Genomic DNA, 90,000 nt, shown 5'->3' with positions numbered 1-90,000 from the left:
GGCGTAGGCGATGGACAATCGGTTGATATTCCGATACCACTATGACGCGTTATTACCGATGGGGTGACGCAGGAGGATAGGATGTGCCCACTATTGGATGTGGGTCTAAGCATCTAGGCAGAACAGATAGGCAAATCCGTCTGTTCAATGCTGAGGTGTGATGGGGAGCGAAATTTAGTAGCGAAGTATCTGATTCCACGCTGCCAAGAAAAGCCTCTAGGGAGTGAAGTAGTGCCCGTACCGCAAACCGACACAGGTAGGTGAGGAGAGAATCCTAAGACCAGCGGAAGAATTGCAGTTAAGGAACTCGGCAAATTGACCCCGTAACTTCGGGAGAAGGGGTGCCTACGCGAGTAGGCCGCAGAGAATAGGCCCAAGCAACTGTTTAGCAAAAACACAGGTCTCTGCTAAAGCGTAAGCTGATGTATAGGGGCTGACGCCTGCCCGGTGCTGGAAGGTTAAGGGGATTGCTTAGCGCAAGCGAAGGCATGAACTTAAGCCCCAGTAAACGGCGGCCGTAACTATAACGGTCCTAAGGTAGCGAAATTCCTTGTCGGGTAAGTTCCGACCCGCACGAATGGCGTAATGATTTGGGCACTGTCTCAACTGCAAATCCGGCGAAATTGTAGTGCAAGTGAAGATGCTTGCTACCCGCGATTGGACGGAAAGACCCCGTAGAGCTTTACTGTAGCTTAGCATTGAGTTTCGGTATTATCTGTACAGGATAGGTGGGAGACTTGGAAGCAAGGGCGTCAGCCTTTGTGGAGTCGACCTTGGGATACCACCCTGATGATACTGAGATTCTAACCGGACACCATGAAGCTGGTGACGGGACATTGTTAGGTGGGCAGTTTGACTGGGGCGGTCGCCTCCTAAAAAGTAACGGAGGCGCTCAAAGGTTCCCTCAGAACGGTTGGAAATCGTTCGTAGAGTGTAAAGGCAGAAGGGAGCCTGACTGCGACACCCACAAGTGGAGCAGGGACGAAAGTCGGACTTAGTGATCCGGTGGTACCTCGTGGGAGGGCCATCGCTCAACGGATAAAAGCTACCTCGGGGATAACAGGCTGATCTCCCCCAAGAGTCCACATCGACGGGGAGGTTTGGCACCTCGATGTCGGCTCGTCGCATCCTGGGGCTGAAGTAGGTCCCAAGGGTTGGGCTGTTCGCCCATTAAAGCGGCACGCGAGCTGGGTTCAGAACGTCGTGAGACAGTTCGGTCCCTATCCGTCGCGGGCGTAGGAAATTTGAGAGGAGCTGTCCTTAGTACGAGAGGACCGGGATGGACTGACCTCTGGTGTACCAGTTGTTCTGCCAGGAGCACCGCTGGGTAGCTATGTCGGGACGGGATAAACGCTGAAAGCATCTAAGCGTGAAGCCCACCTCAAGATAAGATTTCCCATGACGTAAGTCAGTAAGACCCCTTGAAGAACACAAGGTTGATAGGCTAGAGGTGTAAGCACAGTAATGTGTGCAGCTGACTAGTACTAATAGGTCGAGGACTTGACCTAAAACACATTCTTATGTGCAATTTTCAGAGAACAAACTTCTCTGATATCTGGTGATGATAGCGTGAGGGTTACACCCGTTCCCATTCCGAACACGATGGTTAAGACTCACAGCGCCCATGGTACTGCTCGGGAGACTGAGTGGAAGAGTAGGACGTTGCCAGGTCAGGCATTCCGCGATAGCTCAATGGTGGAGCATTCGGCTGTTAACCGAAGGGTTGGAGGTTCGAGTCCTCTTCGCGGAGCCATTTTTATTTTTTGGAAAAGTATAAGATAGCAGGCTGACGCCTGCTTTTTGTTTTATATCGGTTAGTCTTTAAAATATATAAAAGGTGTAATATAATATTACATGGTGATAATTATGAAAAAGTTGATACTGGCAGAAAAGCCTTCTGTAGGAAGGAACATAGCAGATGCTTTAGGATGTAAGCAGAAAAAAGATGGATACATAGAGGGCGAAAATTATATAGTAACATGGGCTTTTGGACATTTAGTAACTCTTTGCGATTGTAAGGACTATGATGAAAAATTTGCCTTGTGGAATCTAGAATACTTTCCTTACATACCGGAGCGTTTCAAATATAAAGTCAAGCCAGATGATAAAAACAAGAATAAGGAAGACCTTGGGGCAAAGAAGCAGTTAAATATAATTAAATCTTTGGTAGAAAGAGATGACGTAGATGGAGTCATTGCAGCAACAGATTATGATAGGGAAGGAGAATTAATTGCCCTATTGATATTTTCATATATAAAGGTTTCAAAGCCAATACAAAGAATATTAATAAACGAATGGACACCCCAAGAAATAAAAAGAGGGTTGGATTCTCTAAAGACCAATGAAGATATGCGGCCATTACAGGATGCAGGGGTAAGTAGGCAGCTGGCAGATTGGGTAATTGGTATAAACTTTACCTCCTTGGCAACTCTAAAATTTGCCAGAGGACGAGGAAGCCTTCTGAATATAGGCAGGGTGCTTATGCCTACTCTGAAAATGATTTATGATAGAGAAATGGAAATCAAGAATTTTAAATCGGAAACAAACTATGAACTTGTAGTGGAATTTATGGCAGAAGGCGGAGCTTATAAGGGAAAGTTCTTTCATGGTAAGAATGACAAGTTTCCTAAGAAGGATAGCGTGGAAAAGTTAAAAGAAGAGATAGAGGGGAAAAGCGGAGTAATTACCGAGAAGACCGTAGAGATAAAAAATGAATATCCTCCGGCTTTATTTAATCTGAGCAATCTTCAAGGATTTATAACTAGTAAGTATACAGGTTGGACTGCCGACAAAGTATTAAAAGTAGCACAGAGTCTATATGAAAAAAAGTACATTACTTATCCAAGAACAGAAAGTACCGCTCTGGAAGAGACTATAAAGGATAAGGCTAAAAATGTATTAGAAACCTTAAAGGCTGATATTCCTTTTAAAAATGAAATTGTATTTAGTGATTCCAAAAAGGTATTCAATAATGAAAAGGTAGAGAGTCATAGTGCTATTATGCCTACATATATTAAACCGGGCAATCTATCGGAAGACGAAAGAATTGTTTATGATGCAATAAAAAATAGATTTTTATCACAGTTTATGGCACCGGCAGAGTTTGAACATACAGAGATAATAACAAAAATAGCGGGTGAAAAATTCGACAGACTCTTCATAACAAAGGGAAAAATACTGAAAAGTAAAGGTTGGTTGAAGCTCTATAAAGAAGATAAGAAGGATGAATTGTTACCGCCCCTTGAGAAGGATGAAGAGGTTGACGTAGTAAAGGCTGAAGTATTGACAAAGAAAAGTAAGCCACCGGCCCATCATACAGAAAAGACCTTGTTAAAGGCTATGGAAACCTGTGGAAAGAACAAGGGAGATAAGGAAGAAGAAGACGACACTATACTTTATGGTTACTCCATTGGTACTGCTGCTACCAGGGCTGAGACCATAAATAAGTTAAAAAATGCAGGCTATATATATATTAAAGGCAAGTCATTGTTAATTACAGAGGTAGGGATAAAACTGATAGAAAACTTTCCGATAAAAGAGCTAATGGATACAGATTATACCGGTAGACTTGAAAAGAAACTTTTTGATATAGAGAAGGGAAAGTACAGCAAAGAAGCCTTTTTAAAAGAGATTTATAATTTTACCATTAACGGAGCAAAGAAAATAAAATACACTAGTAAAGTACTAATTAACGACAAGAGAGAAAAGCTTCAGGAAAAAAGCTAAGCAGAACAAATTAATTGTTCTGCTTAATTTCTTCTATGACGGAATTAATTAAGGAGTGATTAACCTCACTTAAATATGATTCCTTAAATTCCAATGCTTTCTCTAGGAGGTCTAAAGCCCTATCATTTTTACCTTTTTCTTTTAATACAAGTGCAAAATGATAATAAGGCTCAGGAAAGCTTGGTGACTTTTCTATAAGATTTGTATAGATATCATAGGCTTTATCATATTCTTTTAAAGCATAGTAAGTCTCACCTAAGTTATCCAGGATGATGTTGTTTGAACTGTCGTAATCTACTGCCTCCAAGTTTACCTTTAAAGCTTTTTCATAGTCTTTATTCAGTATTAAGAGATATCCATAGCTCTCATACATTGGTGTACACTTATACTCATTATAGATCAATTCTAAAAGTTCAAGAGCTTTTGAAAGATTATTTTTCTTCCAATGAATAAGGCTCCAGGTTAACCTAGCTTGATTTTTTTCATGAATGTCGAGAGTATCCATATTAATCGTATTTAACAATTCTTCTGCCCTATCTAAATTTTTGTTTCTAAGCAAATAGTATGCATAAACATTTTTAATTCTAGATGAAACCCCTTTTACCTTTAGTGCCTTTTCAAAATATGAGAATGCTTTTTCTACATCTTTTGTGTTGTAAGCAGCGTTAGCCTTTATAAAGTAATAAAAGTCCCTTTTGGAATAGATAAGGGCTAATAAGGCCAAAACCAAGAGAGCAAGTCCAACAGCAGAACTATGGTAATATACCGAGGCTATAACAATTACTGCAGGGATTAATTTTATTAAACTTGACTTTTTAATCATATGTTCCTCCAAAACAACTTTTGTAACTATAGTAACATGTGTGGATTTTTTTATCAATATCTGTCTTTTAATCTTTTTTCTAAGACTGATACTCCGGCATACATTATATAGGCCAGTATTGAGAGAATAATTATACTCATCATTACCATATCCAGTTGGGATATTTGTCCGCCGTAAACAATTAAGAAGCCTAAACCATCTTTGGCAACTAAGAATTCTCCCATAATTACTCCTACCCAAGATAAACCAACATTTATTTTTAATGCGGATATTAAGGTAGGTATAGATGCCGGAATAATTAGGTGCATTAGAAGCTGTATTTTACTTGCACCGAAGGTTTTTAGAAGTTTAATCTTGTCTTCATCAACTTCCTTAAAACCTGCTAGTACACTTATTATAGTTACTATAATTGAAATTAGCAAAGCAATGAGGACAATAGCCCTTAAACCATTGCCTACCCAAAATATAATGATTGGTCCAAGTGCTACCTTTGGCAGGGCATTTAATACTACTAAATAAGGTTCAGCTACTTTGGATGCAAAATCTGACCACCAGAGTAATATAGCAATCACAGTTCCAAGAATTGTACCAAGTACAAAGCCTAAAATAGTTTCATAGCAGGTTACAAGAATGTGTTTAAATAAGGTACCCTCATTATATATATTTATTAAGCTTTTCATCATTCTTGAAGGAGTACTGGTTAGAAAGGGATCTATTACTTTTAAATCACCCAGTATTTCCCACATAGCAAATATAGCTACTAGGATAAAAATTCTTGTGAATACAACCTTATGATGGGTGCTTTTAATTTTTTTTAAATACTTTTTGTGCTCATTACTTATCATCATCTAAGTCCATCTCCTTCCAAATAGCATTGAAATAGAATCTAAATTCCGGGGCTTCACGACACTTTAATGGAGAATCACAGGGAATGGAGAAGATTATTTCTATTTCTTTTTTGATCATGGCCGGTCTCTTAGAAAGTACAATAACCCTGTTGCTGGTAGATATTGCCTCAGCAATATCATGGGTAACCATTATAGCTGTTTTACCTTCTTTTTTTATAATTTTATAAATGTCATCACTTACTTTTAATCGGTTTTGATAATCCAGAGCAGAAAAAGGTTCATCTAAAAGGAGTACCTCAGGATCAAGGGCCAATGTCCTTATTAGTGCAACTCTTTGCCTCATACCACCGGATAGCTCTGAAGGCTTGTAGCTCTTAAAGTCCCAAAGACCATAGTTCTTTAGGAGAGTTTCAATCTTATGTTTATTTTCTTGGCTTAGCTTATGTTGAATTTTTAATCCTAAGCTGATATTATCCCATACGGAAAGCCATTGAAATAAATGATCTTTTTGAAACATATAGCCGAGTTTAGAGGAATAGCCATGAATTTCTTCATTGTCTACAGAGACTTTGCCATTTGATGGCTTAATAAGTCCTGAAATTATATTCAAAAGAGTTGATTTCCCGCAGCCGGATGGACCAACTATGCTGATAAACTCACCTGGCTCAACTTTTAAGCTGATATCATTAAGAGCAGCAGTTTCACCCTTAGGGGTATGGTAGTTCATAAATACATTTTTCAGTTCTACCTTGCTCATCCTATCATCTCCTTGCATCATATAATTCAGTATATGATTGAGAGGTGAGCTTTGTTAAAAATAAAGGGGTGAACCAATAGAAAAACTGATCAAATTAAAAGGCAGAGTTAATTAATACTCTGCCTGATATATTACTCTTTTGCTTGTTCTAAGGCTCTTCTTACCGCCAATTGCCAATTTCTCACTGAGTCTATTTGTGTTCTGTCAGTAAGATTTTCTCCTAGATTATTTATATCAAAGTCATAATTTTGATTTTGAAGTATAGCTCCAGTAAAGGCTGAGCGTAATCTTGTAATACCACCGTACTGATTAGTGTCTAGGGTACCCTGAGTGTTAAGTCTATTTGCATCGTAACTGTTTATTCCACTAATACCAACACCACTGTGCACTCCAACTCCAGGAGTATATGTGCCAATAGGTGAAGATGTAATATTGTTATTTGCAGCATTAGTGTTATTTCTTCTTGTAATATTATCAGTTGTTCCAGTCTTTGTATTATTCATATCATAATCGTTTTTCATGCCTGCCTTTTTATTACTGTTTCTTGTAGCACTATTGATTATAAAGCCATTATTATTTCTGGTATTATAAGTACCTGTGCCAACTCTGCTGGTGTTTGTACCAGTACCAGTTATTGTCCTTGTATTTACTATGCCGGTTCCAGTACCAGTGGTTTTACTGGTTCTAGTGGTAGTTCTATCAGTTCCAGTAGTATTCGCATTGTTTTTACTATCATTAGTTACAGTAGTTAAATCAACATCAACTATACGACCATTTCGTATAGTAACTCTAGCCATTTCTCTACCATTTACAGTAGTATCGCTGTATCCTGTATAAACTCCATCCTTATATCTGGTTTGTGTTGTACTATATTTTGTATTCTGGATATTATTACGATAATAGTCATTGTTTCTAGCAGTATTTCTAGGAGCACAGCCTGCAATGCTGGCAGAAACCAATAATGTTAAAACAATACTCATAGATTTTCTCATTGGATACCCTCCTTATACACTAATTAAAATTTTAATTAAGCTAAAGTTGGTTCCGTATTAATGTGTACAAATTTAATTTAACCTAAATTATAAAAAGTATGCTTGTACATTGTTGATGTATTATTGAGATTAATGTGCTTTTTATGAGTAATAGTATTTTCTAGCCATATATGGAGAAATTTCAAAATTAAAAATGATACAAATAAAAAAGGAACGGTTAATATCCGTCCCTTATTTTAACAATTATTTTATTTTTTTATATCCTTAACTGCCTTTTCTGCAAAACTATTATCAACTATTTCTTCAAAGGCAGGCCTTTCAGGTATAAGTTTTGAATCATAGGCTTGGATTATATCCATTAGTCTTGTTAGGTCTTCAGCCTTTAACTGGGGTTCAGTAGAAATAGCATCAATTTCTTTATAATTCTTTACAACTGTAACTATAAGTTTTTCATCTGTACCTGGGAAGAAAGCTTTAATTGAAGCTGCAACCTCTTCATCAGTGTGGCTTGCTACCCATAATTGGCCCTTATAAATGGCACGAGTAAATTTTTCGATAATTTCTGGGTTTTTATCCATATAGGATTTGGTGGCATAGAAGCAGGTGTATGCAATAGGACCAGCGGATGCACCTATAGAAGCAACAACTTTGCCGTGACCTTCCTGCTCAATCATACTGGCTGTGGGCTCAAAAAGAGCTACATAGTCGCCGGTTCCGCCTTGAAATGCTCCGGCAGTAGCATTAAAAGCTATATTTGTTATTAGTTTTACATCCTTCGTAATGTCGATACCATGTTCCTTCAATACATATTCCAGAGCCATTTCAGGTACTCCACCGGGCCTTCCGCCCACGATTGTTTTTCCTTTTACGGATTCCCATGTAAAATCAGGATCGTCTTCTCTACTAACTAGGAATGAACCGTCCCTCTGGGTCAGTTGTGCAAAAAGAATTGGTAAGTCGTCTCTCTTTTGATTGTAGATATAGATAACTTGTTCCGGACCGCTGAAGCCGATGTCAACGCTGCCACTTAATAATTGCTGCATGGTTTTATCTGCACCTTGTCCTGTAGACAACTCAATTTCAAGCCCTTCTTCCTTAAAGAAGCCCTCATTGATGGCAACATACATAGGAGCATAGAAGACGGATCTAGTAACTTCGTTGAGACGAACTTTTAAAAGCTCCCCATCACTTTTTTTACAGCCTGAAAGTATAGTGGTGATTAATAGAACACTAAGTACTAACGAAGAAAGTTTAAACAGTGACTTTTTCATGTTTACCTCCATATAATCTTTGTATGTTTTATAATATGAAAGATGTTCTAAATTTGCTTACAAAAGTTTCAAATATTCAAGATTAATTGATCAGTAATAACTATCATGATTGTATCCTCTTAATATAACACTTTCTATCTAGCAATTTCTTCCTTTTATTTTCATTGTATTATATTTTCTAAAAAGCCGTAAAAAACTTTTGAGTATAATTGCAACAAAAGAATAAAAAGTAAATAATGAAGCACCTTAAGTTATAATACTAAAATTTCGAACGTAACGAATTAAATAAGTTTGACACATAAGAATTTTCGAAAACGGTTAAGAAATTACTACAGAAAGTATCATATTTTCAAGATTTTAATCATACAACTTACTATAAAGGATTAAAAAATATTGAATTACATAAAATTAAGATAATTTCAAATATTTAGAAATAACTCTTGATAAAATATACTTTAAATGATAACATTTACATATAAGGATAAATAAAACATATATTAATTTAAATACCAATATAGGAAAGTAGCACAAGCAACTATAATTTTTTAAACATTACTAAACCGATTTAGTAAATTTATGTTTAGGAGAGCTGAATTAAATGATTTCTATTAAGGAAGTGGCCAAGCATTGTGGTGTATCTGTTGCCACTGTGAGCAAGGCATTAAATGGCTATAGCGATATCAGTGAAGATACAAAAGAAAAGATAATAAAGGCCGCTAATGAGTTGGGGTACTTTCCTAATTCTCTGGCGAGGGCGTTAAAAACAAATAAGTCCTATAATATTGGTGTAATTTATAATGATGATACAGAAAGCGGATTATCCCATGAATACTTTGGAGCAATCTTGCAATCGTTTAAAGTATGTGTAGAAAAAAGTGGATATGACGTAACCTTTATCAATAACACTATAGGTGATAAAAAGGTAAGCTATCTTGATCACTGTAAATATAGGTCATTAGATGGAGTTTTTATCGCATCTCTAGTTTCCGATAACATAGACGTTATACAGCTTGCAAATAGTGATATTCCTGTAGTTACAATAGACCATAAATTCAACAACAAGTCAGCTGTTTTCTCTGATAACATCTCAGGTATAAGGGACCTTGTCAATTATATTTATAGCATGGGACATAGAAGAATTGCTTTCATTCATGGACAATACACCTCAGTTACACAAAATCGACTTATTAGCTTTTATAAAACCTTAGAGGAATATGGAGTGAGCATTAAAGATGAATATGTGAGAAAAGGAGCATTCCATGATCCTAAGATAACTGCTGAGCTTACAAGAAAAATATTAGACCTTCCCAGTAGACCAACCTGCATAATGTTTCCTGATGATTTTTCTGCGGTAGGTGGAATTAATGTGATTCATGAAAGAGGACTCAAAATTCCAAGAGATATCTCTGTAGTGGGTTATGACGGTATACTCCTTTCTAGGGTGCTAAGTCCTAAATTAACGACTTACAAGCAAGACACAAAAATGCTTGGACAAAGAGCAGCAGAGCAACTAATAAAACATATCGAAAAACCAAAGACTACATTACCCGAAACAATTGTGGTAAAAGGAGAATTACAAATTGGAAATTCCGTAGGAGAACTGCTTTAGAATATACCTCTTTAGACTGATAAGACATGCTTTATGAATTAAAAATCATATCCTTAATCCTTTGATATAATTAGGGAAAGCCATGGTATATCAATTGAATTAAAACCTTAAGGTTTTAAAAATAAAGGAGGATATTTATATGAAAAAAGCCATCTCAATTTTGGTTACCCTTGCATTGACAGCTTCCTTGGCTGCATGCGGCGGCAAGACACAACCAACCGATAAAAACACAGAAAGCCCCACCACCACAACAACCACAGAAACTCCATCAACAGAACCTACTAAAAAGGAAAAAGCTGTTCTGACATCACTTATGGAAATGACTGACGGCTGGGTAAGAAACTTCAATCCATTTATAAGCTCAGCATATCAATTTGTACAAGGCTTTATGTATGAGCCGCTAGTTGTTTTCGACAGCTACAACAATAACAAGGAACACATGTGGCTTGCTGAAGACATTATTACTGAACCAGACTACAAAACGCTTACTGTAAAAGTAAGAAAAGGTGTTAAGTGGAGTGACGGGAAAGACCTTACTGCTAAGGACGTTGCTTTCTCATTCACCTATTCAAAGGATCACCCTGAAATCGATAGAAACGGTGACTGGGGAGAAAACGGAAAAATTAAATCCGTTGAAATTGTAGACGATTATACCGTAAAAATTGTTATGAGAGAAGTTAATCGTTTCCACAGAAATACAGTATTCTTCCAAAAGTGGATAGTACCTGAGCATATTTTCTCAAGCATAAGTGATCCTGCTACTTATGTATTAGAAAATCCTGTTGTTACAGGTGCATTCTCAGAAGTTGTTTCTTTCGAACCTGAAATGGTTGTTTTAGGACGTAATCCTAACTACTGGCAGGGAGATAAATTACAAGTAGATGAACTTAGAGTTCCTCAATACAATGGTAATGACGCTGGTTTAGTATTACTTCAAAGCGGAGAGGTTGACTGGGCACACCTTTTCATACCAGATGCTGAAACAAATTATGTACAAGGTGATCCACATCGTAAGTTCTGGTATGGTGTAAACGACGGAGTACGTCTTGCATTCAACTATATGACACCAAATAAAGGCAACCTAAAGGCCTTCAATAATGTAGATTTCAAGAGAGCTGTATCATTGGCAGTAGACAGAGAAACTATTATTGACTCAGCAGTTTATGGATACCTGTCAAGAGTCGTTCCTACAAATACAGGATTGCCACCGGCACTTTGGGGTTATAGGGACGCTGAAGCAGATGAAGAAATGGCAAAATACACCAAGTTTGATATAGAACAGGCTAAGCAGATTCTTGCAAATGCTGGCTTTAAAGATGTAGATGGTGACGGTTTTGTAGAGAACCCTGATGGATCAAAGATCTCATTTGACATTATTTCACCTGCAGGTTGGACTGACTGGAACGATGGTGCAGCAATAGCTGCTCAGGGACTTCAAAAGGCTGGTATAAACGCTAGAGCTAAAGCTATTGACCTTTCATTAGTTATTGAAACTTGGGCAACAGGTAATCACGACGTTCTTTACGGTGGTTATGGAACATCTGCTGACATTTGGAAGTTCTATTTTGATACAATTGGCGATCAAAGTAGAGTTAAGACATCAACTTGGTGGTCAATTTGTCAAACAAACTATGTTAATGATGAACTTAGTGCATTAATTGCTAAGATGCCAAGTGCTTCTGACGCAGAATTAAAAGAGATCACTTCAGAAATTGAACAGTTCTTTGCAAAGAATATGATTAATATTCCAATACTTTACAACGGTAACTGGTTTGTTTACAATGACAGCAGATTTACTGGCTGGGCAACAGAGGACAACCCAATGTTCAACCCTGCAAACTGCAACCATGACTCAAAGCTCTTACAGCTTATGAACTTACAACCAGTACAAAAATAATAATCTTATAACTTAAAGCTGGTGTGGCATGAGGCTTAAATCATGCCACATCTTGTATAGATTATTAAAAGTAATCACAAAGAACGGTCAATTGGGTACAAAAGGTCAATTGACTGTAGCTGGAGGCAGGTTATGAAGTATATATTAAAAAGATTAGGTTTTTATATTCTAGCTTTTTTTGGAGCAGTATCCCTTAATTTTTTTCTTCCTCGTATGATGCCGGGTAATCCTGTTCAAATGTATATAGCAACCCTTTATCAGTCCGGAGGAAAAATTAATGCTGAGACTATTGCTGCAATTGAAAAATTGTTTGGATACAATCAACAGCAACCATTAATCGTAAGCTTCTTCAATTATATTATCAGTATTTTAAAAGGGGACTGGGGAATTTCATTCACTTATTATCCGCAGACGGTTTTAGATTCAGTAAAGCGTGGCCTAACATGGACTGTGTTCCTTATGGGAACATCATTGATTATCGGATTTATAATTAATACACTTCTTGGTATTCTTGCTGCATGGAAACGCGGAGGGAAATTGGACACAACCTTAACTGTAGGTGGGCAGATTCTGGCCAACGTTCCATCTGTAGTTGTTGCTATTATTCTAAGTTTTGCTCTTGGTTTTACAGGAGTATTTCCAAGAGGTTATGCAGTTACTCCTCTGTTCCAACCTGCAAACACCTTTGAATATATAAAGGATGTTGCCTATCATGCTTTCCTACCGGTGCTTTCAATTCTTATTACTGGACTTGGTGGAATTATGGGGATGAGAGCAAACATGATTAATCAGCTTGGTGAAGATTATATAGTTATGGGAATTGCTAAAGGGGTACCGGATAGAAAGATTATGTTTGGCTACGGAGCTAGAAATGCACTTCTTCCTGTTGTTACTTCTCTTGCAATGTCTATTGGTTTTCTACTAGGAGGTTCACTGATTGTTGAGCAGGTTTTCAATTACCCAGGCCTAGGTAAGGTTATGGTAAATGCTATTAATAGAAGAGATTACCCACTTATGCAGGGAATACTCTTAATGAGTACAGTATTAATGCTTTCTGCCAATTTTATTGCTGATATCAGCATAACATTCTTAGATCCGAGAATTCGAAGACAGGGTGCAAGCAAGAACTAATTGGAAGGAGATTAAGAAAGTTATGAGAAAAATAAGGAATAGTAAAATAGTAAGTTTTTTTAGAAACAGCCCTAAGACTACCATAGGAGCTCTATTGATTATAATAATGCTAGTACTCACTCTGGGAGCAGGCATCTTTACCTCTCATGATCCTACACACAGATACGTAGGAGAATATCACAGTCCTCCTTCCTCAACTCACATATTAGGAACTACCCGCTTAGGAAATGATGTCTTTGCTCAAACCCTATATGGTGGACGAAAGTCAATTACAGTTGGAATTGCAGCAGGTGCGATTACTGTAGCTTTGGGTCTGTTCTTTGGTATCAGCTCCGGATATTTCGGAGGTGTATACGACAACGTTATTACCACAATCATTAATATACTAATGGTTATTCCAAACATTGTACTACTTTTAATAATTACCTCTCTCCTAGGTGGAGTATCACCGGTGGTCATATGTCTTATCATAGGATTTACGTCATGGCCTTGGAATGCACGTGTGCTCCGTGCTCAGACCATGAGTATACGAAACAGAGAATTTATATATTCTGCTGAAACCTTGGGTGAGTCAAAACTGAGAATTATGTTTGTGGAAATTATGCCCAATATGCTTTCCATGATAAGCTCAGCCTTTGTAAGTACCTTAATATATGCTATTATGGCTCAAGCTACCTTAGAGTTTATAGGTTTTGGCGATCCGCTGTCTGTTACCTGGGGAACTATGCTTTACAATGCACAGAAATCAGGAGCCTTGACCGCGGGTATATGGTGGGAATTACTTGGACCAATTAGCGGAATTGTTCTCTTTGGAGCAGGACTTACGCTTATAAATTTCTCTATTGATGAAATCTCAAATCCAAAACTTAGAGCTCAAAGAATTATGAGAGCTTATTATAGAGTGGTAAAAAAGCAGCGTAGGCTAAAAGGCAAAAATTCTGACCAAATAAAAATACAGGAAGGAAAGAGTATGTAGTTATGGGAAATTTACTTACAGTAGAAAAACTTTGTGTTGACTATGTAACTAGAAATGGAGGCTATGTAAGGGCTGTAGACAATGTAGATTTTTCAATTGCTGAAGGTGAAAGTCTTGGTTTGGCAGGCGAATCTGGATGTGGTAAGAGTACCATAGCATACTCCCTAATGAGATTGCATAGGCCTCCTGCATTAATATCCAATGGGAGCATTAATATTGATGGAAAAGATGTATTAGCCATGCAGGAAGCAGAGCTGCAGCAGTTTAGGTGGAAGGAAATAAGCATGGTATTCCAGTCAGCTATGAACTGCCTCAATCCAGTAGTAACATTGGAAAAACAATTTTATGAAATATTTAGATATCATGGCGTTACAAGCAATAAGAAAGAAGCAAGAAAAAAGGCAGAAGAGCTCTTAGCGATTGTAGGCATTCCAGCCGAAAGACTAAAGGACTATCCTCATCAGTTTTCAGGTGGAATGAGACAGCGTGCAGTTATAGCAATGGCTTTAGCGCTCAGACCAAGACTTCTAATATTGGACGAGCCTACTACTGCACTTGACACTGTAGTTCAAAGGGATATATTGAAACGTATTTATGAGTTGAAAAAGGAATTTGGATTTTCTATTCTTTTTATTACACATGATATAAGTCTAATGATGGAGTTCTGCGATAGGATTGCTATTATGTATGCAGGAAAAATAGTAGAACAAGCTCCTGCAAAGACGATTTTGAATAATCCTAGACATCCGTACACCTATGGATTAAAAAACTCCTTCCCATCTTTAAAAGGTGAAATTAAGTATATGGAAGGAATACCTGGATCACCACTAAATTTAAATTGTATTCCTAAAGGCTGTAGATTTCAAGAACGCTGCTTTAGAGCAGGTAAGGACTGTTTTACAAAAGAGCCGGAGATTACTTGCGAAAAAGATGCCTTCTTCTATTGCCATAATCCATTAGAAGTGTAGAATATGAGGTGTGATATGAAAGAAGAAAAGCAACCTATATTTAGTGTTAAAAATGTTGTTATGGATTTTAAAGTAGGTGGAAAGGGAGTTTTAGCTCCCAAAAGAACCTTGCGTGCTTTAAATGATATATCCTTTGATCTCTATAAGGGAGAAGCATTGGCAGTTGTTGGAGAATCAGGCTGTGGGAAATCTACAATTTGCAGAGTTGCTATGAGATTTTACAATCCAACTTCTGGAACCATGACCTTTGAAGATGAAAATATCCATACCTTAAAGGGTGAGAAGTTAAAAAGATATCGTCAAAAAGCACAGATGGTTTTTCAAGATCCTTTCTCATCTCTCAATCCTTTGCATAATATTTACTATCATTTGAAGAGGCCTCTTAAGTTGTATCATCCAAGCGATAGAAAGACCATGAAACAAAAGATGGATGAATACTTAACTATGGTAGGACTTGTTCCACCGGAGGAACAAGGAAGCAAACATCCTCACCAACTTTCTGGAGGTCAAAGACAAAGGGCATATCTTGCTAGAATTTTGGCAGTTGGTGCTGAAGTAATTTTCGCAGATGAGCCAACCTCCATGTTGGATGTGTCTATCCGACTTGGAATATTGAACTTAATGAATAATTTAAAGACAGAACAGGGGAAGTCTTTTATTTATATTACTCATGATATAGCTACCGCAAGATATTTTGCTGATAGAATTATCGTCTTATATGCCGGACATATGGTTGAATGGGGGGAGGTAAATAAAGTTGTACTTAATCCTCAGCACCCATATACAAAGCTGCTTATTGCCGCTGCTCCAGACCCGGAAAGAGATGGACCTATAGAGCTTCCGGTATTAAGAGATGAAGAATCTGAAGTTACAATGTGGACACCGGAAAGCAAAGGATGTCCATTTAGAAGCCGATGCCCTGTTGCTGAGGAAAGATGCGCTAAAGAATTCCCGGATGCAAAAGAAGTTAGTGAAGGGCAGTTTATCAGATGCTGGCATGCACATAAATAAGTTGGAGAGTTAGAACTATTTTAATTAATCGAGCCGAAACCTGATTATTTGGTTATTGGCTCGGTATAATTATGCCTTTACATAAGTGATCTAAGCTTTGTAAATGATAAATATTATCATTTACAAAGCTGGCTGGATATGTTATTATATAAATACGGCTGACTGGCGCCAAATTATTACCGCAGATTATATGCAGTAGGCTTAATGACTGATGGTCATTAGGTACTCACTGAAAATGCAAGGAGGATAATAATATGGCAAGGTTCATGGGACCTAGATTTAAATTAGCAAGACATCTTGGAGTTAATGTTTTTGGACATCCTAAGGCATTAAAAAGAGGTGTAAAACAACACAAGCTTTCGGAATACGGAGAGCAGCTTTTAGAGAAGCAAAAGTTAAAGGCTTATTACGGAGTTTTAGAAAAGCAGTTTAAAACAATCGTATTTAAAGCTTTAAAATCAAGAGAAAAATCAGAGGACTTTCTTATCCAGAGCTTAGAAAGAAGATTGGATAATATGGTTTATAGACTTGGATTTGGCTCAACCTTAAGAGAGGCAAGACAGATAGTCAATCATGGACACATCCTTGTAAATGGCCAAAAGGTTGATATTCCTTCCTATAAAGTAGATTTAAATGATGTTATATCATTAAGAGAAAAGTCCAGAAAAATTGAAGCCTATGCTTCTAATTTTATGAACATAGTTCCTACAGTAAATTATGTAGAGAAAGACTATGAAAACTTTTCGGGAAGATTAATCAGACTACCAAAAGCTGAGGAAGTTCCTGTTGAGGTTAAATTCTCGAAGGTTTTAGAATATTATTCAAAGAATTAACAGACCTTAAAACTATTTTTACAGGTCTGCTAGCAGTTTTTAGGTAAACATAGCATACAAATTAATCCAGGGATAAGCTGTCCCTGGATTTTTTAATTTTCATTGGAAATAAGTTCTTTCATTACATAAGGTATCTTTGTAAGCACTTCAGATGCATTTACACTGTACATATCATTTGAAAGCCTATCTCCAGTATAGCCGTGAATGTAGGCCCCACAGGCTGCTGCTTCAAGAGGCGTTAATCCTTGAGAAACAAGGGAGGCAATAATTCCTGTGAGGCAGTCCCCCATACCGCCGCCGGCAATGGCACTATTACCGGTTGGATTTACATAAAGCTTATAGCCGTTTGTAATAATTGTTTGATATCCTTTAAGCAGAACTGTAATGTTGTGCTCCAGTGCAAAGTTCTTGGCTATATCACTTCTGTGAGAATTTATCTCCGCCACCGAGAGGCCTGTCAGCCTTGCCATTTCACCGGGATGAGGCGTTAATATAACTGGTGCCTTCGTCACTTTTAAAAGCCTCATATTTTTTGAAAGTATATTTAGTCCATCTGCATCAATTATTACTGTACATTTTGCATTTTCAAGGATAAGTTTCAAAAGCTCCAAAGTGATTTCATTATTTCCGAGCCCTGGCCCTATAGCTACTGCATTACTAATATTTACTAGCTCAAAAAGCCTTGTTCTATCCTCATATGGGGATGTCATAGCCTCCGAAAGCTTGCTGCTGAGAATGTGTTGAATCGCACTACTGCAGCAGAGTGTAACGAGACCGCTTCCGGTTTTCACAGCTGCCTGAGCGGCCAGGTAGGCTGCTCCGGAAAAGCCCTCAGAGCCAGCTATAATAAGGGTTCTTCCATAATTTCCTTTATGACCATACTTCTTTCGTGGTTTAATACTGCGGACAAGATCAGACTTTTCAAATATAAATTCATCATTGTGAAATTGTTCAAGAATATTATCAGGAACTCCAATGGATTCTACCAATATCTCACCGGTGAAGGCTTTGCTGCCATAGTTTAAAAAGCCTCTCTTATAAAATTCAAAGCAAATGGTTTTATCAGCCATAACAGCAACGCCCAGGATATTTCCGTCATCTCCATTCATACCGGAAGGTATGTCAACGGAAACCGTAAAATTGCTGTATTGGTTAATTACTTCTATAACTTCTTTATATATCCCTTGGACTTCTTTATTTAGACCTGTGCCAAATATAGCATCAACTGTTACTTCTGCCTCTGATAGTGAAGTTTTAAGCTTTTTCAGAGCAGTATAATCGGTAATATCAATAATTGCTAGACCCATGTTTCTCAGTATATTATAATTAGCCTTGAAGCATTCACTACTGCGCCCGCTGCTGCCGGTTACTACAAATACTTCTACCTTTTTACCGGATACATAAAGATGCCTTGCTACAGCCAAGCCATCTCCTCCGTTATTTCCGGTGCCGCATATCACCACATAGCTTGAAAATTTATTAGTTTCAAGATGCTTAAACACATTCAATGCTGCATTTTCCATAAGGACCATCAATGGTATACCAAGACTTTCTACGCATGCCTTATCAACATCAGCAGTAATTTTAGAAGTACCGATTCTCATGATTTCCTCCATGTAAAATAATATAATCTGATTATTAACCCTATAAGTGTATTTTACCATAAAAAATGTTTGAGATATCAATGGCTTTACATATTTTAAATAATTGGTCAGGAAAACGCCTGAGAAAAAAGAAATCAGTTGTATCTTTATTTGAAATATGTAAAAATGAGGGTATACCAATTGACTATTGTCTACATATATAGCAGTAGCAGCAGCAGAAGAAGAAGAAACAACTTTTATAAGCTTTTCACCATCAAAAAGGTCCCGGTGTAAAGTAAGCCGGGACTTATTATATCATTAGACAGTATGTTCAATTAAAGAATTCATATTAGAATTTAACTTCCTATAGTCCATTGGCGTCATTCCGGTATGTTTTTTGAAAAAACGAGAAAAGTAGGTTACATGACTGAAGTTAAAGGTATAGCTAATTTCGCTTATGCTGAGATTAGTATGCTTAATATATAATTTTATGGATGCTATTTTATGCTCATTAATATATTCCGATAGGGTTTTGCCAACTTCCTTTTTAAAAGCGGCAGAAAGATAGTTTGGATGAACACCAACGTAAGAGGAAATATCCTGAAGGGTAAAGTTTTCTTCTATATTCTTTCGTATATAGGAAATAACCCTGTTAATCAAAGAGTTATATGTGAATTCTTTATTTTTTCGTAAAACCTTTATAAAGTCGCCTAACATTAAATATTCTAGAGCTTGTACATCATCAAAGGTGGCTGCTTCATCAATTTTATTAATATAGTAATCACTTAACATAAAGGAGGTTTCTGCATCTAAGCCAACTTCTATTACGGCTCGGGCAAAGAGGGTACAAGAACCTATGAGGGAGTATTTTAATGAAAGCAGTGGCCGTTTTGAGAGCTGTGCTCTTTCAAGAGAATTAATTTCCTTTAGTATACTGAGACTTTTTTCATAGTCCATCTCTTGAATGGCAATAACCAACTTTCTCTCCAACTCATATGGTGGGTGTACATACGAAGTATATTTATTTTTAGCCAGTGTTTCTTCTAGCTTTTTATAAATATTATCCAAACCTATCACCTCCTAAAAAGTAACCTTAATAAAGTGTAAAAAGTATTAATATTGTATAAAAATTGTACCGCGAAGCGGTGTATAATGTCAATATACCGTTTACATAGTGTAAATGTAATAAAAAAGTAGGGGGAATATTATTATGAAAAAAACTCTAGGCTTTATTGTGGCTTTGGCGTTAGCTTTGACAACGATTGCTGGATGCTCTTCCAAGAGTGGGGACACTACCACCACCGGAAATACCGGTAATACTGAAACTACTACAACTAGTCCTGCACCGGAGAAAAAGGAGAAGGCTATAGTTACAGTAATTCAGAATAAGGTTGAAATCCAAGAACAGCTTGAAGCTGCTGCGAAAGATTTCAACAGTACTCAAAGTGATGTTGAAGTTCAGATTTTGGGATCAGCCGGTGACAATCTTGTAACTACCCTGCAGTCACAGTTTGCATCAAGCCCTGAAACTGCTCCTGTAATCTTCACCTGTGGCAGCGGCAGTGAATTTGAAAAATTCTTTAACTACATGGCACCGTTAGATTCTTTGAAGTCAGCATCAGTAATAGCTAAAGGACAAGGCGATGATGCAATGAAAAATGGCAAGCTATACGGACTGCCTGTAGCCCTAGAAGGTTTTGGATTGATTTATAACAAGAGCTTATTTGATAAGGCTGGAGTAAAAGCTGAAGACATAAAGACTATGGAGGACTTAGCTCTGCTGCTGAAAAACTTTCTAAACTTGATGGCGTAAAGGCACCTATAGCTTTTGCTAAAGAAACCTACTTCCAGTTTATGCATCCAATTAACTGGCCTTTTGCAACTATGAGCAACTATAAGGAAGTTATTCCAAAGGTTATAAGTGGTGAACTAAAATTAAAGGATGTTCCTGAAGTTAAGAAATATGTAGAAGAATTAGAAATGTTAAAGAAATACACTAACCGTGCTAAGAGCACCTATGACGAACAGGTTGCAGGCTTTGCTACTGGTGCTTTCGCCATGATTCACCAAGGTAACTGGGCACAAGGTATTATCGATGAATATGAAGTTGATTTTGAATATGGAATGTTACCAATGCCTACAAACGGTAATGATGGTATAGCAGTAGGTAATACAAACTTCTTCCGTATAAACAAGTATGCGACTAAAGAACAGCAGGATGGAGCAGCTAAGTTCCTTGACTGGTTGTTTACTGAAAAAGCTGGCCAGACTCACTACACTGAACAGTTTAAGCTTATACCTCCATACGAAGGCTTCGACGTAAGCAATCTAAATCCTCTTGCACAGGAAGTTTCAAGATATGCTACAGCTGGTAAGACTGTTGGTTGGACTTTCAATCTGTTCCCTGCCGGTGTAGATAAGGATTGTTCAAGTGCAATGGAAAAATTCTATGCTGATCAAATAAATACAGATAAGTTGTTAGATGAAATTAACCAAGTATGGGTTAACGCTGCAAAACAATAGTTAAATATATTTAGATTAAAAGCCTCGGAAAGAGGCTTTTAATCTAAAAAGATTATATAAAAAGGGTCTAGAAAATAGAAATGGGGGTGCAAGAATGAATAAAACATTCAAGAGCAAGCTAACAACAGCATTGTTTGTTGTTCCGTCGCTGCTGATTTTTACAAATGTGATAATCATTCCTTTTATTATGGGAGTAGTCTATTCCTTTACAGATTGGGATGGTTTTGAATTTAAAGGTTCCTCATTTGTTGGACTAAAAAACTATATAGCAGCTTTTGAAGATGGTAAATTTGGTCCCGCATTTGGTCGAACTATTTTATACACTATAGCTATGGTTATACTAGTTAATATTGTAGGACTAGCTCTTGCGCTTTTAGTAACCTCAAAGTTAAAGAGCAGAAATATATTGAGGGGTGTTTACTTCTTACCAAACCTCATTGGAGGACTTATCCTGGGATTTATTTGGCAATTTATATTTACAAAGTTTTTTGAACAGCTTGGTGAAGTAACTCATACTTCAAAGATTTTTTTTGATTGGCTGGATAAACCTGTAACCGCCTTTTGGGCCATGGTAATAGTCGGTGTATGGCAAATGGCAGGTTATGTTATGGTCATATATATTGCCTCTATAGAGAGTATATCTGAGGAGATAATGGAAGCTGCAAATATTGATGGGGCAAATGCTTGGACAAAGTTTACAAGAATCACATTGCCACTGATAGCTCCGGCTTTCACAATCAGTCTTTTTGTTACTCTTTCTAGCTCCTTTAAACAGTATGATACTAACTTATCCTTAACCAATGGTGGACCCTATGGAACCACAGAACTAATAACTATGAATATCTATAGTACAGCCTTTAGTTATAATAAGTTTGCACAGGCACAGGCAAAAGCAATTATCTTTTTCTTGGTTATCATGGTAATCACTGTAATACAAGTCTATACTACTAAGAAAAGAGAGGTTGAAATGTGATGAAAGCAAAGATAAAGTCAAAACATATCTTGGCAATATTAGGCTGGCTTGCTGCTGCGCTAACTTTGTTTCCTATGTATATAATGCTTGTAAGTTCTTTTAAAGGACGAGCAGAGATATTTACAGATACTATGGGACTGCCAAAAGCCTTGAATTTTTCCTTCTATGCTACTGCCATAGAAAAAATGAAGTTCTTTAAGGCCTTTGGGAACTCATTACTAGTTTCGGTAATCAGTATTCTTTTAATAATAGTTTTTTCTTCTATGACTGCGTGGGCTTTGGCACGAAGCAAGTCAAAGCTTGCTAATTTTGTACTTTATTTGTTTGTTGCCACCATGCTTATACCCTTCCAGGCAGTTATGATACCATTGATGCAGTATATGAGCAAATGGCAGATAAAAGCTATCAATTTTGCCATGATAGATACCTTTTACGGCCTTATCTTTATGTACATTGGCTTTGGCAGCAGCCTATCCGTATTTTTATATCATGGCTTTGTAAAGAGTGTCCCCCTATCACTGGAAGAGGCAGCACAAATTGATGGCTGTAATAAGTTTCAAGTATTTTGGAGGATAGTATTTCCTACATTAAAGCCAATAACGGTGACTGTAGCTATTTTAAATGTAATTTGGATATGGAACGACTATTTACTGCCTTCCTTGGTGCTGAGAAGCCCAAGTCTAAGGACAATTCCACTATCAACATTCTACTTCTTCGGGGAGTTTACCATACAGTGGAATTTAGCAATGGCAGGACTTGTTCTCACTATTATACCAATAATTATTTTCTATCTATTCTCACAGAGATATATTATCAAAGGTGTAATGGCAGGAGCAGTAAAATAGCAGAAAGAGAGTGCATATTATGAGGAACAGATGGATTATAAGTGATAACAGTTTGCAAATAAAGGATTTACTAAAAAATGAGAGTATATTTAATGTGGCCAATGGATATTTAGGTGTAAGAGGAAACTTTGAAGAAGGATATCCGGAAAGTTATCCTACTATAAGAGGTACTTATATTAATGCCTTTTATGAGAAGGTTTCTATTGCTTATGGTGAAAAGGCTTATGGCTTTCCCGAGACAATGCAGAAGATAGTTAATGTCATTGATTCTCAAACTGTTAATATAATGATTGATGGTGAGAAATTTTCCTTATTTGACGGTACTATTAAAAGCTTTAACAGATTTTTAGACATGGACAAGGGCTTTTACAAAAGGGAGATATGGTGGGTGTCTCCAAAGGGAAAAGAACTAAAAATGGAGATAACAAGATTAGCTTCCCTTAAGTACTTGGAGCTCTATGCCATCAACTACCGTATAGAGAAGGTTAACTTTGACGGTGATGTTACAATAGAATCAGTAATCAATGGGGATGTATCAAATTATACTGATGCAAACGACCCCAGGGTTGCAGCAGGGCACTCCCATATATTGTCTGTAAGTTGTGTAAATGAAGATAAGAATATTTTACAGTTGACTGCAAAAACCCAAACATCCAAAGAGGCAGTAGTAGTTACTACGAAACATCAATGTAATGAAGAAGAATCTGTAAGTTACGAAAAAGATGAAAAGTCTGTCAAGGCAATTATAAAAACTAAGCTGGGAAAAGAAGTTATCGAGTTTACTAAATATAATGTATATACAGATTCACGAAGGTATGAAAACCCAAAACAAAGCGGGAGGGAAATCCTGGAAAAGCTGAGTCTTTACAGCTTTGAAGACCTCCTTAAGGAGCAGGAAAATTACCTTAAGGAGTTTTGGAAAATAGCTGATATTAGTATCGAGGGGGATGAGAAGCTGCAGCAGGGTATCCGCTTTAACCTATATGAGCTGCTTCAAGCTGTGGGAAAGGACTCTATAAGCAACATAAGTGCCAAGGGCTTAAGTGGAGAGGGGTATGAAGGCCATTATTTCTGGGATACGGAGATTTATATACTACCATTTTTTACACTGTGCTATCCCCAATTGGCTAAGCAGCTTTTAAAATATAGGTATACAACTTTAGACTATGCTAGAAAAAGAGCCAAGGAGCTTGGGCATAAAAAAGGTGCAGCTTATCCATGGAGAACTATAATTGGAGAAGAGTGCTCCTCCTATTTCCCAGCTGGTACTGCACAGTATCATATTAACGGAGATATAGCCTACTCCTATATACAATATTTCTTAGCCACCGGAGATATGGAATTTATCAAGGAATTCGGAGCGGAAGTAGTTTTTGAAACGGCTAGGATCTGGCTAGAGATAGGACACTTTCACAAAGGTCGTTTCAGAATAGATGCTGTTACCGGACCAGATGAATACACAGCTATTGTGAATAACAATTATTATACCAATGTCCTTGCAAAGTATAATCTAAAATGGGCTGCTAAACTATATGAGTTGCTTAAGGAAAAGGAAGGCAATTTATTAAGGAAGCTCTGTGAAAGAATACAGCTTTCCGAGGAGGAGATTCAGGCCTTTGACGAAGCTGCAAAAGCTATGTATCTGCCCTATGATGAAAATTTAAAAATAAATGCACAGGACGATACCTTCTTGAAAAAGGCAGTATGGAATTTCAAAGATACTCCAAAAGATAAATATCCTTTATTGCTGAATTATCATCCTTTAACAATATATAGATACCAAGTATTGAAACAGGCTGATACAGTACTGGCACATTTTCTGGTGGAAGATGAGGCAGACTTTAATACAATCAAGAACTCATATGATTACTATGAGAAGATAACTACTCATGATTCATCTCTATCCTGTGCTGCTTACAGTATTATGGCCTCAAAGATAGGATATGCTGAGAAGGCTTATGAATACTTTATCGAAACTAGCAGGTTAGACTTAGATGATACCCATGGAAATACTAAGGATGGAGTTCACACCGCCAACATGGGAGGAACCTGGATGGCCATAGTTTATGGCTTTGCAGGTTTGAGAATAAAGGAGGACTACATTTCCTTAGATCCCAAGCTTCCTGCAATGTGGAAGGAACTTGTGTTTAGATTTTTATATAGGGGTGCAGAGATTAAGGTCCACATGAGAAAAGATTGTACAGAAGTCAGTGTTCGGAGTAAAGTACCAGTAAGGCTTAAGATAAAGGAAGTTGAGTACAATCCGGTTGGAGATTGGCAGGTTTTAATCAAAAATGATGAAGCATAAATTATGTGAATATATTAACAGGGCTGTAGTATAGTACTTTGCTGCAGCCCAGTTTTTTATTTTGTATGAATTTGTATAAATTTTTTAAAGTACTTAAGAAACTTGATAAACAAATAGGATTCATGTCACTTACAATTAATAAAATATGATATAATAAAATGGGCCAAAGCTAAGAATTTAATTATTAAGGCGGTGGATGGATATTGTTTAAAGAATTAATTGTGGCAGAGAATGCTGGCTTTTGTTTTGGGGTTAAGAGGGCAGTAGATACCTCCACAGATTATAAAGAAAAAAGTAAATCAGACATCTATACCTTTGGACCTTTAGTCCATAATAAAAATGTGGTTGACCATCTTAGGCAAAAAGGTATAAATGAAGTAGATATAAATAGTCTAGACAAGCTAAATGATAAGGATACAGTTATTATCCGATCCCATGGTGTTTCACCTCAAGTTATGGAACAAATTAAAAATACCGGTGCAGAAGTGGTAGATGCAACTTGTCCTTATGTATTGGCAATACACAAAAGAGTGAAAATGTATTATGAACAAGGATATCAAATTGTCATAGTAGGTGATAAAAACCATCCTGAGGTCATAGGTAGCAATGGATGGTGTGATAATACAGCAATTATAACCAAGGATGGAGAAGGACTGGTTATAAGTGCTCCCAAGGTATGTATCGTGGCACAGACTACAGAAAAAAAGGCTAACTTTGAGAAAGTCATAGAAGTAGTATCAAAGCAATGTAAAGAGGTGGTAACCTTTAATACCATCTGCAGTGCTACAAAAGAAAGGCAGACCAGTGCTGAAGATACTGCAAAAATTGTAGATGTAATGATAGTGGTAGGTAGTCGAAGCAGTTCAAATACTACAAAGCTATATGAGATATGCAGTAAACACTGTGAAAATACGATCTTTATAGATAATGGCAGCGAAATTCCAAAGTGGTTATTTGAAAGCGGAAATATAAAAAAGGTAGGTATCACAGCAGGAGCTTCCACACCGGATTGGATTATCCAAGATGTGTTGGAAAAACTTAGAGGGTACCTTGAGAAGTAAATATGATATTTTATAAGAAAAGTTGATGGCAACTAATATGTTGTTCATCAGCTTTTTATTTTCAGAAAAAATAGCCTAAGGTTTCGAATATATTGACAAAAAATAGCATGATACATATAATGAATATATGAACAGTTATTCATACGTTCAAGTTGAAGGAGGATAATCATGGATGAAAGAAAAGAAATAGACAGCTGTAGCTGTTCAATTATACATCAGGACATAATTGATAAAGTAAAAGATCATATACCGCAAGAAGAATTGCTTTACGACCTATCAGACCTGTTTAAGGTTTTTGGAGATACTACAAGAATTAAAATATTATGTGCCTTATTTCAAGCAGAAATGTGTGTATGTGATATAGCAGCCCTGTTAAACATGACTCAGTCAGCTATTTCACACCAATTAAGGGTTTTGAAACAAGCCAGAATAGTGAAGTATAGGAAGGATGGAAAGGTAGTTTATTATTCTTTAGATGACGAACATATAAAAAGCATATTTAATCAGGGGTTAGATCACATATCAGAGAAAAAGTAAACTAATGCTAGGGGGGATTAACTTGGATGGTAATATAAAAATCTTAGGCAAAAACAATAATAAAAAAGTGAAAAAGGAATTTATTCTGGAAGGCCTAGACTGTGCTAATTGCGCAGACAAGATAGAGAGAGAGGTTTCAGGGTTAGAGGGGATATACTCAGCAACTGTGAACTTTCCTACTAAGACCCTTACCATTGAGATTGAAGAAAATGAGCAAGCAAAAGCTTTGATAGCAGCCGCTGCTAATACTGTAGTCAAAGTGGAAGCCCATGTAAAAGTTAAGGAAAAGCAAAGTCACAAGACCATAAAGAAAGAATTTCTTCTTGAAGGCTTATGCTGCGCTAACTGTGCAGCAAAAATCGAAAAAGAAGTAAGTGAACTTGACGGGGTTAAAGTTGCACTGGTGGATTTTGTATCGACAAAACTGGTATTGGAAATAGATATTCCCTCTAAGCAGCGTACTGTCATAGAAAAAGTCAATGAGATAGTTAAGAGAATTGAGCCGGACGTTAATGTAATACAACTTGAAAGGAATTTTACTAATTCCAAAACTGAAAAACATGAACACGGTCATGGCCACCATCATGAGCATGGTGAAGGGAGCAAGAAGGAGTTCATGCAGCTGGGGGTGGGAGGAGCAATATTTATCATTGCCACAGCCTTTAAGTTCTCATTTGCTGTGGAACTAACCTTATACCTTATAAGCTACATCCTGGTAGGAGGAGAAGTGGTGCTAAGGGCTGCTAAAAATATCCTCAGAGGACAAATTTTTGATGAAAACTTTCTAATGAGTATTGCAACTATAGGCGCATTTGGTGTAGGTGACTTTGCAGAAGGTGTTGCTGTTATGCTTTTCTACCTGGTAGGAGAAATATTCCAGGGTATAGCAGTTAACCGTTCCAGGAAGTCTATTTCAGCCTTAATGGATATAAGGCCGGATTTTGCAAACTTAATGCTTGGGGATGAAATAAGGAAGGTAGCTCCTGAGGAAGTAGCGGTTGGAGATATAATAATTGTTAAGCCTGGTGAGAAGGTGCCTTTGGATGGTAAAGTGATTGAAGGAAGTTCTATGGTTGATACCTCTGCCCTAACTGGTGAATCTATTCCTAGAGAAGTTGGAGTTGGCGATGGGGTCCTAGGAGGAGTTATTAATAGAAGCGGACTTCTGACCATAGAAGTTGAAAAGGAATTTGGGGACTCCACTATTGCAAAAATATTGGACTTAGTTCAAAATGCCAGCAGTAAAAAAGCTCCTACAGAGAATTTTATAACAAAGTTTGCTAGATATTATACACCCATAGTTGTATTTTCAGCTCTGGCTTTAGCAGTTTTGCCACCTTTATTAATAGAAGGTGCAGCCTTTTCCGATTGGATCTATAGAGCCCTATCCTTCTTGGTAGTATCCTGTCCTTGTGCACTGGTGGTATCTGTACCTCTTGGTTTTTTTGGTGGTATTGGAGGAGCCTCCAGAAGCGGAATATTAGTTAAAGGAGGTAACTATTTAGAGGCACTTAACAATGTGGAGGCTGTAGTTTTCGATAAAACTGGGACTTTAACTAAAGGAGTTTTCAAGGTAACAGAAATAAAGAGTGAAGGTATTGTTTCACAGAAAGAGCTTTTATCCTATGTGGCCCATGCAGAAAGTTTTTCAAATCATCCTATAGCTACTTCAATAATAGATGCCTACGGTAAGGAAGTCGATAAATCTGCTGTAGAAAGCTATGAAGAAGTATCAGGTCATGGGATTAGGGCCGTTGTGGAAAGTAAAGAAATATTAGCTGGTAATGCTAAGCTGATGGATAGGGAAAATATTGCATACAGATCTGTAGATGTAATTGGAACTGTAGTTCATGTAGCAATAGAAAAACAGTATGCGGGATATGTTGTAATTTCCGATGAAATTAAAGAAGATTCAGCTGAGGCAATAAGAGCGCTGAAAGCCGTTGGTGTAAAGAAGACAGTGATGCTAACGGGGGATAATAAATATGTTGGAACAAGGGTGGCTAAGGAACTGGCCTTGGATGAAGTTTATGCAGAGCTTTTACCGGACCAGAAGGTTGAAAAATTAGAGCTTCTGGATAGAGAAAAGTCCGGAAAAGGAAAGCTGGTATTTGTGGGTGATGGAATTAATGACGCCCCGGTACTGGCAAGGGCAGATATAGGAGTAGCCATGGGAGGTATTGGATCTGATGCAGCTATAGAAGCTGCGGATGTGGTTATAATGACCGATGAACCTTCAAAAATAGCTTCCGCAATAAAGATTGCTAAGAAGACTAGGACCATAGTTATGCAGAATATTTTCATGGCACTAGGAGTAAAAGCCATAATACTTGTACTGGTTGCCGTAGGTCTGGGAACCATGTGGGAAGCAGTATTTGGAGACGTAGGTGTAACCCTAATTGCAGTTATCAACTCTATGAGGGCTATGAATACAAAGAATATATAGGATATTTAAGGTTGGCTTAAAAGGACCTTAGTCCCTTTTAGCCAACCTCTTTTGTTTGTATGGGGATATAAATAGGAATGAAGTAGGTTCATATTATGTTTAATTGATCGGCTTCATATTATATAAAAAATATTGAAATTTAATATTTGCTTAGAGTATAATATTGCTATAAACGCGTGTTCATAAAGAAAATAGGTGATGCTGATGAAAAGTGAAGACATTGCAAGGCTCTGCGGGGTTTCTCGAAGTACTGTGTCCAGGGTTATTAACAATTATCCCAACGTACCCCAGGAAACCAGAGAAAAGGTATTGGCTGCAATAGAAAAATATAATTATCAGCCGCATATTTCTGCCCGAGTTCTTGCTGGAAAAGGGACAAATACCATTGGTCTCTTTGTAATAAGTACTGCAGATACTCTTAACAAGAATAGAATCTTTCAAAACAGTTTCTTTTCACCATTCATTAACGCTGTTGTGGATTATGCAAACAGTAGGGAATATTATGTGTTGGTACATACCATCTATGAGAAAAAAGATTATAACAAAATCAAAGAAGTCTTTCTTCAAAAGCGTGTTGATGGCTGTATCATATTGGGAACAGAAAATGAAACTGAGATCATCAATGAAATACAGGTGAAGGGGCTCCCCATATCTATCATCGACTATGATGAAGAAAATGCTGAAAAGAACACTAAATACAAACTGAATGTTGTAAACTCTATGGACTATGAAGGAAGCAAGGAAGCTTTGAGATATCTGATTTCCCTGGGACATAAAAAAATAGGAATTATCACCGGTAGAATGAATACCTTCTCCGGAAGACAGAGATATAAAGCTTATAGGGAAACGCTCCTTGAAAATGGTCTGCAGATAGATGAAAGGTTTGTATTGAATGGGAAGTTTTTGAAGCATATTGCCTATAGGGAAGTGGAGAAGTTAATAGAGAACAAGGTACTGCCTTCTGCAATATTTGCTTGTAACGACGATATGGCTATTGCAGCAATGGAGGCCTTTCACAATAATGGCATTAGTGTTCCCCAGGATATATCCATAATTGGCTTTGATGATATTCCATTTGCATCTATGACAAAACCGCCATTAACTACTGTGGCCATACCAATATATGAAATGGCCCAAAAAGCGGTAGAAGGTATAATTGATCTTGAAGAGAGAAATTATAAACTGGTTAATAGAATACCGACAAATTTAAAAATTAGAGGTACTTGCAGAGAATATTAATTTTTTTACAACTTGTAAACGCGCGTTCATAAAAATAAATTTAAAGAGGAGACGAAAATAATGAAATTTGGTTATTTTGATGATCTAAATAAGGAGTATGTCATTACTACCCCTCAGACGCCATATCCTTGGATAAACTATTTAGGCAGCCAAGAGTTTTTTGGTTTGATTTCCAATACTTCCGGTGGATATTGTTTCTATAAAGATGCAAGATTGAGAAGGATTACAAGATATAGATATAACAATATTCCTTTAGATAGCAACGGAAGATATTACTACGTTTATGATGGAGGAGATTATTGGACACCGGGCTGGATGCCAGTAAGAAAAGAACTTCAAAGCTATGAATGCAGACATGGTCTTGGCTACACTTCCATAACCGGAAGAAGAAATGATGTAGAAGTAAATCAATTTATTTTTGTACCTCTTGATTTTACAGGTGAAGTGCATAAGGTTACAGTGAAAAATGCTTCAGCAGAAGTTAAAAATATCTCACTTTTCTCCTTTGTTGAATTCTGTCTTTGGGATGCACATGATGATACAACTAATTTCCAAAGAAACTTCAGTACAGGTGAAGTGGAAATAGAAGGCTCTGCAATTTATCATAAGACAGAATACAGGGAAAGAAGAAACCACTATGCTTTCTATTCTGTAAATACTAAAATAGATGGTTTTGAAACAGACCGAGAATCCTTCCTAGGTATGTACAACGGCTTAGAGGCTCCAAAGACTGTTGTAAATGGCAAGGCAAGTAATTCTGTAGCCAGTGGATGGTCACCAATAGCTTCTCACCAGATAAATCTTTCATTACAGCCTGGCGAAGAAAAGGTATTGGTCTTTGTATTAGGCTATGTGGAAAACAAGGAAGAAGAAAAGTGGGAAAGACCAGGCATTATCAATAAGAAAAATGCTATAGCAATGCAGGAAAAGTTCAGTACCACAGAAGCGGCAGATAGAGCAATCAGCGAATTAAAGGACTACTGGGCAGCGCTTCTGTCAAAGTACACTTTAGAAAGCAACGACAAAAAGCTTAACCGTATGGTAAATATTTGGAATCCATATCAGTGTATGGTTACCTTTAATATGTCCAGAAGTGCTTCCTACTTCGAATCCGGAGTAGGCAGAGGCATGGGATTCAGAGACTCTAACCAGGATTTGCTTGGCTTTGTTCATCAAGTACCTGAAAGGGCAAGAGAGCGTATATTGGATATTGCAGCCACACAGTTTGAAGACGGAAGTGCATATCATCAGTATCAGCCACTTACTAAGAAAGGAAACCATGATATTGGAAGTGGCTTTAACGATGACCCACTATGGTTAATTCTAGGAGTGGCAGCTTATATAAAGGAAACCGGCGACTACAGCATATTAGATGAACAAGTTCCTTTTGACTGCAACCAAGACAATACAGCCAGCTTATTTGAACATTTGAAGTGTTCCTTCTATCATGTGGTAAATAATCTTGGACCTCATGGATTACCTCTTATAGGCAGAGCGGACTGGAATGACTGTCTGAACTTAAACTGCTTCTCAAAGAATCCGGGAGAATCCTTCCAGACTAGCGGTCCTTCAGAAGGTCCGGTTGCAGAGTCTGTATTTATAGCAGGTATGTTTACCTTCATCGGAGAAGATTACGTGGCTCTTTGCAAGTATAGGGGTCTTCATGATGAAGCAGCTGAAGCAAAAGAGCACATAGAAAAGATGAAAAAAGCCGTAATAAAGTATGGTTATGATGGAGAATGGTTCCTAAGAGCTTACGATGCAGAAGGTAAAAAGGTTGGAAGCAAGGAATGCGAAGAAGGACAAATATTCATTGAGCCACAGGGCTTCTGTGTCATGGGTGGAATAGGTGTTGAAGAAGGGTTAGCACAAAAGGCCTTAGATTCTGTTAAGGAAAGATTGGATACTAAGTATGGTATTGTACTTCAAAACCCTCCATACTCAAAGTACTATTTGAATCTTGGAGAGATATCCAGCTATCCACCGGGATATAAGGAAAATGCAGGTATATTCTGTCATAACAATCCATGGATTGCAATTGCAGAAACTGTTATAGGAAGAGGTAACAGAGCCTTTGAAGTATACTCAAAGATTGCTCCGGCTTACCTGGAAGATATAAGTGAAATACACAGGACAGAACCATATGTATATTCACAGATGATAGCCGGAAAAGATGCAGTACGTCATGGAGAAGCAAAGAACTCTTGGTTAACCGGTACTGCTGCTTGGAACTTTGTGGCTATATCACAATGGATTCTTGGCATTCAGCCTGATTATAACGGTTTAAAGATAAATCCATGTATTCCAAAGGAATGGGACGGCTATACTATAACACGTCAATTTAGAGGAGACACATATAAAATCACTATAGAAAATCCAAACCATGTGTCTAAGGGGGTGAGCGCTATTTGGGTAGACGGAAAGCAGATCGAAGGAAATATACTACCGGTGTCTGGTGATGGCAAAGAGCATCAAGTAAAGGTGCAAATGGCTTAGTTAAATAGAATAAGTAATAGGGCCATTCTGCTTATTTGAAAGAAGTTGCGAAGCACTTTTTTAATTAGTAATGAGTGATGAGTAATGAGTAATCATGGATGAAATTACTCATTACTCACTGCTCATTACTCATTTAGAAAATTACGTTGTGACGCAATTTTCTTTTTAGGCGCAGCATTCCCTTATATAAAAAAGAGCTGCCGCTCTTTTTTTATTTTGTGCCCCAGTCTCTTTTGTGATGGTATCTATTTTATAAAAGGATATTGCAATGGGGTAAGAAGATTCTGCTTTTCATCTTCAACACTTATCCAATCACTTTTTAATATGCCACCGGTATCATGAGACTCCGGATTCAGGCACCAGAAAGTCCAGTTAAGCTTATTGGCTTTAATATATTTTGATAACTCAAAGAACCATATGCCTTCAATCTCTTCGGATTCAGCTATCTTTCTTCCTCCGAACTCTCCCAATAAAACTGGAGCTATATTTTCTTTATGTATATATCCCCAATACTTGTCCCATTTTTTAGTCATATTATTTGGGAAGTCACTATCATGAAAATAGCTTTGATCATGAACTGAGGTAGAATATTCATGAACTGAATAGACCAGTCTGTTCTTTACCTTGAGTTTTATAGGGTGCTCAGCGGCGCCTATTAGATTACTTCCCCACCAGTTATAATCTCCATTATAACTTTCAATTCCTTCCACAATGATCAGCCAATTTGGATTAACTTCTAAAATAGCATTACCACATTTCTCGGCAGCCATTTTCCAATCTGTATTTGGGTCTCCTGTTCCCCATGTAGCTGCACCATGAGGTTCATTGTGTAAATCAGCTCCAATTACAGCAGGATTATCTTTATATCTCTGCGCTAGTATTACCCAATCCTCAATCCACTTTTCCTCAGAAATCTTATTATTATACCACAATTCCGATTGACCGGAAGCTGTCGGTCTATGCCTATCTAAAATTATTTTTATATCCCGCTTGCCACATTCTTCAATAAGTTTATCCATTATCTGAAGAGGTTTTAATCCTTTAATTTCAGGATTTAGTTCATCATTTACGCTGCCGGCTATACGGCCTTCCTGAAATATATCATTGGAAAAAGGAAGTCTGATGGTGTTATATCCTAGGGCCTTTATCTGATCAATGATTTCTATCATATTTCTACGCTCAAGACCTCTGGGAGCATTTGTGTATTCCTCAAAGCCGAACCAGTTGATTCCTGATAGGTGAACCTCATTTCCTGAGCTATCAATAATTTTATTACCGTCAGTTGCCAAGAAACCTTCCTTTGGTAACTTAGAATTGTATCTTGTGTAAAGAACAAATCCGGCACAGGCTAAAGCTAGGACTACCGAGGCAAAAACTATTTTTTTCTTCATTAACTTTCCCTCCATGCAAACACATAATAATTTCATTATACATTTTAGGGGACTAAAAAATAGTTTACAAAATTACGATTATATAAATAAAAATTCAGTATTTTATATTTTTAGATATACAACTTAGAAAAGTAGACACAGTTATTGTTTTGAAGTGCACAGGAGATAAAGTTTAACGTATGATCTATATAAACTGAAAATATTACCATAAAATCGGAAGATTTTATAGTAATATTAATTACAATTATGTAGTAAAATTATGAAGATAATGTAGAAACGGGTGATTAAGGAATGAAGGGGTACAAAAGGGATATATTAAGTTTATTGCTGTGTGTTTTTCTTGTTTTAACTACAGGTTGTGGAGGAAGTGATAAGAAAACTGTTAATACATCTGTAGAAGAAAATCAAATTTATAAAGATAATACATATTCAACAGAAGATAGAGTTAAAGACTTATTGAGCAAGATGAATGTAGATGAGAAGATAGGACAAATGGTTCAGGCTGAGAGAGTAAACATAACACCGGAAGAGGTAAGAAAGTATTATATTGGCTCCGTATTTAGCGGTGGAGGATCAACACCAAAGGATAATTCCCCTAAAGGCTGGATTGAAATGATCAAGCAATATCAGCAGGGAGCGGCTAATACAAGATTAGGAATACCGATTATATATGGTGTGGATGCAGTACATGGTCACAATCTTGTAAAAGATGCTGTTATTTTTCCTCATAATATTGGCTTAGGAGCTGCTAATAATACGGAGTTAATGAAGAAAATTGCCTCAGTAACAGCAGAAGAAATGCTTGCAACGGGTGTAACCTACAATTTTGCTCCCTGTGTAGCTGTTACTAAGGATTTAAGATGGGGCAGATATTACGAGGGCTATAGTGAGAAGGTAGATATTGTGAAGAACCTTTCTTCTGCCTATATTAATCAACTTCAAACTTATAACGTTGCAGCAACGGCGAAACATTATATTGCTGACGGTGCAACAGAATGGGGTACCGGAGATAACGGCTACAAGATTGACCAAGGTAATGTTGAAATTGATGAAGATAAACTGTTCAAAGAAGAGCTTGCGCCCTATGATGAGGCTGTTAAGTCAGGCGTAAAATCTATTATGGTTTCATTTTCTAGTGTAAACGGTATTAAAAATCATAGTAACAAATATCTGATTACAGAAGTATTAAAAGGAAAGTTAGGCTTTAAAGGTTTTGTAATAACTGACTGGGAAGGAATACATCAAATTCCCGATGCAGAATTTGAGGAACAGGTTGTTATTGCAGTAAACGCTGGTATAGATATGCTCATGGAGCCAAACAAGTGGAAAGATGCTGTTAGTGCACTAAAGAAGGCCGTGAATAACGGGAAAATTACTATGGAAAGAATCGATGATGCTGTTGCAAGGATTCTAACTGTAAAATTTGATTTAGGACTATTTGAAAATGGTCTTGGTGATGAAAAACTAATTAGAAATGGTTTTGGGTCTAAGGAACATAGAGAAGTAGCTAAAGAAGCCGTTAGAGAATCACTTGTGCTATTAAAAAATGATGGGGTATTGCCCTTAAAGAAAAGCCAAAAAATCTATGTTACCGGTCCTGCAGCTGATAGTGTGGGGCTGCAGTGCGGTGGATGGACCATAGACTGGCAGGGAAATATGAGACAAACCTCCGGAACAACTATCTTGAAGGGCTTTAAGAATATTGCTGAAAAGCATGGCGGAACAATAATAACGGATATAGAAAAGGCAAAGGACGCTGATGTTGCTGTGGTAGTAATAGGTGAAGAAAGCTATGCAGAAGGTCAAGGTGATGATGGTAGCTTGGGCCTGGACAATGGAATGGCCTTGAAAGGAAACATAGAGGCTTTGGAAGAGGCGAAAAAGCTAAATAAACCTATAGTGACTATCATGGTATCCGGTAGACCGAGAATAGTAACTGAATACTTAAAGGATTGGAACGCATTTGTTGAAGCATGGCTCCCCGGAACTGAAGGGGAAGCTCTAGCAGAGGTACTTTATGGTGATTATAACTTTAAGGGTACCCTTCCGGTAACATGGCCCAAAAACAGCCATAATCTGCCTATAAAAGAGGAAAATATATTATTTCCTATAGGCTATGGCCTTAAATATTAGGAGTAGAGATAGGGAATTGAAGACATGTGGGATTTCAATTCCCTATGCGTGTTTTCCTTACATTGAATTGTGCTTTAGCTTTCGTTATAATAATTTTAACGGTGGAGTTAAATGATTATAGTTTTTATTATGCCATACAATCATATATAACAAAGCAATAGATACTCATTGTGAAAACGTAATCAGCAGTCTTTCTCATCACCATAGAAAATTAGCATCCATGAAAGCACAAGTTCTGGTTAAGAAAGGGGTCAATAATTATGAAGACTCAGGCAAAAGGAATTTTAAAGAAAACTGCATTCTTAAGTGTCATAACTTTGGTCCTACTTTCCTGCAGTTATGACAAAAATTTTGTGAAGGAAACTGATATGGGCAAGGAAAAAAATAAATCAAGCTGGCAAGATGATACATCGCCTATTACCTTTGATTGGTACATAAATTATTCATGGTTTACAACTGCATGGGGAAATAATGAAGTATCTAAATATGTTACAGAGAAGACAGGGGTAAGCATAAATTTTATGACACCAAAGGGGGATGAAGCAGAGAACTTAAGGACTATGCTAGATAAAGGCAGGCTTCCTGATTTCATAACCTTGAGTGCATGGGATGACGGTTATAAAAACATAATAAAGAGCGGATTGGCATTGTCGCTTGATGAATTGTCCGAGCTGTATGACCCATACTTTTTTAAGGTAGCAGATATGCAAAAGCTTGAATGGTATAGACAAAGTGATGGACATGTTTATTGTTATCCTAATTATTCCCTGCCAATAGAAGATTATGAGAACTATAAAGAGGACAGAAAACCATCCAATCAAACCTTCTTAGTACGGAAGGATATATATGAGACCTTAGGAAAGCCTGACATGAGGACACCTGAAGGATTTCTGAAGGCCCTGGAAGAAGCAAAAAATAGATTTCCTATGGTAGGCGAAGAGTCCCTGATTCCTTTGGGAATGCATGAATTTACTAAGAGTGGAAACCTGTCCATTGATAGTATTTTGCCAAATTTCTTAGCTGTACCCTATGAGAAGGATGGAAAGTTATATGATAGGTATACTGACCCAGAACTTATTAGATGGCTAAAAACCTTAAGAAAGGCCAATGAACTAGGACTTTTAGCAGAAAATATCTTTTATGAAAGTAGAGCTCAAATTGAGGAAAATATAATTAAAGGCAGATATTTTGCCATGATCTATCAGAGATCCGATTTAGAGGTTCAGCAGTTAGCCCTATATGCTAAGGACAAAAATAAAATTTATATTCCTGTTGATGGACCGGCCAATTCTAATCTTGACCAGCCTACTTTGGCAGGGGATAGCATTTCTGGCTGGACTGTAACTTTAATTTCGAAAAATTGCAAGGATCCGGAAAGAGCTATTAAGTTTTTAAGCTATTTGATCAGTGAAGAGGGAAATAAGGACTTATATTTAGGAAAACAAGGGGCAACTTGGGATATTATTGATGGTAAGGAGCAATTTGTTCCGGAAGTTCAACAGCTATTAGAAAGAGACAAGATAGCTTTTGATAATAAATACGGGGCAGGAGAGACTTATTGGATGCTGATGGATACTAATTATATTCAGAAGTGGGCAGTGCCTAAGCCTGAAGCTTTAAAAGTATTACAGGATTGGCCAAAAGGAAAGACGTATAATTTTTCAGTGTATGATCAAACAAATCCGTATGGAGAATCAGAGGAAGCTATTATATTTTCAAAAGTAAATACAAAGTGGCAGGAGACATTAAAGCTGCTACTCCTTGCAAAAGACGATGAGGAATTTGACAAAATATTTAACCAATATGAAGAATATGCAGAGAATCATGGCAATGAAAAGGTAATTCAATATAAGCAAAGAAAGTTTGAAGAAAACAAAAAAAAACTAGGCATTAAATAGTGATTAGACCGGGAGCTGGTTAAATGAAAAGAATCGTAGGAATGTTTATAGAAAAGATAAGCAAAATACTTGCGGATAGAAGTTTGATGAAAAAATCCATGGCAGTTTATATTCCAATAATTGCTATACCAATAGTTGTATTTTATATATATGCTTATCAGTCACTTTCTTCTAATGCACGAAAGGATGCTATAGCAGAACTAAATTACGAAATCAATGTTGAGTCTGATGCCATTGAAAAAAATATGTACATAATGAGGAATATAGTCAGCACCGTTGATCGTGATAAGAAACTGCTGGATTTTATTGCCTTTGAAGAAGATAAGGATGTAAGATATCTTATAAGTTTCAGCGATGAAAAATATAAACAACTGATAGGATTGCAGAATAATAACCCGGCTATTAAGCAAATAAACATATTTTCAAGAAATTCAAACATCAATGAGTTCTGGCCAATTATTTATGCGGAAAAAAGAGTGGCTCATAACAATTGGTATAAAGAAGTTTTGAGTAAAGATGGGGCTGAATATTGGAATATTAATCACTACGATGATGACATTAAGACTGAGACAATGTTTCATGAACAAAACAGTGATTTAATTGTATCATTAAATAAGGTTATGAAGTATTCGGGGAGCAGTATTGGGGTTATAAGAGTAACCATGAAGGCTGAAGATTTCTTTCCTAATATGTACAAAGAAGAAAAATTGAGTAAAAGACAGATGTATTTGATTAATAAAAATGACCTTACTATAAAAACAAATGAAAAAAACACCGTAATCAATGATTATGGGTTCGATATAGTTAGGTTTAAGGAGTTTCTTAAAGGCAAACTGACTGGTGGAAGAGGTGAAACAACATACAGTCAAGATGGAGAAGAATATGTTGTACTTTTTAAAGAAGCACCAATGGTGGATAATTATCTAGTAAGTATAATTCCCGTAGGGAGCATTACACAGAGTATAACAGAATCAATGAGTGTATTGATTTTTGTAGCTGTACTCTGCTTAATTCTTCTTTCAATAATCATATATTTTGCTACCAAAGCATTATTAAGAAGATTCTATATTATATTGAAAGCTGTTAAGCAAGTGAGAACCGGTGACTTAATGCCTGCAATACCGGTATACGGCACTGACGAGATAGGGGTGCTGGCCCATAACCTGAGGCAGATGATGAAGACCATTGACACATTGATCAAAGAAAGCATAAACAAGGAAGTTATGACCAAGGAAGCAGAGCTAAGAGCTTTAAAAACCCAGATAGATGCACATTTCCTCTATAACACCCTTGAAAATATTAGAATGATGGCAGTAGTTGAGGAAAACTTTATGGTATCGGATTGCTTAGCATCCTTAGGGGATATGATGAGATACAACATGAAATGGAACAATGAGTTTGTACCTCTTAAAGAGGAACTTAACCACATTAAAAACTATGTAGCCTTAATGACCCTGAGATATGACTATAGAATTAATCTAAAAGTAGATATAGATAGTACATTTTTAGATAAATTAATTTTGAAGCTAACAATTCAACCTTTGGTAGAAAATGCAGTTAAACATGGAATATCAGAAAAGTTGAGGGATGGGGATGGAAATGTTGTGATATCTATAGATTGTGATGACACTTCTATATACTTATCCGTTGAAGATGATGGAAGAGGCATGGATGATGAAGATGTGAAAAAATTGCAAGATCATATATATGGTAATATGAGTACAAGCTATGGGCTTGGACTAAAAAATGTGAATGAAAGAATTAAGCTGTTCTATGGCGATAAGTATGGTATTACAGTTGAATCAAAGATAGGAGCTTACACAAAGATAATAATGAAATTGCCTAAACAGGACAATTAGTACAAACAAATCAAAGACTTAGCAACGGATTTAGGGGGGATAAATGTGTACTCAGTGATGATTGTTGATGATGAGCCTATCATTCGAATGGGATTAAAAAAGATCGTCAATTGGGAGGAGTATGGCTTTAGGATTGTATGCGAAGCACGAGATGGGGAAGATGCTCTAGGTAAGTTAAATGAGCATCAGGTGGATTTTATTGTGACAGATATTAGAATGCCTAAGCTTAGCGGCATTGATCTATTAAGAGAGATAAGAGAAAGGGGATTAAAAGTTGAAGTCCTGCTCCTAAGCGGCTATGATGATTTTTCGTATGCCCAGCAGGGACTTAGGTTAGGGGCCTTTGACTATATTTTAAAACCGCTGGATGCTTCAAAATTGAAGAGTACTCTGGTGAATGCCTTCAAAAAGCTGTCAGAAAAAGATAAAGAATATCATGAACTGAATATGAATAAGTTAATATCAAGGGAAAAAATACTCTATGACCTTTTAAGAGGCAAAAACCTCATTATGATGGATGAGTACATTTCACAATACAATCTTCCTTTGATTAAAGGCAAAATCCAGGTGGCCATCGTTGAGATTAATGATATTGTAACAAACAGCCAGTTATTGATTGATAACCACTTAAGAGATGAATTGGAAAAGTCAGTTAGTCATTTGATAGAAGATGAATTGTATAAAAGTAAGATAGACAACTATTCCATATTGGACGAAGATTTGGGAAAAAAATTTATTATAGTTCAAACTGATAAAGAAATTGATATTTCTGTTTTTAATGATGACTTTGTCGCTGTTTTAAATAAAATTCTTAAAGCAAGCAATGAGGAATTAGGCACTGAACTCAATATAGCTGTGGGAAATCCATATAACCAGCTATACTCTATGCATAAGAGCTATTTGAATGCTAAGGAAGCATTGAAGTATAAATATGTGATTGGTACAAACAAGCTCATTCATATAAGTGAATTGGCACAGTTAAAACAGGAGAATTTCATATATCCTATTGAAAAGGAGAACGTATTGATAACAGCAATCATCCTTGGAAAAGAAAGTGAAACTTTGACAGCTCTTAAAGAACTAATAAAGCAGATTATTGAGATATCAAGTCTCGATGCATTCAAAATTAATCTAGCCTTCACTCAATTGGTAAGCAATGTGTACAATAATGTACTTAAGAAATACAGTTTTTTAAAAGATGTATATGATTTAAGTAAGATAATGAATATTGGCTTCTTGGGTATCCAAACTTTGAGTGAAGTTGAAAAGAAACTGACAGATAATATAACCTCATTAGTGAGTGTCATAAAAGAATACAATTTAAACAGAAATGATAACATAGTTCAAAGAGCCTGTGAGTATGTTTTGAATCATATAGAAGAAGATATAACCTTGTCATCCATATCCGAAAATCTTAATATCAGCAAAAATTACTTTTGCTCTATATTTAAGCAGCAAACCGGAGAAAACTTTTTAGAGTATGTAACTAGGGCAAAGATGGAAAGAGCGAAGATTTTACTGAGAAAGCATGACTACAGGGTCTATGAAGTAAGTGAGGCTCTTGGCTATAAGGAAACTGCATATTTTAGCAGAATTTTTAAAAAACACTTTAATTGTACTCCAGCTGAATATAAAAAGAATGATATCTAACAATTTAGAGATTCAGAAAAGAATCTCTTTTTTGTGTTTGTAAATGTTTAATTAAGTAATTTTTTATAACTTTATCGTAATTTCCTACCATTCTTCATTTAAGGTAATTAAAGTATTATAAAAGTGTAAATAAAATAAAGGGAGGAAAAATGAATGAAAAAAAGATTGCTTTCGTCATTATTGGCATGCATGCTGGCTGTTAGCTTAGCTGGATGCGGAAAAAAAGAAGAAGAGAAGCCTGCAAATAGTGGCGGCTCAACTAATCAAGAACAGAAAAACGAAGAAACTCCTAAAAAGGATGTAAATCTGAGCATTTGGATTATGCCTAACAGCGGAACGCCGGAAGAAGATTTTATGAAAGTTATCCAGCCATTCTTAGATCAAAATCCTCACATAAAGGTTACACCAACTGTTCTGGACTGGGGTTCAGCTTGGACAAAGATAACTGCAGCAGCAACTAGCGGAGAAGCACCAGATATTACGCAGTTAGGTACAACCTGGGTATCAGCAGTAGGAGCGATGGATGCTTTAGAAGACCTTACTCCATACTACAAGGATTTTGGAGGAGAAGAAGCTTTTGTTAAGGCAACTTTACCTACTACTGGAATAGAGGGACAAAGCGAGAAATATGCAGTGCCATGGTTTATAGACTCAAGAGCATTATTCTATAGAAAAGATGCCTGTGAAAAAGCAGGGGTTGATCCAACAAAGGATTTTGCTACCTGGGACAGCTTCAAAGAAGCTTTGAAGAAGTTAAACGGTGTTGAAGTAGATGGCAAGAAGATGGCTGCACTAGGAATGCCAGGTAAGAATGACTGGAACGTTGTACACAACTTTGCTTGGTGGATTTGGGGAGCAGGTGGAGAGTACATAAAAGACGGAAAAGCTACTATCAATGCTCCAGAAGCAGTTGAAGGTATCAAATATTATACTGAACTGGCAGTAGAGGGCTTAATGTCAAAAGCTGCTCTGGAAAAGAACTCAGCAGAAGTTGAAGCCCTATTCAATGCAGGTGAATATGCAACAATTTTCTCCGGAGCTTATTTTGCAAAGACAATTAACCAAGAATATGAAAAAGACAGCGAAAAGGCTTTAGATCCTAAAAAAGTTGGTGTTGCATTAGTTCCTGAAGGTCCAAAGGGAAGATATGCCTTCTTTGGTGGAAGTACTTTAGCAATGTTTAAATCTTCTAAGAATAAGCCTGAAGCAGCTCAATTAATAGCATTCTTAGCTTCAGCAGATGCACAGGTTGAATATGCTAAATTACATGGTAATTTACCAGCTAATGCTAAGTCTTTCGAAAATCAATTTATTATGGATGACCCAATGCTTTCAGTATTCAAAGAACAGTTACCATACGGAAAAGCATATCCATCAATTCCTGGATGGGCTCCGTCAGAAGGATTACTCCAGAAGGGATTGTCCAACGTATGGGATAATGCTTTGGGTGTAAACGGAGCTTACGATGCTGCTAAGACACAAGCCGAATTAGATGCAGCAGCTAATGATGTTAATGCAGTATTAAATCAATAAAATAGACATTATTAAGAATTATACAGGGGACTAGCCCCTGTATAATTCTTATGGGTATTCAAGGGGGGGCCGTATGAAAATAGAAAAAAATGAAGTTGTCTATACAGAGCATAAGTATAGTTTGAAAGAGAATATTCGTAGAAATAAATTTGCATATGCACTAATAGCTCCTGCAATAGTTGCTATGTTAATTGTGCAGCTGATTCCCATGGCACAAGGCCTGTATTTTTCCGTACTAAAACTCAATCAATTTACTTTAAAAAAGTTTTTAAGCGCACCTTTTGTTGGTTTTGAAAATTTTAATAGAGTTTTATTTGATCCATCTAGTAATATGCGTTCAGGTTTTTTAGAGGCTCTTAGAAACACCGGGATATATGCTGTAATATGTAGTTTTATGGTTCTAGCAATAGGTCTTGCTGCAGCAATGGCGGTAAACAGAGAATTCAAATTCAGAGGGTTGGCAAGAACTTTACTATTGACACCTTGGGTTGTGCCTTCCTATGTAGTTGGTATGTTATGGGGATTTATGTGGCAGCAGGATACAGGAATAATTAACAGAATATTAGTGGACTGGTTACACATACTTCCGGATAGGCCCTTTTGGCTAACTGGTTCTAATGTACTATGGGCCATAATTATACCTACCATCTGGAGAAATGTTCCTCTTGTTATGATCATGCTTTTAGCTGGGCTTCAGAATATATCTGAAGATTATTATGAGGCAGCCGAAATTGATGGGGCCAGCAGTATACAAAAGTTCCGTCATATTACATTACCACTGCTAAAGCCTATTATAGGTGTCCAATTACTATTTGCTATGATCAATTATATTTATTCATATAACATAGTTTCCATGATGTTTGGACATGGTGCCGGATATCCAGGCAAATGGGGAGATTTATTGATGACTAATATTCAAAGAAATTCCTTTGGAACTTGGAACTTTGGTGCCGGAGCAGCAGCAACAATAGTGGTAATGATATGCGTACTTGCTGTTGTTGGTCTTTGGTATAGAGTATTTAGAGATAGTTTGGTGGTGGATGAATAATGAGTATGAGTTACGCAGAGAACATAAGAAGAAAAAAGAAAATAAAGCGGGCAGTTGCAAACACTGTACTTATTGTAATGATTACTTTAAGTGTCTTTCCTATATTTTGGATGGTACTGAGTTCATTAATGACACAAGGAGACCTGGCAACAGGAAAGATTGGAAAACCAATCAATTGGCAGAATTATGTGGAGATGTGGCAGAATATTAACTTCTTCGCATATTTTAAAAACAGTTTGATCATTTGTGGGATAACCACAATGATTACACTGAGCTTAGCTGTATTTGCTGGCTATGCTGTTGCTAAGTATAAGTTCCCCGGCTCAGGTATATTTGGAGGTACCGTTCTTGCCACTCAAATGATTCCGGGAATGATGTTTTTACTGCCCTTGTATATGATGTTTATAAAATTTCAAGAAAGTACCGGTATAAGAATTGTAAATACCTATCCGGGGGTAATAATCACCTATTCAGCATTCTTTATTCCATTTAGTATATGGATATTAAGAGGTTTCTTCGCAACCATACCGAAGGAGTTAGAAGAAGCAGCACGTATTGATGGATGTACAAAGTTTGGAGCCTTTATAAGAGTGATATTGCCGGTATCTACTACCGGTATCATAGCAACAGGCATATATATATTCCTTATGGCCTGGGATGAATTACTCTTTGCATGGGTTCTTACAACGGATATTTCTACTCAGACAATACCGGTGGGTATAAGATTGTATGTTGGAAATTATCAGAACAGATATGATTTAATGATGGCTGCAAGCGTTGTATCCACAATTCCGGTTCTTATAATGTTCTTCTCACTTCAAAAGAAATTTATTAGCGGTATGACCGCAGGGGCTGTTAAAGGATAGAGAGAATTTTTAAAAGCTGGGGCCCTATATATGCCCCTATCTTTACATAAGAGAATGATGCACAAAAACAAATTAGAGTAATAGGATGAGTGATTAGTATGTTAAAAAAGAACTTGTCAATAAATAAATTTCAAAAGAGAGTAAAGCCCAAATTAAGACTTTTTTCAATAAAGGACTTAAAGATAGGACTAAAATTAAATCTAAGTTTCTTAATACTAATTTCCATATCACTAATTATAGTTTCATTAATCTCCTATACTCAGTTTTCAAAAATAATAATTGATCAAAACAAGAATAACTTAGTGGAATTAATGAAGCAAAAGGGCGAGAGTATTAATAGATCCTTGCAAGAACTTGACAAAGACTTTAAGGCTGTAGCAAACAATGACAGTCTAGGAGAAAAAGTAGCAAAGTATAGTTCTATGGAGCGAGGAAAAAAAGTGCAAACTTCAGACCAGATATATAAGTATTTGGATGATACTTTTAAAACAAGTATGGATATTGCAGATATGTTTATTGTCTCCAATAGTCAGGACATATTTTACTACGGAGGAAGCGGACGTGATAAAGACTATGATATCTTCTCCGACCCCTACTATGTTGACTTTATAAATAGTGAAAAGGATTCATTAAAGACGATCCCCTATGTCAGTGCACATTCTCTTACCAATCAAATGTCGCCAAGAATTATAACCGCATTTTACAGAATGAGAATATCAACCAGTTTGAAAAGTATTGGTAACTTGGTTGTCAATCTTAAGGAAGATTATCTTTACAATTTGATTAAAGATATGAAGGTTGACTATAACACAAAAGTTATTATTCTTGACTCAGATAACAATATAGTAATGGATCCAAGCAACAGGGCTGAAAATGGTAATAAGTATGCCATAGATATTTCAAGCTATGTTGCAGATAATGAAAATCACTGGTTTAATAAAGAAATAGACAAGGAAATGAATCTGGTGACCTACTACAAGTTTACAAATACCGATTGGATATTGGTTGGACTCACACCCATCAGTAATATGACAAAGACAGCTTCATCAATAAGACTTCTAATGCTAATAATAGGTTTAGTAAGTTTAGCGCTGGCTTTTTTCCTTTCCACCTTTATTACTAAAGATATCACTAAAGGAATAAAAGAGCTTATTGCCAGGATGGATAAGGTAAAAACCGGTGTCTTGGCTATAGATAGCTTACCAAACCGTAAGGATGAAGTAGGGTTGTTAGGGGACAGGTTCGTAGATATGCTTGAAAGCTTTAGGGAATCTATAAAGGATATCAATACATTATCAGGTATAACCTCCGAGGCGGCGGACGAAATTTCAGTTAATGCTACTAAAAACTTTGAGGAATTTGAGAATCTATCTATAAAGATAATGGAGATTCACAATAAAAGCAAAAATCAAAATAATGATGTTCATAAGATAAACCAAATAACCACCGAACTATCTAATAAAATTGAGGAAATTTTGAGTTATTTCAATACAATTGGCTCTAGAATTAATAATACAAAGGCCTTGACTGGTGAGGGCAAAGATTCTGTAACTGATTTAAAAGATAAGTCATATAAGGTTGCAGACATAATTGACAATATTGCAGCTATGTCTACTGAATTAAACAGTGAATTTAAGGAGATAGGCAAAATAACTGAGGCGGTTAAGGGAGTTGCAAAGCAGACAGATCTTCTGGCATTAAATGCTGAAATAGAAGCAGCCAGATTAGGTGAACAAGGTAAGGGGTTTGGAGTTATTGCTAAATCTGTAAAACAACTGGCTGCAGAGACAAGTAATTCTACAAAGTATATAGAGTCAATAATAAATAAACTGAAAGATAAGATTAAAGAACTTAACGAAGCCATTAATATATCTGAACAATTTATGAAGGAACAGGTTCATTCCGTGGAAGATACCACAGAGAGCTTCGATGCTATTGCACACACTATGGAAGAAATGGTTAGACAAATTCTCATTGTCAAAGATGAAATCGAAAACATCAATAATACAAGAGAAGATATCAATAAAATAATGGACATATTAAGTTCCAGCTCTGAAGATAATGTTGCGGTTAGTAAAGAAATTGCAGTATCTGCGGAAGAAAAGGAAAACCTGAACGAAGAATTGGTGGAATTGTCCAAGCATCTGAAGGAATTGGCGGTTGATGTAGAAAGTAAGGTTCAGAAGTTTAAACTTTAAAATTTTATAAAAGGAGGTAACATTTTATGAAGTTGAAGAAGCTAGTAGCCCTATGTACCTTTTTAACGTTCTTCAGTACGAGTATACCGGCTTTTGCTGCAGAATCCACAGCTTTAGAGGGCGAAAGATTGGGTGGCAAGAACAGATACGAGACATCAGCAAAAATTTCGGCATACGGATGGAAGAATGGATCAGACTATGCTTTGGTAGCAAGCGGTGAAGACTTTCCTGATGCATTATGTGCAGTGCCTTTGGCAAAAAAATATAATGCACCACTTATTCTAACTTACAAAGATGCTTTGTCTGCGGAAACTAGGGCTGAGCTTAACAGACTGAAAGTTAAAAATGTAATTATAGTTGGAGGGCCCGGGGCAGTATCCCAAAGGGTTGAAGAGGCTATATCCAATACTCTATCTGTAAAGCCTGTGGTAAAAAGAATCTGGGGACAAGATAGATTTGAAACCTCCGCAAAGATAGCTGAGGAATTAGGAGGAAGTAAGACGGCATTCATAACTAATGGATATAGTTTTGCAGATGCCTTATCCGTTTCAGCCGTAGCAGGGCTTAAGGGGGCACCAATACTCTTAACCGGTAAAGATGTGATGCCTGAACCCATAGGTAAGCTATTAACGGAGTCCAAGCCCGTTGACCTATATGTTATAGGAGGGATTGGTGTTGTTAGCGAAACTGTTGAGAAGAATCTGAATAAGACAACTGGAGGAACTGTAAACAGAATTGGAGGCAGTGACAGATACGAAACTAACCTTGCTGTTTTAAAAGCCTTCGAAAATGATATCAAATATGACAACGTTTTTTTTGCAGTGGGATATGGACCTAACGGTAATGAATTTGCCGATGCCCTATCCGGAGCTGCTCTGGCAGCACTAAAGGGCTCACCTGTGATTCTAACCTATAAGTCACTGCCTAAAGTAATAGAAGATTATATAAAGGATAAGGTAAAAGGTAATACTGTGCCTATAGCTTTAGGTGGTTCAGCTGTAGTACCAGACAGTATAGTAGCAAGTGTAAGCAAACATGTTGCAGCAGCTAAGGAGAAAGAAAATAACGTAACAAAGCCCGGAGAAAATCCAGCAACTAACCCTGGTGAGAACACCGGTGATAATCCCGGTAGCAACCCTGGGGATAATCCTGGTACAAACCCCGGAAATGGCCACGAACCAGAAACACCAATGTGGACTATGGTATGGAATGATGAATTTGACGGAAATGGTTTAGATTTGACCAAGTGGAAATATGACGTAGGTAACTGGGGAGTTACAGATGATGGATATCCTTACCAAGGCTGGGGAAACAATGAGAAGCAGAACTATAAAGAAGGTGAAAACAATATAACAGTAAAAGACGGAGAACTAATTATTACTGCTAAAAAAGAAGAAAGCTACGACCAGTATGGAGGGCCCTATGAGTACACTTCAGGAAAGATTAAAACCAAGGGATTATTTGAGAAAAGGTATGGAAAGTTCGAGATAAAAGCAAAACTTCCCGCAGGTAAAGGCTTATGGCCGGCTATTTGGATGCTCCCTGCAAAGGAAGAATATGGCGGATGGGCAGCATCCGGTGAAATTGACATAATGGAGGCTTGGGGCAGCAGAACAGATGCTGTAAGAGCAACGCTGCACTATGGAAAGGTAACTCCCAATAATGTAAACAGTGGTAAAAACAGTGACCAAGACGAAGAGTTTAAAGCTAAGTATCCGGATTTTGACACAACCGAATACCATGTTTACTCATTAGAATGGGAACCTGGCGAATTCAGATGGTATATTGACGGACAGATGTACCATAAAATCAATGACTGGTACAGCATAGGTGAGAATCAGCCGGATAAGTTTGCATACCCTGCACCATTTGACAAGCCATACTACTTAATGTTGAACTTAGCAGTCGGTGGCAACTGGGATGGTGACCCTGATGCTGAAACTCCTTTCCCAAGTTCTATGGTAGTAGATTATGTAAGAGTTTATGAAAAGACAGGAGAACCGTACAGAACACCCATAGATTATTCAACTGAAAAGCAGGAATATACACCTGATGCAAAGCTGCCTAAGGGCGATGGAAACTTTGTGTATAACAGTAACTTTGATGAGAATATTGACGGAGAAGAGTGTATTGAAGGTGTACCTAATACATCTTATTGGACTTTCTTACAATTACCTGAATTTAGAGGCAAGGCCTCTGTGGCTATAGAGAAAATAGGCGACAGAAATTTTGCACACATTGATATAGAGGAAAAAGGAAATCAAGATTACTCCTTACAGTTAATACAAAGAGTTACTGTAGGTACTGCTAGGGCTTATAAATTAACCTTTGAAGCAAAGGCAGCCGCTGAAAGAAATATCAAGGTTAAGGTTGGCGGAGATGAAAGCAGAGGATATACATTATATTCTGAAAACTATACAGTACCGTTGACCACAGAGGTTAAAGAATATTCATACACCTTTACTATGGATTCAAGAACGGATAACAGAGCCAGACTTGAATTTAATGTAGGAAATAATACAGAGGATGTATGGATTGGTAATGTTAGAATGGAAGAAGTAGAGCCTGAACCTAAAAATTATAACACGGTAAAAAAGCCAATGCAGAATGGTGAGCATATCTATAATGGTTCCTTCGATTTAGGGGATATGACCAGAATGAACTATTGGAACTTTAAGGTGAATGATGGCCAGGCGGTTGCTTCTGTGGACCCAGATGCAAGAGAGTTAAAGGTTAATATAACAGATGGTAGTCAGAATGCAGAGGCTATTACTCTAGATCAGCAGGGACTGGAGCTGAGAGAAAAATGTACCTATAAGGTATCCTTCAAAGGCAGATCAGATAGGGGAGAAATGCCAATAAAAGTACACATGACCAATGCTGACGGTAGTGTGGAATATTCAGAAATACAAGAATTTACATTGACTTCAGATATGCAGGAATACAGTTTTGAATTCAAAGCTTCCACAACGGATAAAAACTCAAAATTGACAATATATCTTGGTGGTGAAAGTAAGACAATATATCTGGATAATATCTCAATGATTAAAACAGAGGATTACATTGTAGGCGGTCAGCTTATTGAAAATGGTACTTTTGATTCAACAATAGAACCTTGGATAATAAACGGTGCCTCTGGTGGTTGGGAAGATGGAAAAGCTAGGATAGACATAAACAACGTTGGAAGCAATCCTTGGGATGTTCAGCTGTTATTAAAGCCGTTAAATTTAACTAAAGGAAATGTGTATAAGCTATCCTTTGATGTAAGTTCTTCTGCAGATAGACCAATTGAAGCCGTTTTACAGAAGAGCAGTGATGATTATGCGGTTTACTATAGCACAACTGTGAATGCAACGGCAGCTTCAAGACATTATGAATTTGAATTCACTATGAACAGTGAAACAGATTTACAGACACAATTTGTGTTTAACCTTGGAAAGGTTGGCAGCGAATCGGAACAATTAGGTGACCATACTGTATACTTTGACAATATCTCCTTAATTGATACTTCTGCTACTAATACAGGAAAGCAACTTTTAGCTAATACTAATTTTGATACAGACATAGCGCCATGGATACGAACCATAGCAAATTGGGAAGGTGGTCCAGGGGCTGATGCAGATATATCAGTAGAAGATGAACAAGCAAAGTTCAGTATAAGAAACGTAGGAAATGAAAATTGGAATGTTCAATTAAAGTCAGAGTCTATAACTCTGACCCAAGGTAAGATATACAAATTATCCTTTGATGTAAAAGCATCAGTGCCAAGGGATGTTGAAGTTGTAGTCCAAAATGGAGTGAATTACTCAACTTATCTTGCAAAAACCATGCAAACTGCTGAACAAGGAAAACACTACGAGTATGAGTTTACAATGGACTATGACACAGATTCAGAGGTAGTGGTAGCATTTAATGCCGGGAAAATTGGGGATAGTGATAAACTAGGAGAACATTTTATTTATCTTGATAACATATCCCTAATTGAAGTTGAAGAATAAACTGAACATCTTTGTAATTTTATTATTAGACCACATAGGATTAGTGAAAAGTAAATAGGTTAGTTAATATAGGGTTTTCATTACGAAAGTAAACTTAAACTAACACACCAAAGTTTGTCTAAAATATTTGAGGGCTTTGGTGTGTTTTTTAATAACTCGAAAAGATGATAAGTTTTTATCATAAAATCATAATTGTGTACCCTACTTCAGTGAAAGGAAATTAACTAAAATAATAGTTAAGTATAATATTTCTTAACTTGTTCAATAGCAAAAATAAAAATGTATGTTTAGGAGGTTTATTATGCAAGAGATAACAGCCAGAAAAATTCAGCAGACTCCAGAGATGATATTGAAGAAGGTATTTGAAGGAAAGATCAATGAGTATTCTATTATTGATGGTATATTCTATGACAGTACCTTTACGAAAGTTGTAGGGGTTGCTTGTCTGCCTATCAAAATTCCTGTAACCTTAGCACTGTTTAAAGATGCGGAGATTGCCAAGCTACTTGATACTGCTTTAAAAGATTGCCAATACCTAATGATTAAGCTTACCGACAATTTGGATAATGTAAGTCTTTTAATGAGTAATAATAACATAGAGACACAAAAGTTAGTACCTATGGAAATAAGCCATAAAATAAATTCAATTGTTCAAAAAATTACATATGGTGTAGGCTTCATTAATGAAGAAGGAGAACATGAAATAGACCTGCTTGCACCGGCGCCGGGACCTCACTTTTACACAAATCTGCTGTTGGGAAATAGAGTGGGCTATCCACATCCCCTTCAAACTACGCCTAAGAGTGTAGTGGATAAGTTAGGCAGGGGAAGTTTTAGATCTCATGCTGCAACTCAAGTACTTGCTACAAGATGGGACATGCTCCAGGAAGAAAACGGATTCCCTGCCAACCGTCAATTCTATATAGTGGAAGACGGTAAACAAATATTTTATTCAGCGAATGTTACTGATTCAAACATTGAGAGAGGGAAATGTATACACTCACAGAATCACACAAGAATTATATACAACACAAAGTGTGGACTGCAAATAGAAAGGTTGATCTTCTTATTAAATCAAGAAGAGAATATTCCTATAGCGGTTGAAGCTCAACAGATAAAAATAACCAATACTACCGATAGAATTAGAAACATAAAGGTAGTTTATACCGGCATGTTCGGCAGTGCTGCTCCTGGAGCTCTAATGGAGGACGTTCTATATAGTAATGTCATAATGCAGGCAAAAGTCTTGACAGACGATGAAGGTAGATTAATGGCTATTTCATCAGATTATTATCCCAAATATACTCACGGAGATTATAGATTCCATACTATGATTGCACATTCTGAAAGAGGCGCAGTATTGCCTACAGAGTTTTGTACAAGCTACAGCGAATTTGTGGGCAACGGATCTTTGGAGAGACCGGAAGGTTTATTTAAGTTAAGCAACAAGCTGTGCAGAAAAGGTCCAGGCTTTTTTGCTGCTAGCATTGACATAACTATACAGCCCTTATCACAAATGACTATCGATAACTTCACAGGATTAGTATCAAATAAGACGAATGATAATTTTAACGCGGATACCTTTAAAATAGAGATTCAAAATCTAATCAATAAATATAGTGATGGCAGAGAAATTATGAAGGCCTTTAATAAGAACAATGGCTTTATTAACAAATACAGAAGCTATTTACAGGTTTCCTCGGGAGACCGGGAATTTGATACTTATGTTAACAAAAATCTGCCCTTTCAGGTGCTCTATCAAACCTTTGTATCCCGTTCCTTTGATCAGACACAAAAGGGATATAGGGAAATTGGTTTCAGAGAGATACAGGATATATACGCCTCTATGTATTATTTCATCGGCATGGGGGAAAAAGAACTGGTTAAAAACCTGATAAAAGAATGGGCAGAAAAGGTGTTTGAGTTTGGATACGCTTATCATAACTTCTTCTGGGTTGGTAAGGAACCGGGAAAATGGTCAGATGACGGATTATGGCTGATTCAAGCGGTATATAGATATATAAATATTACAGGAGATATAGCCTTCTTAGATGAGCAGTGTGAAATTGGAGGCAGCAATCCGGTTAAAACCAGAAGCTTATATGAGACTATGAAGGCTATACTGAGATATTCCGGAGAAATTTCAATCGGAAAGCATGGACTGCCTCTACTGGACTTTGCTGACTGGAATGACTGCCTAAAGCTTGATAACAACTTTATTAATGGCGTTGAGAAGGAAAGATTATATAAGGAGCAGATAGCTAGAACAGGCAGAACCGGAGAACCTTTTGAAAGTGATTATTCGGAAAGTGTTATGAACGGATTTTTACTAAAGCTTGCCATAGATGAAATGATTAATCTATCAAAGGATAGGGAAGATGACGAGTATTACGCTAAATTAGAAAAACTTTCAAAAAGGCTTTATGATAATCTCCAACAATATGCATGGAAAGAAGATTTCTTTGCAAGGGTACTGTTTAATAGATACAAGGATGGGGAATTCACCTACCTTGGTGCAAAAGGGGACAAACTCTCAGCAGATCCAAATAAGGAAGGAGTATATTTCTTAAACTCCTTTAACTGGTCTGTCATAGCAGATTGTGCAAGGGAAGATCAAATAGAAACAATGCTTAACTCTATAGAAAAACATTTAAAGACCCCTTATGGAATAAAGCTAATAAGTCCGGCGGATTTAGAGAAAGTGGCTACTGGAACTGCCACAGGAGAGTACTTCCCGGGTGACAGAGAGAACGGCGGTATATTTAAGCATGCTACAATGATGGCTACCAGCGCAATGTTTAAAGCTGCCAAGAAAGTAAAGAATGCTGAGCTGGCTAAGAGGTTATCTAATACAGCATATTGGATGATTAATTTGGTTTTACCCTATAATACGATGAAGCATCCTTTTGAAACCTGCGGAAACCCAAGATTCTGTACTCAGTATAATAACAGTGATACCGGGGAAAACATAGGACCAACTCTCAGCGGTACATCTACTTGGCTTACGCTGTCATTATTTGATGCCTTCGGCGTTGAATATACTGCTGGAGGCATAGAAATAGATCCAATACTTATGGAAGAACAAACAAGTATAAACCTATTAATTAACACAGGTAAGGCTAGGTACAATATTAATATTAAAAAACCAAAAGGCTTCTACAGAATCCATGATTCAGAATACTCCATAGAGGTTGATGGGATGAAGGTGGCAAGTAATATAATAGAGAATTTTGAAGATGGAAAAGAACATAAGGTAGTGATAAGATTTAAATAAGCAAATGTAAATCTTACTAGGCAAAATATAAAAGAGTGGCGGTGAAGTTGTGATTAAGGGGAGAAAGATTAACTTTTTTCTTGGAGGTCTTACACTAGCAGTTTTATTATTAGGTATGTATATATACTATACATATTTTCATAGTGGAATATCAAAGAGCTTTGAGAACAATTTAATAAAGTTAATTAAGAATGATGTCAATTTCCAGTTTGACATTCATATGGGGAAGACCCAAATATTAAGTAAGGATTTCTTAAAGGAAATTGAAAATAATGATAAAACACTCAATATTATAGGAGATGGATTTAAGTATAATATTTATACAGCTGATTTAAAAGGAAAAGACAAGAGAGACTTGTATGTTTCAGTAAAAAAAGTCAAAGATAGTTCTCCTATAAGTGCAGTTCTATCGAAGAACTCAGAGGAAAAATACGATGTTGAAGCCTTTATAATAGGTAAGGAAAGTAATGAGATTGGCTATAAAGTGAATGTATCCTTGGAACTAGGCAGTAGCTATAGCAACAAGCAGGTTAATGCATATAGATATGACGACCAAAATGAGCAATACTTCTTTATAAGTAAGCTGTTAGCCAGTGAAGAGGGGACAGTAGCCTTTAATATCTATAGATATGGGAAGTACTTTATAGCTTCTGAGGATGCTCCAAGATATGATGAAAAGCATGTTAAGTTAATATATGAAGAAGAGTTTGATGAGGATGGACGTCCTAATAAAGACCGATGGAAGTATGATATTGGCGGCTCTGGATGGGGGAATGAGGAAAAGCAGTGTTATACTGATGAACTCACAAATGCTGCAGTCCAGGATGGAAAGCTGATTATTACTGCTAGGAAAGAGGAGTATGCCTTCAATGATTATACTTCTGCAAGACTTCTAAGCAAGGATGCATGGCTGTACGGGAGAATTGAAGTCAAAGCTAAGCTGCCTAAAGGGGTAGGGACTTGGCCGGCTATATGGATGATGCCCAAAGAGAATACCTATGGTAATTGGCCTGCCAGCGGCGAAATAGACATTATGGAGCATGTAGGCTTTGATCATGGAAATATTCATGCTACCATTCATACTCAAAAGTACTATTGGAAGGCTGGTACACAAAAATCGGGACAGATAAAAGTTGATAACGTAGATGGTGAGTTTCATGTATATTCTGTAGAATGGACACCATATAAGATGGACTTCTTTGTGGATGGAAAAAAATACTTTACCGCAGAATATGATTTAATCAATGACAAGGATGATGGGTGGAAAGCATGGCCCTTTGATAAACCCTTCTACTTAATAATGAACATAGCGGTTGGCGGAAGCTGGGGAGGTCAGCAGGGAATTGATGACAGCATATTCCCACAATCTATGGAAGTTGATTATGTAAGGGTTTATGATTTAGGAATAGAAAAACATAGCATAGAATAAAGAAAAGCTATGCCTAAAACTGAATGGAGGAATTATATGAGTAAGAAGACCCCTATGGATAGATGGTTCTTTGAAAATAATGATGGGGAGTTTACATTAATGAATCCTCACAAAAGCAGCGGGATATACTTCCCGCTGGCCAATGAAGAAGGCATGATGAGTTCAATAACCCCCTTGCTGGCAGGAGATATAAAAACCGGCCAAAACACTTTCCTAATGGAGCCTGTTTCTGTTAGAGATTTACACAACTCTCAGGTATCAAGAAACTTCTGGCTAAATATTGAAGGAAAAGAAGTATGGTCAGCAGTAGGAAACTCTCTGGTTCAAAGAACTCTGTGTTTTGAAGATGATGGTGAAGAAGAAGTAAAAATGGAAGCGGGCTTTCTCTGGCATAGAATAATTAGATCAAACTCAAGGCTTGGAGTAAAATCCGAAGTCACCAATTTTGTACCTGTGAATGAACATAAGGCAGAACTAATGAAGGTAACCATAACAAATAATAGGCCTGAGGCCCTGAAATTTACGCCTACTGCAGCAGTGCCCATTTATGGACGTTCAGCAGACAATTTAAGAGATCATAGGCATGTTACTTCGCTGTTACATAGAATTAATCTGGATGAATACGGTGTTATTGTAACGCCTACTTGTAAGCGTCAAACTGTCCACACATTTTATGAATATAAATCTTGTGAGATAATACCTCTAGAATAAAATTCCGGAGGTGTTTTTATTGACAAAATTAAATATGGAAGATTGGCAGCAGCTCATTGCTGATTATAGATCTAGCGGCCTTACCGGGCCGGTATGGTGTCAGCAAAAACAATTGAGTATACACAAATTACGCTATTGGATTAACAAATTCAACAAAGCAGAGTTTAAAGAAGAACCAAGACAGCAGTGGGTTTCAGTAAAAACAAATTTATCTATAACAACAACATCTATTACTGTAAAAGTCGGTAAGGCTGAAATTTCAGTTTCGCAAGACTTCGATAAAGAACTCTTTGCAGATGTTGTCCAATCCCTATTAACTTTATGTTAAACCTAAAGCAGACTTCTAATGTATTTTTGGCTGCTGGAAGTACTGATATGAGAAAATCTATTGACGGTCTCGCCATCATCGTTCAGATGAATTTTAAGTTAGATCCATTCTCTGATGCACTTTTTGTATTCTGCAACGCTAAACGCGACAAACTCAAGTTGCTCTATTGGGAGCGGAATGGATTCTGGCTTTACTATCGCCGTTTGGAAAAAGGTCGCTTTAAGTGGCCTAATAATTCTAAAGACAAAGTTATACATGTAACGGAGCGGGAGCTCCGCTGGCTTTTAGATGGACTGGATATTAACCAAAAGGGAGTACATCGTGATATTATGCAGAGAAAAATCATTTGATTTTTTGTGGATAACCCTAAAAAATTCAATCAAAAAGTGGATAATTTCCAACTCTTTAAAACTTCTAAAACCGTTGAAAACACTAGCTTTTTACGACTTTTTTTCTTGATAATTTTGTATGAAAAGTGTATAATATAAGTATGAGTAAAACAGAAGTAAAATCATTTAACTTAGAGAATTACAGTCGTAAAGAGCTAGAGGATGCCTTCATAAAACTCAGCATTGAAAAGGAGCAGGCTGAGCTTAGACTAAAATGGTATGAAGAGCAATACAAGCTCAACAAGCAGAGACTATTTGGTAAATCCAGTGAAAAGAATATAGATGGTCAGATTAACATGCCAATATTTAACGAGGCTGAAAGTGAGCGACAGCCTTTTACTGCTGAGCCTAATTTAGATGATTGTGCAAAGCAACAACAATCTTCATCCAAGGCTAAAAAGCTTAAAGGAAAACGTGAAAAAGATCTTTCAGATCTTCCTAAGCAAATAGTTGAATATAAGCTCTCAGCTGAAGAACAGGTTTGTTCTCAATGTGGCGGTCAACTCCATGAGGTGCGTTCCGAAATCCGCAGAGAGCTGGAGGTCATCCCGGCACAAATTATCGTAAAAGAAATCCACAGCATGATTTATTCCTGTCGGAAATGTGAAAAGGAAGATATAACTGTCCCAATGATTTCGGCGCCAACCCCTAAGCCTGTCATTAAGGGAAGTATAGCATCCCCTTCTATAATAGCATATATCATGACTAGGAAATATGTAGATGCTACTCCTCTTTATAGGCAGGAACAAGAATACAAGCGGCGTGGTTTACCAGTTAACCGTCAAAACATGGCTAACTGGATTATTCGGGCTGCACAAGATTGGCTGAATCCTTTGTACCTGCGTCTACGTAAATACCTTACGGACTATGATGTAGCTCATGCGGACGAAACAGAACTAGAAGTTCTCAATGAGCCGGGCCGTGAGGCCACAACAAGGTCTTATATGTGGATGTACCGTACAGGCAATGGGCATGAGCCTATTGTTCTATACGATTATCAGCCATCAAGGGCAGGAGATAATGCCAAAACCTTCTTAAATGGATTTAAGGGTTATCTTCATGTTGATGCCTATGACGGTTATGACAAACTTTTGAAAGATTCCAAAGCCGGCGGTGCCATGGAAGTTACTCTCGTAGCGTGCTTCGCACATGCAAGGAGGTATTTCACTGATACCTTAAAGGCAGTGACTGATAAAGAAAGCTACATGTATACCTCTGCTTATCAAGGAGTCAAATATATTGATGAAATGTTTAAGCTTGAGGAAGAACTATCAAGTTTGTCATCTGAAGACCGGTATGATGAACGCCTTAGCAAACTTAAACCAATGCTAGAGGCTTATTTCTCATGGATTGAAAAGGAACACGCTCTTGCACTACCCAAATCAAGTTACGGGAAAGCTGTCAATTACTCATTCAATCAGAAGGATAAACTGATGAGTATACTCAAAGATGGCAGGCTGGAACTTAGCAATAACCGCGCCGAAAGGGCAATAAAGCCATTTGTCATTGGGAGAAAAAATTGGCTGTTCGCCAATACTCCGCAGGGAGCAAAGGCAAGTGCAGTTACTTATAGTATTATTGAAACTGCAAAGGAAAATGATCTTAATCCTTTTGAATACTTAAAGTACTTATTTGAGCAGTTTCCAAATGTTGATATAAATGATTCTGAAGTTTTAGATTCTTTATTGCCTTGGTCATCTACCTTACCTAAATACTGTAAATCAAAACAAGTATAGCAGAGTCCCCATCTGAATAATAGGTGGGGACTATTTTACGCTTACGCCTACTTTGAGTTTTGATGAGAGGGGGCATAAGAGTAACAATATTTCATACTCTGTTCAGGCTGTGCAGGGAGATGGAACAGCTCCGGTAGGTTTTTTTCCAATAGAAGAAGAGTTTATTGGTGAAGGAGGAAGTCTGCTTTGGCCGGAAGCGGTGGTGAAGAATTTAGACTGCTACTATAAAAAAGGTGCTTATGCAGAGGGACGCGAAGCTATTGGTGCCATTAGATTTGAAGAATGTGTTCTAAAATCAGGGGAGAGTATTTCCTATATAGTAATAATGGCAATAAGTGAGAATATAGACATAACTAAAGAGTACATTGAAGCTTATGGAAGCACTTTAAAGTTTGACAATGAGTTTATAAAAAATAAAGAGTTTTGGAATAGAAAACTGTCCAATTTAAGCTTTAAGTCCTCAGATAGTAATTTCGATTTGTGGATGAAGTGGGTAGAACTTCAGCCTATATTGAGAAGGATATATGGATGTTCATTTTTACCCCATCATGACTATGGTAGAGGGGGCAGAGGCTGGAGAGATTTATGGCAAGACTGTTTGGCCCTTTTATTACTGGAGCCTGAACAGGTTAGGGAACTTTTATACAACAATTATGCAGGAGTTAGAGTTGATGGAAGTAACGCCACCATTATAGGCTCAAAGCCGGGAGAATTTATTGCGGATAGAAACAATATTTCACGAACTTGGATGGATCATGGTGCATGGCCATATATAACTGCAAAGTTGTATTTAGACTTAAGTGGTGATCTTGAATTTCTACTTGCAGAACAGACTTATTTTAAGGACAAGCAGTGCTGCCGCTCCAGTAAGATAGATGAAAGATGGGATGAGGCTTACGGAAATAAGCAGAAGGATGAAACGGGAAAAATCTATAAGGGAAGCATACTTGAGCATATGCTGATTCAACAGATAACAGCTTTCTATAATGTTGGGGAGCATAATAATATTAGGCTGGAGGGGGCAGACTGGAACGATGCCTTTGATATGGCACCAGATAAAGGAGAAAGTGTCGCCTTTACAGCATTATATGGAAGTAACCTTCTGGACTTGAGCAAACTATTATTAAAGCTTAAGGAAAAATTAGATATCTGTGAGATAGAACTGGCAAAAGAGATGCTCCTTTTGATTGACTCCTTTTATGGACTAGTTGATTATAACTCAGTTTCTGAGAAAAAGCAGCTGCTAAATACGTATTTTGAACTCTGTAAGCATAATGTATCTGGTGAAAAGGTGAAAATAGAAGTGGATAAACTTTCAATGGACCTTGAAAGAAAAGCCTTATGGATAATGGGACATATCAGAGAAAATGAGTGGATACAAGATTCAGAAGGCTTTCAATGGTTTAACGGCTATTATGACAATGAAAGTAAAGCCTTGGAAGGGGGCTTTCCAAGTGGAACTAGGATGACTTTAACCGGTCAGGTATTGCCAGTAATGAGTGGCACAGCTGAAAAGGAACAGGTTGAGAGAATCATTTCTTCTGTTAACAGGTATTTAAAAGACACAAATGTTGGAGGCATAAGGCTAAACACTAATTTTAATGAAGTTAAATTAAATATGGGCAGGGGGTTTGGCTTTGCCTATGGACATAAAGAAAATGGGGCCATGTTCAGCCATATGACCATAATGTATATAAACGCTTTATACAAAAGAGGTTATGCTAAGGAAGGCTTCGAAATTCTTGATATGATATATAAGCATTGTATTGACTTTGAAAAAAGCAGGATCCTGCCGGGTATTCCGGAATATATTAATGAACAGGGCCGTGGAATGTATCATTATCTTACCGGTGCAGCAAGTTGGCTGTTACTTACATTACTGAGTGAGGTTTATGGGGTAAAAGGTTCTCTGGGAGATCTAATGCTTCAACCAAAATTAATGAAGGCTCAATTTGATGGTAACTCAACTGCATCTGTGTTAACCATATTTAGGGATAAAAAAATATTCGTAGAATATAAAAATGAAAGCATGTTAGAATATGGTGAATATAAAATTGGGGGAGCTACTTTAGATGGAAGGAACCTAATGCTGAACCTGGTTGACGATGCTCTTGTTATAGACAAAGAGATTGTAGACAAGCTTTCCGGCGATGAGGATCATAGGTTGGTTATCCAATTAGTACAAATTGATAGTTAGGAAAATGAGTAAAAGAAAGAGCTGTCAAAATATATAAAGTTACAGCTCTTTTTTGTGTCGTTAGCTATTGGAATGAGCTTGTGGAAATTATTAAGGAAATCTGGCAAAGCTTGTACATTCATCCCTGAATTTTTCTATGACATAGTTACGGAACAGCTTTGCTGCCTTTGATATATATTTTGAATTTTTCCAGTAAACGTAGGTATCCCGCTTTATTGGACCTTCACTGGTTTGAAGAAATGAGACTCTGTCATCAAAGGTATTCTTCCAAGAAAACTCGGGGAATAGTGCAATTCCCAAATTCATTGCAACATACTCTCTTAAATAAAAGGGATCGTCACATTGTATTGCAATATGAGGATTAAAACCGCTGTTATGGCATAATGACAAAAGTAATTTATGTAAACTTCTGTTGGTTTGCATTGATATAAAGCGTTCATCGGAGAGGTCCTTCATACTTACAACCTTTCTTTCTGCCAGAGGGTGCTTTTTAGATACTGTAATCAAAATATTTTCTGTAATCAGCAATTCTTTATCTAAATCCTTCAGACCATAGGTTTGATCACTGATACAAATATCAAATCTATCATAGGTCACATCTGAATATTCGTGATATATAGAGAAATTCACATTAGGATAAAGATTTTTAAATTCAGAAATACATTTGGTTACAAGTCGACGGTTAGTTTGGACGAGTATACTCAAATCACCACTTACCTCTTCCTTATTATCCTTAAGTGCACAGACTACATCATCTAAATGCCTTAAGGCACTCTCTACACCACTTTGAAAAATTTTGCCCTTTTCGTTTAAGATTACCTTATTACCTTTTCTGTCAAATAAATTGACACCTAATTCTGTCTCCAGTTTTTTTATGGTCTCTGATATTGAGGATTGAGGCACCATAAATTTTTTGGCAGTGTGAGAAAAATTTTCGGTTGTAGCTGCATCTGCAAAATATCTCAATTGTAAAAGCTCCATTTTATCACCTTATACTATTTATTTAACTTACTATATGTGCAAGCATATACTAATTATACTCTATTTCATTCTGTAAAATATAGAAATAAAGTTATATTATAGTATTAAGGGGGGGTTGTTATGTCTCAATTATTCGAGGCTGCTATGGTGATAAGTTTTGGTATTTCATGGCCGGCATCAATTGTAAAAACCTATACGTCACGGACTGCAAAAGGAAAAAGTCTCTTTTTTCTCTGTATGATCTTATTTGGATACGGATGTGGGATTATATCAAAATTGATATCCGGTAAGATTACTTATGTTTTTATATTTTATGTTCTAAATTTTCTTATGGTGTCAATGGATATGTTGTTATATTTCCGCAACAGGCGCATTGATTCAGTATCTACTGGCGTATAACAACTTGGAATTTTGGAGGTAATAATTTGAGAGAATTATTAAATATAGTCTATGATGAAAATCACTCAAACATATGCAAACTTGATATGCACTTACCGGATGAACCCTCCCCTTGTCCAGTGTTTATTTTCTTTCACGGCGGCGGGTTAGAAGGGGGTTGTAAGGAAGAACCACAGGAATTAAAAAATATCACGTTGGAAGGTATAGCATTAGTGTCCGTGGAGTACAGGATGTATCCTGAAGCAAAATTTCCGGAATTTATTGAAGATGCCGCAAAAGCAATCTATTTTATAAAGAAATATAATGAAGCTAACAACTCATTTAATGAATTTTATGTAGGAGGTTCGTCGGCAGGTGGATATTTAGCGTTGATGAACTATTTTGATCACCGCTATCTTAGCAAATATGGTATTGATCCAAACTATATTAAAGGATGGATTTTCGATGCTGGTCAGCCTACTGCACATTTTAATGTTTTGCGGGAAAGAGGTTTGGATACTAGGTTAATAAGAGTTGATGAAACTGCCCCCATATATTTTATAGATAAAGACATGGTTTCTGACAAGCAAAGCAGACTGATGTTTATTGTTGCCGAAAACGACATTCCAAATCGCCTGGAACAGACAAAACTGATGCTTAAAACCATGGAGCAATTTAATTATGATATGTCAAAGATACATTTTAACCTTATGATGGGATGTACGCACTGTTCTTATTCAATTAATAATATTGTATCTGATTTTATTTTAGGGGGATGTAGCACTAAGTAATTGGTGCACAGCTCCTTTTTCATATTCTTACTTTTTATATTAACCATTTTAAATTTTCTGGCCAATTCATCAAAAAAACCTTCCGTTTCCTCTAAACTAGGTATTAAGAATGGTTGTTTTAAGGATACATGTTGAGGCAGACTTGCCATCTGAAAGCCCTAATTTCAGGTCCTGTGGGCATCAAGCATTAATATATTATGCGGCAGTCTATTAGTTTTTGGGAATTTATTGTATAATATAATTTTATAATGACCCCTTGACAATATACCGGGCATTTAATATATTAAAACTACAGGCATTGAAGAGAAGAGTAGTTATTATTGAAGCTAACAGAGAGTTCTTGGTGGTGAGAGAGAACAGTGGAGATTTTAACGAAACAAGCCTCGGAGCCTCATACGGATCTTGCCCTGTAAGCAAGTGATGCTATGACGTTAGTTCACGTTACAGAACTAGAGTATAATTTTGTACTCGATAAGATCAGTATGGTGACATACTGATGAATTAGGGTGGTACCGCGAACATTCGCCCCTGCAAGTTATTGTGGGAGGCGTTTTTTTATGTTTAAAAAGCAAATTATATACAATATAAATAATTATTAAAGAGGTGTGTTTATGGAAGAAAGAAAAATGGAAAGACCGGTATTTCCTAAGAGAGCTGTTATCACAGCGGGAATGCCTTATGGAAATAAAGAATTGCATTTTGGGCACATTGGCGGAGTATATGTACATGCAGATACTTATGCAAGATTCTTAAGGGATAGAATCGGAGAAGAAAATGTTATTTTTGTTTCCGGAACTGATTGTTACGGTTCACCTATCTTAGCAAGTTATAACAAGGCTGTAGAAGAAAATGGTTATAAAGGGTCAATTGAAGATTATGTACGTGAAAATCATGAAAAGCAGAAGGAAGTATTGGATAAGTACCAGATGAGTCTTAATCTTTATGCAGCTTCCGCTTTAGGTAGAGCAGGTGAGATACACAAGGAAGTATCTGAGAAGATATTTAATAAGTTATATGAAGGCGGCTTCTTGACAAAGCTGGCATCTCCACAATTTTATGACCCAGAAAAGAAGGTATTGCTAAACGGCAGACAAGTAGTTGGAAAATGTCCTATCGAAGGCTGTGCTTCCGATAAAGGATATGCCGATGAATGTTCTTTGGGACATCAGTATATGCCAAGTGAGTTGATAGATCCAAGGAGTACACTGTCAGGAAAGGTACCGGAACTGGTAGACGTTACAAACTGGTACTTTAAACTTGATGAATACAACGAATTGCTGAATAAGCAAGTAAACTATTTAAGAACCAAAACTAACTGGCGTAAGTATTTATTAAATACCATAGAAGAATTCCTAAAGGCTCCTATTATCTATGTAAAAAGAAATCTTTTAGAGGGAATTGAAAACTTGGATGAACTCCTGCCGGAGCATACAGTTATAGATGAGAAGAATAAGTCATCACTATCCTTTGTGTTTAAGAATTTACAGGACAGAGATGCGGCAAGAGAAGTATTTGATAAACTGGGTATTCGTTTTAGAACCGGAAAAACCCTGGTACCCTTCAGATTATCAGGAAATGTTGAATGGGGTATTCCAGTACCGGAAAAAGAAGATCTCAAAGACTTGACCTTCTGGGTGTGGCCGGAATCTCTTTGGGCACCGGTGTCCTTCACAAAAACTTACCTTGAGTCCCTAGGAAAAGACTCTGAGGAATGGAAAAACTGGTGGCTCTCACAAGATGCAAAGGTATATCAGTTCATCGGAGAAGATAATATATACTTCTACGGAATTGCTGAGATGGCAATGTTATTGGCTCTGCTGGGTATTCACAGCGACGATACGGTTGATTTTGAGAAGGTTCCACTACCTCATTTGATTTCAAATAATCACCTGTTATTCATGGATAAAAAGGCAAGCAGCAGCAGTGATATCAAACCACCTATGGCGGGTGAACTGTTGAATTTCTACACTGCTGAACAGTTGAGAATGCATTTCTTAAGTTTGGGATTGGTAAAGAAGAGTGCTAGCTTTATGCCACAAGTATACATGAAGGAAGAGGATAGGCAAGGTCCGGATACTGTATTAAAGGACGGTAACTTGTTGACCAATGTATTTAACAGACTGGTTCGTTCATGTTTTTATACATCACAAAAGTATTTTGACGGAATCATACCTGTAGGAGAGGTTGATAGCAAAATATTAGAGGAATCCAAAGAAGCTATCCTGACCTACGAAAGACATATGTATAACCATGAGTTCCATAGTCTGACCTACGTACTGGATACTTATATCCGTAATATGAATAAGCATTGGGTTAATAATATGAAGCAAGCTGAAGCTAATAATGATGAGGCACTTCGTAAGCAAATACTGATAGACGCCTTCCATGCTGTAAGAACAACGCTGATTTTAGTTCATCCTATTTCTCCAAACAGCTGTGAGTTGGTAAGAGAATATCTAAATGTAAATAAAGATATATGGAACTGGGATTATATTTTTGAACCTATATACAAGTTTATTGATAATCCTTCTGAGCATAAGGTTAAATTTATAGAACCACGTTTTGATTTCTTTAAAAGACATGAAAGTCAACTTAATAACTAGTTAGATCGTCTAATTGCATACGATGTTTTTAAAAAAGAAGGATCTCTTCCCTAATGAGTATAAATCATTAGACGCAACAGTGAAACAAACAAGTTCAAGCTATTCAAAATCCTTCATTGAATAGCTTGTTTCAGTTGTCTAAATATGAGTTATTATAATAAAACAGCAGAGGCTTGAGGCCTGACTTTCTTAATAACTGTTAAGTTGATGATATTGGGTATACTTCTACTGGATTATTGAAATGATGATATAATAAGCATATTTAAAGTATACAAAGGAGTATCTAAGAGCAAGGGGACAATTGACTGGATGGTGCCTCTAGTGTATTATATTGAAGATTGGTATTCTGTTTGTAAAAATCTATTAACAGAAACAAAGGTGGTGATATTTTGGAAAACAAACTGGTTTCCCAGGGTAAAGAGATGATGATAGAAACTGAAATTATTTCACCAACTTTACTTAGATGCCATCTATTTAAGGGAAGCGTAGAATATGAAAATGGACAGAGCCTAAGAGAAAGGTATGTAATAAACTATGAAATCGAGTATATTACCTCTGGTGGCGGGGGGATGTGGATAAACAACAGCTATTACAACCTTGCAAAGGGGGATATTATTTTCAGAAGACCTGGGGATTATACTCAGGCAATAATGCCCTATGACTGTTACTGTGTGTTCTTCACTCTTAAGCCAGATGATAGGTATACTTCAAGCACCTATGATATCTATGGAGACTTTGAACCTGAAGATTATTACACAAATGAGATTATTGATAAAATACCTGTTCAATTTCATACAATAAATGGTGATAAATACTTGACTTTATTCGACTCTATATTAGGAGACTTTATTAACCCTACCATATGTTCCAAGCTTACTATCAAGAGCAATTTATTGCAGCTCATTACTGATATATATACAGATGCTACCAATCCTTTCAATAAACCTGGAAGCATGGAAGATTTAAGATACAATGAATTAAAGGAGGTAGTGGATTTTATCAACACGCACTATGATGAAGATATTTCACTTAAGCTCCTTTCTCAGAAGGTAAACCTGAGCCCAAACTACTTTCATAGGCTGTTTCACAAGATAATCGGAGTTACACCTAATGAGTATATAAATAAAATTAGAATAGAAAAGTCTAAGGAGATGCTCCTTAAAACCAGATACTCTATATCTGAAATTGCTTTAAGGTGTGGTTTTGACAGCCTTTCATATTTTAGCTATCTATTTAAGAAAAAAACTGAATTATCACCTTTGGAGTTTAGAAAAATGCACCAACTTTATAGATAATATATAAAAATAAAATCAATTTTATAACACAGGTTCTTAAATATGAGGGGCCTGTGTTTTTTATAATTCATAATAATAATTTATGAAAAATAAATATATTTTTGTTTGAAGGAAAGTGAATTTTAGTGTAAAATAGATATTATAGGATAAAATAGAAAAAATTACAAAGGGGATAAGAATTATGGAACAGAAAAAAATAAATGTAGTAATCGTGGACGACAATAAGGAATTTTGTAATATTCTTAAGGATTATTTGTCAGCTGAAGATGATATTAATATTTATGGTATAGCACACGACGGTGTAACAGCCATAAAATTAATAGAAGAAACAGTTCCAGATATAGTGGTATTGGATATAATTATGCCTCGTCTAGACGGAATAGGTGTATTGGAACGCTTAAAAGTAACAAGATTTACAAAACAGCCTAAGGTCATCATTTTATCAGCAGTTGGACAAGACCAGATTACACAAAGAGCAATTTCCCTGGGCGCTGAATATTATGTGGTTAAACCCTTTGATATGAAGATGTTCATAAATAGAATAAAGCAGATACATAGTGAAGCACAGGGGTGGAAAGAAACTGAAGTGTTGCCTGAAACTCCTATGAAAAGAGAAAAAGTAGACATTTTTTCAGATAAATTTAATGACTTGGAACAGCAAATAACTGATATTATACATAAAATAGGTATTCCTGCTCATATTAAAGGCTATAAGTTTATTAGAGAAGCTATAAGTATGAGTGTAAATGACATGCAGATTCTGTCTTGTATCACAAAAATATTATATCCATCCATTGCAGAGAAATATCACACTACACCAAGTAGAGTAGAAAGATCCATAAGACATGCCATTGAAGTAGCATGGAGCAGAGGACAAGTTGATGTACTTAACGAGATTTTTGGACATACAATTAATAGCATAAAAGGAAAACCAACAAACGGCGAATTTATTGCTCTCTTAGCCGATAGAATTAGACTGAAAAACAGAGCTTCATAGGACTATTTAATTAAACAGAAACACTGTTAGTGTGAAACTTTAGACCTGAGGACTGGGAAGGCCTATATGAATACTTATGTCATGAACTCTTAACCTGGGAGATAGGCTTTATCTTCAATACCCAATATTACCGAAGAAGTTACGGCACAGAGGCTTGCAAAAGAATTTTACATTATGATGCTGCTGGAAATTCTATCAGGCATGATGTCCATCAGTATGCCATATTGTCTGAAGAGTGGGAAAATGAACATTAACTAAGAATACGCAGTGAAGAGTTAACTTTTTACTGCGTATTTTAATTTTTCATTCATAATTAACAAAGAATAAACAAAGACTAAACATAAGCTAAACATAATTAACAATAACATATGGTATTATTAACGTGTAAAGAATAAAAAGTAATTTAGGAGGAGAGAATAAATGGTTAAGTCAAAAATGAAAGTATTAAAGGCTATATGCACAGTGGTTCTATCAACAACTTTATTGATGGGATGTGCAGGCGGAAATGCTGCTGACAAAGAAAATACCACTGGTGACAATACAACTGGGAAAGAAAATACAGCAGTTGAGACTAAGAAACTTTCCGGAGAAATAAAGATTGATGGTTCATCAACAGTGTTCCCAATATCACAGGCCATGGCTGAAGAGTTTAATGCAGTAAATAAAGATGTAAAAATAACTGTTGGAGAATCCGGTACCGGTGGCGGAATGAAGAAATTCATAAATAAAGAAATTGATATTGCCGATGCCTCTAGACCTATAAAACAGGACGAAAAAGATGCAGCAGCTAAAAATGGCGTTGAGTTCATAGAGTTAAAAGTAGCCTTTGACGGACTAACAGTAGTAATAAATAAAGAAAATACGTGGGCTACTGATATGACAGTAGAAGAATTAAATATGATGTGGAAGGAAGGCAGTACTGTCAAGAAGTGGAGTGATGTAAGGGCAGAGTGGCCAGCGGAAGAAATCAAATTCTATGCTCCTGGAACAGCATCCGGTACCTTTGAGTATTTTACAGAAGCTGTAAACAAGAAGGCGAAATCTGGTAGAGCTCAAGATGTGACAACAAGTGAAAATGACAATGTGCTTGTACAGGGTGTTGCAGGGGATAAGAATGGTATTTCTTATTTCGGATATGCTTACTATGAAGAAAATAAATCAAAGATTTCTGCCGTTAAGATTAACGGAGTAAGTCCATCTTTTGAAACAATTAAAGATGGAACATATAAGCCATTGTCAAGACCACTATATATATATAAATAAGGAAGCTCTTAAAAGAGAAGAAGTAAAGGAGTTTGTGAAATTTTACTTGGAGAACGCAACTGAAATAGTACCAGAAGTTAAGTATGTAGGACTGCCTGAAGAAGAATATACAAAGCAGTTAGATTTATTAAAATAGTTAATGTATAACATTCAAGCGTCAAGGGATAAATTCTTGACGCTTATTTGCACTCAAAATATGTATTTGGGGGATAAAGATGAAAGCTAAAAAAGTGAATTTTGTTAAAAACAAAAATAATAGAACCTGGAATTTAAATTCTATCTATAAAATTATTAAACCAAATTTTTCAATGAGAATACAAATGTTTATGGTTTTTAGCTTAGTCTCAATATTACCGGTTGTTTTAATGGGAATTTTTATATTCAATAAGATAAATAGTGACATAAATCAATCACAAAAATCAATGATGCAAGCCTATGCAAAAATGGTCAGGAATAATGTTAATACAATAATTAATGATTCAAAATACATACTAAAAAGTTTATCTTCACAAAGTGATTTGGTTGTCCTTATGGAAGATGTAAATAATGATGGAGAAATATCAGAGTTTATTAGGCTGAATAAGGTTACTTTAAGCTTAGAAAATGCTGTTAGCGGTTCGGAAAAATTATATGAAACTATTTTTATATCTGATCTTAGCGGAAAGATAATAGCTGATGGATCAAAGCATAATGAAAAATACCTAAGTATGAATATATCCAACAATGATTACTATACCGAGATAAAAGAGGGAAAAACCTTTGTTGTAGGTGAGCCTATAGTATCGGAGGTAACAAAAAATTACGTGTTACCGGTAGCTACTTCAATCGAAACCAGAGCCAGTAAACTGGGTGTAATGGTAATTATGTTTAATTTATCAATGTTTACCAGCGAATTAGATAATATAAAAATTGGACAAGAAGGTTTTCCATACATAGTAAGCCGAAATGGTAATGCCGTTTATTATAATAAAAAAGAAAAACTCTTAAGTAAAGTTGATAATGAGTTAATAACTGAACAGTTGAAAAGACTTCAGTCAGGAGAGCACAGCATAGAAGGGGTGGATTTTTATAATTTTGAAGGTATAGAAAGTGTAGGAGCATACACTAGCATTGACAGTACTAACTGGATAGTTGTTACTTCAATGCCTAGAAAAGAGTTTCTAAAGGGAATACAAAGTGTTGGAACATACATTTTTATCGTAGTAATTTCCATAACTGCCTTAGCTCTAATTGTATCGTTAATGTATTCCAAATATGTTACAAAGCCTGTAAATAGCCTTGGTATACTGATGAAGGAAGTGGCTTGTGGGAATATAGAGGTTAAAGCAGATTTTAACAGCAATAAGGAAATTAAAGAATTAAGCAACAATTTTAATGATATGACAAATAAATTGAGAGACCTGATTAATAAAATTATTTCATTGTCAAAAGAAGTATCAAATGCTGCAAATAACTTTGTTCACATATCTAAAGAAGCTCTTGAGGGTTCTGCATTAATTACTGATTCAATACAGTATATTGTAAGTGGAACAATAGAGCAGACTAGCGCTGTACAAAAAGGCGTAATTGAAATTGAAAAAATAACAAATAATATATCTATAATAAATGAACAATCAACTGTTATGAAAGAAGCATCATCTAAAACTGATGAGATAGTGAAAAATGGCTTAAAGAAAGTGTTATTGTTAGATGAAAAAGCAGAGGAAAGTGAAGTAGTTTCAAATGCAGTTTGTGTTCAAGTAAGTGAGCTTATGGCATGTATTAATGATATAAATGATATGCTTGACGTAATCAAAAGCATTTCTAAGCAAACTAATCTATTATCACTAAATGCAGCTATAGAAGCGGCCAGGGCAGGGGAAGCCGGCAGAGGTTTTACAGTAGTTGCGGAAGAAGTTAAAAAACTGTCTGAAATTTCTGCAGCTAAGACTGAAGAGATTAGCAGTATAATAAAGTCCTTAGAGTGTAATGCAAAAAATGTATACTCAATTACAAATAAAAATAAATCAATTATTGATGAGCAGAATTTATTAGTAAAAGAGACAGAACATGCATTAAAAAATATATATGTAGAAATAAATAAAGTAAAGAGTATGATAAATAATACAACTGAAGAGATAGAAAACATCAATGGAGAAAAAGACGAGATTAAAAAGTTGATGGAAAGTATTTATAATATTACGAACAATACAGAAGCAAAATCTGCGCTAGCATGCACCACAGCAGAAAAGGGACTGGAAAATATGATAAAAATAAAAGAAAATTGTGATTTATTAAACAAGCTATCCAGTGACCTAAACTCAAGTTTGAGAGTTTTTAGCACTGGTGTTTAACATAAATTTAACACAAGTTAACATTTAATTTAACGAAGTTATAATACAATAGACTTGAGCGACACGGGTTATGAATGTTTGACATTTGTAATACTGTGTTACTGACATATATTGTGTATTGGAGGTTTATTATGTCTAAGAAAAGAAAACGGATTAAGATAGGCGAGTTTATAGTGGAAAAGATATTATTTCTATTCGCAGTAATCTCCATAATAACTACAGCGGCTATTGTAGTAAGTTTGTTAGGAGAAAGCATTAGTTTTTTTAGAGAAATTTCCATAGTAGAATTTTTCACTTCGACGGTTTGGACTCCCTTAATGGAACCACAAAATTTCGGGGTAATACCGTTATTAGTGGGAACTATGATTATTGCTATAGGCGCTAGTTTAGTGGCCATACCAATAGGATTAGGTACTTCAATTTATTTAAGTGAATACGCTCCAAAGAAAGTAAGAAAAATACTTAAACCAGTACTGGAGATATTAGCAGGTATACCCTCCATTGTCTATGGATTTTTTGCATTAACATATATTACTCCTTTGATAAAAGAGTTGTTTCCAAGTACTGAGGTATTTAATGCTGCCAGTGCCTGTATCGCTGTTGGGATAATGATAATACCAATGGTTTCATCTCTTAGTGAAGATGCCATGATGGCTGTACCAAACTCTATCAGAAATGGCGCCTATGCTTTAGGATCTACAAAGCTTGAGGTAGCAACGAAAATTGTTGTACCCGGTGCTTCTTCAGGTATAATAGCATCTTTTGTGCTAGCGATATCAAGAGCCATAGGTGAAACTATGATAGTTGCAATCGCAGCAGGTGCAAATCCTCAACTCACATTTAATCCCTTGAAAAGCATTCAAACCATGACAGCTTTTATTGTAAATATAAGTAAAGGAGATGTATCTCATGGCAGTATTGAGTTCAAAACTTTATATGCAGTAGGTACTACTCTGTTTGTTATAACATTCCTTCTTAATATCCTGGCTAAGTCCGTTATTAAGAAAAATGTGGAGGTAGCATAATGGATCAAAGAACATTAAAGAACATTAAATGGCGTAAACTTAAAAATAACATATTTAAAATGGTTTTCTTACTGTGCACACTCTTTGGAGTATTCTTTTTAGTGTTATTAATTAAACAGATATTATCAGCTGGTCTTAAAAACTTGAATTGGGAATTTTTAACCCGTTATGCCTCTATGAGGGCATCTAAGGCTGGACTATACCCTGCAATAGTAGGAAGCTTATGGTTAATTATACTAACTGCAGTAATTGCTTTGCCCATAGGTGTTGGCACAGCAATATATTTAGAAGAGTACGCAAAGAAGAATACCTTTAACAAAATTCTTCAGATTAACATATCAAATTTGGCAGGTATACCTTCTGTTATTTATGGATTATTGGGATTAACAGTATTTGTGAAATCATTTGGAATGGGAACAAGTATTTTGGCTGGAGCATTAACATTAGCATTACTCATTTTACCTGTAATAATTATTGCTTCACAAGAGGCAATTAAAAGCGTTCCAGATACTTTGAGGCAAGGATCCTTGGCTCTTGGTGTCACCAAATGGCAGACAGTTAAGGGAGTTGTTTTACCTTATTCACTTCCAGGAATATTGACTGGCAGTATTTTAGCAGTATCTCGAGCTTTAGGAGAAGCTGCACCATTAGTAGTAGTAGGCGCAGCAACATACATCACCTTTATACCTGATAGCATAAATAGTTCTTTTACTGCAATGCCGATTCAAATTTATGATTGGATATCTAGACCTGAGATGGAATTCCAAGATCTTGCATCAACTGGAATTATAGTACTAATGGCAGTATTACTAACGGCAAATACTATTGCTATTTTGTTTAGAAATAAGTATCAGAAAAGATTCGATTAAGGGATGGAGGAAATCTTATGTCACTGGGCATGAATGTGAAAAACTTAAACTTTTATTATGGAGCAAATAAAGTTTTAAAAGATATAAATATGGAAATTCGACCCAATAAAATTACTGCACTCATAGGACCTTCGGGATGCGGTAAATCCACCTTTCTAAGAACACTTAACAGGATGAATGACTTAATTCCAGATACCCGTACTGAAGGTGAAATATTTATGGAAGACAGGAATATTTTAAGCAAAGAGGAAGATGTAGTTGAATTAAGAAAAAAAGTTGGTATGGTTTTTCAAAAACCAAATCCTTTTCCCAAAAGTATTTATGAAAATGTAATTTATGGACCAAAGCGACATGGAATTAAGGATAAAAAAACTCTTGACGAGCTGGTAGAGAAAAGCTTAGAAGGCGCTGCCCTTTGGAAAGAAGTGAGAGATAAGCTGCATAAGTCAGCCTATGATTTATCAGGTGGACAACAACAGAGACTATGTATTGCAAGGGTTCTTGCTGTTAAACCTCAAATCATCTTGATGGATGAGCCCACCTCAGCCTTAGACCCACTATCTACTCTTAAGATAGAAGAGCTGATGGAGGAATTAAAGAAAAAGTACACGGTGGTTACTGTTACTCATAATATGCAGCAGGCTGGTAGAGTTGCAGATTATACAGCATTTTTCTTAAATGGTAACTTGGTAGAAATGAATTTAACAGAAAATATTTTTTATAATCCAAAGGATAAGAGAACAGAAGACTATATTTCAGGAAGATTCGGCTAATTTTAGAGCACTAAGTTATGGAGGCGCGAGATATGAGTATTATAGAAGTTAACAATTTAAACTTATACTATGGTAATAGCCATGCTCTAAAAAGTATTGGGATAAATATAGAGAAGAATGCTGTTACTGCATTGATAGGACCTTCAGGTTGTGGGAAGTCAACCTTTCTAAGAACTTTGAACAGAATGAATGATCTTATTGAGAATGTAAAGATCAGTGGAGAGGTGTTTTACGAGTCAAGAGATATCTATAAGCAATATGATATAATGGAGTTAAGAAAAAAGATTGGAATGGTATTTCAGAAACCTAATCCTTTTCCTATGTCTATATACGACAACATAGCATATGGACCAAGAATTCATGGAATCAGGCAAAAAAGTGTACTTGATGAAATAGTAGAGAAGAGCTTAAAGGGTTCTGCTTTATGGGATGAGGTAAAAGACAGATTAAGAGATAGTGCTTATGGACTTTCAGGTGGACAACAGCAAAGATTATGTATATCTAGAGTCCTGGCGGTAGAACCGGAAGTATTGCTTATGGATGAACCTACATCAGCCTTAGATCCCATAGCTACCAGCAAGATTGAAGAATTAATGGATTCATTAAAGGAAAAATATACAGTGGTAATTGTAACTCACAATATGCAGCAGGCCGGTAGAATTTCTGACTATACAGCTTTCTTCTTAAATGGAGAAATTATTGAGTTTGGGAAAACACAGGATGTATTCTATAAGCCTAGAGATAAAAGGACAGAAGATTATATTACAGGAAGATTTGGCTAATAAAAGGCGTTCCTTAATTTAGATGAGAGGTGATTAATATGACAAGGGTAGGATTTGATGCAAATCTTCAAATGTTACACAATGAAATTGCGAGAATGGGAGGTATCGTTGAAAAGCAAATACATCAATGTATTGAAGCTTTAGTTAAGCAGGATGAGACTTTAGCAGATACTGTTATCGCCAATGATGACTTAGTGGATAATCTTCAAAAGGATATAGAAGATAAATCCATAAAGTTAATAGCCATGCAGCAACCTTTAGCAACAGATTTAAGAAACATCTTTACTTCAATAAAGGTAGCAACGGATCTAGAAAGAATGGCTGACCATGCTGTGGATATCGCAAAAATTGCAAAAAGGCTAAAGAACGAAGAGTATATTAAGGAATTGGTTGATATTCCTAGAATGGCTGAAATAGTACAAAAGCTAATTAGAGAAGCTTTAAATTCATATGTTGAGGCTAATTTAAAGAAGGCCTATGAAGCATGTAAGATAGACGATGGAATTGATGCTATATATAAGGAGGTTTTCACGGAACTATTAGCTTATATGACAAAGGAAGCAAAAAATATTAACCAAGCTGCACAATTTTTGTTTGTTTGCAAGTACTTAGAGAGAGTGGCAGATCACGCTACAAATATATGTGAATCTACCATATATCTGGTAACCGGGGAACAGAAGGATTTAAATGATTAAAGAGTAGTTGAATATGTAAACTGGCTGTAGCATTAGAGATTAAAAATAACTAATGCTCAGCCTTATTTTTATAAGATAAAGACAATGTAAGAGTAATCAGCTGACATAGTATACTCTGTCTGGTGTGTCATTATAAGAAATAATGAGATATTTAAAGATATATTTAGAAATATTGATGTAATTTTTGCAGAAATAGTTTTCCTAAACAAATTAAATTTTAAAACATGATAATATAAGTAAGTCGCCGACAGGAAGCGACAAATTATTAAATGAACACATATTAAGACATGCAAAAAAGGCTTGTTAACAATATGAAGTTCAGATGATAATATAATGAAACATCGATTTTGAAGTAATATGAGTACAGGGTAAGACAAAACTCAAATATTACCAAGAAAAAAGATGTTGACACTGCGAAATAATCGTGGTAATATGAACAAGCTGTCAGACGACAGCGAAATAATAACAAGTTGGTCTTTGAAAATTGAACAGAGGTTAAATGATAATTTCTTTACAGAATAAATCATGGTCAGCGATTTCTTTGACAGACTAAAGTCTGAAAAACAAATTTAGCGATAAGCTAGAGTTCAAACTTTTAAATTGAGAGTTTGATCCTGGCTCAGGACGAACGCTGGCGGCGTGCCTAACACATGCAAGTCGAGCGGGGGACTTCGGTCCCCAGCGGCGGACGGGTGAGTAACACGTGGGTAACCTGCCTCATAGAGGGGGATAGCCTCCCGAAAGGGAGATTAATACCGCATAATAAGCAGCTATCGCATGATGGCAACTTTAAAGGAGCAATCCGCTATGAGATGGGCCCGCGGCGCATTAGCTAGTTGGTGAGGTAACGGCTCACCAAGGCCACGATGCGTAGCCGACCTGAGAGGGTGATCGGCCACATTGGAACTGAGACACGGTCCAGACTCCTACGGGAGGCAGCAGTGGGGAATATTGCACAATGGGCGAAAGCCTGATGCAGCAACGCCGCGTGGAGGATGAAGGCCTTCGGGTTGTAAACTCTTGTCTTCTGGGACGATAATGACGGTACCAGAGGAGGAAGCCACGGCTAACTACGTGCCAGCAGCCGCGGTAATACGTAGGTGGCGAGCGTTGTCCGGATTTACTGGGCGTAAAGGATGCGTAGGCGGATATTTAAGTGAGATGTGAAATACCCGGGCTTAACTTGGGTGCTGCATTTCAAACTGGATATCTAGAGTGCGGGAGAGGAAAGTGGAATTCCTAGTGTAGCGGTGAAATGCGTAGAGATTAGGAAGAACACCAGTGGCGAAGGCGACTTTCTGGACCGTAACTGACGCTGAGGCATGAAAGCGTGGGGAGCAAACAGGATTAGATACCCTGGTAGTCCACGCCGTAAACGATGAATACTAGGTGTAGGAGGGTCCAACCTTCTGTGCCGCCGTTAACACATTAAGTATTCCGCCTGGGGAGTACGGTCGCAAGATTAAAACTCAAAGGAATTGACGGGGGCCCGCACAAGCAGCGGAGCATGTGGTTTAATTCGAAGCAACGCGAAGAACCTTACCTAGACTTGACATCTCCTGAATTACCGGTAATGCGGGAAGCCCTTCGGGGCAGGAAGACAGGTGGTGCATGGTTGTCGTCAGCTCGTGTCGTGAGATGTTGGGTTAAGTCCCGCAACGAGCGCAACCCTTATTGTTAGTTGCTACCATTAAGTTGAGCACTCTAGCAAGACTGCCGGGGTTAACTCGGAGGAAGGTGGGGATGACGTCAAATCATCATGCCCCTTATGTCTAGGGCTACACACGTGCTACAATGGCGAGTACAACGAGAGGCAAAGCCGCGAGGCGGAGCAAAACTATAAAACTCGTCCCAGTTCGGATTGCAGGCTGAAACTCGCCTGCATGAAGCCGGAGTTGCTAGTAATCGCGAATCAGCATGTCGCGGTGAATACGTTCCCGGGCCTTGTACACACCGCCCGTCACACCATGAGAGTTGGCAATACCCGAAGTCCGTAGTCTAACCGCAAGGAGGACGCGGCCGAAGGTAGGGTCAGCGATTGGGGTGAAGTCGTAACAAGGTAGCCGTAGGAGAACCTGCGGCTGGATCACCTCCTTTCTATGGAGAACCTGCTCTAAAGATATCCAAGAGATACTTAGAGCGTATGTCTGACCAATCTCTGTTCAATTTTGAAAGACTAACGTCTTTCAGGTGGAAGAAATTACAGGTTGACGCCAACGCGTCAGCGGTGTAAAATAGTATTCCGTTGTTCTTTGAAAATTGCACATAAGAAATTAAGCAGATATCCAACTACAGCTAATAATTTAAACATGCCTGAAAACCCGTTGAAGATTCGGGATTTTCAAACAAGTTTAAATCAAGTTTCCGTAGGATATCTGGAGTAAAGCTAAGAATAATATCAATTATTGTTCTTTATAACAAAGTTGTACAGCTGAATGGACTCGCCATTCACTGACAACGAGTCTCAGGAGAAGCAGGCAGTAATGCGTCGCTTATCGTGAGACGATGTAAGGTCAAGTTATAAAGGGCGCATGGTGAATGCCTTGGCATCAGGAGCCGAAGAAGGACGTGATAAGCTGCGATAAGCTTCGGGTAGGCGCAAATAGCCTGTGATCCGGAGATCTCCGAATGAGGAAACTCACATGGGTAACCCCATGTATCCTTAAGTGAATCCATAGCTTAAGGAAGGTAAACCCAGGGAACTGAAACATCTAAGTACCTGGAGGAAGAGAAAGAAAAATCGATTCCGTCAGTAGCGGCGAGCGAAAGCGGAAGAGCCCAAACCAGAAACTTGTTTCTGGGGTTGCGGACAGATCATAACTCACTGAGATGGTTAACTGAATATTTCTGGAAAGTTAAGCCGCAGAGTGTAACAGCCACGTAAGTGAAAGCTGTCAAAGTGAAGATCTGATCCAGAGTACCACGAGACACGTGAAACCTTGTGGGAAGCAGGGAGGACCACCTCCCAAGGCTAAATACTACCTGATGACCGATAGCGAAGGAGTACCGTGAGGGAAAGGTGAAAAGAACCCCGGGAGGGGAGTGAAATAGAACCTGAAACCGTGTGCCTACAACCGGTCAAAGCACTATATTCTGGGCGGGACTCACCTTCAGGTGTGTCCCCCGTCCTTAATCAGTGTGATGACGTGCTTTTTGTAGAACGATCCAGCGAGTTACGGCATGTAGCAAGGTTAAGTACTTAAGGTACGGAGCCGAAGGGAAACCGAGTCTGAACAGGGCGGATAGTTGCATGCTGTAGACCCGAAACCGGGTGACCTATCCATGGACAGGGTGAAGCGGAAGTAAAATTCCGTGGAGGCCCGAACCACGTTGGTGTTGAAAAACCATGGGATGAGCTGTGGATAGCGGAGAAATTCCAATCGAACCCGGAGATAGCTGGTTCTCCTCGAAATAGCTTTAGGGCTAGCGTCGGATAATTGAGTAATGGAGGTAGAGCACTGAATGGGCTAGGGGGCATTGCGCTTACTGAACCCTATCAAACTCCGAATGCCATATACTTGTATACCGGCAGTCAGACTGCGAGTGATAAGATCCGTAGTCAAAAGGGAAAAAGCCCAGACCGTCAGCTAAGGTCCCTAAGTGTAAGTTAAGTGGAAAAGGATGTGGGATTTCTAAGACAACTAGGATGTTGGCTTAGAAGCAGCCACTCATTTAAAGAGTGCGTAATAGCTCACTAGTCGAGAGATCCTGCGCCGAAGATGTCCGGGGCTCAAACTTACCACCGAAGCTACGGGTTGACGCTTGCGCGTCAGCGGTAGAGGAGCATCCTGTACGGGCTGAAGTCATACCGAAAGGAGTGGTGGACTGTACAGGAGAGAGAATGCTGGAATAAGTAGCGAGAAAAGAGTGAGAATCTCTTTGGTCGAAAACCTAAGGTTTCCTGGGGAAGGCTCGTCCTCCCAGGGTTAGTCGGGACCTAAGCCGAGGCCGAGAGGCGTAGGCGATGGACAATCGGTTGATATTCCGATACCACTATGACGCGTTATTACCGATGGGGTGACGCAGGAGGATAGGATGTGCCCACTATTGGATGTGGGTCTAAGCATCTAGGCAGAACAGATAGGCAAATCCGTCTGTTCAATGCTGAGGTGTGATGGGGAGCGAAATTTAGTAGCGAAGTATCTGATTCCACGCTGCCAAGAAAAGCCTCTAGGGAGTGAAGTAGTGCCCGTACCGCAAACCGACACAGGTAGGTGAGGAGAGAATCCTAAGACCAGCGGAAGAATTGCAGTTAAGGAACTCGGCAAATTGACCCCGTAACTTCGGGAGAAGGGGTGCCTACGCGAGTAGGCCGCAGAGAATAGGCCCAAGCAACTGTTTAGCAAAAACACAGGTCTCTGCTAAAGCGTAAGCTGATGTATAGGGGCTGACGCCTGCCCGGTGCTGGAAGGTTAAGGGGATTGCTTAGCGCAAGCGAAGGCATGAACTTAAGCCCCAGTAAACGGCGGCCGTAACTATAACGGTCCTAAGGTAGCGAAATTCCTTGTCGGGTAAGTTCCGACCCGCACGAATGGCGTAATGATTTGGGCACTGTCTCAACTGCAAATCCGGCGAAATTGTAGTGCAAGTGAAGATGCTTGCTACCCGCGATTGGACGGAAAGACCCCGTAGAGCTTTACTGTAGCTTAGCATTGAGTTTCGGTATTATCTGTACAGGATAGGTGGGAGACTTGGAAGCAAGGGCGTCAGCCTTTGTGGAGTCGACCTTGGGATACCACCCTGATGATACTGAGATTCTAACCGGACACCATGAAGCTGGTGACGGGACATTGTTAGGTGGGCAGTTTGACTGGGGCGGTCGCCTCCTAAAAAGTAACGGAGGCGCTCAAAGGTTCCCTCAGAACGGTTGGAAATCGTTCGTAGAGTGTAAAGGCAGAAGGGAGCCTGACTGCGACACCCACAAGTGGAGCAGGGACGAAAGTCGGACTTAGTGATCCGGTGGTACCTCGTGGGAGGGCCATCGCTCAACGGATAAAAGCTACCTCGGGGATAACAGGCTGATCTCCCCCAAGAGTCCACATCGACGGGGAGGTTTGGCACCTCGATGTCGGCTCGTCGCATCCTGGGGCTGAAGTAGGTCCCAAGGGTTGGGCTGTTCGCCCATTAAAGCGGCACGCGAGCTGGGTTCAGAACGTCGTGAGACAGTTCGGTCCCTATCCGTCGCGGGCGTAGGAAATTTGAGAGGAGCTGTCCTTAGTACGAGAGGACCGGGATGGACTGACCTCTGGTGTACCAGTTGTTCTGCCAGGAGCACCGCTGGGTAGCTATGTCGGGACGGGATAAACGCTGAAAGCATCTAAGCGTGAAGCCCACCTCAAGATAAGATTTCCCATGACGTAAGTCAGTAAGACCCCTTGAAGAACACAAGGTTGATAGGCTAGAGGTGTAAGCACAGCAATGTGTGCAGCTGACTAGTACTAATAGGTCGAGGACTTGACCTAAAACACATTCTTATGTGCAATTTTCAGAGAACAAACTTCTCTGATATCTGGTGATGATAGCGTGAGAGTTACACCCGTTCCCATTCCGAACACGATGGTTAAGACTCACAGCGCCGATGGTACTGCTCGGGAGACTGAGTGGAAGAGTAGGACGTTGCCAGGTTACGAAAAGCATCAAGCGTAAGCTTGATGCTTTTTTGTGTCCTAAAAATAAGCTGTAGAGGTGCATAGATAGAGTATAATTTAATTGATGTAATATCTGTATTTGTAAAATTATGCTATTTACCGGCGGGTATTAAGAAGATAAAATCATCATAGATTCTTTCCTGAAAGTTCAAGTAATCTTTTCTATCGTCCATTAGAACAAGACCGTGACCAATTTCTATACCTATGAATTGATCCAGATCAGGGTGGTTCTCTAAACCTATTTCTCCTGCAACAGGGATGCTCATTAAGTAATTACAAGGTTGTGAAATTTACATAATTTCAATTACTATATAATCAAAAAATTAAAAAAATTACCCTATAAATGCATACCCTGGCATGGTATAATGTCTTTATTATAGTCCAAGTGGAGGTGCGGTTATGAAGAATAAATTTAGAAATATATTTTATGCAGCAGCAGGTATTGTACTTCTAGGGGTACTCTCTGGCTGCAGCAGTAAAAGGCCGGAAGAAGTAAGAGAGACGCCTGCAATAAAAGGTGAAGAGAAGGCAGCTAATACTAAAAGGAGTTTTAGCAATATAACTCCGGAAGAGGCTAAAAAGAGATTGGACAGCGAAGACGGGATTATACTGCTGGATGTCAGAACAAAACAAGAGTATGACAGTGGACATATAGAGGACGCTCTTCTAATTCCGGTAGATGTGCTGCAAGTTGAGGCGGAGGATTCGTTGAAGGATAAAAATGCACACATTTTTATTTACTGCAGAAGCGGCAACAGAAGTGTTACAGCGGCTAATATACTTTTCAGGAATCTTATCTGACCAAGGCATAAGATTCTCTAAGCTTTCGCTACCTTCTATATCTATCTTCAATAGATTATCAAATAGATAAACTAAATACCTTTCTACAACTAATTTATTAGCCTTGGCAGTTTCAATAATGCTGTAAATATTAGAACTATGTGTGGCACCTTTAGCAGTATTAGCAAAAAGGAAGTTCTTACGGGCGATAACGAAAGGTTTAACAGCTCTTTCCCCTGCATTATTGTCTACCTCTAAAGAACCATCTAGCAGTACATTCTTTTAAAGTTATCTATAATTGGAGCTAATTTTTCAGCTCTTATTTTAAATCTAATATCATAATAAATCATCCTTACTTGAATAAGCTTCTCTAAGCTCTTTTTCAAGTTTATAAATTTGCTCACAATAATTAAACCCGTTTATCAATGAGAAGACATGATATTTAGGTGCTTAATCTTTGACGCTTACGTTTAAACAGAATTTGCGGATCTGCAGTACTGCTTCAAGTGTTCCACTTATAAGTCTCTAACCATAGAGTTTAACAGTACTATGCCTTAGTACAAGTCAAAAAATATTGACAGCATCGTACTTTTCTTATTCTTTAAAATTTTTGTTAAACTATTTTTACAATATAAAAGAAACTTATAACATAAAAAACCTACTCCACCCCCAATTGCATTAGCAATAATATCATCAATATCGAATGTACGCCAACTAGTAAATGTTAGGACCATTTCAATGACCTGAAATATCTCTATACAGATAGATAAAAAAAGACTAGTTAGTATTATTTTTTTTATATTATACTTTTTTTCATATATTAAGGGAAAGAACAGTCCCATGGGTATAAAAAGAATAATATTATATCCAAAACTTTTGATTATTTCAGTTAACACAATTATTAACGCTTGATTTAAACTACGACCATTTTCACACAAGACTCTTAGTTTATCAATCCCGTTTGAAAAGAACTCGAAAGGGATAAGGTTGTACCTTATTCTATTAAAATCCAACTTAAACATGAAATTGATTGGTAATAGTGTAATTGCCAATACAAGCAATATATACATAAAAAACATAGTTTTTTTAATGATTAGACTATTAATTGTTTTCATTCTCATACTATCATCCTTTATAGAATTATTGTTCCTGTAAATATTAATTATTATAGGAAAATACTACAAGTTATCAACCTACACATGCTCACAATACTGAATGCTCAATGGCTTTTCAGCATGTATAATTTGATAGTAGGATTTGTTTCTATATACTAGAAAACACTAAAGTCTCCGGATTGATAGTAACCAGTTGCAAAATTAAATACTACATAGTAATCTTTGTTTGGTGTAACAGAAAAAGAAATACCTTGTGTTCCTCTATTAGTTTGTATGCTTTGTGTAGCGGTTCTATTTCCAGAACTATCTACTAGATAGATGAAAATATTAGCATGAGCATTAGACAATGGGTTCGTCCTATTTATTGCATCAGTCTGATTATCGTACATACCAAAATCGGCTTCTGCTGTTATGTAGCTTTTTGATGTACGAACCCATTTATCTGTATATAGATATCCTGTTGCCCATGTAATACTACCATTATATCTACCAAGTACGATGGTTTGTGCTGAAGAGGATGGCGGTTTAGTCCCCATTGGTCTAATTCCTCCACCAGGCTCTGTTAGTAAGCTTGGTGTTTGAGTTGCTACTCCTGTACCTTCACCAGAAATTGAACTTAGACTGATGATTTCGGTTTGTAGGGTTGGATCGTTTTGTTCTGCAAGAACCGAGGTTGTGACCATACAAGTCACAATTAGTGTTATGCCAAGCATAGTTTAGATTTTTTTCCTTAGTTTTCTCATTTTTAATACCTCCTGAAAATATAAAATATTGTATCATATATTATTTTATCATACAAAAAGATAGAAAAATGTAATATTATGTAATCCTGTATTATTTTTATAATTGTACTATATATTCGGAGATTTCGAAAAAGTGATTATACATAGTTAGTATAAAGATGTTCTTGTACTTTTTCTCTCTTAGCATAGCTATTCTCGGAAATGTTAGTTGCGCTACTAAAAGTGATCAAATATTTATATAAAAATGAATAATACTGAATAGTTAAATATTAATTAAACTTTTTACAAACCAACTGTTAAAGTATCGTCAGTTACATTAAGTACCAATTACTTTTCAGTACATACCCAGGATTCCTGCTTAATGGATGGAAGCATATAAAAAAGTATTAGTCTTCTGCAAATTGTGGACTTCCTTTTTATATAGGAGATACCATTAAGGATAGAGAAGATTTATGAATTCAAACACAGGAAAGTATGAAAGATAGATTCAACATTGATGTAAGAATTTTTAGTGAAGTTACTTCAGTAAACTCCAAGGAGAAAAAGGTAACTGTTAAAAATAAAAACGGTGAAAGTTATGAAGAAAGCTATGACTTTCCTGTATTGTTTCCAGGTGCTTCTGCAATATCTTTAAACCTTATATTTAGCGAAGAAGGTAAAATCTTTGAAGCTCAGTCCGTGGAATAGTGGACCCGGTTACTCAGGTAAAATTAGGACAAAATTAACAAAGGAAAGTTCTTTGGTTACTAAGGAAGTGGAATCGTAAAAAACCTAGAAAGAAATTTTCTTTCTAGGCTTTTAATATATTTATAGAGATCCTCTTCTCATACCTCTTCCGGCACCATTTCCCCGGCCTAAACCATTACCGCCACAACCATTTCCCATTGATCTGGAATTTTGACCGGCAGTAGTGCATGCTTCTGCATTAGAAGCTAGTGAAGCTTTTAATGCATCCGCCTGGTCTTTGGTAATACTGCCGTTTTCTACAGCAGCATCAATGACCTTATGTTTTTCCACCAGTATAGCTTCCTTAAACTTATCTGCAGATATTCCTTTTGCTGCTGCTATTTCGTAAGGGGTCTTTCCTGCACTAGTTCCTTCAGTAATCTCTGCATCTGTAAGGCCTAAGCTTTTAAGAGCAGAATTCATAATTTCGTAGCCTCTCATACCGGTAATTCTTCCAAGTCCAAGTCTCTGCTGAATCACAGCCACCGGCGCAGCTTCCTTAACCTCTGTATTGCCTGCCGCAGCATAGGCTGTTACTCCTAAACCAATAGATAATGTAAGTGCTAATGCTGCAATCAAACCTTTCTTTTTCATAAAATCATTCCTCCTTAAATTTGGTATAGCTTAATAATAAAGCATGAATTTGATGAATCTATAGTCTAACTTTGATGAAATTGTAAAGAATTTTTGATATATTTAATCACAAATTCATCACAAATATATCAAAGTAATCACATAAAAGAAAACTAAAATGATATCATAAGAATATAAAGATACGTAGGGGGAGTTTTATATGAAGGGAAGAATTCTCATTGTAGATGATGAAAAGAAACTTGCAGATGTAATGAGCTTGTATCTAAAAAAAGAAGGCTATGAGGTTGAATGCGCTTATAATGGAGATGAAGGAGAAGAATTAATTAAATTAAATACCTATGACCTGGTTATTTTGGATATTATGATGCCTGAAAAGGATGGCTGGTCACTGTTGAGAAGTATTAAGTCAAAGAGTAACATACCGGTTATTCTTACCACTGCCAGAGCTGAGGAGGAAGACAGGATCTTTGGTTTTGAACTGGGGGCCGATGATTATATGATTAAACCTGTCAGTCTCAGAGAACTTGTACTTAGGGTCAATTTGAGGATAAAAACCTCTTATAAAAAGGAAGAAAAGCTTACTCTCAATGGGCTGTCTATAGACGAAAGCAGGCGAGAGGTGATAGAAGAGGGGCGGGTTGTTGCGCTTACTCCCAAGGAGTTTGATCTCCTTCTTTTTCTATGTAAAAATCCTAATCATGTTTTTCAACGGGAGAAGCTTCTTGATAAGATTTGGGGGTATGATTTCATGGGAGACACAAGAACCGTTGATACGCACATTAAAAATTTAAGGGAAAAGCTTAATTACTGTAATAAAAATTTAAAAACTATATGGAGAGTAGGTTATAAGATGGAGGATAGTAATGGATAGAATTACAAAAAAACTATTTAAGTATTTTATTACTACTATTAGCGTTGTAATACTTATATCCCTGCTTCTAAGCAGTATCTTTCTTTCTAAGCTTTATATAAATTCACAGTACAATCAGCTAAGGGACAGCGCCTTAGAAATATATCAAAGTATTTCAGCAGGAAATTATCAAAATAACATGTCTATGGGACACTATGGAACCGGAGCTATATTAATAAGAGATGGAGAGGTAACATCTCTTGGCGGAAGCATGATGGGAATTATGCCTTTTTTAAGAATTATGGACTTTAAGGGTATGAAAGAACGGGGAAAGTATGCAAATCCATCGGGACAGGAATTTTTATATTACAGATTAACCACAGAATTTGGAGATATAGTACTGCTGCAAAGTAACAAGTATTCTGAGAGCTATCTGAATATAGTTTACATTGTTTTAATAGCAGTATTTTTTCTAGCCCTTTTAATCTCTCTTCCGTTGATATCATACTTTGGAAGGAAATTTACACGGCCCATATTAAAGCTGCAAAAGGCATCTTATGAAATTGCTAAGGGAAACTTTGAAGTAGATATACTGGTTCAAAGCAGAGATGAGATAGAAGAACTTTCAAAGAGCCTAAAAAATATGACCGACACCATAAAGAAAAATAATGAACTTCAGAGGGACTTTATAGCAAATGTATCTCATGATTTTAAAACACCCTTAAGTATTATAAGGAATTACAGTGAAGCAATTACTGATGGAATAATAGATGCAGAAGAAATAAAAGTGTATTCTAAGGAAATTATTCATGAAGTGGATAGGTTAAATAGCCTGGTAATGGATATTCTTCAGCTTTCAAAATTTCAGGGCGGTGCTGTTTACAATATGAAGAAGGAGTATTTTTCTGTTAAAGAATTAGTAGAAAGCTGCAGTGGTAAATTACAGTTATCTGCTCAGAATAAGAATATTCAGGTTTTGGCTTATTCTATAGATGCAGAGATATATGGAGATTATAAATATCTGTACAGAGTTTTATACAACTTTATTGATAATGCCATTAAATTTAGCAATGAAGGAGAGAAAGTGGAAGTCAAAGCTGTAGAATATGGGACAGGTGTTAAAGTACTGGTAAAAGATTATGGACCTGGAATTGATAAAAGTGAATTAGAAAGCGTGTGGACAAAGTATCATAAACATTCAAAAAGTGGTGGATTAGGTCTTGGGTTGGCTATCTGCAGTGAGATATTAAAAACTCATGGCTTTCAATATGGTGTTGAAAGCATCCCGGAAAAGGGCACTGAATTCTACTTTATAGTACCTCAAAGCAACTACAAATTATGTTGACAAAAGGTAGAGTTGACATTAACATAAGAATATAAGTAATTACTAATATCTGAAGGGATATACTAGTGATTTTAAAGCAGAATGGAGGATAAGCATTGGCAGATATAAAGCATATGTCAGAACTGCTAAAGGTTTTGGCAAATGAGAACAGATTGGCAATAGTATGCTATCTTTTAGAGAGGCCCATGACGGTAAGTGAACTCCATGAAAAGTTGGCACATGTGACCCAACCGGCATTATCACAGCATTTAGCAATGCTAAAAGCCAATAAAATATTAGATTTTAAAAAAAGCGGCTTATCAATTACGTATTTCATACAGGATAAGAGAATTGAGGATGTTATTAAAACCTTGAAAAGAAACTATTGTGAATAAAAAGACGACCTGTTCCTAAAAATATTTGTGAGCAGGTCTTTTTTTACGGTCATTTTGATAGGACATAGAATTTCTATTATTTAATTCATTGACAAAATAATAAGTCTGTTATACTATAAGTATATAAGTAATTGCTAATATACTAATGTTAAATTATATGAGGAGTGATAATATGTTTTCATTTTTCAGAAGTAATGTACGATCTGTAGATGTCAATGATATAGCCACAATTTTAGGTAAAATAAACCTAATAGATGTAAGAGAAAACTATGAGTATAAAGATGGGCACGTGCCAACTGCTATAAATATACCAATGGATGATATTATAGAAGCGCCGGAGAAGATACTGGATAAATCAAAGGAATACCATATCATCTGTCAGTCAGGAGCAAGAAGCTCAAGAGTGTGTGATGTTTTAAAAGATAAAGGTTTTAATGTAATAAATGTATCTGGTGGAACCGGAAGATACAGAGGCAACTTAGACAGATAAATGGCTTTAAAGATATCTATCATATGAAGGGCTTAAAGGTATTAGTAGAGTATATAAAATTATTAAGACAACAGGGGGATGCCCTGTTGTCTTAATATTGCAGCCGTGTGAGCATACATGATGCTATAACACATGTCGCTTCGAGAATACCTTGAAATGTCAGATGAAAAATATGGCGGGATGGAGCAGCTGGTAGCTCGTTGGCTCATAATCCAAAGGTCGTAGGTTCAAGTCCTGCTGCCTCAACCAAATTACTTTTTCTACTTATTATGTATAGAAAAGAACATACGATTTTAAATTATCTTATACCAATAATTAACAATAAAAAGTATGTTGACAGTTAATAAGTATCATGGTAGCATAAAATTCTATCGTTTCTAAAGCAATTAATGAATAAGATATAAAATTACTCAAAAATAATTTAGAAAAGATGTTGACATGATGAATAAATCATGTTAAACTGATTAAGCTGTCGAAAAACAGCAAAAATAAATCAAGTTGGTCTTTGAAAATTGAACAGAGAAAAAGATAATTCTTTACAGAATAAATCATGGTCAGCGATTTCTTTGACAGACGGAAGTCTGAAAAATAAATTTAGCGATAAGCTAGAGTTCAAACTTTTAAATTGAGAGTTTGATCCTGGCTCAGGACGAACGCTGGCGGCGTGCCTAACACATGCAAGTCGAGCGGGGGACTTCGGTCCCCAGCGGCGGACGGGTGAGTAACACGTGGGTAACCTGCCTCATAGAGGGGGATAGCCTCCCGAAAGGGAGATTAATACCGCATAATAAGCAGCCATCGCATGATGGCAACTTTAAAGGAGCAATCCGCTATGAGATGGGCCCGCGGCGCATTAGCTAGTTGGTGAGGTAACGGCTCACCAAGGCCACGATGCGTAGCCGACCTGAGAGGGTGATCGGCCACATTGGAACTGAGACACGGTCCAGACTCCTACGGGAGGCAGCAGTGGGGAATATTGCACAATGGGCGAAAGCCTGATGCAGCAACGCCGCGTGGAGGATGAAGGCCTTCGGGTTGTAAACTCTTGTCTTCTGGGAC

At 37.1% G+C, this 90,000-nt stretch carries 64 protein-coding genes, 1 tRNA gene, 6 rRNA genes, 1 pseudogene and 1 other annotated feature (2 of these 73 cut by a window edge); of the genes and pseudogenes, 58 read left to right on the top strand and 14 right to left on the bottom strand.

The genetic code is table 11. From position 1 onward, the window contains the following. From FHY60_RS12550 to FHY60_RS12535, 4 genes are all read left to right on the top strand, one after another. Positions 1 to 1,508, top strand: a 23S ribosomal RNA gene (locus FHY60_RS12550); it begins 1,443 nt to the left of the window's first position. A 46-nt stretch (positions 1,509 to 1,554) separates the two neighbouring features. Continuing rightward, positions 1,555 to 1,671: ribosomal RNA gene (gene rrf / locus FHY60_RS12545) — 5S ribosomal RNA — on the top strand. A gap of 7 nt (positions 1,672 to 1,678) precedes the next feature. Next, a tRNA-Asn gene (locus FHY60_RS12540) sits at positions 1,679 to 1,753 on the top strand. 113 nt (positions 1,754 to 1,866) lie between these two features. Beyond that, the gene (locus tag FHY60_RS12535; protein ID WP_139905366.1) at positions 1,867 to 3,726 is read left to right on the top strand and encodes a DNA topoisomerase; all 1,860 of its coding nucleotides are present in this window, start codon (positions 1,867 to 1,869) and stop codon (positions 3,724 to 3,726) included. A 10-nt stretch (positions 3,727 to 3,736) separates the two neighbouring features. Here the strand turns inward: FHY60_RS12535 and FHY60_RS12530 are convergent, their stop codons facing one another. The 5 genes from FHY60_RS12530 to FHY60_RS12510 form a co-directional block, all read right to left on the bottom strand. Next, positions 3,737 to 4,549, bottom strand: a complete 813-nt coding sequence (locus FHY60_RS12530; protein ID WP_139905365.1) for a tetratricopeptide repeat protein — start codon at positions 4,547 to 4,549, stop codon at positions 3,737 to 3,739. A 53-nt stretch (positions 4,550 to 4,602) separates the two neighbouring features. Continuing rightward, positions 4,603 to 5,397, bottom strand: coding sequence for an ABC transporter permease (locus FHY60_RS12525; protein ID WP_139905364.1), 795 nt, complete (start codon positions 5,395 to 5,397; stop codon positions 4,603 to 4,605). Then, positions 5,384 to 6,154 carry an ABC transporter ATP-binding protein gene (locus FHY60_RS12520; protein ID WP_139905363.1) on the bottom strand — a complete coding sequence of 257 codons (771 nt, stop codon included), beginning with the start codon at positions 6,152 to 6,154 and terminating at the stop codon, positions 5,384 to 5,386. The genes FHY60_RS12525 and FHY60_RS12520 overlap by 14 nt, the downstream gene beginning before the upstream one ends. Before the next feature lie 131 nt (positions 6,155 to 6,285). After that, positions 6,286 to 7,146: a hypothetical protein gene (locus FHY60_RS12515; protein ID WP_139905362.1), complete on the bottom strand. Its 861-nt coding sequence runs from the start codon at positions 7,144 to 7,146 to the stop codon at positions 6,286 to 6,288. 248 nt (positions 7,147 to 7,394) lie between these two features. Then, the gene (locus tag FHY60_RS12510) at positions 7,395 to 8,417 is read right to left on the bottom strand and encodes an ABC transporter substrate-binding protein (protein ID WP_139905361.1); all 1,023 of its coding nucleotides are present in this window, start codon (positions 8,415 to 8,417) and stop codon (positions 7,395 to 7,397) included. A 598-nt stretch (positions 8,418 to 9,015) separates the two neighbouring features. Between FHY60_RS12510 and FHY60_RS12505 the strand changes: the two genes are divergently transcribed. The 7 genes from FHY60_RS12505 (at position 9,016) to rpsD (ending at position 16,842) form a co-directional block, all read left to right on the top strand. After that, positions 9,016 to 10,026, top strand: a complete 1,011-nt coding sequence (locus FHY60_RS12505) for a LacI family DNA-binding transcriptional regulator (RefSeq protein ID WP_139905360.1) — start codon at positions 9,016 to 9,018, stop codon at positions 10,024 to 10,026. Positions 10,027 to 10,165: 139 nt separating this feature from the next. Beyond that, on the top strand, positions 10,166 to 11,923 hold the full coding sequence (locus FHY60_RS12500) for an ABC transporter substrate-binding protein (protein ID WP_139905359.1): 1,758 nt from the start codon (positions 10,166 to 10,168) through the stop codon (positions 11,921 to 11,923). Positions 11,924 to 12,055: 132 nt separating this feature from the next. Then, on the top strand, positions 12,056 to 13,054 hold the full coding sequence (locus FHY60_RS12495; protein ID WP_139905358.1) for an ABC transporter permease: 999 nt from the start codon (positions 12,056 to 12,058) through the stop codon (positions 13,052 to 13,054). Between the two features lie 22 nt (positions 13,055 to 13,076). Next, positions 13,077 to 14,030, top strand: a complete 954-nt coding sequence (locus FHY60_RS12490) for an ABC transporter permease (protein ID WP_139905357.1) — start codon at positions 13,077 to 13,079, stop codon at positions 14,028 to 14,030. A gap of 2 nt (positions 14,031 to 14,032) precedes the next feature. Then, positions 14,033 to 14,998 carry an ABC transporter ATP-binding protein gene (locus FHY60_RS12485; RefSeq protein ID WP_139905356.1) on the top strand — a complete coding sequence of 322 codons (966 nt, stop codon included), beginning with the start codon at positions 14,033 to 14,035 and terminating at the stop codon, positions 14,996 to 14,998. A 15-nt stretch (positions 14,999 to 15,013) separates the two neighbouring features. After that, positions 15,014 to 16,009 carry an ABC transporter ATP-binding protein gene (locus tag FHY60_RS12480; RefSeq protein WP_139905355.1) on the top strand — a complete coding sequence of 332 codons (996 nt, stop codon included), beginning with the start codon at positions 15,014 to 15,016 and terminating at the stop codon, positions 16,007 to 16,009. Between the two features lie 254 nt (positions 16,010 to 16,263). Next, positions 16,264 to 16,842, top strand: coding sequence for a 30S ribosomal protein S4 (gene rpsD / locus FHY60_RS12475; RefSeq protein ID WP_139905354.1), 579 nt, complete (start codon positions 16,264 to 16,266; stop codon positions 16,840 to 16,842). 92 nt (positions 16,843 to 16,934) lie between these two features. On the opposite strand, the gene FHY60_RS12470 is transcribed toward rpsD, so the two are convergent. After that, the gene (locus tag FHY60_RS12470; protein WP_139905353.1) at positions 16,935 to 18,446 is read right to left on the bottom strand and encodes an NAD(P)H-hydrate dehydratase; all 1,512 of its coding nucleotides are present in this window, start codon (positions 18,444 to 18,446) and stop codon (positions 16,935 to 16,937) included. 297 nt (positions 18,447 to 18,743) lie between these two features. Continuing rightward, the gene (locus FHY60_RS12465; RefSeq protein WP_139905352.1) at positions 18,744 to 19,493 is read right to left on the bottom strand and encodes an AraC family transcriptional regulator; all 750 of its coding nucleotides are present in this window, start codon (positions 19,491 to 19,493) and stop codon (positions 18,744 to 18,746) included. 142 nt (positions 19,494 to 19,635) lie between these two features. On the opposite strand from FHY60_RS12465, the gene FHY60_RS18520 reads away from it, so the two are divergent. The 10 genes from FHY60_RS18520 (at position 19,636) to FHY60_RS12415 (ending at position 32,853) form a co-directional block, all read left to right on the top strand. Continuing rightward, positions 19,636 to 20,238: an ABC transporter substrate-binding protein gene (locus FHY60_RS18520; protein ID WP_139905351.1), complete on the top strand. Its 603-nt coding sequence runs from the start codon at positions 19,636 to 19,638 to the stop codon at positions 20,236 to 20,238. Positions 20,239 to 20,309: 71 nt separating this feature from the next. Then, complete coding sequence (locus FHY60_RS18515) at positions 20,310 to 20,948, top strand: extracellular solute-binding protein (protein WP_139905350.1); 639 nt, start codon at positions 20,310 to 20,312, stop codon at positions 20,946 to 20,948. A 94-nt stretch (positions 20,949 to 21,042) separates the two neighbouring features. Beyond that, entirely contained in the window at positions 21,043 to 21,921 is an 879-nt protein-coding gene (locus FHY60_RS12450) for a carbohydrate ABC transporter permease (protein WP_139905349.1), read from the top strand. Next, a complete protein-coding gene (locus FHY60_RS12445; RefSeq protein WP_180375404.1) occupies positions 21,921 to 22,766 on the top strand; it encodes a carbohydrate ABC transporter permease in 846 nt (281 codons plus the stop codon). The genes FHY60_RS12450 and FHY60_RS12445 overlap by 1 nt, the downstream gene beginning before the upstream one ends. Positions 22,767 to 22,785: 19 nt before the next feature. Continuing rightward, complete coding sequence (locus FHY60_RS12440; RefSeq protein WP_139905347.1) at positions 22,786 to 25,074, top strand: glycoside hydrolase family 65 protein; 2,289 nt, start codon at positions 22,786 to 22,788, stop codon at positions 25,072 to 25,074. A gap of 203 nt (positions 25,075 to 25,277) precedes the next feature. Beyond that, complete coding sequence (gene ispH, locus FHY60_RS12435) at positions 25,278 to 26,135, top strand: 4-hydroxy-3-methylbut-2-enyl diphosphate reductase (protein WP_163216042.1); 858 nt, start codon at positions 25,278 to 25,280, stop codon at positions 26,133 to 26,135. A gap of 168 nt (positions 26,136 to 26,303) precedes the next feature. Next, positions 26,304 to 26,672 carry an ArsR/SmtB family transcription factor gene (locus tag FHY60_RS12430; protein ID WP_139905345.1) on the top strand — a complete coding sequence of 123 codons (369 nt, stop codon included), beginning with the start codon at positions 26,304 to 26,306 and terminating at the stop codon, positions 26,670 to 26,672. A gap of 22 nt (positions 26,673 to 26,694) precedes the next feature. After that, the gene (locus tag FHY60_RS12425; protein ID WP_423243568.1) at positions 26,695 to 29,118 is read left to right on the top strand and encodes a heavy metal translocating P-type ATPase; all 2,424 of its coding nucleotides are present in this window, start codon (positions 26,695 to 26,697) and stop codon (positions 29,116 to 29,118) included. A 204-nt stretch (positions 29,119 to 29,322) separates the two neighbouring features. Next, a complete protein-coding gene (locus FHY60_RS12420; protein ID WP_139905343.1) occupies positions 29,323 to 30,357 on the top strand; it encodes a LacI family DNA-binding transcriptional regulator in 1,035 nt (344 codons plus the stop codon). A gap of 60 nt (positions 30,358 to 30,417) precedes the next feature. Further along, positions 30,418 to 32,853 carry a glycoside hydrolase family 94 protein gene (locus FHY60_RS12415; RefSeq protein ID WP_139905342.1) on the top strand — a complete coding sequence of 812 codons (2,436 nt, stop codon included), beginning with the start codon at positions 30,418 to 30,420 and terminating at the stop codon, positions 32,851 to 32,853. A 245-nt stretch (positions 32,854 to 33,098) separates the two neighbouring features. Here FHY60_RS12415 and FHY60_RS12410 read toward each other — a convergent pair whose 3' ends face one another. Beyond that, the gene (locus FHY60_RS12410) at positions 33,099 to 34,244 is read right to left on the bottom strand and encodes a glycoside hydrolase family 5 protein (protein ID WP_207671422.1); all 1,146 of its coding nucleotides are present in this window, start codon (positions 34,242 to 34,244) and stop codon (positions 33,099 to 33,101) included. 291 nt (positions 34,245 to 34,535) lie between these two features. On the opposite strand from FHY60_RS12410, the gene FHY60_RS12405 reads away from it, so the two are divergent. From FHY60_RS12405 to FHY60_RS12330, 16 genes are all read left to right on the top strand, one after another. Further along, positions 34,536 to 36,377 (top strand): glycoside hydrolase family 3 protein, encoded by a 1,842-nt coding sequence (locus FHY60_RS12405; protein ID WP_139905340.1) that lies wholly within the window; start codon positions 34,536 to 34,538, stop codon positions 36,375 to 36,377. A 260-nt stretch (positions 36,378 to 36,637) separates the two neighbouring features. After that, positions 36,638 to 38,275, top strand: a complete 1,638-nt coding sequence (locus tag FHY60_RS12400; RefSeq protein WP_139905339.1) for an extracellular solute-binding protein — start codon at positions 36,638 to 36,640, stop codon at positions 38,273 to 38,275. Between the two features lie 23 nt (positions 38,276 to 38,298). Further along, the gene (locus tag FHY60_RS12395; protein ID WP_139905338.1) at positions 38,299 to 40,134 is read left to right on the top strand and encodes a cache domain-containing sensor histidine kinase; all 1,836 of its coding nucleotides are present in this window, start codon (positions 38,299 to 38,301) and stop codon (positions 40,132 to 40,134) included. A gap of 45 nt (positions 40,135 to 40,179) precedes the next feature. Continuing rightward, the gene (locus FHY60_RS12390) at positions 40,180 to 41,784 is read left to right on the top strand and encodes a response regulator (RefSeq protein ID WP_139905337.1); all 1,605 of its coding nucleotides are present in this window, start codon (positions 40,180 to 40,182) and stop codon (positions 41,782 to 41,784) included. A 153-nt stretch (positions 41,785 to 41,937) separates the two neighbouring features. Then, on the top strand, positions 41,938 to 43,317 hold the full coding sequence (locus FHY60_RS12385; RefSeq protein ID WP_139905336.1) for a sugar ABC transporter substrate-binding protein: 1,380 nt from the start codon (positions 41,938 to 41,940) through the stop codon (positions 43,315 to 43,317). A 73-nt stretch (positions 43,318 to 43,390) separates the two neighbouring features. Next, complete coding sequence (locus FHY60_RS12380) at positions 43,391 to 44,365, top strand: carbohydrate ABC transporter permease (RefSeq protein WP_139905335.1); 975 nt, start codon at positions 43,391 to 43,393, stop codon at positions 44,363 to 44,365. Continuing rightward, complete coding sequence (locus FHY60_RS12375; RefSeq protein WP_139905334.1) at positions 44,365 to 45,231, top strand: carbohydrate ABC transporter permease; 867 nt, start codon at positions 44,365 to 44,367, stop codon at positions 45,229 to 45,231. The genes FHY60_RS12380 and FHY60_RS12375 overlap by 1 nt, the downstream gene beginning before the upstream one ends. Before the next feature lie 98 nt (positions 45,232 to 45,329). Next, on the top strand, positions 45,330 to 47,429 hold the full coding sequence (locus tag FHY60_RS12370) for a methyl-accepting chemotaxis protein (protein ID WP_139905333.1): 2,100 nt from the start codon (positions 45,330 to 45,332) through the stop codon (positions 47,427 to 47,429). A gap of 26 nt (positions 47,430 to 47,455) precedes the next feature. Then, on the top strand, positions 47,456 to 51,427 hold the full coding sequence (locus tag FHY60_RS12365; protein WP_139905332.1) for a cell wall-binding repeat-containing protein: 3,972 nt from the start codon (positions 47,456 to 47,458) through the stop codon (positions 51,425 to 51,427). Positions 51,428 to 51,728: 301 nt separating this feature from the next. Further along, a complete protein-coding gene (locus FHY60_RS12360) occupies positions 51,729 to 54,701 on the top strand; it encodes a GH36-type glycosyl hydrolase domain-containing protein (RefSeq protein ID WP_139905331.1) in 2,973 nt (990 codons plus the stop codon). Between the two features lie 49 nt (positions 54,702 to 54,750). Next, positions 54,751 to 56,130 (top strand): glycoside hydrolase family 16 protein, encoded by a 1,380-nt coding sequence (locus FHY60_RS12355; protein ID WP_139905330.1) that lies wholly within the window; start codon positions 54,751 to 54,753, stop codon positions 56,128 to 56,130. A gap of 36 nt (positions 56,131 to 56,166) precedes the next feature. Then, complete coding sequence (locus tag FHY60_RS12350) at positions 56,167 to 56,841, top strand: hypothetical protein (RefSeq protein WP_139905329.1); 675 nt, start codon at positions 56,167 to 56,169, stop codon at positions 56,839 to 56,841. A gap of 19 nt (positions 56,842 to 56,860) precedes the next feature. After that, entirely contained in the window at positions 56,861 to 57,169 is a 309-nt protein-coding gene (gene tnpA / locus FHY60_RS12345; RefSeq protein ID WP_139902291.1) for an IS66 family insertion sequence element accessory protein TnpA, read from the top strand. After that, the gene (gene tnpB, locus FHY60_RS12340; RefSeq protein WP_139902289.1) at positions 57,163 to 57,519 is read left to right on the top strand and encodes an IS66 family insertion sequence element accessory protein TnpB; all 357 of its coding nucleotides are present in this window, start codon (positions 57,163 to 57,165) and stop codon (positions 57,517 to 57,519) included. Before tnpA ends, tnpB begins: the two co-directional genes overlap by 7 nt. 140 nt (positions 57,520 to 57,659) lie before the next feature. Beyond that, positions 57,660 to 59,294 (top strand): IS66 family transposase, encoded by a 1,635-nt coding sequence (gene tnpC / locus FHY60_RS12335; protein ID WP_139902287.1) that lies wholly within the window; start codon positions 57,660 to 57,662, stop codon positions 59,292 to 59,294. A 52-nt stretch (positions 59,295 to 59,346) separates the two neighbouring features. Continuing rightward, positions 59,347 to 61,491: a GH36-type glycosyl hydrolase domain-containing protein gene (locus FHY60_RS12330; RefSeq protein ID WP_243122148.1), complete on the top strand. Its 2,145-nt coding sequence runs from the start codon at positions 59,347 to 59,349 to the stop codon at positions 61,489 to 61,491. A gap of 90 nt (positions 61,492 to 61,581) precedes the next feature. Here the strand turns inward: FHY60_RS12330 and FHY60_RS12325 are convergent, their stop codons facing one another. Continuing rightward, on the bottom strand, positions 61,582 to 62,457 hold the full coding sequence (locus FHY60_RS12325; protein WP_163216139.1) for a LysR family transcriptional regulator: 876 nt from the start codon (positions 62,455 to 62,457) through the stop codon (positions 61,582 to 61,584). 440 nt (positions 62,458 to 62,897) lie between these two features. Between FHY60_RS12325 and FHY60_RS12315 the strand changes: the two genes are divergently transcribed. The 14 genes from FHY60_RS12315 (at position 62,898) to rrf (FHY60_RS12250) (ending at position 81,901) form a co-directional block, all read left to right on the top strand. After that, a complete protein-coding gene (locus FHY60_RS12315; protein WP_139905326.1) occupies positions 62,898 to 63,641 on the top strand; it encodes an alpha/beta hydrolase in 744 nt (247 codons plus the stop codon). Between the two features lie 289 nt (positions 63,642 to 63,930). After that, positions 63,931 to 64,174, top strand: a binding site (T-box leader). A gap of 78 nt (positions 64,175 to 64,252) precedes the next feature. Further along, positions 64,253 to 66,244 carry a methionine--tRNA ligase gene (locus FHY60_RS12310; RefSeq protein WP_139905325.1) on the top strand — a complete coding sequence of 664 codons (1,992 nt, stop codon included), beginning with the start codon at positions 64,253 to 64,255 and terminating at the stop codon, positions 66,242 to 66,244. A 389-nt stretch (positions 66,245 to 66,633) separates the two neighbouring features. Next, the gene (locus FHY60_RS12305; RefSeq protein WP_139905324.1) at positions 66,634 to 67,539 is read left to right on the top strand and encodes a helix-turn-helix domain-containing protein; all 906 of its coding nucleotides are present in this window, start codon (positions 66,634 to 66,636) and stop codon (positions 67,537 to 67,539) included. 181 nt (positions 67,540 to 67,720) lie between these two features. Next, positions 67,721 to 68,536 carry a sporulation transcription factor Spo0A gene (gene spo0A, locus FHY60_RS12300; protein WP_139905323.1) on the top strand — a complete coding sequence of 272 codons (816 nt, stop codon included), beginning with the start codon at positions 67,721 to 67,723 and terminating at the stop codon, positions 68,534 to 68,536. Positions 68,537 to 68,956: 420 nt separating this feature from the next. Further along, a complete protein-coding gene (locus FHY60_RS12295) occupies positions 68,957 to 69,799 on the top strand; it encodes a PstS family phosphate ABC transporter substrate-binding protein (RefSeq protein ID WP_243122147.1) in 843 nt (280 codons plus the stop codon). A 215-nt stretch (positions 69,800 to 70,014) separates the two neighbouring features. After that, a complete protein-coding gene (locus FHY60_RS12290; protein WP_139905322.1) occupies positions 70,015 to 72,132 on the top strand; it encodes a methyl-accepting chemotaxis protein in 2,118 nt (705 codons plus the stop codon). Between the two features lie 131 nt (positions 72,133 to 72,263). Then, positions 72,264 to 73,157, top strand: coding sequence for a phosphate ABC transporter permease subunit PstC (pstC, locus tag FHY60_RS12285; protein WP_139905321.1), 894 nt, complete (start codon positions 72,264 to 72,266; stop codon positions 73,155 to 73,157). Further along, positions 73,157 to 74,026 (top strand): phosphate ABC transporter permease PstA, encoded by an 870-nt coding sequence (gene pstA, locus FHY60_RS12280; RefSeq protein WP_139905320.1) that lies wholly within the window; start codon positions 73,157 to 73,159, stop codon positions 74,024 to 74,026. Before pstC ends, pstA begins: the two co-directional genes overlap by 1 nt. A 17-nt stretch (positions 74,027 to 74,043) precedes the next feature. Beyond that, the gene (gene pstB, locus FHY60_RS12275) at positions 74,044 to 74,799 is read left to right on the top strand and encodes a phosphate ABC transporter ATP-binding protein PstB (RefSeq protein WP_139905319.1); all 756 of its coding nucleotides are present in this window, start codon (positions 74,044 to 74,046) and stop codon (positions 74,797 to 74,799) included. A gap of 32 nt (positions 74,800 to 74,831) precedes the next feature. Next, positions 74,832 to 75,581 (top strand): phosphate ABC transporter ATP-binding protein PstB, encoded by a 750-nt coding sequence (gene pstB / locus FHY60_RS12270; RefSeq protein WP_139905318.1) that lies wholly within the window; start codon positions 74,832 to 74,834, stop codon positions 75,579 to 75,581. Positions 75,582 to 75,619: 38 nt separating this feature from the next. After that, positions 75,620 to 76,276, top strand: a complete 657-nt coding sequence (gene phoU, locus FHY60_RS12265) for a phosphate signaling complex protein PhoU (RefSeq protein WP_139905317.1) — start codon at positions 75,620 to 75,622, stop codon at positions 76,274 to 76,276. Positions 76,277 to 76,872: 596 nt separating this feature from the next. After that, a 16S ribosomal RNA gene (locus tag FHY60_RS12260) occupies positions 76,873 to 78,373 on the top strand. A gap of 414 nt (positions 78,374 to 78,787) precedes the next feature. Next, a 23S ribosomal RNA gene (locus FHY60_RS12255) occupies positions 78,788 to 81,738 on the top strand. 46 nt (positions 81,739 to 81,784) lie between these two features. Then, positions 81,785 to 81,901, top strand: a 5S ribosomal RNA gene (rrf, locus tag FHY60_RS12250). The 16S, 23S and 5S rRNA genes sit together here, the layout of an rRNA operon. A gap of 115 nt (positions 81,902 to 82,016) precedes the next feature. Here rrf (FHY60_RS12250) and FHY60_RS17975 read toward each other — a convergent pair. After that, positions 82,017 to 82,190, bottom strand: a complete 174-nt coding sequence (locus tag FHY60_RS17975) for a cupin domain-containing protein (RefSeq protein WP_163216164.1) — start codon at positions 82,188 to 82,190, stop codon at positions 82,017 to 82,019. A 133-nt stretch (positions 82,191 to 82,323) separates the two neighbouring features. On the opposite strand from FHY60_RS17975, the gene FHY60_RS12245 reads away from it, so the two are divergent. Beyond that, entirely contained in the window at positions 82,324 to 82,725 is a 402-nt protein-coding gene (locus FHY60_RS12245; RefSeq protein ID WP_139905316.1) for a rhodanese-like domain-containing protein, read from the top strand. Positions 82,726 to 82,737: 12 nt separating this feature from the next. Here FHY60_RS12245 and FHY60_RS18330 read toward each other — a convergent pair. The 3 genes and pseudogenes from FHY60_RS18330 to FHY60_RS12230 form a co-directional block, all read right to left on the bottom strand. Beyond that, positions 82,738 to 82,977 (bottom strand): annotated as a pseudogene (locus tag FHY60_RS18330) (IS66 family transposase); the annotation flags it as partial. 281 nt (positions 82,978 to 83,258) lie between these two features. Then, positions 83,259 to 83,774: a VanZ family protein gene (locus FHY60_RS18750; RefSeq protein WP_423243593.1), complete on the bottom strand. Its 516-nt coding sequence runs from the start codon at positions 83,772 to 83,774 to the stop codon at positions 83,259 to 83,261. A 200-nt stretch (positions 83,775 to 83,974) separates the two neighbouring features. Then, positions 83,975 to 84,532 carry a hypothetical protein gene (locus tag FHY60_RS12230; RefSeq protein ID WP_139905314.1) on the bottom strand — a complete coding sequence of 186 codons (558 nt, stop codon included), beginning with the start codon at positions 84,530 to 84,532 and terminating at the stop codon, positions 83,975 to 83,977. A 504-nt stretch (positions 84,533 to 85,036) separates the two neighbouring features. Here FHY60_RS12230 and FHY60_RS12225 point away from each other — a divergent pair. Then, the gene (locus tag FHY60_RS12225) at positions 85,037 to 85,249 is read left to right on the top strand and encodes a hypothetical protein (protein ID WP_139905313.1); all 213 of its coding nucleotides are present in this window, start codon (positions 85,037 to 85,039) and stop codon (positions 85,247 to 85,249) included. Positions 85,250 to 85,369: 120 nt separating this feature from the next. On the opposite strand, the gene FHY60_RS12220 is transcribed toward FHY60_RS12225, so the two are convergent. Next, entirely contained in the window at positions 85,370 to 85,882 is a 513-nt protein-coding gene (locus FHY60_RS12220; protein WP_139905312.1) for a hypothetical protein, read from the bottom strand. A 199-nt stretch (positions 85,883 to 86,081) separates the two neighbouring features. On the opposite strand from FHY60_RS12220, the gene FHY60_RS12215 reads away from it, so the two are divergent. The 5 genes from FHY60_RS12215 to FHY60_RS12190 all read left to right on the top strand — a co-directional run. Further along, positions 86,082 to 86,753 carry a response regulator transcription factor gene (locus tag FHY60_RS12215; protein WP_139905311.1) on the top strand — a complete coding sequence of 224 codons (672 nt, stop codon included), beginning with the start codon at positions 86,082 to 86,084 and terminating at the stop codon, positions 86,751 to 86,753. Further along, positions 86,746 to 88,077 (top strand): sensor histidine kinase, encoded by a 1,332-nt coding sequence (locus tag FHY60_RS12210; RefSeq protein ID WP_139905310.1) that lies wholly within the window; start codon positions 86,746 to 86,748, stop codon positions 88,075 to 88,077. Before FHY60_RS12215 ends, FHY60_RS12210 begins: the two co-directional genes overlap by 8 nt. A 113-nt stretch (positions 88,078 to 88,190) precedes the next feature. Further along, the gene (locus FHY60_RS12205) at positions 88,191 to 88,451 is read left to right on the top strand and encodes an ArsR/SmtB family transcription factor (RefSeq protein ID WP_139906457.1); all 261 of its coding nucleotides are present in this window, start codon (positions 88,191 to 88,193) and stop codon (positions 88,449 to 88,451) included. Between the two features lie 172 nt (positions 88,452 to 88,623). Next, a complete protein-coding gene (locus FHY60_RS12200) occupies positions 88,624 to 88,941 on the top strand; it encodes a rhodanese-like domain-containing protein (protein ID WP_139905309.1) in 318 nt (105 codons plus the stop codon). Positions 88,942 to 89,562: 621 nt separating this feature from the next. After that, positions 89,563 to 90,000, top strand: a 16S ribosomal RNA gene (locus FHY60_RS12190) (it continues 1,063 nt past the right edge of the window).

Origin of the sequence: Clostridium thermarum, from assembly GCF_006351925.1 — a bacterium.
Lineage (GTDB): Bacteria > Bacillota > Clostridia > Clostridiales > Clostridiaceae > Clostridium_AU > Clostridium_AU thermarum.
Note: the sequence above shows the minus strand (reverse complement) of the source record. Positions and strands in the feature narration are given on the sequence as shown.

Bases quoted from the DNA above. Each gene is read 5' to 3' on its own strand.
- FHY60_RS12500 (WP_139905359.1), top strand. From the start codon at position 10,166: ATGAAAAAAGCCATCTCAATTTTGGTTACCCTTGCATTGACAGCTTCC.
- FHY60_RS12420 (WP_139905343.1), top strand. From the start codon at position 29,323: ATGAAAAGTGAAGACATTGCAAGGCTCTGCGGGGTTTCTCGAAGTACT.
- FHY60_RS12450 (WP_139905349.1), top strand. From the start codon at position 21,043: ATGAATAAAACATTCAAGAGCAAGCTAACAACAGCATTGTTTGTTGTT.
- pstA (WP_139905320.1), top strand. From the start codon at position 73,157: ATGGATCAAAGAACATTAAAGAACATTAAATGGCGTAAACTTAAAAAT.
- FHY60_RS12370 (WP_139905333.1), top strand. From the start codon at position 45,330: ATGTTAAAAAAGAACTTGTCAATAAATAAATTTCAAAAGAGAGTAAAG.
- FHY60_RS12440 (WP_139905347.1), top strand. From the start codon at position 22,786: ATGAGGAACAGATGGATTATAAGTGATAACAGTTTGCAAATAAAGGAT.
- tnpC (WP_139902287.1), top strand. From the start codon at position 57,660: ATGAGTAAAACAGAAGTAAAATCATTTAACTTAGAGAATTACAGTCGT.
- FHY60_RS12470 (WP_139905353.1), bottom strand. From the start codon at position 18,446: ATGAGAATCGGTACTTCTAAAATTACTGCTGATGTTGATAAGGCATGC.
- FHY60_RS12225 (WP_139905313.1), top strand. From the start codon at position 85,037: ATGAAAGATAGATTCAACATTGATGTAAGAATTTTTAGTGAAGTTACT.
- FHY60_RS12375 (WP_139905334.1), top strand. From the start codon at position 44,365: ATGAGTATGAGTTACGCAGAGAACATAAGAAGAAAAAAGAAAATAAAG.
- FHY60_RS12220 (WP_139905312.1), bottom strand. From the start codon at position 85,882: ATGAAAAAGAAAGGTTTGATTGCAGCATTAGCACTTACATTATCTATT.
- FHY60_RS12510 (WP_139905361.1), bottom strand. From the start codon at position 8,417: ATGAAAAAGTCACTGTTTAAACTTTCTTCGTTAGTACTTAGTGTTCTA.
- FHY60_RS18750 (WP_423243593.1), bottom strand. From the start codon at position 83,774: ATGTATATATTGCTTGTATTGGCAATTACACTATTACCAATCAATTTC.
- pstB (WP_139905319.1), top strand. From the start codon at position 74,044: ATGTCACTGGGCATGAATGTGAAAAACTTAAACTTTTATTATGGAGCA.
- pstC (WP_139905321.1), top strand. From the start codon at position 72,264: ATGTCTAAGAAAAGAAAACGGATTAAGATAGGCGAGTTTATAGTGGAA.
- FHY60_RS12410 (WP_207671422.1), bottom strand. From the start codon at position 34,244: ATGAAGAAAAAAATAGTTTTTGCCTCGGTAGTCCTAGCTTTAGCCTGT.
- FHY60_RS12515 (WP_139905362.1), bottom strand. From the start codon at position 7,146: ATGAGAAAATCTATGAGTATTGTTTTAACATTATTGGTTTCTGCCAGC.
- FHY60_RS12385 (WP_139905336.1), top strand. From the start codon at position 41,938: ATGAAAAAAAGATTGCTTTCGTCATTATTGGCATGCATGCTGGCTGTT.
- tnpB (WP_139902289.1), top strand. From the start codon at position 57,163: ATGTTAAACCTAAAGCAGACTTCTAATGTATTTTTGGCTGCTGGAAGT.
- FHY60_RS12290 (WP_139905322.1), top strand. From the start codon at position 70,015: ATGAAAGCTAAAAAAGTGAATTTTGTTAAAAACAAAAATAATAGAACC.
- spo0A (WP_139905323.1), top strand. From the start codon at position 67,721: ATGGAACAGAAAAAAATAAATGTAGTAATCGTGGACGACAATAAGGAA.
- FHY60_RS12200 (WP_139905309.1), top strand. From the start codon at position 88,624: ATGTTTTCATTTTTCAGAAGTAATGTACGATCTGTAGATGTCAATGAT.
- FHY60_RS12310 (WP_139905325.1), top strand. From the start codon at position 64,253: ATGGAAGAAAGAAAAATGGAAAGACCGGTATTTCCTAAGAGAGCTGTT.
- FHY60_RS12490 (WP_139905357.1), top strand. From the start codon at position 13,077: ATGAGAAAAATAAGGAATAGTAAAATAGTAAGTTTTTTTAGAAACAGC.
- FHY60_RS12365 (WP_139905332.1), top strand. From the start codon at position 47,456: ATGAAGTTGAAGAAGCTAGTAGCCCTATGTACCTTTTTAACGTTCTTC.
- FHY60_RS18515 (WP_139905350.1), top strand. From the start codon at position 20,310: ATGAGCAACTATAAGGAAGTTATTCCAAAGGTTATAAGTGGTGAACTA.
- phoU (WP_139905317.1), top strand. From the start codon at position 75,620: ATGACAAGGGTAGGATTTGATGCAAATCTTCAAATGTTACACAATGAA.
- FHY60_RS12415 (WP_139905342.1), top strand. From the start codon at position 30,418: ATGAAATTTGGTTATTTTGATGATCTAAATAAGGAGTATGTCATTACT.
- FHY60_RS12485 (WP_139905356.1), top strand. From the start codon at position 14,033: ATGGGAAATTTACTTACAGTAGAAAAACTTTGTGTTGACTATGTAACT.
- FHY60_RS12210 (WP_139905310.1), top strand. From the start codon at position 86,746: ATGGATAGAATTACAAAAAAACTATTTAAGTATTTTATTACTACTATT.
- FHY60_RS12525 (WP_139905364.1), bottom strand. From the start codon at position 5,397: ATGATGATAAGTAATGAGCACAAAAAGTATTTAAAAAAAATTAAAAGC.
- FHY60_RS12350 (WP_139905329.1), top strand. From the start codon at position 56,167: ATGAGTAAGAAGACCCCTATGGATAGATGGTTCTTTGAAAATAATGAT.
- FHY60_RS12360 (WP_139905331.1), top strand. From the start codon at position 51,729: ATGCAAGAGATAACAGCCAGAAAAATTCAGCAGACTCCAGAGATGATA.
- rpsD (WP_139905354.1), top strand. From the start codon at position 16,264: ATGGCAAGGTTCATGGGACCTAGATTTAAATTAGCAAGACATCTTGGA.
- FHY60_RS12295 (WP_243122147.1), top strand. From the start codon at position 68,957: ATGGTTAAGTCAAAAATGAAAGTATTAAAGGCTATATGCACAGTGGTT.
- FHY60_RS12405 (WP_139905340.1), top strand. From the start codon at position 34,536: ATGAAGGGGTACAAAAGGGATATATTAAGTTTATTGCTGTGTGTTTTT.
- FHY60_RS12245 (WP_139905316.1), top strand. From the start codon at position 82,324: ATGAAGAATAAATTTAGAAATATATTTTATGCAGCAGCAGGTATTGTA.
- FHY60_RS12395 (WP_139905338.1), top strand. From the start codon at position 38,299: ATGAAAAGAATCGTAGGAATGTTTATAGAAAAGATAAGCAAAATACTT.
- FHY60_RS12495 (WP_139905358.1), top strand. From the start codon at position 12,056: ATGAAGTATATATTAAAAAGATTAGGTTTTTATATTCTAGCTTTTTTT.
- FHY60_RS12205 (WP_139906457.1), top strand. From the start codon at position 88,191: ATGTCAGAACTGCTAAAGGTTTTGGCAAATGAGAACAGATTGGCAATA.
- pstB (WP_139905318.1), top strand. From the start codon at position 74,832: ATGAGTATTATAGAAGTTAACAATTTAAACTTATACTATGGTAATAGC.
- FHY60_RS12530 (WP_139905365.1), bottom strand. From the start codon at position 4,549: ATGATTAAAAAGTCAAGTTTAATAAAATTAATCCCTGCAGTAATTGTT.
- FHY60_RS12445 (WP_180375404.1), top strand. From the start codon at position 21,921: ATGAAAGCAAAGATAAAGTCAAAACATATCTTGGCAATATTAGGCTGG.
- FHY60_RS12520 (WP_139905363.1), bottom strand. From the start codon at position 6,154: ATGAGCAAGGTAGAACTGAAAAATGTATTTATGAACTACCATACCCCT.
- FHY60_RS18520 (WP_139905351.1), top strand. From the start codon at position 19,636: ATGAAAAAAACTCTAGGCTTTATTGTGGCTTTGGCGTTAGCTTTGACA.
- FHY60_RS12230 (WP_139905314.1), bottom strand. From the start codon at position 84,532: ATGCTTGGCATAACACTAATTGTGACTTGTATGGTCACAACCTCGGTT.
- FHY60_RS12380 (WP_139905335.1), top strand. From the start codon at position 43,391: ATGAAAATAGAAAAAAATGAAGTTGTCTATACAGAGCATAAGTATAGT.
- FHY60_RS12535 (WP_139905366.1), top strand. From the start codon at position 1,867: ATGAAAAAGTTGATACTGGCAGAAAAGCCTTCTGTAGGAAGGAACATA.
- FHY60_RS12505 (WP_139905360.1), top strand. From the start codon at position 9,016: ATGATTTCTATTAAGGAAGTGGCCAAGCATTGTGGTGTATCTGTTGCC.
- FHY60_RS12480 (WP_139905355.1), top strand. From the start codon at position 15,014: ATGAAAGAAGAAAAGCAACCTATATTTAGTGTTAAAAATGTTGTTATG.
- FHY60_RS17975 (WP_163216164.1), bottom strand. From the start codon at position 82,190: ATGAGCATCCCTGTTGCAGGAGAAATAGGTTTAGAGAACCACCCTGAT.
- FHY60_RS12430 (WP_139905345.1), top strand. From the start codon at position 26,304: ATGGATGAAAGAAAAGAAATAGACAGCTGTAGCTGTTCAATTATACAT.
- FHY60_RS12400 (WP_139905339.1), top strand. From the start codon at position 36,638: ATGAAGACTCAGGCAAAAGGAATTTTAAAGAAAACTGCATTCTTAAGT.
- FHY60_RS12215 (WP_139905311.1), top strand. From the start codon at position 86,082: ATGAAGGGAAGAATTCTCATTGTAGATGATGAAAAGAAACTTGCAGAT.